General features: G+C 71.4%; 100 protein-coding genes, 2 tRNA genes and 1 pseudogene (2 of these 103 running past the window's edge). 40 read left to right on the top strand and 63 right to left on the bottom strand.

What is annotated here, in order from left to right; all coding sequences use genetic code 11:
* The 6 genes from M8I34_RS12055 to M8I34_RS12030 form a co-directional block, all read left to right on the top strand.
* Positions 1–339 carry the 3' portion of a TetR/AcrR family transcriptional regulator gene (locus tag M8I34_RS12055; protein ID WP_030992305.1) on the top strand. The gene continues 531 nt to the left of window position 1, outside the view, so only the last 339 of its 870 coding nucleotides appear in the window; its start codon lies beyond the left edge, outside the window; it ends in the stop codon at positions 337–339.
* 86 nt (positions 340–425) lie between these two features.
* Positions 426–1,313 carry a 3-keto-5-aminohexanoate cleavage protein gene (locus M8I34_RS12050; RefSeq protein WP_250049403.1) on the top strand — a complete coding sequence of 296 codons (888 nt, stop codon included), beginning with the start codon at positions 426–428 and terminating at the stop codon, positions 1,311–1,313.
* Positions 1,314–1,373: 60 nt separating this feature from the next.
* Complete coding sequence (locus M8I34_RS12045) at positions 1,374–2,345, top strand: 3-hydroxyacyl-CoA dehydrogenase NAD-binding domain-containing protein (RefSeq protein ID WP_250049402.1); 972 nt, start codon at positions 1,374–1,376, stop codon at positions 2,343–2,345.
* Positions 2,342–2,812, top strand: coding sequence for a thioesterase family protein (locus M8I34_RS12040; RefSeq protein ID WP_250049401.1), 471 nt, complete (start codon positions 2,342–2,344; stop codon positions 2,810–2,812). The genes M8I34_RS12045 and M8I34_RS12040 overlap by 4 nt, the downstream gene beginning before the upstream one ends.
* A 159-nt stretch (positions 2,813–2,971) precedes the next feature.
* The gene (locus tag M8I34_RS12035; protein ID WP_250049400.1) at positions 2,972–3,304 is read left to right on the top strand and encodes a DUF427 domain-containing protein; all 333 of its coding nucleotides are present in this window, start codon (positions 2,972–2,974) and stop codon (positions 3,302–3,304) included.
* Between the two features lie 207 nt (positions 3,305–3,511).
* Complete coding sequence (locus M8I34_RS12030) at positions 3,512–4,309, top strand: DUF309 domain-containing protein (protein ID WP_250049399.1); 798 nt, start codon at positions 3,512–3,514, stop codon at positions 4,307–4,309.
* 87 nt (positions 4,310–4,396) lie between these two features.
* Here the strand turns inward: M8I34_RS12030 and M8I34_RS12025 are convergent, their stop codons facing one another.
* The 6 genes from M8I34_RS12025 to M8I34_RS12000 form a co-directional block, all read right to left on the bottom strand.
* Positions 4,397–5,569, bottom strand: coding sequence for a D-alanyl-D-alanine carboxypeptidase family protein (locus tag M8I34_RS12025; protein ID WP_250049398.1), 1,173 nt, complete (start codon positions 5,567–5,569; stop codon positions 4,397–4,399).
* Positions 5,570–5,778: 209 nt separating this feature from the next.
* Positions 5,779–7,032: a cytochrome P450 gene (locus M8I34_RS12020; protein WP_250049397.1), complete on the bottom strand. Its 1,254-nt coding sequence runs from the start codon at positions 7,030–7,032 to the stop codon at positions 5,779–5,781.
* A 160-nt stretch (positions 7,033–7,192) separates the two neighbouring features.
* Complete coding sequence (locus M8I34_RS12015) at positions 7,193–8,413, bottom strand: MAB_1171c family putative transporter (RefSeq protein WP_250049396.1); 1,221 nt, start codon at positions 8,411–8,413, stop codon at positions 7,193–7,195.
* On the bottom strand, positions 8,406–9,092 hold the full coding sequence (locus M8I34_RS12010; RefSeq protein ID WP_250049395.1) for a hypothetical protein: 687 nt from the start codon (positions 9,090–9,092) through the stop codon (positions 8,406–8,408). The genes M8I34_RS12015 and M8I34_RS12010 overlap by 8 nt, the downstream gene beginning before the upstream one ends.
* A gap of 4 nt (positions 9,093–9,096) precedes the next feature.
* Positions 9,097–9,585, bottom strand: coding sequence for a helix-turn-helix domain-containing protein (locus tag M8I34_RS12005; RefSeq protein WP_244417759.1), 489 nt, complete (start codon positions 9,583–9,585; stop codon positions 9,097–9,099).
* 260 nt (positions 9,586–9,845) lie between these two features.
* Positions 9,846–10,592: a helix-turn-helix transcriptional regulator gene (locus M8I34_RS12000; protein WP_250049394.1), complete on the bottom strand. Its 747-nt coding sequence runs from the start codon at positions 10,590–10,592 to the stop codon at positions 9,846–9,848.
* Between the two features lie 53 nt (positions 10,593–10,645).
* Between M8I34_RS12000 and M8I34_RS11995 the strand changes: the two genes are divergently transcribed.
* Both M8I34_RS11995 and M8I34_RS11990 read left to right on the top strand, forming a co-directional pair.
* Positions 10,646–11,890 carry an MFS transporter gene (locus M8I34_RS11995; RefSeq protein ID WP_250049393.1) on the top strand — a complete coding sequence of 415 codons (1,245 nt, stop codon included), beginning with the start codon at positions 10,646–10,648 and terminating at the stop codon, positions 11,888–11,890.
* Between the two features lie 354 nt (positions 11,891–12,244).
* Positions 12,245–12,421, top strand: coding sequence for a hypothetical protein (locus M8I34_RS11990; protein WP_250049392.1), 177 nt, complete (start codon positions 12,245–12,247; stop codon positions 12,419–12,421).
* A gap of 114 nt (positions 12,422–12,535) precedes the next feature.
* Here M8I34_RS11990 and M8I34_RS11985 read toward each other — a convergent pair.
* A tRNA-Pro gene (locus M8I34_RS11985) sits at positions 12,536–12,609 on the bottom strand.
* A 164-nt stretch (positions 12,610–12,773) separates the two neighbouring features.
* On the opposite strand from M8I34_RS11985, the gene M8I34_RS11980 reads away from it, so the two are divergent.
* The 3 genes from M8I34_RS11980 (at position 12,774) to M8I34_RS11970 (ending at position 14,925) form a co-directional block, all read left to right on the top strand.
* Positions 12,774–13,067: a YiaA/YiaB family inner membrane protein gene (locus M8I34_RS11980; RefSeq protein WP_030078864.1), complete on the top strand. Its 294-nt coding sequence runs from the start codon at positions 12,774–12,776 to the stop codon at positions 13,065–13,067.
* 131 nt (positions 13,068–13,198) lie between these two features.
* Positions 13,199–13,966 carry a transketolase gene (locus tag M8I34_RS11975; protein ID WP_374210892.1) on the top strand — a complete coding sequence of 256 codons (768 nt, stop codon included), beginning with the start codon at positions 13,199–13,201 and terminating at the stop codon, positions 13,964–13,966.
* A gap of 50 nt (positions 13,967–14,016) precedes the next feature.
* Positions 14,017–14,925, top strand: a complete 909-nt coding sequence (locus M8I34_RS11970; protein WP_250049391.1) for a transketolase family protein — start codon at positions 14,017–14,019, stop codon at positions 14,923–14,925.
* 54 nt (positions 14,926–14,979) lie between these two features.
* Here M8I34_RS11970 and M8I34_RS11965 read toward each other — a convergent pair whose 3' ends face one another.
* Positions 14,980–15,903 (bottom strand): alpha/beta fold hydrolase, encoded by a 924-nt coding sequence (locus M8I34_RS11965; protein WP_250049390.1) that lies wholly within the window; start codon positions 15,901–15,903, stop codon positions 14,980–14,982.
* A gap of 212 nt (positions 15,904–16,115) precedes the next feature.
* On the opposite strand from M8I34_RS11965, the gene M8I34_RS11960 reads away from it, so the two are divergent.
* Complete coding sequence (locus M8I34_RS11960) at positions 16,116–19,310, top strand: amidohydrolase family protein (RefSeq protein WP_250049432.1); 3,195 nt, start codon at positions 16,116–16,118, stop codon at positions 19,308–19,310.
* A 300-nt stretch (positions 19,311–19,610) separates the two neighbouring features.
* The gene (locus M8I34_RS11955; RefSeq protein ID WP_250049389.1) at positions 19,611–20,969 is read left to right on the top strand and encodes an acyl-CoA dehydrogenase family protein; all 1,359 of its coding nucleotides are present in this window, start codon (positions 19,611–19,613) and stop codon (positions 20,967–20,969) included.
* A 400-nt stretch (positions 20,970–21,369) separates the two neighbouring features.
* On the opposite strand, the pseudogene M8I34_RS11950 reads toward M8I34_RS11955, so the two are convergent.
* The 9 genes and pseudogenes from M8I34_RS11950 to M8I34_RS11910 form a co-directional block, all read right to left on the bottom strand.
* Positions 21,370–21,594, bottom strand: a pseudogene (locus M8I34_RS11950) (HTH domain-containing protein); the annotation flags it as partial.
* A 110-nt stretch (positions 21,595–21,704) separates the two neighbouring features.
* Positions 21,705–22,277 (bottom strand): GAF domain-containing protein, encoded by a 573-nt coding sequence (locus M8I34_RS11945; RefSeq protein ID WP_030993294.1) that lies wholly within the window; start codon positions 22,275–22,277, stop codon positions 21,705–21,707.
* Between the two features lie 26 nt (positions 22,278–22,303).
* On the bottom strand, positions 22,304–22,924 hold the full coding sequence (locus tag M8I34_RS11940; RefSeq protein WP_250049388.1) for an ATP/GTP-binding protein: 621 nt from the start codon (positions 22,922–22,924) through the stop codon (positions 22,304–22,306).
* The gene (locus M8I34_RS11935; protein WP_030078883.1) at positions 22,902–23,300 is read right to left on the bottom strand and encodes a DUF742 domain-containing protein; all 399 of its coding nucleotides are present in this window, start codon (positions 23,298–23,300) and stop codon (positions 22,902–22,904) included. Before M8I34_RS11935 ends, M8I34_RS11940 begins: the two co-directional genes overlap by 23 nt.
* Positions 23,301–23,302: 2 nt before the next feature.
* Positions 23,303–23,752, bottom strand: coding sequence for a roadblock/LC7 domain-containing protein (locus tag M8I34_RS11930; protein WP_244417767.1), 450 nt, complete (start codon positions 23,750–23,752; stop codon positions 23,303–23,305).
* Complete coding sequence (locus M8I34_RS11925; protein WP_250049387.1) at positions 23,742–25,649, bottom strand: ATP-binding protein; 1,908 nt, start codon at positions 25,647–25,649, stop codon at positions 23,742–23,744. Before M8I34_RS11925 ends, M8I34_RS11930 begins: the two co-directional genes overlap by 11 nt.
* A gap of 544 nt (positions 25,650–26,193) precedes the next feature.
* On the bottom strand, positions 26,194–26,469 hold the full coding sequence (locus M8I34_RS11920; protein ID WP_250049386.1) for a DUF3817 domain-containing protein: 276 nt from the start codon (positions 26,467–26,469) through the stop codon (positions 26,194–26,196).
* Complete coding sequence (locus M8I34_RS11915) at positions 26,466–26,933, bottom strand: DUF2269 family protein (protein WP_250049385.1); 468 nt, start codon at positions 26,931–26,933, stop codon at positions 26,466–26,468. Before M8I34_RS11915 ends, M8I34_RS11920 begins: the two co-directional genes overlap by 4 nt.
* 148 nt (positions 26,934–27,081) lie before the next feature.
* Positions 27,082–27,771, bottom strand: a complete 690-nt coding sequence (locus tag M8I34_RS11910) for a DJ-1/PfpI family protein (protein ID WP_250049384.1) — start codon at positions 27,769–27,771, stop codon at positions 27,082–27,084.
* A gap of 210 nt (positions 27,772–27,981) precedes the next feature.
* Between M8I34_RS11910 and M8I34_RS11905 the strand changes: the two genes are divergently transcribed.
* On the top strand, positions 27,982–28,920 hold the full coding sequence (locus M8I34_RS11905; RefSeq protein WP_250049383.1) for a GlxA family transcriptional regulator: 939 nt from the start codon (positions 27,982–27,984) through the stop codon (positions 28,918–28,920).
* Positions 28,921–29,009: 89 nt separating this feature from the next.
* Here the strand turns inward: M8I34_RS11905 and M8I34_RS11900 are convergent, their stop codons facing one another.
* Positions 29,010–30,185, bottom strand: coding sequence for an MBL fold metallo-hydrolase (locus M8I34_RS11900; protein ID WP_250049382.1), 1,176 nt, complete (start codon positions 30,183–30,185; stop codon positions 29,010–29,012).
* Positions 30,186–30,560: 375 nt separating this feature from the next.
* On the bottom strand, positions 30,561–31,967 hold the full coding sequence (locus M8I34_RS11895; RefSeq protein ID WP_250049381.1) for an NAD(P)/FAD-dependent oxidoreductase: 1,407 nt from the start codon (positions 31,965–31,967) through the stop codon (positions 30,561–30,563).
* A 425-nt stretch (positions 31,968–32,392) separates the two neighbouring features.
* Between M8I34_RS11895 and M8I34_RS11890 the strand changes: the two genes are divergently transcribed.
* Entirely contained in the window at positions 32,393–33,406 is a 1,014-nt protein-coding gene (locus M8I34_RS11890) for a carbohydrate kinase family protein (RefSeq protein ID WP_250049380.1), read from the top strand.
* Between the two features lie 30 nt (positions 33,407–33,436).
* On the opposite strand, the gene M8I34_RS11885 is transcribed toward M8I34_RS11890, so the two are convergent.
* The 3 genes from M8I34_RS11885 to M8I34_RS11875 are packed head-to-tail and all read right to left on the bottom strand — an operon-like array spanning position 33,437 to position 35,487.
* Entirely contained in the window at positions 33,437–34,342 is a 906-nt protein-coding gene (locus M8I34_RS11885; RefSeq protein ID WP_250049379.1) for an SAM-dependent methyltransferase, read from the bottom strand.
* Positions 34,339–34,617, bottom strand: coding sequence for a DUF397 domain-containing protein (locus tag M8I34_RS11880; RefSeq protein ID WP_030078909.1), 279 nt, complete (start codon positions 34,615–34,617; stop codon positions 34,339–34,341). The genes M8I34_RS11885 and M8I34_RS11880 overlap by 4 nt, the downstream gene beginning before the upstream one ends.
* Positions 34,618–34,620: 3 nt before the next feature.
* Positions 34,621–35,487 carry a helix-turn-helix transcriptional regulator gene (locus M8I34_RS11875; RefSeq protein WP_250049378.1) on the bottom strand — a complete coding sequence of 289 codons (867 nt, stop codon included), beginning with the start codon at positions 35,485–35,487 and terminating at the stop codon, positions 34,621–34,623.
* Between the two features lie 136 nt (positions 35,488–35,623).
* Between M8I34_RS11875 and M8I34_RS11870 the strand changes: the two genes are divergently transcribed.
* Positions 35,624–36,085 carry an ATP-binding protein gene (locus M8I34_RS11870; protein ID WP_245171537.1) on the top strand — a complete coding sequence of 154 codons (462 nt, stop codon included), beginning with the start codon at positions 35,624–35,626 and terminating at the stop codon, positions 36,083–36,085.
* A 70-nt stretch (positions 36,086–36,155) separates the two neighbouring features.
* On the opposite strand, the gene M8I34_RS11865 is transcribed toward M8I34_RS11870, so the two are convergent.
* The gene (locus tag M8I34_RS11865) at positions 36,156–36,956 is read right to left on the bottom strand and encodes an SGNH/GDSL hydrolase family protein (protein WP_250049377.1); all 801 of its coding nucleotides are present in this window, start codon (positions 36,954–36,956) and stop codon (positions 36,156–36,158) included.
* Between the two features lie 252 nt (positions 36,957–37,208).
* On the opposite strand from M8I34_RS11865, the gene M8I34_RS11860 reads away from it, so the two are divergent.
* Both M8I34_RS11860 and M8I34_RS11855 read left to right on the top strand, forming a co-directional pair.
* Entirely contained in the window at positions 37,209–38,018 is an 810-nt protein-coding gene (locus M8I34_RS11860; protein WP_250049376.1) for a tyrosine-protein phosphatase, read from the top strand.
* A 373-nt stretch (positions 38,019–38,391) separates the two neighbouring features.
* Positions 38,392–38,847, top strand: coding sequence for a hypothetical protein (locus M8I34_RS11855; protein ID WP_250049375.1), 456 nt, complete (start codon positions 38,392–38,394; stop codon positions 38,845–38,847).
* A 115-nt stretch (positions 38,848–38,962) separates the two neighbouring features.
* Here the strand turns inward: M8I34_RS11855 and M8I34_RS11850 are convergent, their stop codons facing one another.
* The 16 genes from M8I34_RS11850 to M8I34_RS11775 form a co-directional block, all read right to left on the bottom strand.
* Positions 38,963–40,345 carry an aspartate aminotransferase family protein gene (locus tag M8I34_RS11850; RefSeq protein ID WP_250049374.1) on the bottom strand — a complete coding sequence of 461 codons (1,383 nt, stop codon included), beginning with the start codon at positions 40,343–40,345 and terminating at the stop codon, positions 38,963–38,965.
* Complete coding sequence (dxs, locus tag M8I34_RS11845) at positions 40,342–42,222, bottom strand: 1-deoxy-D-xylulose-5-phosphate synthase (RefSeq protein WP_250049373.1); 1,881 nt, start codon at positions 42,220–42,222, stop codon at positions 40,342–40,344. Before dxs ends, M8I34_RS11850 begins: the two co-directional genes overlap by 4 nt.
* Before the next feature lie 135 nt (positions 42,223–42,357).
* Positions 42,358–43,383, bottom strand: a complete 1,026-nt coding sequence (gene hpnH / locus M8I34_RS11840) for an adenosyl-hopene transferase HpnH (RefSeq protein WP_250049372.1) — start codon at positions 43,381–43,383, stop codon at positions 42,358–42,360.
* A 5-nt stretch (positions 43,384–43,388) separates the two neighbouring features.
* Positions 43,389–44,057 carry a 1-hydroxy-2-methyl-2-butenyl 4-diphosphate reductase gene (locus M8I34_RS11835; protein WP_250049371.1) on the bottom strand — a complete coding sequence of 223 codons (669 nt, stop codon included), beginning with the start codon at positions 44,055–44,057 and terminating at the stop codon, positions 43,389–43,391.
* Positions 44,057–46,075, bottom strand: a complete 2,019-nt coding sequence (gene shc / locus M8I34_RS11830) for a squalene--hopene cyclase (RefSeq protein WP_250049370.1) — start codon at positions 46,073–46,075, stop codon at positions 44,057–44,059. The genes M8I34_RS11835 and shc overlap by 1 nt, the downstream gene beginning before the upstream one ends.
* A gap of 107 nt (positions 46,076–46,182) precedes the next feature.
* The gene (locus M8I34_RS11825) at positions 46,183–47,247 is read right to left on the bottom strand and encodes a polyprenyl synthetase family protein (protein WP_250049369.1); all 1,065 of its coding nucleotides are present in this window, start codon (positions 47,245–47,247) and stop codon (positions 46,183–46,185) included.
* A 53-nt stretch (positions 47,248–47,300) separates the two neighbouring features.
* Positions 47,301–48,758 (bottom strand): hydroxysqualene dehydroxylase HpnE, encoded by a 1,458-nt coding sequence (hpnE, locus tag M8I34_RS11820; protein WP_250049368.1) that lies wholly within the window; start codon positions 48,756–48,758, stop codon positions 47,301–47,303.
* 100 nt (positions 48,759–48,858) lie between these two features.
* Positions 48,859–49,812 (bottom strand): presqualene diphosphate synthase HpnD, encoded by a 954-nt coding sequence (gene hpnD / locus M8I34_RS11815; RefSeq protein ID WP_374210891.1) that lies wholly within the window; start codon positions 49,810–49,812, stop codon positions 48,859–48,861.
* Positions 49,809–50,675 carry a squalene synthase HpnC gene (hpnC, locus tag M8I34_RS11810; protein ID WP_244420138.1) on the bottom strand — a complete coding sequence of 289 codons (867 nt, stop codon included), beginning with the start codon at positions 50,673–50,675 and terminating at the stop codon, positions 49,809–49,811. Before hpnC ends, hpnD begins: the two co-directional genes overlap by 4 nt.
* A gap of 449 nt (positions 50,676–51,124) precedes the next feature.
* Complete coding sequence (locus M8I34_RS11805; protein WP_222892691.1) at positions 51,125–51,928, bottom strand: ABC transporter ATP-binding protein; 804 nt, start codon at positions 51,926–51,928, stop codon at positions 51,125–51,127.
* Positions 51,921–52,850, bottom strand: a complete 930-nt coding sequence (locus M8I34_RS11800) for an ABC transporter permease (protein WP_250049366.1) — start codon at positions 52,848–52,850, stop codon at positions 51,921–51,923. Before M8I34_RS11800 ends, M8I34_RS11805 begins: the two co-directional genes overlap by 8 nt.
* A 78-nt stretch (positions 52,851–52,928) precedes the next feature.
* The gene (locus M8I34_RS11795; RefSeq protein ID WP_250049365.1) at positions 52,929–53,801 is read right to left on the bottom strand and encodes a glycosyltransferase family 2 protein; all 873 of its coding nucleotides are present in this window, start codon (positions 53,799–53,801) and stop codon (positions 52,929–52,931) included.
* A gap of 23 nt (positions 53,802–53,824) precedes the next feature.
* Entirely contained in the window at positions 53,825–54,604 is a 780-nt protein-coding gene (locus tag M8I34_RS11790; protein WP_250049364.1) for a CDP-alcohol phosphatidyltransferase family protein, read from the bottom strand.
* The gene (locus M8I34_RS11785; RefSeq protein WP_030078947.1) at positions 54,582–55,643 is read right to left on the bottom strand and encodes an iron-containing alcohol dehydrogenase family protein; all 1,062 of its coding nucleotides are present in this window, start codon (positions 55,641–55,643) and stop codon (positions 54,582–54,584) included. Before M8I34_RS11785 ends, M8I34_RS11790 begins: the two co-directional genes overlap by 23 nt.
* Positions 55,631–56,368 carry a sugar phosphate nucleotidyltransferase gene (locus tag M8I34_RS11780; RefSeq protein ID WP_030078949.1) on the bottom strand — a complete coding sequence of 246 codons (738 nt, stop codon included), beginning with the start codon at positions 56,366–56,368 and terminating at the stop codon, positions 55,631–55,633. The genes M8I34_RS11785 and M8I34_RS11780 overlap by 13 nt, the downstream gene beginning before the upstream one ends.
* On the bottom strand, positions 56,365–58,170 hold the full coding sequence (locus tag M8I34_RS11775; RefSeq protein WP_250049431.1) for a DUF5941 domain-containing protein: 1,806 nt from the start codon (positions 58,168–58,170) through the stop codon (positions 56,365–56,367). The genes M8I34_RS11780 and M8I34_RS11775 overlap by 4 nt, the downstream gene beginning before the upstream one ends.
* Positions 58,171–58,757: 587 nt before the next feature.
* Between M8I34_RS11775 and idi the strand changes: the two genes are divergently transcribed.
* Positions 58,758–59,369: an isopentenyl-diphosphate Delta-isomerase gene (gene idi, locus M8I34_RS11770; RefSeq protein WP_250049363.1), complete on the top strand. Its 612-nt coding sequence runs from the start codon at positions 58,758–58,760 to the stop codon at positions 59,367–59,369.
* Here idi and M8I34_RS11765 read toward each other — a convergent pair.
* The 3 genes from M8I34_RS11765 to M8I34_RS11755 form a co-directional block, all read right to left on the bottom strand.
* Positions 59,344–59,835: an ATP-binding protein gene (locus tag M8I34_RS11765; protein WP_250049362.1), complete on the bottom strand. Its 492-nt coding sequence runs from the start codon at positions 59,833–59,835 to the stop codon at positions 59,344–59,346. The two genes, idi and M8I34_RS11765, sit on opposite strands and share 26 nt — an antisense overlap.
* 251 nt (positions 59,836–60,086) lie before the next feature.
* Positions 60,087–60,160, bottom strand: a tRNA-Met gene (locus M8I34_RS11760).
* Between the two features lie 152 nt (positions 60,161–60,312).
* A complete protein-coding gene (locus tag M8I34_RS11755; RefSeq protein WP_250049361.1) occupies positions 60,313–61,971 on the bottom strand; it encodes an ABC-F family ATP-binding cassette domain-containing protein in 1,659 nt (552 codons plus the stop codon).
* Positions 61,972–62,026: 55 nt separating this feature from the next.
* Between M8I34_RS11755 and M8I34_RS11750 the strand changes: the two genes are divergently transcribed.
* A complete protein-coding gene (locus M8I34_RS11750) occupies positions 62,027–62,797 on the top strand; it encodes an enoyl-CoA hydratase/isomerase family protein (RefSeq protein WP_244417795.1) in 771 nt (256 codons plus the stop codon).
* A 35-nt stretch (positions 62,798–62,832) separates the two neighbouring features.
* On the opposite strand, the gene M8I34_RS11745 is transcribed toward M8I34_RS11750, so the two are convergent.
* Both M8I34_RS11745 and M8I34_RS11740 read right to left on the bottom strand, forming a co-directional pair.
* Positions 62,833–63,477 carry a DJ-1/PfpI family protein gene (locus tag M8I34_RS11745; RefSeq protein ID WP_250049360.1) on the bottom strand — a complete coding sequence of 215 codons (645 nt, stop codon included), beginning with the start codon at positions 63,475–63,477 and terminating at the stop codon, positions 62,833–62,835.
* 100 nt (positions 63,478–63,577) lie between these two features.
* On the bottom strand, positions 63,578–64,549 hold the full coding sequence (locus tag M8I34_RS11740) for a GlxA family transcriptional regulator (RefSeq protein ID WP_250049359.1): 972 nt from the start codon (positions 64,547–64,549) through the stop codon (positions 63,578–63,580).
* 143 nt (positions 64,550–64,692) lie between these two features.
* Here M8I34_RS11740 and M8I34_RS11735 point away from each other — a divergent pair, with 143 nt between their 5' ends.
* From M8I34_RS11735 to M8I34_RS11725, 3 genes are all read left to right on the top strand, one after another.
* Positions 64,693–65,562 carry a hypothetical protein gene (locus M8I34_RS11735; RefSeq protein ID WP_250049358.1) on the top strand — a complete coding sequence of 290 codons (870 nt, stop codon included), beginning with the start codon at positions 64,693–64,695 and terminating at the stop codon, positions 65,560–65,562.
* A 203-nt stretch (positions 65,563–65,765) separates the two neighbouring features.
* Positions 65,766–68,255 carry a Tex family protein gene (locus tag M8I34_RS11730; protein WP_250049357.1) on the top strand — a complete coding sequence of 830 codons (2,490 nt, stop codon included), beginning with the start codon at positions 65,766–65,768 and terminating at the stop codon, positions 68,253–68,255.
* A gap of 562 nt (positions 68,256–68,817) precedes the next feature.
* Complete coding sequence (locus tag M8I34_RS11725; RefSeq protein WP_250049356.1) at positions 68,818–70,020, top strand: Cmx/CmrA family chloramphenicol efflux MFS transporter; 1,203 nt, start codon at positions 68,818–68,820, stop codon at positions 70,018–70,020.
* On the opposite strand, the gene M8I34_RS11720 is transcribed toward M8I34_RS11725, so the two are convergent.
* Complete coding sequence (locus M8I34_RS11720; protein WP_250049355.1) at positions 70,002–72,011, bottom strand: FUSC family protein; 2,010 nt, start codon at positions 72,009–72,011, stop codon at positions 70,002–70,004. The genes M8I34_RS11725 and M8I34_RS11720 overlap by 19 nt on opposite strands.
* A 257-nt stretch (positions 72,012–72,268) precedes the next feature.
* On the bottom strand, positions 72,269–72,832 hold the full coding sequence (locus M8I34_RS11715) for a TrmH family RNA methyltransferase (protein WP_250049354.1): 564 nt from the start codon (positions 72,830–72,832) through the stop codon (positions 72,269–72,271).
* Between the two features lie 284 nt (positions 72,833–73,116).
* Between M8I34_RS11715 and M8I34_RS11710 the strand changes: the two genes are divergently transcribed.
* Positions 73,117–74,157, top strand: a complete 1,041-nt coding sequence (locus M8I34_RS11710; RefSeq protein WP_250049353.1) for an FAD-dependent oxidoreductase — start codon at positions 73,117–73,119, stop codon at positions 74,155–74,157.
* A 203-nt stretch (positions 74,158–74,360) separates the two neighbouring features.
* A complete protein-coding gene (locus M8I34_RS11705) occupies positions 74,361–75,263 on the top strand; it encodes a D-alanyl-D-alanine carboxypeptidase family protein (protein WP_250049352.1) in 903 nt (300 codons plus the stop codon).
* Between the two features lie 113 nt (positions 75,264–75,376).
* Here the strand turns inward: M8I34_RS11705 and M8I34_RS11700 are convergent, their stop codons facing one another.
* From M8I34_RS11700 to M8I34_RS11685, 4 genes are all read right to left on the bottom strand, one after another.
* Entirely contained in the window at positions 75,377–76,138 is a 762-nt protein-coding gene (locus M8I34_RS11700; RefSeq protein ID WP_250049351.1) for a GNAT family N-acetyltransferase, read from the bottom strand.
* A 338-nt stretch (positions 76,139–76,476) separates the two neighbouring features.
* Positions 76,477–78,192: a BCCT family transporter gene (locus M8I34_RS11695; RefSeq protein WP_250049350.1), complete on the bottom strand. Its 1,716-nt coding sequence runs from the start codon at positions 78,190–78,192 to the stop codon at positions 76,477–76,479.
* A 91-nt stretch (positions 78,193–78,283) separates the two neighbouring features.
* The gene (locus M8I34_RS11690) at positions 78,284–79,651 is read right to left on the bottom strand and encodes a M14 family metallocarboxypeptidase (protein WP_374210890.1); all 1,368 of its coding nucleotides are present in this window, start codon (positions 79,649–79,651) and stop codon (positions 78,284–78,286) included.
* A gap of 84 nt (positions 79,652–79,735) precedes the next feature.
* Positions 79,736–81,652 (bottom strand): Xaa-Pro dipeptidyl-peptidase, encoded by a 1,917-nt coding sequence (locus tag M8I34_RS11685; protein ID WP_250049429.1) that lies wholly within the window; start codon positions 81,650–81,652, stop codon positions 79,736–79,738.
* A gap of 323 nt (positions 81,653–81,975) precedes the next feature.
* Here M8I34_RS11685 and M8I34_RS11680 point away from each other — a divergent pair, with 323 nt between their 5' ends.
* Positions 81,976–83,463 carry a M1 family metallopeptidase gene (locus M8I34_RS11680; protein ID WP_250049349.1) on the top strand — a complete coding sequence of 496 codons (1,488 nt, stop codon included), beginning with the start codon at positions 81,976–81,978 and terminating at the stop codon, positions 83,461–83,463.
* A 58-nt stretch (positions 83,464–83,521) separates the two neighbouring features.
* Here the strand turns inward: M8I34_RS11680 and M8I34_RS11675 are convergent, their stop codons facing one another.
* Positions 83,522–84,403, bottom strand: coding sequence for an oxygenase MpaB family protein (locus M8I34_RS11675; RefSeq protein ID WP_250049348.1), 882 nt, complete (start codon positions 84,401–84,403; stop codon positions 83,522–83,524).
* A 345-nt stretch (positions 84,404–84,748) separates the two neighbouring features.
* On the opposite strand from M8I34_RS11675, the gene M8I34_RS11670 reads away from it, so the two are divergent.
* The 3 genes from M8I34_RS11670 (at position 84,749) to sph (ending at position 87,806) form a co-directional block, all read left to right on the top strand.
* Positions 84,749–84,961 carry a hypothetical protein gene (locus tag M8I34_RS11670; protein WP_250049347.1) on the top strand — a complete coding sequence of 71 codons (213 nt, stop codon included), beginning with the start codon at positions 84,749–84,751 and terminating at the stop codon, positions 84,959–84,961.
* A gap of 80 nt (positions 84,962–85,041) precedes the next feature.
* Positions 85,042–86,679: a hypothetical protein gene (locus M8I34_RS11665; protein ID WP_250049346.1), complete on the top strand. Its 1,638-nt coding sequence runs from the start codon at positions 85,042–85,044 to the stop codon at positions 86,677–86,679.
* 155 nt (positions 86,680–86,834) lie between these two features.
* Positions 86,835–87,806, top strand: coding sequence for a sphingomyelin phosphodiesterase (sph, locus tag M8I34_RS11660; RefSeq protein WP_250049345.1), 972 nt, complete (start codon positions 86,835–86,837; stop codon positions 87,804–87,806).
* 230 nt (positions 87,807–88,036) lie between these two features.
* On the opposite strand, the gene M8I34_RS11655 is transcribed toward sph, so the two are convergent.
* Positions 88,037–89,497, bottom strand: coding sequence for an amino acid permease (locus tag M8I34_RS11655; RefSeq protein WP_250049344.1), 1,461 nt, complete (start codon positions 89,495–89,497; stop codon positions 88,037–88,039).
* Between the two features lie 114 nt (positions 89,498–89,611).
* On the bottom strand, positions 89,612–89,788 hold the full coding sequence (locus tag M8I34_RS11650; RefSeq protein ID WP_250049343.1) for a hypothetical protein: 177 nt from the start codon (positions 89,786–89,788) through the stop codon (positions 89,612–89,614).
* Positions 89,789–90,047: 259 nt separating this feature from the next.
* Here M8I34_RS11650 and M8I34_RS11645 point away from each other — a divergent pair, with 259 nt between their 5' ends.
* On the top strand, positions 90,048–90,815 hold the full coding sequence (locus tag M8I34_RS11645) for a MerR family transcriptional regulator (RefSeq protein WP_250049342.1): 768 nt from the start codon (positions 90,048–90,050) through the stop codon (positions 90,813–90,815).
* A 35-nt stretch (positions 90,816–90,850) separates the two neighbouring features.
* On the opposite strand, the gene M8I34_RS11640 is transcribed toward M8I34_RS11645, so the two are convergent.
* The 5 genes from M8I34_RS11640 to M8I34_RS11620 all read right to left on the bottom strand — a co-directional run bounded on the left by M8I34_RS11640 (position 90,851) and on the right by M8I34_RS11620 (position 97,477).
* On the bottom strand, positions 90,851–93,055 hold the full coding sequence (locus tag M8I34_RS11640) for a 3-hydroxyacyl-CoA dehydrogenase NAD-binding domain-containing protein (RefSeq protein ID WP_250049341.1): 2,205 nt from the start codon (positions 93,053–93,055) through the stop codon (positions 90,851–90,853).
* Between the two features lie 31 nt (positions 93,056–93,086).
* Entirely contained in the window at positions 93,087–94,301 is a 1,215-nt protein-coding gene (locus M8I34_RS11635) for an acetyl-CoA C-acetyltransferase (protein ID WP_030983832.1), read from the bottom strand.
* A 66-nt stretch (positions 94,302–94,367) separates the two neighbouring features.
* Entirely contained in the window at positions 94,368–95,510 is a 1,143-nt protein-coding gene (locus M8I34_RS11630; protein ID WP_250049428.1) for an acyl-CoA dehydrogenase family protein, read from the bottom strand.
* A gap of 226 nt (positions 95,511–95,736) precedes the next feature.
* Positions 95,737–96,918: a CaiB/BaiF CoA-transferase family protein gene (locus M8I34_RS11625; RefSeq protein WP_250049340.1), complete on the bottom strand. Its 1,182-nt coding sequence runs from the start codon at positions 96,916–96,918 to the stop codon at positions 95,737–95,739.
* 178 nt (positions 96,919–97,096) lie between these two features.
* On the bottom strand, positions 97,097–97,477 hold the full coding sequence (locus tag M8I34_RS11620) for an MmcQ/YjbR family DNA-binding protein (protein ID WP_250049339.1): 381 nt from the start codon (positions 97,475–97,477) through the stop codon (positions 97,097–97,099).
* A gap of 151 nt (positions 97,478–97,628) precedes the next feature.
* Between M8I34_RS11620 and M8I34_RS11615 the strand changes: the two genes are divergently transcribed.
* Entirely contained in the window at positions 97,629–98,378 is a 750-nt protein-coding gene (locus M8I34_RS11615) for an MgtC/SapB family protein (protein WP_374210889.1), read from the top strand.
* A gap of 188 nt (positions 98,379–98,566) precedes the next feature.
* On the opposite strand, the gene M8I34_RS11610 is transcribed toward M8I34_RS11615, so the two are convergent.
* Positions 98,567–100,012 (bottom strand): sialate:H+ symport family MFS transporter, encoded by a 1,446-nt coding sequence (locus M8I34_RS11610; RefSeq protein ID WP_250049427.1) that lies wholly within the window; start codon positions 100,010–100,012, stop codon positions 98,567–98,569.
* A gap of 361 nt (positions 100,013–100,373) precedes the next feature.
* Here M8I34_RS11610 and M8I34_RS11605 point away from each other — a divergent pair, with 361 nt between their 5' ends.
* Positions 100,374–101,561 carry a trans-acting enoyl reductase family protein gene (locus M8I34_RS11605; RefSeq protein WP_250049337.1) on the top strand — a complete coding sequence of 396 codons (1,188 nt, stop codon included), beginning with the start codon at positions 100,374–100,376 and terminating at the stop codon, positions 101,559–101,561.
* A gap of 43 nt (positions 101,562–101,604) precedes the next feature.
* On the opposite strand, the gene M8I34_RS11600 is transcribed toward M8I34_RS11605, so the two are convergent.
* The gene (locus M8I34_RS11600) at positions 101,605–102,309 is read right to left on the bottom strand and encodes an endonuclease V (protein ID WP_250049336.1); all 705 of its coding nucleotides are present in this window, start codon (positions 102,307–102,309) and stop codon (positions 101,605–101,607) included.
* 240 nt (positions 102,310–102,549) lie between these two features.
* On the opposite strand from M8I34_RS11600, the gene M8I34_RS11595 reads away from it, so the two are divergent.
* Together M8I34_RS11595 and M8I34_RS11590 are read left to right on the top strand one after the other, a co-directional pair.
* On the top strand, positions 102,550–103,971 hold the full coding sequence (locus M8I34_RS11595; protein ID WP_250049426.1) for an amidase: 1,422 nt from the start codon (positions 102,550–102,552) through the stop codon (positions 103,969–103,971).
* 168 nt (positions 103,972–104,139) lie between these two features.
* Positions 104,140–104,439 (top strand): YciI family protein, encoded by a 300-nt coding sequence (locus tag M8I34_RS11590; protein WP_030983847.1) that lies wholly within the window; start codon positions 104,140–104,142, stop codon positions 104,437–104,439.
* Positions 104,440–104,587: 148 nt separating this feature from the next.
* On the opposite strand, the gene M8I34_RS11585 is transcribed toward M8I34_RS11590, so the two are convergent.
* Entirely contained in the window at positions 104,588–106,048 is a 1,461-nt protein-coding gene (locus M8I34_RS11585) for a sugar porter family MFS transporter (RefSeq protein WP_250049335.1), read from the bottom strand.
* Between the two features lie 338 nt (positions 106,049–106,386).
* Here M8I34_RS11585 and M8I34_RS11580 point away from each other — a divergent pair, with 338 nt between their 5' ends.
* From M8I34_RS11580 to M8I34_RS11565, 4 genes are all read left to right on the top strand, one after another.
* Positions 106,387–107,292 carry an SIS domain-containing protein gene (locus tag M8I34_RS11580; RefSeq protein ID WP_030086033.1) on the top strand — a complete coding sequence of 302 codons (906 nt, stop codon included), beginning with the start codon at positions 106,387–106,389 and terminating at the stop codon, positions 107,290–107,292.
* 53 nt (positions 107,293–107,345) lie between these two features.
* Positions 107,346–108,227, top strand: a complete 882-nt coding sequence (locus M8I34_RS11575; protein ID WP_250049334.1) for a class II fructose-bisphosphate aldolase — start codon at positions 107,346–107,348, stop codon at positions 108,225–108,227.
* Positions 108,228–108,354: 127 nt separating this feature from the next.
* Positions 108,355–109,158 (top strand): DeoR/GlpR family DNA-binding transcription regulator, encoded by an 804-nt coding sequence (locus tag M8I34_RS11570; RefSeq protein WP_030983855.1) that lies wholly within the window; start codon positions 108,355–108,357, stop codon positions 109,156–109,158.
* A gap of 356 nt (positions 109,159–109,514) precedes the next feature.
* Positions 109,515–109,826, top strand: a complete 312-nt coding sequence (locus tag M8I34_RS11565; protein WP_250049333.1) for a hypothetical protein — start codon at positions 109,515–109,517, stop codon at positions 109,824–109,826.
* An 88-nt stretch (positions 109,827–109,914) separates the two neighbouring features.
* Here M8I34_RS11565 and M8I34_RS11560 read toward each other — a convergent pair whose 3' ends face one another.
* Entirely contained in the window at positions 109,915–110,532 is a 618-nt protein-coding gene (locus tag M8I34_RS11560; protein WP_244417826.1) for a TetR/AcrR family transcriptional regulator, read from the bottom strand.
* 524 nt (positions 110,533–111,056) lie between these two features.
* Between M8I34_RS11560 and M8I34_RS11555 the strand changes: the two genes are divergently transcribed.
* Positions 111,057–112,808, top strand: a complete 1,752-nt coding sequence (locus M8I34_RS11555) for an FUSC family protein (RefSeq protein WP_250049332.1) — start codon at positions 111,057–111,059, stop codon at positions 112,806–112,808.
* 96 nt (positions 112,809–112,904) lie between these two features.
* Positions 112,905–113,411: a MarR family winged helix-turn-helix transcriptional regulator gene (locus M8I34_RS11550; RefSeq protein WP_030983864.1), complete on the top strand. Its 507-nt coding sequence runs from the start codon at positions 112,905–112,907 to the stop codon at positions 113,409–113,411.
* Positions 113,412–113,876: 465 nt separating this feature from the next.
* Here the strand turns inward: M8I34_RS11550 and M8I34_RS11545 are convergent, their stop codons facing one another.
* Positions 113,877–114,027, bottom strand: the end of a protein-coding gene (locus tag M8I34_RS11545; RefSeq protein WP_284050217.1) for an oxidoreductase. 1,073 nt of this gene lie beyond the right edge of the window; the window shows 151 of its 1,224 coding nt (coding positions 1,074–1,224); its start codon lies off the right edge, out of view — the gene reads right to left on this strand; it ends in the stop codon at positions 113,877–113,879.

Raw genomic sequence — 114,027 nt, 5'->3', positions numbered from 1 at the left:
GCGCTCCAGACCCCGCGCACCGAGCAGCAGCGCCGCCAGTGGCTGGTCTGGCTCGACCTGTGGGCCCAGGCCGCCCGCTCCACCGCCGTGGGGCGGCTGCACGAACACTACTACCGGCAGTGGCGCACCACCGTCGCCGATGTCGTACGCCGCGGCGTCGGCCAGGGCGTCTTTCGCACCGTCGATCCGGAGTTCGCCGCGCTGCGGCTGACCGCCCTGATCGACGGCCTGGCCACACAGGTGCTCGCCACCGCCCCGGACAGCACCGGCCCGGACACGATGCACTCCGCGCTGCTGGCCTTCGTGGAGAGCGAACTCACCGCCGCCCCCGCCGGCTGAGGCCGCCGCTCCCCGCCGCCTCCCTCGTACCGAGCCCGAGCCCCGAGCCCCGCCCCGAGGCACCACACCCCACCGAAGGGACCCCCGTGAACAACGAGGTCATCGTCACCTGTGCGCTCACCGGCGCCGGCGACACCGTCCGCCGCTCCCCGCACGTCCCCGTGACGCCCGAGCAGATCGCCGCGTCCGCCGTCGAGGCGGCGTCCGCGGGTGCCGCGGTCGTGCACATCCACGTACGCGATCCCGGGACCGGCGACCCCTCGCGCGATCCGCGGCTCTACGCCGAGGTCGTGGACCGCATCAGGCAGACCGGCACGGACGTCGTCATCAACCTCACCGCCGGCATGGGCGGCGACCTGGTGATCGACCCCGACGAGCCGCTCCGGCACCTGCCGGGCACGGACCTGGTGAGCGGCCTGGAGCGGCTCCCGCACGTCGAGGAACTGCTGCCCGACATCTGCACCCTGGACTGCGGTTCCCTCAACTTCGGCGACGGCTCCAACCTCTATGTCTCCACCCCCGACATGCTGCGGGTGGGCGCCCGGCGCATCCAGGAGCTCGGGGTACGGCCCGAGTTGGAGATCTTCGACACCGGCCAGCTGTGGTTCGCCAAGCAGCTGCTGGCCGAGGGGCTGCTGGACGATCCGACGGTCTTCCAGCTGTGCATGGGTATCCCGTGGGGCGCGCCGGCCGACCCGGGCGTCCTCCAGTCGATGGTGAACATGCTGCCCGAGGGCGCCCAGTGGGCGAGCTTCGCGCTCGGCCGGATGCAGATGCCGTGGGTCGCCCAGTCGATCCTCCTCGGCGGCAATGTGCGGGTCGGCCTGGAGGACAACCTCTACCTCAGCAAGGGCGTCAAGGCCACCAACGGCGGCCTCGTCGAACGTGCCGTGCAGATCACCGAGTTGCTGGGCGCCACGGTCGCCACCCCCGACCAGGCACGGGCCCGGCTCGGCCTGAAGCCGCGCGGCTGAACCCCGCCTCCGCTCCCCCGCTCTCCCCCTTGCCTCCCCTCCACCAGGAGCCGCTCCCCCATGCCTGAAACCACCCCTGCCCCCTGTGCCCCCGAGGACGTACGCCGCGTCGCCTGTATCGGCGCCGGAGTGATCGGCGGCGGCTGGGCCGCCCACTTCCTCGCCCGCGGCTACGACGTCACCGCCTGGGACCCGGCCGCCGACGCCGAGGAGAAGCTCCGCCGCCTGGTGGCCGCCGCCTGGCCCGCGCTGGAGCAGATAGGCCTGGCCGACGGCGCCGCACAGGACCGGCTGACGGTCGCCCCCACCCTCGCCGAGGCCGTCGCCGACGCCGACTTCGTCCAGGAAAGCGCCCCCGAGAAGCTGGAGTTGAAGCGCTCCCTGCTCGCCGAGCTCGCCGCCGCGACCCGCCCGGGCGTGGTCATCGCCTCCTCCACCTCCGGCTACCCGATGACCGATATGCAGACGGCGGCCGAGGACGCCGGCCGGCTGGTCGTCGGCCATCCCTTCAACCCGCCGTACCTCATCCCGCTGGTCGAGGTCGTCGGCGGCGAGAAGACGGACCGCGAGGCCGTCGCCTGGGCCTCGCGCTTCTACGACGTGGCGGGCAAGTCCGTGATCACCATGGACCGTGAGCTGCCCGGCTTCATCGCCAACCGCCTCCAGGAGGCCCTCTGGCGCGAGGCGCTGCACATGGTCGCGAACGGCGAGGCCTCGGTCGAGGACATCGACGCCTCGATCACCGAGGGGCCGGGCCTGCGCTGGGCGTTCATGGGCCCCTGCCTGACCTTCGCGCTGGCCGGCGGCGAGGGCGGTATGGCCCATATGCTCGACCACTTCGGCCCGTCACTGAAGTCGCCGTGGACCCGGCTGGCGGCGCCCGAGCTGGACCGTGAGCTGCGCGACGCCATGGTCGACGGCTGCGCGGACGCCGCGGGCGACCGTACGTACGCGGATCTGGTCGCCGAACGCGACCAGGGCGTCATCGACGTCCTCCGCGCCACGGGCCGGCTGGGGAGCGTCCGCCGATGACCGCTCACCCGCCGGGCGGCCTGCCCGTCTTCCACCAGACCGTCCAGGACGACTGGATCGACTACAACGGCCACCTCAGCGAGGCCTACTACGTCCTGATCTTCGGCTTCGCCACCGACGCCCTGATGGACGCGGCCGGCCTCGACGCGGCCTACCGCGACCGCACCGGCTGCTCCCTGTACACGGTCGAGGCCCACGTCCGCTATCTGCACGAGGTCGCCCGCGGCAGCGAACTCGCCGTCCGTACCACCGTGTTGGGCGTCGACGGCAAGAAACTGCGCCTCCTCCACGAGATGTTCGTCGGCGCTCCGTCCGGCGCACCGGTGGCCACCGAGGAACTGTTCACCCTGCATGTCGACCAGTCGGCCGGGCGCGCGGCACCCCTGCCCGACGCGAGCCGCGCGTACTTCGCGGGCGTGCTCGCTCCGGCGCCCCCGTGGGCGGGCCAGGGCATCCGCGCGGTGTAGTCACAGGTGGGTGAGGGCGGCGGAAGGCACGGCCGGGTGGTCCCGCACCGGCTCCCGGCCGTGCCTCGTGCCGGTCGGGCCGGACGCGTCGCCCCGGTGCCATCCTGGAAGGAGCGAGGACCTTCACCACTCACCGGGACCCACCGAGGGGAAGCCACCATGACCGCCACCAAGGGCCATCACATCGAGGTCGAGCAGGGCACCGACCACATCCGCGTCACGATCGACGGCCGGCTGGTGGCCGACACCCACCGCCCGCTCCTCCTCCACGAGACCGGCTACCCCGTGCGCTACTACCTCCCGCCCGAGGACGTACGCACCGATCTGCTGACGCCGTCCGAGACCCACACCGTCTGCCCCTTCAAGGGCACCGCCTCCTACTGGTCGCTTCCCGGCGGCCCGGAGGACATCGCGTGGGCCTACCCCGAACCGCGTCCCGACGTGGCACGGATCAAAGATCACTTCTGCTTCTACGAGGTCGACGCGGACTGACCCGGGAGCACCGGGCGCGCGTCACCCGGCGGCGCGCGTCACCGGCAGCGCACCTCCGGGCGCGCGCGTCCCCGGGCGCAGCGGCCCTGCGGAGTCATGGTCCCGGGGAGCCGTGGGCCTGGAGCCCCACGGGCAGGGAAATGCCCCCGTACAGAGGCATGCACCCCTCCGGCGACGCGGGACGGCCCCGCAGCGCACAATCGAAGGGTGAACGAAGCGGAGCACTCCCCCGACGAGCCCGGCGCCTCCCGCGAGCCCGGTGCGCCCCCCGCACACGACGAGGGCGGCGACCCGGCCTGCTGGCTGGACCAGGTCTGCGAGGCCTGCGGCCGGATCCGCGAGCGGCCCCGCGGTGCGGTCTGCGAGCACTGCGGCGCCGGGCCCGAGAAGACCGCGGCCGAGGAAGCGCCGAACGGCTCCCGCTCCCCTGCCGCCGGCCGGCCCGCCCCGCGCCGGGACCGCGACGAGGAGGGCCGGGCCCGCAACGCCCGTCCGCGCGACGGTCTCGGCCGGCCGCTGCCGTACGGCTCCCCGGGGGTGGCCCGGCAGCCCGAGGGGGTCCCCCGGACGCCCGCCCAGTCGCTGGCCGAAGCGCAGCGGCTGCTCGACGACGGGATGCCGTTCCACGCCCATGAGGTGCTGGAGGACGCCTGGAAGACGGCGCCGGAGGCGGAGCGGGAGCTGTGGCGGGGGCTTGCCCAGCTCGCCGTGGGACTCACCCATGCGGCGCGCGGCAACGCCGTGGGCGGTACGGCACTGCTCGACCGGGGTGCGGCGGCCATCGCCCCGTATGCGGACGCCGCCCCGCACGGGATCGATATCGCGGGGCTGACGTCCTGGGCCGGGGAGCTGACCGGCCGTCTGACCGGCTCCGGGGCCGTACCGGCGGCGGAGACCGCGCCCCGGCTGCGGGCCACGGGGGACAAGGCCGGGGGCCAAGCCGGGGAGCAGGCCGGGGACAAGGTCAGGGGCCCGGCCGGGGACAGGCCGGCCGCCGACGGGTGACGCCGGGGCCGGGCTCCGCCGGGACGAGCGGAGCCGACCGCCTTTCTCGTACACACCAGGGGCCGCAGGGACCACCGGCCCGGATGCCTACGCCGCGCCTCCCCTCCGCCCGCCGCGTCCGCGTGCCTGCCGCCACCGGGCGAGCAGGGCACCCAGCCCGACTGCCGCGACGCCGGCGCCGCCCGCCCCCAGGACGAGGGTCGAGCGCCGGGGGGAGCCGCCGCTCGCTTCGGCGCCGGTGACGTGGGCGGCCACCGGGCGGAACTGGCCGCCACCGTCGTAGGCGGTGCGTACGGCGTGCAGGGTGCCCACCGGCTGGGCGGTGCCGGCGGTGCCGAAGCCCCAGTCCAGCAGCGAGGCGGCTTCCTTGTAGACGGCGTTGTACTCGGTCGACTGCGGGTTGAGGACGGTGACCAGCAGCGTGCGGCCGTTCTGGCGGGCGGCGGCGACCAGGGTGTTGCCGGCCTTGGTGGTGTAGCCGTTCTTCACGCCGATCATGCCGGGGTAGCGGGACAGCCCGTGCGAGCCCACCAGCAGGCGGTTGGTGTTCTCGATCCGGTTGGCGGTGCCGCCCGCGCCGGGGAACGTGGCGCGGGGGGTGGAGCAGTAGCGGGCGAAGTCGTCGTGGGCGAGTCCGGCGCGGGCGAAGACGGTCAGGTCGTGGGCGGAGGACTCCTGGCCGGGCGCGTCATAACCGTCCGGGGACTTGACGGTGGTGTCGCGTGCGCCGAGTTTGCGGGCGGTCTCCTGCATCTCTTCCGCGGTGGTCCGCCAGCCGCCGTTCATCGAGGCCAGCACATGCACCGCGTCGTTGCCGGAGCGGAGGAAGACCCCGCGCCACAGGTCGGCGACGGTGTAGCGGCGACCCTGCTGGATACCGACGAGGCTGCTGCCGGCCCCGATGCCCGCCAGGTCCGCGGAGCTGACCTGGCGTACGGTGCCCGCCGAGAACTTCGGCAGGACGGTGACCGCGAACAGCGTCTTGAGGGTGCTGGCCGGGGCGAGCCTGCGGTGCGGGCTCTTCGCGGCCAGCACGCTGCCGGTGTCCGCGTCGGCCACCATCCAGGACAGGGCGCTCAGACCGCTGGGCAGCCTCGGTATACCGGGGGCGCTGACGACCTGCACCCCGGCACCGGCCGCGGCGGGCTGACGGGCCGTCGCGTCGTGGGCGGCGGCAGGTATGGACGTCAGCGACACACCGGCGGCGGCGATCAGCGTCATCGCCGCTGCCTTCTTGGACACACGCGCGTCAATTGCCATGCCGTCACGCTAAGAAGCGGCGCGGCAACCCGCAGCGCGGTTGAGCCAGACGGACCACGCCGGGTGCCGTACGCGCGGCGTGTCGCAACTGCAACGGGTGCAAAGAAGGACCCGCCCGGTGCGACGGGGGATGCACACCGGGCGGGTCTCAGGAACCTTTCTACCGCATGAGCGAACGGTTATGCCTCAAAAACTTGTTCGTTCGTCGCTCACCAAGCGACGGGGAGCGAAATCAGGCCACGTGATCGCAGCGTCCTGCGGTGCCGCAAATCACCACGCGGGACGTCCAGTCGCAGCCCCGGGAAGCGGCCGAGGAGCGCGTCGAGCGCAACGACAGCCTCCATACGGGCCAGCGAGGCGCCGAGGCAGTAGTGGATGCCGTGGCCCAGCGCGAGGTGCCCCGAGAGGTCCCGGCCGCGGTCGAAAGTGTCCGGATCCGGGAAGCGCGCCGGATCGCGGTTCGCGGACGCTATCGACAGCAGCACGCTCTCCCCGGCCGCGATCCGAACGCCGCCGATCTCCAGGTCCTCCTTGGGGAAACGACGGATCGACACCGGGGACGGGCCGTCGAAGCGCAGGAACTCCTCCACGGCCGCCGGCAGTTCGGCCGGATTCTGCTGCACCTGGCGGAGCTGGTCGGGACGGTCGAGCAGGCCGAGCACGGCGTTGCCGATGAGGTGGACGGTGTTCTCGTACCCGGCGAAGAGGAGGAGGAAGGCGAGCGAGGTCAGTTCGTCCTCGGTGAGCCGCTCGCCGCCCGCCCCGTCGCCCGCACCACCGGCCTGGTCGTCCCGTGCCGCGATGAGATCCGAGAACAGATCGTCGCCCGGCTCCGCACGCTTGGCCGCGATCAGGCCGGTGAAGAACTCCAGCATCGCCCCGATCGCCTCCTTCATCAGCTCCGGCCGGCTCGGATCCGGTGTGATGAGCGCGTTCGACCAGGCCAGGAAGTCGCGGCGGTCGCTGTGCGGGATGCCGAGCAGATCGTAGATCACGGTGATCGGCAGGGGACCCGCGTAGTCGGTCATCAGATCCGCACGGCCGCGCTCCGCCATCGCGTCCAGCAGCTCGTCGGCGGTCTTCCGTACGGGCGCCCGCAGCGCCTCGACCCGGCCCGGGGTGAAGGCCTTGACCACCAGGCGGCGGATCCGTGTGTGGTCCGGTGGGTCCATGTTCAGCAGATTGGCGTCCAGCGCGGGCGGCAGCGCGAAGCCGCGGTAGCCGCAGGGCGCGGCATGCTTCTTGTCCAGCGAGAGCCGCGGGTCGGCGAGGGCGCGACGGACGTCGTCGTAGCGGGTGACGAGCCAGGCGGGGTGCCCGTCGGCGCCGGTGATCCGGTGCACCGGGCCGGCCTCGCGCAGCGCGGCGCAGGCGGCGTACGGGTCGTCGAGGAGGGGCGTCACGTCGATGGGAGGCGTCACGTCGATGGGGGCGTCGGAGCCGGTATCGGCGGTGTTCTGCATGATCCCGACTTTAGGGGGCGTCTCTCCCGGTGCCCGGCCAAGTCCCTTCCGGCACAGGCCGTCTGACGACAGCGGCACCGGTCCCCCGGGACCGGTGCCGCCTTTCAGGTCGGGCGGCCCGGACCCCCGTGCCGGGCCACCCCGTCTTTGTGGTGGTGCCTCAGCCGCGCGCCATCGAACTGCGCTGGCGCAGCTCGGTGAGCACGGTCTCGATCAACGGCGAGTGGTAGACATCCGCCACCAGCGCCAAGTGTTCGTACTCCGCGGCGAGTTCGGCCGGTGCGGTGCCGCTGGAGACCACCACGCTGTCGGCTCCGTGGGCCGGCACATGGCCCACGGCACGGTTTTCCAGGCCGCGGCGGAGCGCGGCGGCCTCCGCGACGGCCGCCAGCTGCCGGTCGTCGAGGGCGACCGCGCGGGCCCGCTCACGGGCGATGTCGACGGCGTCGGACTCGACATGGCGGCGGATACCGCGCTGGACGTCCCGGATCTCGGCCATCTGCCGGTTGGCCCGCCACTCCAGATCGGCGAACGGCCACCGTACGGCCCATGCCGAGGCCTCCATCGTGACCTCCGGGGAGCGGGCGGTGACGGTCCGCCAGAGCGGGGAGAGACGGCGCAGCCGGCGCCAGGCGGCGACCCGGGGGCCGGCCGCCGGCAGCGCGAAGCCGGCGAGGACCATGAGCGCCGCGACCGAGGCGCTCATCGGCGCCACGCCGTTGGAGAGCCACAGCGCCGGGTGGCCCGTCCAGGACAGGACGAAGCCGATGACCTTGCAGGCGCAGTAGCCCAGGCCGAGCCAGCAGCCCGCGGCCAGCAGCCGCAGACCGCGTGCCAGATATGTCCTGCCGAGCCGGGCGGCGAGCCGCGGGCACAGCGTCCCCAGGGCCGCCGAACTCATCCCGAAAATGGCCAGATACAGCACCAGGAAGAGCATGACTCCGGGCGAGTCGGTGTAGGCGGTGCTGAAGTCGCGAGGGTGCTCGACGGCATCCGGCCTGCCGACCACGAACCCGGTGATCGCCACCGCCCACAGCGCGGCCACTCCCCCGACGGCGGCACGTGCCCTGGTCCGTGCACGGGCCCGCGCGGCCGCGCCCTCGCCCGCCGTCCAGCGCAGCAGCAACACCAGCGCCCCCGCGGCGAACACCACGACGGAGGAGTAGAGGAAGACCATGGCGAGGTTGGCCACGCCGGTCAGCCGGTCGAAGGCGCGGTAGATGCTCGGCGCGGAGAAGAGGAAGACCGTGGCCACGCCACCGGTCATCACACAGGCCAGCCCCAGGTCCGCATTGCTGCGGTCGCGGAACCAGGCGACGGACTTGTACCCGACGATCGCCCAGGCGGCGACGCCGAACGACAGATAGATGACATCAAACACGCGGGCCCCCGTCCTCCGCGGCGTCCGCACCGATCCCGTCGGCACCGTGGTCGCCGGACGGCGTCTCCTGCCGGCGCCGGAGGTGCTGGAGCGCGGGCCCGAGCGCCGCCGCCAGCTCGGCCGCCTGTCCCTCCAGGGGGAGTTCACGCTCGGCCGCGGACGGCGCCACCCGCTCCATCAGCAGCGTGCCGAGCACTTCGGTCTCCCGCTCGGCGAGGTTGTCATAGCCGTGGTGCCGGGCGAAGCCCATGGTCAGACCCATGCGCCGCATGGCCGTGGCGACATCGACCGAGGGCGTCCACAGCTTCAGCGCGTCCTCGGTGACCGCCGGGTCCTGGCCGTGGCCCAGCAGGAGATGGCTCAGTTCGTGCAGCACGATGTGGGCCTGGTGCCAGGGTGAGGTCTTGAGCTCGTAGAAGACCCAGTAGCCGTCGTCGGTGACGGCCGTCATCCCCGAGACCACTCCGCCCAGGCTCATCGGCACCAGGTGGACGGGCCGCGCCACACGTGCGGCGACGATGTCGCACATCCCGCGCAGATCGGTTGCGGCGGGCAGCGCCAGCTCCTTGATGAGCCGCTTGCACCGCCTGCGTATCTGCCCCACTCGCATGCTCGTCCCGTCCTCGTGTCCGGCCCGCTGCCAGGAAGCGAAAATCTGGCCGCGCTCAGCGGTCCGCATCAGGTCACTCACCGCTCCGGTCACCGCCCGGCTCCGGCGGGTCGGCCGGCAGATTCATCTGCTGCCGGAACTGGGAGATGATCGTCGTCAGACTGTCCTGCACCTCCGGCGGCAGCCCGACGGAGCGCAGCGCGATGGCACGCACCCGCTGGTCCCGCATGGCGGCGAGGAAGCGGACCTCTTCCTCCACCCGCTCGGCCTGCGGCTGCGAGAGGTCCCCCAGCAGATAACCGCCCGGTACGGCAAAGAACTTGGCCAGCGCGCGCAGCAGTTCCGGGCTGGGGTTCGTACGCCTGCCGTTGCGCAGCATCGACAGATACTGCTCGGTGACCTTGACCCCGCCGTACTCCTCGTCCCCGGCGCTGATCTCCTCGGCCACCAAGGCGTTGGTGTACGGCGCCCCGGGCGGATGCATGTTCGCGAAGAGATGGTTGAGCCGCTCCGCGAGCGTGCTGCCCGTCCCGTCGGACCGGCCGTCGCCCCCCACGCCCATGCCCACCGTCCCCCCATCGATCGGCCCCAACGAACAGTTAAGGCACCTGAATCGGCGGCCTCATCCTGTCACGGAGGGAACACGGTGCACCAGTCCACTTACGGACAGTAGGGATCGCCCGGCTTAACCGGGAGTTGAGTGACGAGGTCCGCCGGGACGTGCGTGCTCTCCCCGGGCGGCTCCCGGGGGCGCGACGAGGACAGGGCACGCCGTTCCGCGAGGCGCGGCGTCATGGCCACCCGCACCGCTACCCGCACCACTTACCCGCGGCGGTTGTGGGCGCCCGGGGTGTATCCGTAGGCGCGGCGGAAGACGTCGATGAAGGCGCTGGTGGAGGACCAGCCGCAGCGGTGGGCGACGGCGGTGACGGGAGTGCCGTCGGCCAGCATCTTCAGGGCGTGATAGAGGCGCAGTTGGGTGCGCCACTGGGGGAAGGTCATGCCAAGTTCGGAGCGGAAGAGGCGGCTGAGGGTGCGCTCGCCGGTATGGGTGTGGGCGCCGAGCTCGGCGAGGGTGCGGGGGTCGGCGGGGTTGTCGTGCAGGAGGGCGCAGGCGGCCGCCAGGCGCGGATCGGTGGGCGCGGGCAGCTGCACGGGCTGCTGAGGCGAGGCGCGGAGCTGGTCGAGGAGGACCGCGCGCAGGCGGTGGCGTTCGGGGCTGTCGTCGGCGGGGTCGCGGGTGTAGGCGAGGATCAGCTCGCGCAGGAGGGAACCGACGGCCAGGACGGTGGGCGCGTCCAGCCGCAGCGGGTTGTCGCCGACGGGCAGCCCGAGGGTGTGCAGGTCGAGGTGGCCGTAGGCACGGTGGGCGTGGACGGTTCCGGCAGGGACCCAGATGGCGCGGGTACCGGGCGCGAACCACGTTCCGGCATCGGTGGTGACGGCCAGAACACCGGATCCCGCATAGACGATCTGGTGGTTGTCATGGCGGTGGGCCTCGATGCGTTCGCCGGCCGCCAGGGCCAGCGTGTGCGTCGGCGCGGCAGGGGTGTGGCGGATATTCGGCATACCTTGGCACTTTATCGGAAGCGAGACACCTGGGCGGCGTTGACGATCGAAGAGTGTCAACCAACCAGCCCCCAGCTCCGTCCACAGCTCCGTCCACCGGAAAATCCCTCGGACTGCTGTCCCTGGGGCACGCCTGTGTGGACATCTACCAGGGCGCCGTGGCCGCCCTCGTGCCCTTCTTCCTCGCCGAGCGGGCCTATTCCTACGCCGCGGCCTCCGGCATCGTGCTCGCCGCGTCCCTGCTCTCCTCGGTGGCACAGCCGCTGTTCGGCGCGCTGACCGACAAGTGGTCCCTGCCCTGGCTGCTGCCGGTGAGCACCCTGGCGGCAGGCGTCGGCGTCGCGCTCAGCGGCCTCAGCGGTTCCTATGCGCTGACCCTGGCCGTCGTCGCCGTCTCCGGGATCGGGGTGGCCGCCTACCACCCCGAGGCCGCCCGGATCGCCCGCATCGCGAGCCGCGGCAGCCACAACGCGATGGGGCTGTTCTCCCTCGGCGGCAACATCGGCTTCGCGGCCGCGCCGCTGATGGTCTCCGCCGTCATCGCCACCGGCGGGCTGCGCGCCTCCCCGCTGCTGGTCGTCCCGGCCCTGGCGGGCGCCGCCCTGTGTGCGGCCGCGCTGCGGACCGTCAACGGCACCACCACGGCCGCAACCACCGCGTCGGCCGCGGCCCGCCGGGCGGGCAAGGACGACTGGCGGGCCTTCCTCACGATGTCCGGAGCCATCGTGTGCCGCTCGATCGTCTTCGTCGGGCTGAGCGCCTTCATCTCCCTGTACGCCCGCCAGCGCACCGGAGGCGGCGACGTCGCGGGCACCGCGGCCCTGTTCGTGCTCTACCTGGGCGGCGCGGTCGGCACCGTCGCCGGAGGACGGCTCGCCACCCGCTACGGCCGGATCGCGGTGGTGCGCTGGTCCTACGCCCTGACCCTTCCCGCCGTCGCCGGCACGGTCCTGGTCCCCGGCCCGCTCCTGTATCTGTTCATCGCCCTGACCTCGGCCGGCCTGTACGTGCCCTTCTCCCTGCATGTCACCCTCGGCCAGGACTATCTGCCCCGCCACGTCGGCACCGCCGGCGGCGTCACCCTGGGCCTGACCGTCAGCGTCGGCGGCCTCGCCAGCCCCCTCATCGGCGCCGCCGCCGACGCCACCTCCCTCCAGACCGCACTCACCCCGCTCATCGCCTTCCCCGCCCTGGGATGGCTGCTCGTGCGCACCCTGCACGAACCCGATATGCCCGAAACCATGACAGCCACCACCCCCGCCCCCCTGCGCACCACCACCCCCACCTCCAACCCTTGACCCGAACAGACCCGCCCGCCACTTCCCACAGCTGTGAAGCACAGCCCGGGAGCGGCGCCCCCTCTCCACCTCGGGGCCGAACAACCCTTGCCACACGGGGAGTTCGGCCCCGCCGCCCTGCCCGCCCGCATGCCCCATCGATCGACGCACGACGGAGCTGGAAACCGCCGCCACCGTCCCCTCGTAACGATGAGATGCGGCAAATCCAAGGCCACGCCCAGGCGGCCCTCTGCCTACGCGGCGCACCATCTGGCCGTAGATCACGGAGAGTTGAGCCGGCGGTGCCGGAAACCATGAACGACAAGACCTCGGAGCCGCGCGCCCCGCTCCGCCCTCGTCAAGGACGGGTACCGGGTGACCGGCTACCGGAACGACCCGAAGGCCGAGCCAGCGGTTCTGCTGGACATGACGAACGACCGCACGGCCTATGCGGTCTCCGCGGAGACCGCCGGCGACTCCGCGCAGCACATGGTGCTGCGGGTGAACCTGCCCTGCCATCTCCCGCCCGGCGCCGAACAGCAGCAGTTCTGAGCGGCCGCACCGGCACGTACGGAGGCAAAAGGCCGGGGGCGGCCGATGTCGCCACACATGCAAAAAGGCCGCTCCGAAATTCGGAAACGGCCTCCGACTTGCAGAAAGAACAAGTCGGGACGACAGGATTTGAACCTGCGACCCCTTGACCCCCAGTCAAGTGCGCTACCAAGCTGCGCCACGTCCCGGTGCCCGTTTCGGCCGGGAATTCCCGGCTGACCGCGCACGAGAACAATACCGCATGTCAGAGGGTGGGTGCTGCCATATTCCCGCCTCGGCGCGCGTACGGCCGACGGGAGAGATGAGTACCTGTACTCATGCACCGCCGTCACCGTGCCGCCACGCTACGCGCATGACTACTCCATCGATTCAGCGGCCGACGACCACGGCCTTCTTCGTGCAGGCCGCGATCTCCTTCGGGCTGTCGCTGGCGGCGCTGGTGATCGGGATCATCAAGTTGCCGGTGGGGCCCTGGGAGCGTGGTTTCCTCGCCATCGGTCTGGTCTTCGTGGTGTCCTCGGCGTTCACGCTGGCCAAGTGCATCCGTGACCGCCAGGAGGTCGAGGAGGTGACGAACCGGGTGGACAAGGCCCGGATCGACAAGATCCTCATTGAGCAGGACGTCTTCAAGCCGGGGCAGGTCTGACCTCGGCGTACCGGGCCGCGGATATCTCGACATCCCGGGCCGCGGACATCTCGGCATCCCGGGCCGCGGATCTCCCGGTCCGCGGCCCGACGCTTGACCTCAAGCACGCTTGAGGTTGCACGCTCGGTCGTATGACGGACATGACGACGGAACCGACGAAGGGCAAGGCGGCAGGGCCTGCGGCGGGAGACCCGGCGGAGCGCACACCGCACACCGGCGGCATCGGGTTCGATGAACTGCCGCATCTGATGAGCCTGATGACGGGCGATGAGAAGCACGGCCCGGCGGCCACCTCCACGCTGGACGCCCTCTGGGTGCTCTACGACCGGGTGCTGCGGGTGTCCCCCGGCACCGCCCAGGACCCCGGCCGGGACCGCTTTCTGCTCTCCAAGGGGCACGGCCCGATGGCCTACTACGCGGTGCTGGCCGCCAAGGGCTTCTTCCCCACCGCATGGCTGCCGGGCTTCGGCGCGTACGACTCCCCGCTCGGGCATCACCCCGACCGGCTGCTGGTGCCCGGCGCGGAGATCGGCAGCGGTTCGCTCGGGCACGGGCTGCCGCTGGCCGTCGGCACCGCCCTCGGGCTGCGGGCGCAGGGCCGGACGGAACCGGCCGTATGGGTGCTGATCGGCGACGCCGAACTGGACGAGGGCAGCAACCACGAGGCGCTGGCCTACGCGGGCGCCGCGGGACTGGACCGGCTGCACACCCTGGTCGTCGACAACTCCTCCGCCACCCACGGCTGGCACGGCGGGATCGCCTCCCGCTTCGAGGCCGCAGGCTGGTCCGCCGCCACCGTCGACGGCCGCGACCACCGGGCTCTCCACGAGGCCTTCAGCGCGCCGCACCCGGGCCGCCCGCGCGCGGTGATCGCCCGTGTCGAGCCCAAGGGCGACTGAGCGGCCCGCCCCGGCTCCCCACCCACCAGGACTTCGAGAGGGTTTCAGTGATGGACACCATGCGTGAGCGGTTCGCCTCGGTCACCTCACGGCTGTTGGAGGAGGACCCGCGGCTGGCGGTCGTCCTCGCCGACATCGGTACGGCCGGCTTTGCCGAGGCGGCACAGCGGCATCCGGACCGGGTGGTGAATGTCGGCATCCGGGAGCAGTTGCTGATCGGCGTGGGCGGCGGGCTGGCGCTCACCGGGCTCCGCCCGATCCTGCACACCTTCGCCAGCTTCCTCGTGGAGCGCCCCTTCGAGCAGGTGAAGCTGGACTTCGGCCACCAGGGCGTGGGCGGGGTGCTGGTCAGCGCCGGGGGCTCCTACGACTGGCCGAGCGGCGGTTTCACCCATATGTCACCCGGCGACGTCGCGCTGCTGGACACCCTGGACGGCTGGACCGTACATGTCCCCGGGCACCCGGACGAGGCCGAGACGCTGCTGCGGCACGCCACGTCGGCCGGTGACGACAAGGTGTACGTCCGGCTGTCCGCACAGGCCAACCACGCGCCACGGGCCGTGGACGGGACCGGTTTCCGGACACTTCGGGAAGGGCGCGGCGGGGTGGTCGTCGCCGTCGGTCCGATGCTGGATCATGTGCTCGCCGCGACCGAGGGCCTGGAGGTGACGGTGCTCTACGCGACGACCGTGCGGCCCTTCGACGCCGCCGGGCTCCGCGCCGCGGTCGGCGCTGCCGGTAGCGCGGACGTGGTGCTCGTGGAGCCGTATCTGGCGGGGACCTCGACGCGCTTCGCGAACGAGGCGCTGGAGGACCGGCCGCACCGGCTGCTGGGGCTCGGCGTCGGCCGCCAGGAGCTGCGCCGGTACGGGCAGCTCGACGAGCACCTGGCGGCGCACGGCCTCGATCCGCACGGCCTGCGCGAGCGGATCGCCGGGTTCCTGGCGGCACGGCGCTGACGGTGGGCACGGCGCTGACGGTGGGCGTGGCGCTCCCCGCGGAGCGGCGGCGGCTCAGATGTGCTTGTCGAGCCAGGCCAGCAGGTCGTCCTGGACCTCGTCGCGGTTGGTCTCGTTGAGGATCTCGTGGCGGGCGTCCGGGTAGGCCCGCCAGGTCAGATCGCGGGTGCCCAGATAGCGGAAGTCCTCCAGCAGTTCGTGGACCAGGGTCATCCGCTGGTGGCAGGGGTCCTGGTCGCCGACGGCGAGGTGGACCGGCAGACCCCGCGGGATGCGGGCGAGGTTGGCCGGGTCGTTGATCTTGCGGATGGCGCCCACCCAGTCGGCGGCGAGACCGGCGCAGAAGGGGAAGCCGCAGTCCTCGTCGGCGGCGTAGGCGTCCACCTCCGCGGCGTCGCGGGAGAGCCATTCATAGCCGGTGCGGTGGGTGAAGGCGTCGTTGAAGGAGCTGAAATTGCGCGGGATGAACGCGGAGAGCGCGCTGCGGCCGTGCTCGGCAATCTCCTGGTCCAGTTCGGCGACGGCGCCGTCGATGTCCAGGCCGGGCAGGGTGCGGAAGACGCCGGTGAGGATCAGTCCGGCGAGGTCGGCGCCGTACTCCTGGGCGTAGTCGCGGGCCAGCATCGCGCCCATGCTGTGGCCGAGCAGCACCAGCGGGACGCCGGGGTGGGCGGCGGCCGCATGGTTGCCGATGCCCTTGAGGTCGCTGACGATCGCCCGCCAGCCGTCCTCGCCGACCACGCCGCGGCCGCCGGTGGAGGCGGCGGTGGCGCCGTGGCCACGGTGGTCGGAGGCGAGGACGGCGTAGCCGTGGCCGGCCAGGAACCGTGCGAAGCGGTCGTAGCGCCGGCCGTGTTCCGCGGCGCCATGGGCGATCTGGACGAGGGCGCGCGGGTGACCGGATTCAGGGAGCCAGGTGTAGGTGGCGATACGGGCGCCGTCCGGGGCCTGGTGGAAGTCCTGCTGCATGGCCTGCATGCGTCGTCTCCTGACTGCCGGGGCGGTGGCTGACGAGTCGTCGGCGCCCACTCTTTCGTGTGGGGCGGCCGTGCGCCATGGGACGCGCGTGGCGCAGATGCCCCTCTCCCCCGCGCGCGGCGTGACAGGATCGGCCGGTTCTTTGCCGACCTGTGCCGCAACCCCCTTTCGCAGGAGGACCGTTGGACACCACGGACCCTTTCGAGGACCGCATCACGGACCGTTTCGAGAACACCCCCCTTCACCCCACGCCGCTGTCCCGCCGCAGATTCCTCCAGGGCACCGCCTCGGCCGCCGCCGCGGCGGGCCTGGCCGGCGTCACCGCACCCACCGCCTGGGCGCAGGACGCCGGAGCGAGCGGCGCCGCCCTGTCCTTCACGGCCGCCACCAATGGCGCGGCCTCCCTCTCCCCGTCCGGTGACCGGCTGGTCGCCGAGGTCCAGAACGTCCTGTGGTCACTGCCGCGGGCCGGCGGCGACGCGGTCGCGCTGACCCCGCCCGACCTGGAGCCCACCCGTCCGGTGTACTCCCCCGACGGCCGCCGCATCGCCGTCTGCGCCTACCGCGGCGGCTCCTTCCATCTGTGGACGCTTGCCGCCGACGGCTCCGGGCTCCGGCAGCTGACCGACGGCCCGTGGGACGACCGCGGCCCCGCCTGGTCCCCCGACGGCACCCGGATCGCCTTCGCCTCGGAACGGGGCGGGGACGCGGTGACCGGCAGCCCGTACCGGATCTGGGTGCTGGAGGTGAAGACCGGGCGGCTGACCCGGATGACCGGGCTGCCCGGTCAGGACGGCCCGCAGCAGGACGCCGCCTGGGAGGACTTCGACCCCTGCTGGTCGCCGGACGGCTCGCGGATCGTGTTCGTCCGGGGACAGGTGACAGGAGCGGCGCTGGTCTCCCGTACCGTCGCCTCCGTGCCGGCCGACGGGCGGGGCGCGGTGCGCACCGAGCACACCGAGACGGCAGCCGCCCAGGTGATGGTGCCGGCGCTGTCCCCTACGGGGCGGCTCGCCTATCTGCGGACCACGGACTATCCGGGCCCCACCTGCACGCTGGTGGTGGACGGCGCACGGGTCGCGGTGGACGGCGATGTGGAGCCGGTGCCGCCGCGCTGGGTCTCGCGGGACGAGCTGCTGCTGACGGTCGGCGGGCAGTTCCGGATCGTCCGGGCCGACGCTCCGCAGCGCGCCGAGACCATCCCGTTCACCGCGCGGCTGCCGCTGGACCGGCCCCGCTACCGCGTCAAGGACTACGGTTTCGAGCGGACGGCGGCGGGCCCGGTGCGCGGCGTGCATCTGCCCGCGCTCTCGCCCGACGGCCGCAGGGTCGCCTTCGCCGCGCTCAACTCACTGTGGCTGGCGCCCACTTCGGGCGGCGAAGCCCCGCGCAGGATCGTCCGGGCCGATGCCACCCGCTATGTGCTCGGGCCCAGCTGGACCCGCGACGGGCGGGCGCTGCTCTACGCGGACGACCGGGACGGGCTGTTCGCGGTGCGCCGCCGGGACATCGTCTCCGGGGAGGAGACGGTGCTGGCCACCGGCGGCCGGGTGCAGCCCGCGCTGTCGCCGGACGGCGGACGGCTGGCCGCCCTGGACATGTCCGGCAATCTGGTCGTACGGACGCTGGCCGACGGCGCGGAGAAGGTGCTGGCCGCGCCGCTGGGCGCCGGCGGGCTGCCCGGCCGTCCCAGCTGGTCACCGGACGGCCGCTACCTGGCGTACTGCGACCGCAATCGCCTCAACCGCCGCTTCCGCGAGGGCTACAACGTCATCCGGATCGTCGACACCGAGACCGGCAAGGACCGGCTGCACCCGGTCGCCGAGCATGTCTCGATCGCCGACCGCTACGACTCTGGGCCCGTGTGGTCGCCGGACGGGCGCCGGCTGGCGCTGATCGTCGAGTCCGCGCTGTGGGTGCTGCCGGTGCGGCCCGACGGCACACCGGACGGTGCGCCGCAGCGGCTGACCGACGAGAGCGCGGACCATCCGTCGTGGTCCGGGGACTCCGGCACGCTCCTCTACCTCTCGGCCGGGAAACTCCGGCTGATCGGGGCGTCCGGCGGCGCGGCACGGACCGTCCCGCTCGCCCTCGAACGGCGCCCCTCGCGCGCCCGGGACACCGTCGTCCATGCGGGCCGGTTCTGGGACGGCACCGGCGACGAGGTGCGGGAGGACGTCGATGTGGTGGTGCGGGACGGGCGGATCACCGCCGTGGAACCGCACCGCGCGGCCCGCGTGGGCGCGGCCCGGCGGGTGGACGCCTCCGGGCGGACCGTACTGCCCGGACTATGGGACGCACACACGCACCCGTGGCAGACGACATATGGCGGACGGCAGACCGCGCTCCAGCTCGCGTACGGCATCACCACCGCGGTCTCCTGCGGCGGCTTCTCCTACGAACAGGCCCGTATCCGGGAGGCCGTGGCGTCCGGTGCGCTCGCCGGACCGCGCCTGCTGACCTGCGGAGAGCTGCTGGACGGCGGACGGGTCGCGTACAGCATGGGGCGGGCCCACCGCACCCGCGCGGGGCTGCGCCGCTCGCTGGAGCGCGGCGCCGCCCTGGACTGGGACTTCGTCAAGACCTATGTACGGGCACCGGGCTGGGTGATGGAGGAGGCCGCCCGCTTCGCCCACCAGCGGCTCGGGGTCCGGTCCGGGAGCCATCTGCTCACCCCGGGAGTCCATCTCGGCCAGGACCTGACGACCCATCTACAGGCCACACAGCGAGTGGAGTTCGGCCACGCCGTCTCCAGCTCCGGCCACGCCTACCAGGACGTCCAAGAGGTCTACACGGCCACCGGCTTCCACCTCCTCGCCACTCCGTTCTCGTCGACCGCACTGCTCGGCGACGATCCGGCACTGGCCGACGATGTACGGGTGGCCCGGCTGATGCCGCCCTGGGACACCGCGGTCGTACGGGAGAACGCCGGCCATCGCCCCACCCCGGCACAACTGGCCGACATCCGGACCGAAGTCGGCGTCTACCGGCGGGTGCTGGACGGCGGCGGGCTGGTCGCGCTGGGCACGGACCAGCCACTGGTGCCGGTGGGGCTGGGCCTGCACCTGGCCCTGCGGGCGCTGCACCGCGGCGGCCTCAGTGTGAGCCGGACGCTGCGCACCGCGACCGCGCTGCCCGCCCGGGTGTTCGGTGCGGAACGGGACCTGGGGACGCTGGAGGTCGGCAAGCTCGGCGATATGACGCTGGTGGACGGAGATCCGTTCGAGGACTTCGACTCACTGGTGCGGACCTCGGCGGTGCTGCGCGGCGGACGCCTCTTCGAGCAGCGGGAGCTGACCGGCTCCTTCCCGGCGCCCGCCGCCCGCTCGCTGCGGGCGGCCGGTACCGACTGGCTGGAGGTGGGCCGGCAGCAGCGCCGTGAGTCCTGCTGCGGCCTCTCGCACTGACGCGCGGCACCCCGCCGGGGCGGGGTGGGAGGCGTGGGGTGGCGCGGTTCCGGGACCTTCGGAGCCGCGCCACAGGCATCGCCGAACCGGGGGTGGTGCGCAGATGCTCCGCGCTTCAACTCTTCGCTTAAATGCACCCAGTTGATGTTTTATGCGCCCCGCAGTAGGTATGCCAACGGAGTATTGCACGGGGTAAGCGAAAGATCACTTTCCGGAACGTTCGCTGCGGACGGCACCGCCGGTGCCGTCCCGAGGCGAGGTGCGACCAACGCGGGGAAGATCGCGAAGGAGGGGCTCGTCTTGCATCGCTACTTCACGGACCAACGGCATGAGGCACTCCGGCACCGGGTGCGGGACTTCGCCGAAAGCGAGGTCCGCCCCCGGGTGGCGGAGATGGAGGCGAACCGTTCCGTTTGCCATGACCTGTCGCGCCTGATCGCCCGGCAGGGGTGGATAGGCGCGACCGTGCACCGCGCGTACGGCGGGATGGGCGCCGGCCATGTCGCCAAGACCCTGATCATCGAGGAGCTCTCACGGGTCAGCGCCGCGATGGGCGCCATGGTGCAGGCCTCGCAGCTGGGCGTGGCGAAGATCGTGCACTTCGGCAGCGAGGAGCAGAAGAAGACCTGGCTGCCCGCCATAGCCTCCGGCGACTGCCTGCCGACCATCGCGGTCACCGAACCGCAGTCCGGCGGCCATGTGCTGGGCATGGCCTCCACCGCGGTCCGCGACGGCGACGACTACCTCCTCAACGGCCGGAAGACCTATGTCGGCAACAGCCATGTCGGCGATCTGCACGGCGTGGTGGTCCGCACCGGCGAGGGCTCCAAGGGCCTGTCCGCGTTTCTCGTCGAGTCCGACACCCCCGGCTTCCGGGTCGGCCCGCAGCAGCCCACGATGGGGCTGCACGGCTTCAGCTTCGGTGAGCTGTTCTTCGACAACTGCCGGGTCCCGGCGGCGAATCTGCTGGGCCGGGAGGGCGACGGGCTGTCGGTCGCGTACTCCTCCAGCGTGCTGTACGGGCGGCCGAATCTGACCGCCGTATCGCTGGGCATCCATCAGGCGGTGCTGGACGAGACGACGGCGTTCTGCGCCGAGCGGCAGCGCTACGGCAAGCCACTGGCGGACCTGAGCAACATCAAGCTCAAGCTCGGCCGCATCCAGTCACGGCTGCTGCTGGCCCGGCTGTCCGCGTATCACGCGGTGCATCTGCTGGACCAGGGGCTGCCGTGCGACGCGGAGCTGATGAACGCCAAACTGGTCAATGTGGAGTCGGCGCTGGAGTCGGCGCGCGACGCGATGGACATCCATGCCGCGTGCGGGCTGTTCACCGACCGGCCGGTGGAGCGCTTCCTGCGCGACGCCCACCACATCTTCGCGCCGGCCGGCACCTCCGACATCCAGCTGCTGCGCCTGGGTGAGCTGGCGCTCGGGCAGACCCGCGGCGAGTGGTCCAGCCGGCTCGCGGATCTGCTGCGGCTGGAGCCCTCGGAGTGGCCCGAGGAGAGCGACGCCCCCGCGGACACCCCGGCCATCACCGGGCGGGGCCCTGACGCCCCGGCCACCACCACCGGGCGGGGCCCGGACGCCACTGCCACGGTGCCGGGCCAGCGCACCGGCCCGGTGCGCCGGCCCTCATGGTTCGCCCGGCCGCGATGAGCGGCAGACTCCGGGCCGGTGGCCACGGCCACCGGCCCGGAGCGGATGCTGCGGCCCGGCCATCAGGGTGGGCCGCAGCCATAGCTGTACGACAACGGGGGCCGGAAGTCCGCCAGAACGGCCCGGACGGCCGGCCGACCGCTTCGACCGGCGGACCCTGTGGACCGGCTGCGATGTCACCAGAGCGGCGCTGGCCCTCGGGCTGCCGCTGTGGCTGGCCTGCGGTGGTGCCCCGGGGCCCGGGATCTACAGCGCCGATCTGGGGCCGACCGTCGTCAGTGCCCTGTTCTTCCCGGCCGGTTCCGCGCTGATCAAGGAACGGGTCCCGGCGGACCGGCCGCGGCGCTTCAACGCCCGTTACGAGATGGGGACCCAGGCGGGGATGCTGCTGTCGGCGACGGTCGGCGTGCAGTCCGGTGAGCCGGGTCCGGTAGCCGCCGAGCAGCTGGTACCCGCCGCCATGCCCGGCCTCCCCGTAGACCGGGATGCCCGCGCCGCTCAGCGAGTCGATGTCCCGGTAGACGGTCCGGACCGAGACGCCCAGCTCCGCGGCGAGCTCACCGGCCGTCAGCCTGCCCCGGTTCTGGAGCAGAAGGACGAGGGAGAGGAGCCGGGCGGCACGCATGAACCGATCATTTCAGGTCCGGGCCGGGCCCGGTCCCGAGAGTCAGGGCCCGAGTCAGGGTCAGGTCCGAGCGTCGCCCCCTGTCGGCGGCGTTCCCGACCGCGGCCGCGTCAGACGTCGCTCTGCTGCTTCTCCATGCGGTGGATCTGCTCGACGAGTTCGGCGGCCATCGACTTGATGGTCTCCAGCCCCTCCCGCCCCCACGGGCGCGGTTCGAGATCCACGACGCAGACGGTGCCCAGCGCCATCCCCGTACGGTCGATCAACGGCGCCCCGAGGTAGGAGCGGATACCGATCTCGTCGACGACCGGGTTGCCGGCGAACCGCGGATAGTCGCAGACGTCCTCCAGCACCAGGGCCTTGCGGCGGACGATGACATGCGGGCAGTAGCCGTGGTCGCGGTCCATCACCCGGCCCGGCTGGGCGCTGGCGGGCGCCGGTCCCAGCTCGACGGCCTGGTCCTGGGCGGGTGTGTAGAGACCGGCGAAGTACTGCCGTCGCTCGTCGATGAAGTTGACCATCGAGTACGGCGCCCGGGTGGTCCGGGCGAGCTTGCGCGCGAACTCGTCGAACGCGGGCAGCGGGGACTCGCCGATGCCCAGGGCGCGCAGCCGGGCGACGCGCGCCGGGGCCTCGTCGTCCTGCGGGGTGAGCAGCAGATGGCGCGTCGGGTCGTAGGAGATGTACGGGGCACGGGAGGCGGGGTGGTTCACGGCAGCTCCGGGGTCGCGGCGAGGGCGGGGGTGAGCAGATGCTGGACGAGCGCTACCAGGACATGGGTGGCCGAGCTGCACCGGCGGGCGTCGCAGAGGACGACGGGAACGTCCGGGGAGATGTCCATGGCGGTGCGGACCTCGTCCGGGTCGTAGTGGTAGGAGCCGTCGAACTCGTTGACGGCGACGATGAATTGGATGCCGCGCCGCTCGAAGAAGTCGACGGCGGCGAAGCACTGGTCCAGACGCCGGGTGTCGGCCAGGATCACCGCGCCGAGCGCGCCGTTGGACAGCTCGTCCCACATGAACCAGAAGCGCTGCTGCCCCGGCGTCCCGAAGAGATAGAGGATGTGCGCCGGGCTGAGCGTGATCCGGCCGAAGTCCATGGCGACGGTGGTGGTGTCCTTGTCCTCGATACCCGCCAGATCGTCCGTGCCGACGCTGATCTGGGTGAGGAGCTCTTCCGTACTCAGCGGCTCGATCTCGCTCACCGCTCCGACAAAGGTCGTCTTGCCGACCCCGAATCCCCCCGCGACCAGGATCTTGAGCGCGGTGGGGAACAGGTCGGTCGAGGAATCCCCCTGGGTGTGGGGGTCACAGTCGTTTGCGAAGTCCATTCAGCACCGCCTCCAGCAGGGCTCGGTCGGTACGGGACGCGGGCCCTGCCGAAACGGCTGCGGGGGCCCGCGCGGTGAGCGCCCCGCAGTCCACGAGGTCGGCGAGGAGCACTTTGGTGACCACGGCGGGCAGCCGTATGTGGGCGGCGATCTCGGCGACGGAGACCGGCCCGCAGCACAGTCCCAGCACCTGGGCGTAGTCGGGACCCTGGCAGGAAACGGGCCGCCGGCCGGTGGCCATCACCATCGTCAGCAGATCGAAGTGCGCCGTCGGACGGGTCCGGCCGTTGCTGACGGTGTACGGGCGGACCAGCCGGCCCGCCGCGTCGTCGTACCACGGTTCCCCGCCTTGCCGCCGCCGGCGACGCACGGTCATGGTCAACGACCGCCCGCGGGCGCCTGCTGGCGTGCGGGGGTGGACAGATACGGCCGGACGCTCTTGACCAGCATCGACATCTCGTAGCCCAGCACCGCCACATCGGCTTCGCGGCCGGCGAGCACGGCCAGACACGCGCCCGATCCGGCGGTCGAGACGAACAGGAAGGTGGACTCCAGCTCGACGACGACCTGGAGGACGTCGTCGCCCTCCCCGAAGCGCACACCGGCGCTGCGGGCGAGGGAGTAGAGGCCGGAGGACAGCGCGGCCATGTGGTCGGCGCTGTCCGGGTCGAAGCCGTGGGCGGCCTTGACCAGGCCGTCCGAGGACAGCAGCAGCGCGCTGCGGGCGTGCGGCACCCGCTGTACGAGCCCGGTCAGCAGCCAGGACAGATCGGTGTGCTGGCCTCCCTGAAGCTGCGCATGTGCCTGCGCACGCACATCACTCACCATGGTTGCGGTCGTCTCCTCGGGGGCTGGCCATCGTGGCATCGTGGTCACGGTCGTAGAGCAGGTCGCTGCCGGCCGGGCTGCTGGTGTCGAAGCCCTGGGCCGGAGTGGTGCCGTTGCCTCCGGCGGTGTCGCCGGCGTAGGTGTCGTCGGCGAGGCTGAAGCCACGCCGGAAGGCGGCCATCAGGCCGGGGTCGTGCTCGGGTTCCGGGCCCGTACGGCGTGTCGCGGACGGCAGGATCGGCTCGCCGCGCAGCTCGGGGACGAGATGCGTCTGCTTGCGCCGCCGGGGCAGCCGCGGGCGGGCGCCGTTGTCCACGGCCGGCGGCGGGGGCGGCAGTACGACCGGGCCGGGGTCGGCCGGGCGTTCGGCGGGGACGGCGTCAGCGGGGACGGCCCCGGCAGGGACGGCGTCGGGGGTGTGCGACTCGGGCAACTGCGCGTCGGCCATGTGGACTTCAGGGGTGTAGGCGCCCGAGGCGCGGACCAGCCGGCGACGAGCGGCGCCGGCGTCAGGATCGGGGTCCGCGGAAACGGGGGGCTGGGCCTGAGCCGGGACCGGGGCCGTACGCTCGCCGTAGCCGTGCGACGCCATGTCGAGCAGGTGGTCAGGGGCGGGACCGGGGCTGGGAATGGCCACGGTCCGACGGCCGGGGGTGGGGGTGGGGGTGGGGCCGAGGTCGTGGCGGTCATGGCGCTCACGGTGGCCGTGCCGCTCAGGGCCGTCAGTGGGGCGGTCGACGAAGCCGCCGTCGTATCCCCCGTCGTGCTCGCGTACCGGGTCGGTGTCCGGCGATCCGGCGCGCGACGCATCCGCCCCGCCCGACTCCCCGCCGGCCGATTCCTCGCCGAGCAGCTCCTGCGGCACGATCAGCACGGCCTGCACGCCGCCGTAGATATTGCTCTGAAGCCGGACAACGATGCCATGCCGCCGGGCGAGCGAGGAGACCACGAACAGTCCGATCCGGCCGTCGCTCAACAGCTCGGCCACATCTACATGTTCGGGGTCGGCCAGCAGGGCGTTCATCCGCGACTGCTCGTCCGCCGACATGCCCAGGCCGCGGTCCTCGACCTCGACCGCGAGACCGGCGGTGACGAGCTGGGCGCGCAGCAGGACCGGGGTCTGCGGGGCCGAGTAGATCGAGGCGTTCTCGACGAGTTCGGCGAGCAGATGGATCACGTCGGCGACGGCGTGGCCGCGCAGGGTGCCCTCGATCGGCGGCACCAGCTTGATCCTCGGGTACTGCTCGACCTCGGCGATCGAGGAGCGCAGCACCTCGGTCATGGACACCGGACGGCTCCACTGACGGCGCGAGATGGCGCCGCCGAGGACGGCGAGGTTCTCGGCGTGCCGGCGGATCCGGGTGGCCAGGTGGTCGACGTGGAAGAGGCCCTTGAGCAGGTCGGGGTCCTCGACCTGGTTCTCCAGCTCATCCAGCAGCTCGATCTCACGGTGCACCAGGGACTGGAGACGACGGGCGAGGTTCACGAAGACCTCGACCTTCTGCTCGCTGCCGCTGGCGTTGCTGCGGGCGATGGCGACCGCGTCGATGACGGCGGACTCGGCGGCCCGGCCGGCGGCGGCCACCTCGTGGGCGAGCAGGTCGAGGGTGTCGCCGCTGGGCACGAGGCCCTGTTCGGGCTCGCGGCGCTGGATCCATTCGCCCTGCCGTACGCGGTCGAGCAGGTCGTACAGGTCGGACTGGCTGCGGGCACAGACCTGGCGCAGCCGGGCGTACCGGGCGACGGCGGCGCGGGCCTCGGAGTTGGCGGCGGCGCCCGCGGTGAGCACGATGACGCAGACCAGGGCGAGCCCGCCGCACAGCACCACCCACTCGCGGCCGGTGAGCCGGGCGCCGCCCGCCTGGACGACGAAGGCGGCGACGGCCGTACAGATCACGGCGACGAGGAGGCAGGGGATGGCGGCGAGCCTGACCAGACGGGACCGTATCGCCGAGTCGGCGGCCGACTCGGGGAACGAGGCCCGGCCATGTCGTCCGCCCTCACGCTCCCGCCGCCGGGCGGCGGCGGGTACGGGGGCTACCCCCGGGGAACCCTGGGGCCCTGGGGATCTCTGAGCCTCCTGGGACGTCTGAGTCCCCTGGGGGAATGCGGTAGGCATCGGCGCCCTCCGGATCGGCCGTTGGCAGTTCGCGGAGCACGCACGCTAGTTGTTGCACGGGTGGGGTTCGGGCCCACTTCGGGGTTTCGCTACCCCTCGCCACCTCCTTGAGTGGGCGCTGCACGCACATCAGTGCGACAGAATCCGAACTCGCGTTCAGCGAAAGCGAGTTGAGGCCGATTGCGGCAGCCCGAAGAGCCTCTTCCGGAGCTCGCGGGCGGCGCTCGCGGGCAGACGCGCGCCGGGGCCCGCTCGGCCGCCCCCTGCGCGAGCGCGGCGTCACAACGGCGCACCACCACGGCTCGCGTTCCCGTGAAGGTGCTCAGCCGTGGGTCGAGCGCGCCGTGGCGCGGCTGAGCCTGCGCAGCGCCAGGAGACCGCCGATGCCGGGAACGACCGCGGTGGCCTTGGTGGCGGTCGTGGCGTGCGCGAGGCGCCAGGTGGCGAGGACGACGCACAGGTAGGCGCAGCCGTGGGCGGGGCCCAACAGGGAGGAGAGGGGTTTGAGGTGGGCGGTGGCGAGGTTGGCCAGCATGAGGAGGAGCGAGACGAGTTCGGTGTGTGCGGCGATACGCAAGGGGCGGAGGGGCACGGTCATGCTCCTGTGGTGGAGCCGGGGCGGACGATCATCAGGACCGTGACCGTGGCCCACAGCAGGTTGAAGAGGCCGGTGAGCATGGCCAGGCGGGCGGAAGTCCGGGGTCCGGAGCCGGAGTTGCCGGATGGTGCGGCGGTCAGGGCCGTGTCCTGGGCGGGGAGGATCCGGAGGGCAAGGAGCCCGGCGGCCGCGGCGGTCAGGACGATCGAGGCGATCAGCCATGGGCTGCCGAGGACGCCGAGGCTGCTCGCCGTGGCGAATCCGAAGACGGGTACGGCGATACCGATGGCTGCGTAGACCCGGCAGATGCGGTGCAGCATCCGCAGTGCCGTGAGGGCGTCGTGGTCGCCGGGGTCGCTGTGGGCGCGGCGCAGGGCCCGGGGAAACATGCTCGCGGCGACGGTGACCGGGCCGATGGCCAGGACGGCGGCCAGGACGTGCAGGGAGAGCAGGAATTTCGTCACGGTCGACGCTCCGTTGCCGACGGGGCGGCGCGGCGCCGGCCGGTGACCTCGGAGGCGGGCAGGCCCCAAGTGCCTTCGATGGGCATGCAGTTGTCCTTCGGTGGAGTGGGGTGGGGTCAGGTGTGCGGGGAGAGGGTGCGGACGGTGATCAGAGGGCGGCGGGGGCCGGCCCCTGGTGGCGCCAGACGGTGCCGCGGCGCTCGTGGGCGAACAGTTCCTCGACGGCGTGGGCGATCTGCGGGCCCACCTCGCGCTCCAGGAGATGGAGGGCCAGGTCGAGCCCGGAGGTGACGCCGGCACCGGTGACGAGGTCACCGTCGTCGACCACGCGCGCCCGCACCGCGTGGACGCCGGTGGCGTCGAGCATGTCCAGGCCCAGGTGGTGGGTGGTGGCGTAGCGGCCCTTCAGCAGGCCGGCCATGGCGAGGACGAGCGAACCGCCGCACACCGCGCCGACGATCACCTCGGGGTCGTCCATCGCCGCCTTCAGCAGTACGGGCAGCTCGGTGGTCAGCGTGCGGCCGAGCAGCACCGGGATGGATGCGTCCTGCTGCCGCTGCCCGGCGCCCGCGTCGTGGTCGGGGGCCTCGCCCGGTGCGCCGGTGCGGCCTGCGGCACCGGGGACCAGGATCAGGCCCGCTCGTGCGGGGTCGAGGGCGGCCGTGGCGCGCAGCACCAGGGCCCCGATGCCACTGGCCACCTCGCGCGGCCCTTCGGCGGACACGAGCTCCACGCTCACCAGGCCGCCGGAGGCCGTGCCGCCGGCGTGGAGCACTTCGTAGGGCGCGATGACGTCGAGGGGGTCGAAGCCGTCGAACAGGACGATCTGGGCATGCATGGGAAGGGTCCTCGGGGTCCGGGCGGCCCGGTCCGCGCCGGGTTCGCTCCCGACGCTAATCGGCTGCCGCCGTGCCCCCCAGAGGCATTAGTGACACCTTCCAACGGGAAACTGCCAAGCCCGGCATGAGGCCATCTGACCTGGTGGGATAGTGGCTTCTCCGGTGCAGGACGCCGTGACTGTCATCCGGCGGAGAGGTATCTTCCGGTCATGCACACCATCGCCGTCCTCGCCCTGGACCAGGTGATCCCGTTCGACCTCTCCACCCCGATCGAGGTCTTCACCCGCACCCGCCTCCCGGACGGCCGCCCCGGCTATCAGATCCGCGTGTGCGCCGAGCGGCCGGAGACCGACGCGGGCGCCTTCTCGCTGCGCGCGCCCTGGGGGCTGGAGGGGCTCCAGGGCGCGGACACGATCATCGTGCCCGGTACCGCCGTCCCCACCGCCCCGCTCGCCCCCGCGGTCCGTGACGCGCTACGGGCCGCCGCCCAGGACGGCACGCGCCTCGCGTCCATCTGCTCGGGCACTTTCCCGCTGGCCGCCACCGGACTCCTGGACGGCATGCGCGCCACCACCCACTGGATCGTGGCCGGCCTGCTCGCGACCACCTACCCGGACATCGAGGTCGACCCGGATGTCCTGTACGTCGACAACGGCCAGATCCTCACCTCGGCCGGCGCCGCCGCCGGCCTGGACCTGTGCCTGCACATGATCCGCAAGGATTACGGCTCGGCCGTCGCCGCCGACGCGGCCCGGCTGTCCGTCATGCCCCTGGAACGCGAGGGCGGACAGGCGCAGTTCATCGTCCACGACTACGCGCCCACCCCTCAGGGCAGCACCCTCGAACCCCTCCTCGGCTGGCTCCAGGACAACCTCGGCACCGACCTCACCCTTGCCGACATCGCCGCCCACGCCGGAACCAGCACCCGGACGCTGATCCGCCGCTTCCGCGAACAGACCGGCACCACGCCCCTCCAGTGGCTGCACCGCGCCCGTATCCGTCAGGCCCAACACCTTCTGGAGTCCACCCACCACACCGTCGAACGCATCGGTGCCCAGGTCGGCTTCGGCTCACCGACCGCCTTCCGTGACCGTTTCAAGAAGACCACCGGAGTCAGCCCGCACAGCTACCGCCGCGCCTTCAGCTGACGCCCGCGCGAGGCTGCCCGTTCGCCCTGAGCCACGCGCCGGCGCGTGTCGCCTGCCGGTCCCCTGTCGCCTCTCCGTCCCCTGCCGCCTCAGCGGTCCGCGACGAGGTCCACGTCGCTGGGGGAAACCGCCGGCGGCCAGGCGGGCCAGCCATGGACGGGGGGCACGGCGATCGCCCTCCACCACGGATAGACGGCCGGGGGGTCGGCGGGCTCGAACGGCTCCCCGGGACGGGGGTGGGCGCTGGTGACCCCGGCCTTCTGGGCGGCGGTCAGGGTCCACTCGGCAGGCTCCGCCCACGGGTGCGGTGCGAGGTTGAACGTGCCCCAGTGGATCGGGATCATCACGCCGCCGGGCTCCCGGCCCTGGAGGTCGAGGTGGGACTGGACCCCCTGTTCAGGGTCCATGTGGATGTCCGGCCAGAAGTCGCTGTACGCGCCGATCTGGATCATCGTCGCGTCGAACGGGCCGTGTTCCGCGCCGATCTCCGCGAAGCCGGAGAAGTAGCCGGTGTCGCCGCTGTGGAAGATCCGGTGCTCGGGTCCCGCCACCACCCAGGAGGCCCACAGGGTGTGCTGCGGGCCGCGCAGGCCGCGGCCGCAGAAGTGCTGGGCGGGGGTGGCCGTGAGGGTCAGCCCGCCGACGCGGGTGGACTCGTGCCAGTCGAGCTCGGTGATCCGCTCCGCGGGCACGCCCCAGAACTCCAGGTTGGCGCCGACACCGAGCGGTACCACGAAGGCCGCGCCGGTGCCGGTCAGGCCCTGGATCGTCGGCATGTCGAGGTGGTCGTAGTGGTCGTGCGAGATGACCACGACATCGACCGGCTCCAGCTCGTCCAGCGCGATGGGCACGGGGTGCAGCCGCTTGGGTCCGGCCCAGGCCAACGGCGAACAGCGCTCGCCCCAGACCGGGTCGAAGAGCACCCGCTGCCCGTCCAGCTCGGCCAGCACGCTCGAATGCCCCATCCAGGTGAGCCGCAGCCCGGAGGCGGGCGGCTCCGTCCCCTCCGCGGCGGTCGGGCGGTACACCGGAATCGGCCCGACCGGCGCCCGGCGCCGCCGCCCCTCCCGACTCAGCTGGGTACGCACCATCGGCAGCGTGGAGCCGTGGAGCAGCTGCCTGGTCTCCACGGGATTGCGGAACTGGCCGTCCACGAACTGTGGCGACCTGCGCATCCTGGCCAGCCGCTCTCCGGTGGGCTCGGCGCCGAAAGCTGCGGGGCGCAACGCGGAAAGTCGAGTGCGACGGGGTCTGGAACCGGTCACGGCACCTCCATGGTCGGGGCAGTCGCGAAGTGAACGGGCCGCATGAGCGGCGGGTTCCGGTACGCCGCGTCACACGGCGCCGCCGTACGGTTTCCGCACCACGACACCCGGACACTCCACACCATCACCCGCAGAGACAAACGGCGCGACCGGCCATGACATTCCGGAGCGGGGGTGTGACCTTGCCCGGAGCTGTCGCAGACGCCTTCCGGCCCGGCGACTCGGACGCGTCCGTTGGAGCGTCGTCGCGGGGGTGTCCCCCGCGGGCGGCGAGCACCGGCGGGACGGCCTGCGGACGGGCGGCAGGTCCCGCGGCCTGCGGACGGGTGGCGGCCGCCACCGGGCTCGGCGCAGCCGGTTTCCGGGCGGGCCCGCTCACACCCCTTCGATGACCGCGGGCGGGCTGGGCAGGCCGGGGCGGCGGGGCAGGAAGACCGTGCGCAGGAAGATCTGCGGAGCGACGAGACGGGCGGGCGGCGCAGTGAGGCAGAAGACGTCCCGGAAGGCCGCGCCGACGACGGGGTCGATGGCGGCACGGGCGAAGAGCCGGTCGATGTACCACGTACTCAGCCGCTCCCCCAGGCCCGCCTTGGCGTCGTCGGGGCTCGCGTACGGGCGGTCCGAGCCGACCGCGGCGAGCCAGGCGGGCTCCACGGCGCGGGCCACCGCCCGCTGTGCCTCCGCGGTGATCCCGGGGCGCAGACCGCCGCCGTCGGTGAGCGTGGTGCGGACTGCCAGTGCGCCGAGTGCGGCGACCGACATGCCCTGCCCGTACACGGGGTTGAAGGTGCAGCCGGCGTCCCCCAGGACGAGGAATCCCTCGGGGAGGGCACCGGGGCGTTCGTAGTGCCGGCGGCGGTTGCAGGTGTCGCGGAAGCCGTGCACCGGCGAGAGCGGCTCGGCCCGGGCGAGCAGTTCATGGACGTACGGGTCGCCGATGGTGGCGGTGAAGGCGGTGAACTCCGCCGCGTCCGTCGGTGGGTGATGCCCCCGCACACCGGACACCGTCAGCTGCCACTTGCCGTCCTCGACCGGTACGTACGCGGCGCCGCGCGGGCACTCCGGCCAGCCGGGGACATTGACACCCGCGTCGGGCGCGGTGGCCGGGTCCTTCGGGCGGTACATCCGGGTCGCGTAGGCCAGCCCCGCGTCCACGGTCTCCTCCTGCGGCGCGGTCCGGCCCAGCGCGGCGTACCACTGCGGGGTGCGGGAGCCGCGGCCCGAGGCGTCCACGACGAGCGTGGCCGGCAGCTCCCGCTCGGACCGCCCGCCCGGCTCACCGTCCCGTGACCGCACCCGTACTCCGGTCACCCGGCCGGCGTCCCCGGTCAGCCCGATGGCCTCGGTCGCCTCCAGGACCTCCACCCGGGTGGCCGAGGAGGCGGCGGCCCGCAGCACCTGCTCCCGTACGACCGTGTCCAGCACCGGACGGGTGACGCTCAGGGTGCGGTGCCGGCGCTCGTCGAAGCGGCGCTGCCAGCCGGTGGCGGAGCGGGTGAGCAGATCGCGCGGCAGATACAGGCTGCGGGCACCCGCCTCGCCGAGGGCCGCGACCGTGCCGGGCAGCAGCTCCTCCAGGGCGCGTTGTCCGCCGCTGAGGAGGATGTGCAGATGGCGGGCCTGCGGGACGCCCTTGCGGAAGGCGTGCCCGTCCGGATAGCGGTCGCGCTCGACGACCGTGATCGCGTCGACATGTCCTGTCAGGGCGGTGACGGCCAGCATCCCGGCCAGCCCGCCGCCGATCACGACCGCGGTGCGCCCGCCTTGGGAGTCCTCTGCCATGTCCGCCTCGCTCCCCCGTCGGCCCGTCCGGCCTCCGGCGGTCCGCTCGTCCTGTCCCCGGCCCCGGTCACCCGGCCGGAATCCGTACGCCGTGCCCCTGCCTGACCGCTGTTCACGGAACCTGATCACTGACGGCCCTCAGGTTTCAGTGCCCTCACCGTCCGTGTCAACGGCCCTTTCCGCCAACCGGTTCGAGGGAATTCCCAGCAGTCCCGGCCGGCCGCGTTTCCCCGCCCGTTCACCACCGGCCACTGATCACCGGAGCGGCTTCTTCCGCGTCCTTTCCTCCCTCGTGTCACCGGAGTCCCTGATGTCCCATGAAGAGCCGGGCCTGCGTCTAGACTCCCGGCAGCGGACGCACCTCGTCCGCAAACGGTCTCACCAGCAAGGGATTCGTCTCACCAGCAAGGGATTCAGGGACGCTCGTGACATTCCAGCAGGTTTCTGAGCCGTATGACGCCTATGACGTCCTCGTCGTCGGCGGGTCGGGCGTGGACACCATCGTGCCGGTCGGCGCGCTGCCCGTACCTCTCGCCGACTCCTATGCGGTCCCGCCCATCCACGAGGGGGCGGGACACACCGGCACGGGCGTGGCGCTCGGCTGCGCGGCACTCGGACTCACCACCGCCTTCGTGGACTTCCTCGGCGACGACCACCCGGGCAGCCTGGTCCGTGAGCGGCTGGCCGGTACCGGCGTCGACTTCCGGCCGCTGATCTCGCCGCACGGCACCCGTCGTGCGGTCAACCTCGTGGCCTCCGACGGGCGTCGGATGTCGTTCTACGACGCCCGCGACCCGCTCGATCTACGGATGCCGCCCGAGCACTACCTCCCCCCGCTGCGCCGTGCCCGGCACGTCCATCTGTCGATCATGCACTTCGCCCGTTTCCTGTACGACGACATCGAAGCGCTCGGCATCCCCGTCTCCACGGATCTGCACGACTGGGACGGGCTGACGGACCATCACCGGGAGTTCGCGCTCCGCTCGGACCTGGTGTTCCTCAGTACGGCCGGGGCGGGGGAACGGATCGGGTCCGTCATGCGGGAGATCCTGCACGAGGGGCGCGCCGAGGCGGTGATCGCGACGGCCGGCGCGGGCGGGGCGTACCTCCTGTCCGCCGACGACCGCACCCCACGCCTGGTGCCGGCCGCGGTCCCGCCCGGCCCCGTCGTGGACAGCAACGGCGCGGGCGACGCCTTCACCAGCGGCTTCCTCTACGGCCGGCTGGCGGGCCGGAGCCTGGAGGACTGCGTGCGGCTGGGCGCCGTCGCGGGGGCCCATGCGTGCACCTCGCCGGGCACCCACACCCGCGTCGCCGGACCTGCGGACCTGGCCCCGGCCCTCACCACGGCGGCGCCGGTCACCGCCACCGTGCCGGCCGGTGACGGGCAGCGGCTGCCGGCTCCGCCGGACGCCCGGGTCTCCCCCGCGGGGGCGTAGATCTCCGGCCGGGCCCGCGGGCCCGGCCGGTCAGTCCTTGCGCCCCACTCCGCCGTAGAAAATGGTGTTGTTGAGCTCCTCCGCGCCGGGCACGGCCCCGTCGGGCCGCCACAGCGGCACCCGTACGACACCCGGCTCCAGCAGGGTGAACGGTCCGAAGAGCGGCTCGATCCCGGCCTTCGACCGCAGATTGAGGGTGGCGGTGGAGCTCTTGTAGACATTCACGACGCCGTCGCGCGCCCGCTCGTCCGTGCGGCCCGCCGCATAGGCCTCGTAGGGCTCACCGGTCGCATGCGACAGGACGAGATGGCTGCCCGCGGGGAGCGCGTCGGCGAGGGCGCGGACGATTCCGGCGGGGTCCTCGTCGTCCCGGATGAAGTGCAGTACGGCAACCAGCAGCAGCGCCACCGGCCGGTCGAAGTCGATCAGTTCGCGGACGGTGGGGTGGTCCAGCACCGCCTTGGGGTCACGGACATCGCCGAGCACGAAACCGGTGCGTTCGGTGTTGGTCAGCCGGGCCCCGGCGTGGGTGGCGACGATCGGGTCGTTGTCGACGTACACGACGCGGGTGTCGGGAGCGGTCTCCCGGGCCGTCTCATGGGTGTTGGGCGAGGTGGGGATGCCGGTGCCGATGTCGATGATCTGGCGGATGCCGCCGTCGACCAGTTCGCGCACCGCCCGCCGCATGAAGGCCCGGTTGGCGCGGGCGCTGAGCCGTACCTGGGGGTGCACCTCGATGACACGCTCCGCGGCCACCCGGTCGACCTCGTAGTTGTCCCAGCCGCCGAGGTAGTAGTCGTACATCCGGGCCGGGTGCGGCCGGCTGGTGTCGATCTCCTCGGCCGAGAATCCCGAGTGCTCAGGCCCCTGGACGTACGGTCCGATCTCCGGGACCCCGCCGTCCGGCGCCTCCTGGGATATGTCCTGCTCGCTCATGCCGTCCTCCGTTCGGTCAGCCGGCACGGGGCCGCCGAGAGCAGGAAGTCGGCGTGGCCGGCCTTGGCGCCCTCGATGAAGCTCACCATTTCGCGATGGGTGTAGATCAGCGCCGGGCCGTCCGGGTCGGTCGACTGGCGCAGCGCGATACGGCCGTCGCCCAGCCGCATGGCCTCGACGCACTCGCCGCCGTTTCCGCCGCTCCACGGCTTGTGCCAGCCCTCGTTGCCCAGTTCCTTGGCGGGCATGCCGTTGTAGATGCGTATGCGATCCATGGTTCAGATCTCCTTGCGAAAGCCACCCAGAATGGCCTCGGTGGTGTGTGCCGGCGCGGCCTGCGCACACATCCGGTCCAGGGCCTCCAGGAACTGCGAGACGTCGTTGCGCTGGTCGAAGTACACGGCTCCGACGAGGCTCTCCGCGTAGGCGATGTCCGGGAGCTCCGGGATCGGGAAGCGGAAGATGTGGAAGGGGCCGTACATGGCGGGGTGCGGGCCCGCGGCGAAGGGCATGACCTGGAGCCGGACGTTCGGCAGCGCGGTGGCCTCCATCAGCCGGGTGACCTGGTTGCGCATCACCTGGGCCCCGCCGATCGGCCGCCGCAGGACCGTCTCGTCCATGACCACCCACAGCATCGGTGCGTGGTCGCGGGTCAGGAGGGACTGGCGCTCCATGCGCAGCGCCACGATGCGGTCGATGTCCGCCGCGGAGGCGTGCGGCATACCGGCCCGCAGGACGGCGGCGGCGTAGTCCTCGGTCTGGAGCAGTCCGGGGATGTAGTGGGGTTGGTAGGCCCGGATGAGGTTGGCTTCGCTCTCCAGGCTGACGAAGGCGCTGAACCACTCGGGGAGCACGTCCCGGAACCGGTGCCACCAGCCGGGCTTGTTGGCCTCGCGGGCCAGGGAGAGAAAGCCCTCGATCTCGTCCTCTGCGGTGACGCCATAGGTCGCCAGCAGCTTCTCGACGTAGGGGAGCTTGAGGCCGACCTCGGCCTTTTCCATGCGCCGTATCGTGGCGTGCGTCACATCGAGGGCCGCGGCGGCCTGCTCGAAGGAGAGCCCCGCCTTCTCGCGCAGGTCCTGCAATCGCTTGCCGAGCACCACCCGCAGGACGGTCGGTGCACCTGCCGACCGTGGGTCCGCCACGTCCGATCCCCTCCAACTGACTCCAGTGGTCAGCAGTGTGTCATGCCGTCAGCAGCACGAACAGACTGCACTTACGATTCTGCAAATTGCAGAGTGATCCTTGCCATCGGTGACCGGCATCGCACATAGTTACGACGTGGCTTCCTCCAACAACGCTCCTTCGTTAGGGCGCTGTGGCGGCTTTGTCGCCCAGTACCCGCAGGACGCGTTCCACTTGCCGGCGCGACGCACGTCCGTTCCCGAGGCGCGCAGACGCGTCAGTGCGCTGCTGCTCGAGTGGGGCGCGGATCAACAAGTCCGCGACGACGTGGAGTTGGTGGTTTCCGAGCTGTTCACCAACGCGGTGCGGCACACCGACAGCGAGAAGGTCGGCTGCGAACTCGCCCTCTTCGGGGCGCACATCCGCATAGAGATCACGGACCAGGGCGGCCCGGAGGACTCGGCGCCGCACGTCCAGCCCGGCAGCGTGGACAAGGAGTGCGGACGAGGGCTGTTCCTCGTCGGCGCGCTGTCCGAGAGCTGGGGTTCACGGCCCGCCGACAGCGGCCGGGGCCGGGTCGTCTGGGCGGATCTGCCGTACTCCTCGCTCGCGCACTGAGGCCCCGCTCCGCATCGGCGGAATCGGGGCCTCCGTCATGCCATGGGCCCGGCGACGGACCCGGGCCGCCCTAGAGCGGCAGCAGATCGGGCCGCTTGGGCTCGACATGATCACCGGACGACTCACCGCGCAGCCGACGGCCGATCCACGGCACGAGGTGCTCCCGCGCCCAGTGGATGTTGTCCCGCCGCGCCTCGGCGGCCGAGCGCTCCGCCTCCGGGGGCCACGGCTGGTCCGGATCGGCCGGCACCCGCATCCCGAGCACCTGCGCCGCGCGCAGCGCCACCCGGGTGTGACCGTCGGCGGACAGATGCAGCCGGTCCGCGCTCCATGCCCGCCGGTCCTGCACCGACTTCAGCGACCACAGGTCGAGGACCGGGCAGTCGTGCCGGTCGGCGATGGCCCGGACATGCGCCGTATACGTGGCGATCTTGCCGCGCAGATGCTTGAGAACGGGGATGCCGCGGGTGTCGAAGCCGGTGCAGAGCAGGACCGCGCCGACCTCCTTCCGCAGATCGACGACCGCCGCCTCATAGCGCTCGGCGACCGCGTCCGGGTCCGAGCCCGGCCGCAGGATGTCATTGCCGCCGGCACAGAACGTCACAAGGGCGGGGGCGAGCTCTTTCGCCCGGGGCACCTGCTCCTCGACGATCTGGTCCAGGAGCCGCCCCCTGACCGCGAGGTTCGCGTAGCGGAAGTCCCCCTCGGCCTGCTGGTCCGACAGCAGGACCGCCAGGCGGTCCGCCCAACCGATGTACGCCCCGTCAGGGCCGGGATCCCCGACCCCCTCTGTGAAGCTGTCCCCGACGGCTGCGTACGACCCGATGGCGCCGTGGGCGCCGTTGCTGATGTACTTCGAATCGTCTGCCACGTCAGGACATAATTCACCTCATGAAGTGACCTACGCCACCGTAACCAGGGGTTGACGAGGGGTGATTAATGCCACCAGGTCAAATTCTTGTCAAGTTGGAATAAGGATCGAGCGCCCCCTGCCCCCGACACTTCGCTGCGCATTTGTGGCGCGAGGGTTGCGACCTGATTGCCTATTGCATCAATGTCGTATCGTCGAAGGTGCCCCGCCTCGCCGACGAGCGGCGCCGGCGAACGAACCCGAGGAGCGCCCGTGACGCAGCAGACGCCGCAGGTCCCACAGGCCCAGCCCGAGCTCACGGAGGTCCGCAACTTCCGCGATGTGGGCGGTCTGCCGACCGTGGACGGGCGTCGCGTACGGGAGGGCAGGCTGTTCCGCAGCGGGCACCTCGCCCACGCGACCGAGGCGGACGCCGCATTTCTGGCCGGTCTCGGGCTGCACACCATCTTCGATTTCCGCAATGCCTCGGACATCAAAGTGGAAGGCCCCGATGTCGCGCTGCCCGGCGTGGCCCACGTGAATATCCCGCTCACCGATCCGGCCGACGGCGCGGAATTCTGGGCGATGGTGCGCGACGGCGAGCTGGACCAGCTGCGTTCCGCGCTCGGCGACGGCAAGGCCGCGGCCCGGATGGCCAAGACCTACCGCCACATCATCACCACCCGCACCGAAGACCACAGCAGGGTGCTGCATGCGCTCGCCGAGGACAGCGTCCCGGCGCTGATGCACTGTGCGGCCGGCAAGGACCGCGCCGGCCTGTCCGTCGCCGTGACCCTGCTCGCGGTCGGGGTGGAACGGGAGGCCATCGAGGAGGACTACCTCAAGTCCAACGATCCCCACCGCCGCTACAAGATCCGTCGCTCCGACAACTCCGCGGTCGGGATGTCGCAGGAGGTCATGGAGCTGCTCTCGCCGCTGTTCGGCGCGCACACCGACTACCTCGCGGCCGCCTACGACGCGATCGAGCAGACCTGGGGCTCGACGGAGAAGTACCTCACCGACGGCCTGAAGCTGGCGCCCGCCACCCGGGAACGGCTGCGCGCCCAGCTGCTGACGGACTGAGCATGCGGCACCGCCCCGTTCACGGCTCCGTGACCCACCCTGCGACCCGCACCTGACCCGCGGGAAGACAAAGGGCCCCTCCCCCAGAGCGCATCGGGAGAGGGGCCCACAGTTTTTCCCGGCCGGCGCCTCCACGGCCCGTGCCTCCCGGGCAGGTCCCGCCGGTCCGTACCTCCCCTGACGTGCGGTTTCGCTTACCATGTCCCGGTCAATTCCATACGGCGGGGGAACGGGGGAGAGCAGATGGTTTTCTTCACCCCCGTAGCCGAGGCGCCGCCGCATCCGGTCGGCGCGCTCGGCTCAAAGCCACATCTGCACAGAGGACGTCATGCGTTTCCACCGAATACTTGCCATCGCCGGAACGTTCTTCGCCTTGGCATCGGTTTCCGCTTGCGGCAGCCTGCCCTCCGCCGGTTCGCCCCAGGAAGCCGGGGACTTCCTCAAGTCGACGCTCAGCTGCGCGAGCATCGACATCGCCTCGCCCCGCGAGGTGCAGCGGGTGGAGGCCATGGGGATGACCGGCATCAACGGCGGCGGTGAGTGCCAGGACCCGGCGGGCGGCGACGGTGACGCCGACTTCCTCACCATCGAGGACATGGAGGCGTTCCAGACCGCCGTCAAGGGGGACGAGGACGAACAGGACGACCTCATGATCGGCGACGATTTCGCCGTCGACCCGGGCAGCGACGATCAGCGGCGCCAGCTCCTCAAGGCCGGGCTGCTGTTCCTCAACTGCACCTCGGACTTCAAGGCACCGTCGGGCCGCACGGCCGAGGAGGGTGCGGTGGAGGGCTGCGCCACGACCGACTACTCGGAGGATCTCGACTGACCTCCCCTTCGCGGAGCCGCGCGCCTCACGTCCGCGTGGTTCCGTTCCGCGGTCGCGGACGGGACGGCCCGTCCGCGACCGGCGGCAGGTGACCGAGCGGCGCTCCTGCCCCCGGTCAGCGGGTCTGGAGCGCTTGCTTGACCAGCGTCCGCCCGAAGTCCCACATCAGTCCGCCGCTCCCGTGGGCGTCGTCCATGACGGCCGTGAACGCCTCGACGAAACGGTCCACTTCCCGTTCCCCGATGATCAGCGGCGGAATCAGCTTGATGACTTCGAGATGGTCGCCGGAGACCTGGGTCAGGATGCGGTGCCGCTGGAGCAGCGGCACCACGACCATCTGCGCGAACAGCCCCTTGCGGGCCGCCTGGAGCATCGTCCAGCGGCCGCGCAGGCCAAGAGACGTGGGGCGGCCGAACTCGATGCCGATCATCAGGCCCCGGCCCCGTACGTCATGCAGCAGCTCGTACTTGTCCACCAGCGCGGCGAGCCGGGAGCGCAGCAGTTCGCCGGTGTGCCGGGCGCCCGCGACGATCTGCTCGTCCTCCATCACCGAGAGCACCGCCAGACCGGCCGCCATCGCCTGGGCGTTGGCACCAAAACTGGCGGAGTGCACCAGCACCCGGTCCATGGACGAGTAGACCTTCTTGAAGATCCAGTCCTTGCCGAGGGTCGCCCCGACCGGGACATAGCCGCCGGACAGTGCCTTCGCCACACACACCAGATCCGGCTCGACGCCGTCCTCGTGCTGGTAGGCGAAGAAGTCGCCGGTACGGCCGAGGCCGGTCTGCACCTCGTCGGCGATCAGCAGGGCCTTGTGCCGGTGCAGCAGCTCCTGCGCGGCACGCAGGAAACCGGGTGGTGTCGGGTGGACGCCCTTGCCCTGGATCGGTTCGACCACGAACGCCGCCACATCGCCGCGCTTCAGCTCCCGCTCCAGCGCGTCCAGATCACCCATCTCCAGGGCGGTGTCCGGCAGCAGCGGGGCGAAGCCGTCCCGGAAGCCGTCCTCGCCGTTGACGGAGAGCGAGCCGGTGGTCAGGCCGTGGAAGGCGTGGGTGCAGTAGAGGATGCGCCCTCTGCCGGTGGCGTAGCGGGCGAACTTCAGGGCGGTCTCGACGGCCTCGGTGCCGCTGTTGCCGAAGAAGACCCGGTCGAGGTGGGGCGCGTAGGTCAGCAGCTTCTCGGCGAGCAGGCCGGGCAGCGGCTGGCAGTCGAAGCGGGTGAGATCGGGGAGTTCGGCGTCCAGGACGTCGTGCAGTGCCTTGCGGACGACGGGGTGGTGCCGGCCCAGGCCCATCACCCCGAATCCCGCGAGCATGTCGAGGTAGTCCTGGCCGTCGGTGTCCCAGAAGTAGGCGCCCTGGGCCCGCTCGTAGACCTTGTCGAAGCCGATGGTGTGCAGCATGCGCGGGAGTTGATGGTTGAGATGGCGGGCGTGGAGTTCGTAGCGCTCGCCGCCGCGCTCGGCGAGCAGTGCGGTCAGGTCGAATCCGGTCACGAGTGGCTCTCCTTACGGGCCAGGGCGGCGCTGATCCGGCCGGCGATCTCGGCCGGGGTGAGGCCGATATCGGCCAGCAGCTCACCGCGCTTGGCGTGCGCCAGAAACTGCTCGGGGATACCGAAGGTGCGCAGCGGCACGTCCACGCCCGCGTCCCGCAGCGCCTGCCCGACCGCCCACCCCACCCCTCCCGTACGGCAGTTGTCCTCGACGACGGCCACCATGGCGTGCTCCGCGGCGAGTCCGGGGAGCGCGGCGTCGACCGGCTTGACCCACCGGGGGTCGATGACGGTCGCGTCGACGCCGCGCGCCGTGAGGAGTTCGGCGACCCGCAGACAGACCGGCGCCATCACGCCGACCGCGACCAGCAGGACGTCGGGGTGCGGTGCCCGGTGAAGGACGTCGACGCCGCCGATCCGGTCCACGGCCGGAACCGGGTCGTCCACCGGCTCCTTGGGGAAGCGGACGACGGTCGGTGCGTCGTGCACGTCCAGTGCTTCGCGCAGCTGGGCGCGGAGCTGGTCGGCATCGCGCGGTGCGGCGATCCGCAGGCCCGGTACGACGCCGAGCACCGACAGGTCCCACATGCCGTTGTGCGAGGCCCCGTCGGTGCCGGTGACACCGGCCCGGTCCAGCACGAAGGTCACTCCGCACTTGTGCAGCGCGACGTCCATCAGCAGCTGGTCGAAGGCACGGTTGAGGAAGGTGGCATAGACCGCGACGACAGGGTGCAGACCGCCGGTGGCCATCCCCGCCGCCGACACCGTCGCATGCTGTTCGGCGATGCCCACGTCCCACACCCGGTCGGGGTACGCCGCGGCGAACTTCCCGAGCCCGACCGGTTGCAGCATCGCCGCCGTGAGGGCGACGACGTCCTCGCGCTCGGCGCCGATGCGGACCATCTCGTCGCCGAAGACGGACGTCCAGGAGGGTGCGCCGGGCGGGGTGACGGGTGCGCAGGTCAGCGGGTCCATCACGCCGACGGTGTGGAAGTGGTCCGCCTCGTCCTCCAGGGCGGGCGGATAGCCGCGGCCCTTCTCGGTGAGGCAGTGCACCAGCACGGGTCCGTGGAAGCCCGCCGCGCGGCGCAGCGTGGATTCCACGGCCGCGATGTCATGACCGTCGATCGGTCCGAGGTACTTCAGGCCCAGGTCCTCGAACATGCCCTGCGGCGCGAAAGCGTCCTTGAAGCCCTTCTTCGCACCGTGCAGCGACCCGTAGAGCGGCTGTCCGACGACCGGGGTGCGCTGGAGCATGTCCTTGCCCCAGGCCAGGAACTTCTCGTAGCCGTCGGTGGTGCGCAGGGTGGCGAGGTGGTCGGCGAGGCCACCGATGGTGGGGGCGTAGGAGCGCTCGTTGTCGTTGACGACGATGATCAGGGGGCGGTCCTTGGCGGCGGCGATGTTGTTGAGCGCCTCCCAGGCCATCCCGCCGGTCAGTGCGCCGTCCCCGATGACGGCCACCACATGGTCGTCCCTGCCCAGCACCTGCTGCGCCTTGGCCAGGCCGTCGGCCCAGCCCAGCACCGTCGAGGCATGGCTGTTTTCGATGACGTCGTGCGCGGACTCGGCGCGCGACGGATAGCCGGACAGGCCGCCCTTGGCCCGCAGCTTGGAGAAGTCCTGCCGGCCGGTCACGATCTTGTGCACGTACGCCTGATGTCCGGTGTCCCACAGAATGCGGTCGGCGGGTGAGTCGAAGACGCGGTGCAGGGCGAGGGTCAGCTCGACCACGCCCAGGTTGGGCCCCAGATGGCCGCCGGTGCGGGCGACGGACTGCACGAGGAAGTGCCGGATCTCCTCGGCGAGGTCGGCCAGACGGTCCTCGGGGAGCGCCTTGAGGTCGCGTGGATCCCGGATGCTCTCCAGCATCGTCATGTTCGGTCCCCCTCTGCTGCTTCAGCTGACGGACACCGGCCCGGCCCGGCCCACGCGCGGCGTACGGCGCATGAGCACAGGCCGGACCGGGACGCCGGTGAGCCTCGGTGCCGCGGGCTCACCACTGATCAACGGTCACCCGCGGTTTCCTGCGACGGCCTCCTTGGCCGCCCTGATCGACTCCTTCAGCGACCCCATGGTGGCGAGGACGGCGGTCGGCTCGTAGCCGCAGTGCGCCATGCAGTTGGCGCAGCGCGGGTCCTTGCCGCGGCCGTACTTGTCCCAGTCGGTCTCCTCGATGAGCTCCCGGTACGTCGGGACGTACCCGTCGCTCATGAGGTAGCAGGGGCGCTGCCAGCCGAAGAGCGAGTAGTTGGGGATCGCCCAGGCCGTGCACGGGAAATCCGCCTTGCCCTCCAGGAAGTCCAGGAACAGCGGGCTGTGGTTGAGCCGCCAGCGGCGCCGGTTGCCGCCGGCGAAGGCCTTCTTGAACAGCTCCCGGGTCTGCTCGACGCCGAGGAAGTGCTCCTGGTCGGGGGCCTTCTCGTAGGCGTAGGCGGGCGACAGCATCATTTCGTCGACCTGAAGATCGTCATTGAGGAAGTTGAGGACCTCGATGATGGTCTGCGGGGTGTCGGTGTTGAAGAAGGTGGAGTTGGTGGTGACCCGGAAGCCGCGCCGCTTGGCCTCCTTGATCGCCGCCACCGCCTCGTCGAATACGCCTTCCTTCGCGACGGATTCGTCGTGCCGCTCGCGCATTCCGTCGATGTGCACGGCGAACGCGAAATACGGCGAGGGGGTGAAATCATCCAGCTTCTTGCGCAGCAACATCGCGTTGGTGCACAGGAAAATATACTTCCGCTTCGCCACCAACTGCCGCACGATCTCGTCGATCTGCGGGTGCATCAAGGGCTCGCCACCGGCGATGGAGACCATCGGGGCACCGGACTCCAGCACGGCGCCGACCGCCTGCGCCACCGGCATGCGCTGCTTGAGCACGCCCGCCGGATGCTGGATCTTCCCGCAGCCCTCGCATTTCAGGTTGCACGCGAAGAGCGGTTCCAGCTCGACGATGAGCGGGAACTTCTCACGCCGGCGGATCATCTTCTGTTCAAAAAGATAGGTCCCGACCCGGATGGACTGACGGAGCGGCATAGCCATCTGGCTCACCTCCAGGGGAGCAGCAAAGAACGGTGCCATTCGTAGAAAACAGGAAGTACGGAGCGCAGCACGCGGAAGGCCGATATTCCACCGCGCACCGTGGCGATGCGTACGAGTTCATGTTCTGGAGCGTCCACGACCACCCGGACGGCCGCAACCGGACGGCTTCCGGCACGCCGGGCGGCACGGAGGGTCGCGGCGGATTCCATGTCCACGGCGACCGCGCCGGCGGCATGCAGCTCGGCCCGCTCCGCGCCGCGTACGACGTGGTCGGAGCCGCGCAGCAGACCGCTGTGCACGGTCAGGCCGCGTTGCCGCAGGGCCCGCAGCAGCGGGCCGTTGTCGCGGCAGAGCGTCTCGGGGGCGTCCGCGTGATGGTCGCGGGTGGCTTCGGCGACGACCACGTCCCCGGGGCGCATCCCCGGGGCGAGGCCGGCACAGAAGCCACTGGCGACGACAGGGGAACGCTCGGTCACCGATCCCGCACTCAGCGCTTTCGTGAGGGCACGTTCGGCCGCCTGGGGTCCCATGCCGGTACGGAGCGTGACCAGCCGTGGGCCGGCTCCTCCCGCCGCTCCCCCGCGGTCACCGCCGCGCAGCGCGAACCGCTCGATGCCGAGCGCACAGGCGACCAGCAGGGGCGGTTCCGCGTCCGTGGGGGGCCGTCCCGGCATCAGGACCCCACCGGTACGCCTGTCGGTCCGCCGTTGACGTAGCGGCCCAGGGCCGTCAGGGGGAAGACCTGGCGGTAGAGGTGGTAGTTGATGGAGAAGTCCCAGGGGAAGCCCGTGCCGGTGAAGTACGGCTCGTCCCAGGACCCGTCCTCGCGCTGGGCCCCGGTCAGCCAGCGCACTCCGCGCCGTACCGCCTCGCTGTCCCGTTCACCGGCCGCGAGCAACGCCATGAGCGCCCAGGCGGTCTGCGAGGCGGTCGAGGCGCCGCGCCCCGCCCACCGCTCCTTGTCCTGGTAGGAGCGCTGGTCCTCGCCCCAGCCCCCGTCGTCGTTCTGCACCCGCTCCAGCCAGAGCACCGCCCGGCGCACCGCGGGGTGCGAGGCGGGGATACCGGCCGCGGCGAGTGCGGGGAGCACCGAACCCGTGCCGTAGATGTAGTTGGTGCCCCAGCGGCCGAACCAGGCGCCGCTGGGCTCCTGTTCGGCCAGCAGCCAGGCGATACCGCGGCGGGTGCGCGGGTCGTGGGTACGGCCGACGTCGGCGAGCATCTCGACGACATGGGCGGTGACATCGGCCGACGGCGGGTCGATGACCTCCCCGAAGTCGCAGAACGGCAGGCGGTTGGGGAACGGGCTGGTGTTGTCGACGTCGAAGGCGCCCCAGCCCCCGCCCTTGGACTGCATGCCGAAGTTCCAGCACACCGCGCGGCGCACCGCGGCCTCCACCCGCTGCGGGTCGGGGTGCTCGACCCGGCGCAGCGCGAGCACGACCTCGGCGGTGTCGTCGATGTCCGGGTAGTTGTCGTTCTCGAACTCGAACCCCCAGCCACCGGACGGGAGTTGGGGACGCTTCACGCTCCAGTCGCCGGGCCGGTCGATCTGCTCGGCGAGCATCCAGTCGACGGCCTTGACCAGCTGCGGATGGTCGGCGGGCAGTCCGGCGTCGGCGAGCGCGATGGTGGCCAGGCAGGTGTCCCAGACCGGGGACTGGCAGGCCTCGATCATCCGGGCACCGTCCTCGCGCCATACGGCGAACCGGTCCAGGGACGCAAGGCCGGTGCGCAGCACGGGGTGGTCGAGGTCGTAGCCGAGGAGGTGCAGGGCGATGACGGAGTAGACGGCGGGAGGCTGGATGCCGCCCCAGCAGCCGTCGTTCTCCTGCCGCTCGATGATCCAGCGGGCGGCGGAGCGCATCGCGGCGCCGCGCAGCTTGCGGACGGCGACCTTGTGGTAGAGGTGCAGCGCCTTGTCGAGGCGCTGGAAGAGGCCGTCCCAGCTGGTGGCGGGGGCGAGCGGCCGCGGCGGATTGGGCCGGCGCGGATCGGTGTGCAGCTCGTCGAGGCCGAACGGCGCCGGGCGCACCGGGCGCTTGGCCGAGACGATGGTCAGCGGCACGATGGTCTGCCGCGCCCAGCATCCGAAGTCATAGATGTTGAGCGGGAACCACTTGGGGAAGTAGAGGAGCTCCGGGGGCAGTTCGGGCAGGTCGTCCCACTTCCACCAGCCGAAGAGGGCCAGCCAGATGCGGGTGAAGACCCGGGCCGCGGCCACGCCGCCCTGCTCACGGACCCATGCGGCGGCCGTGGCCATGTGCGGTGCGTCCGGGGCGTCCCCGGCGAGGCGCAGGGCGACATAGGCCTCGATGGTGGCGGAGAGTTCGCCGGGCCCGCCGTGGAAGGTGGGCCAGGTGCCGTCCGCGCCCTGTTTGCCGCGGATGTAGCGGGCCGCGGCTGCGGTGAGCTTCGGGTCCTGGATGCCGAGGAATTGACGAAGCATCAAATCTTCGGCGTCCATCGTGACGTTGGTCTCGAGGTCGCCCTTCCACCATCCGGCGGGATCCTGGACGGAGAGCAGATAGTCCGTGGCGCGGGCGGTCGCACGCCGGGCGGCCTCCGCCGTGTCGTGTCGTACAGCGGTTCTGGTGGGTGGGGCTTTTTCGGTTGTCTCAGCGGTGGCATCGCTGGCCGAGGGGGCCCGGGGCGGCAGCGCCCCGGTGCTTCCGTCGGTCGTCGCTGTCATGGCTTCCCCTTCGGCAGTGAACTGTGAAAAGCGTGCTCAGGGATTCCGTCGGCCGGTGCCCGGCTGGCACCGACCGGCGACTGCGATCTATTCGGTGTCGGCGCGGCTCATCTCTCGCGTACAACGACGAAGTCCGCGAGTGCGACGAGCTGTGCACGGACCTTCTCCGGGATGTCGATCTCGTCAAGGGCCGCGACGGCGGTGGCGTGCTGGCGGCGGGCCTCCTGCGAGGTCCACTCGCGGCCGCCGGCCTCCTCGATGAGAGCCGCGCGGGAGGCGAACTCCTCCTCGGTGAAGTCGGCGATCTCGGTCTCGCTCTTTTTCGCGTCGGCCGCCAGGATCTCGGCGAGACGCTCGGAGGCCTGGCCGCCGGCGGCCAGCGCGGCGACGACCGGCAGCGACTTCTTGCGCTGGCGCAGGTCGCTCCAGGGCCGCTTGCCGGTGGCGTCCGGGTCGCCCCAGATGCCGAGCAGATCGTCGACGGCCTGGAAGGCGAGGCCCAGGTGGTAGCCGTACTTCTCCAGGGTGTCGGCGGTACGGTCGTCGGCGCCGCCGAGGACGGCACCGATGGAGACGGCGCAGGCCAGCAGCGCGCCGGTCTTGTTGCCCTCCATCTCCAGGCACTCCTCGACGGTGACCCGCTCGCGGTGCTCGTAGGAGATGTCCTGGGCCTGACCGTCGATCAGTTTGCGGGAGGCCTGGGTGAGCCTGCGGGTGGCCCGGCCGGCGTCGACCGTGCCGAGCTCCAGCAGTATTTCGTTGGCGAGGGCGAAGAGCGCATCGCCGACGAGGATGGCCTGTGCGGGCCCGTGCACCTTCCAGACGGTGTCGCGGTGCCTGCGCTGCTCGTCGCCGTCCATGAGGTCGTCGTGCAGCAGCGAGAAGTTGTGCACCAGCTCGACGGCGACCGCGCCGGGGATACCGACCTCGGGAGCCGCGCCGGCGGCCTCGGCCGACAGCAGGGCGAGCGCGGGCCGGACCGCCTTGCCGCTGTCGCCCGTGGTGGGACGGCCCGCGGCGTCGATCCAGCCGAAGTGGTAAGCGGCGACGGTGTCCATGGGAGGAGCGAGCCGGTCCACGGCGGCACGCAGCACGGGAGTGGCGAGTGTCCGCCCGCGCTCCAGCAGCGCGGTGACGCTCTCGGTGTCGATAGCTGGGGAAGCCGGATTCACGGTTTCTCCTCTGTTTCCGATGCTCGTGCTCGTGCGAGCGCTCGTACTCGTAGTCATGCCGCCTCCTGAGGCAACTGGCCCTGGGGGAAGCCGAGTTCGGTGAGTGCCTCGCGAGCGGCGGCAGTGCCGCTGCGAACAGCGCTTTCCATGGTCGCGGGCCACCCGGTGGCGGTCCACGCACCGGCCAGGAACAGGCCGGGAGCTTGAGTGCGGGCGGCGGGGCGGAGCCTGCCGACGCCCGGGGCGGGCGCAAAGGTCGCGGTGCGCTCGCGGGTGACGAAGAAGTCGTGGATCCTGGCGCCGCGGGCGGCGGGCAGCAGCCGCTCCAGCTCGGGGAGGTAGCGGGCACGGAGCTTGGCGACCGGCTGGTCGATCTCCTCCTGCGCGGCGGACTGCGAGACCGCCAGATACTGGCAGCGCTCACGGCCGGCGAGGTGCGTCAGCCCCGAGGCGTCGGTGCGGTCGAAGACCCACTGGACCGGGGAGCCGACCGCGGCGAAGAAGGGGCGGCGCAGCACCCTGCGGTCGTAGACGACATGGAGGTTGAGGATCGGGGCCGTGGCGATGTCCAGCAGCCCGTCCTTGCCGTCCAGCGTCCCGTCCGGCAGCAGGGTGTGGGCCTCGCGCTGCGGTACGGCGAGCACCACGGTGTCCGCGGCCAGCTGCTCGCTGCCGTGCGGGCCGTTCTCCACCGTGACCTGCCAGCCGTCGTCGCTGCGCGTGAGGGCCCCGGCGCGGGTGCGCAGGGCGATGCGTACACCGGCCTTCTCCAGGGCCGTGCGGGCGAGGGTGTCGTGGACGTCGCCGAGCGGGACGCGGGACCAGCCGATGTCGGCGGCGCCGGGGGCGGACAGCAGCCCGGTCTTGAAGACCTTGGCGGCCAGGCCCATCGAGACGTCGTCGGCACGGGCGTTGAGCGTCGCGATGCCGACCAGGTCCCACAGCGCCTCGATGGCGCGGGCGGACTGGCCGTACCGGCGCAGCCAGCTGCCGAAGTCCACGCGGTCCAGCGCGGGGTCGGCCGGGTCGAGGCCCTTGAGCGCGAGGGTGGCGCGGACGACTCCGGCGCGCTCGGCGGGCGAGAGATGCGGATAGCCGGCCAGGCTCCGGGCGAGGTGCAGCGGTACGGGGAGCGCGGTACGGCGCAGCCGGCCGAGCCGCATCCGGTCGGCGTCCAGGACGGGTACGTCCATGCGGTCCTGGAGCGGCACCAGCTGCGCGGCGCCGATCCGCTCCAGCAGCCGGGTGTAGGCGGTGCAGCAGCGGAGATAGACATGCTGGCCGTTGTCGACGGTCAGCTCGCCGGCGCCGGAGTCGCGGCGGAAGGAGAAGACCAGCCCGCCGAGGCGCGGCCGGCCCTCGACCAGGGTGACCCGCAGCCCCGCGTCGGCCAGGGCGAGCGCCGCGGTGGTACCCGCGAGACCGCCCCCGATGACCACCGCGGCCGCGCCCTCGGGACGGCCCGACGGCAGGGCGTGCCGCAGGCCGGGCCGCCTGGCTCCCGATGTCATGTGCTCTCCCCCCGTACTGCTGTGAGGGACGCAGCCACCCGGGAGAAGGTTGCCTGCCGCGCTGACGCGGGGTCACCGCTGTCGTGCGCCGCCCGGTGCATCATCCGCGCCTCCGGACGGACTCCCGGCGGCCGATCGCCCGCGCGTCGAGCCCGGACAGCCCGCGCACCGCGACGAACGCCTTCTCCCGGCCGGGCAGCGAGACCCGGCCGCGCAGCACCGCCTCGGGGTCGGCGGCGATCCGGGTCAGCAGGCGGTGGTAGATGCCGGCCATCGCGGCCACACAGGCGCCGCTGCGCCGGTCGAGCATCGGCAGCAGCCGGAAGCCCTCGGCGAACAGCGCGCGGGCACGCTTCACCTCGAAGTGCACCAGGCCGGTGAAGTCGGAGCCGGGCGGCGGTACGGAGCGCTCGAACCCGGCCGCGCAGCCGAACTTGGCGAGGTCCTCGGCCGGGAGGTACGTACGGCCGTTGCCGGCGTCCTCGCGAACGTCCCGGAGAATATTGGTCAGTTGCAGGGCGAGGCCGAGGGTGTCGGCGTACTCGGCGGCGCGCTCGGCGTCCGGTGCGCCCGGCACCGTGCCGAACACGCCCAGCGAGAGCCGGCCGATGGCGCCGGCGACACAGCGGCAGTAGCCCCTCAGCTCGTCCCAGGTCTCGTAGGTCTCGCCGCGCACATCCATCAGCACGCCGTCGATCAGCTCGTCGAGACCCTCCAGCGGCAGCGGGAAGCGACGGGCGGCGTCGGACAGCGCGACGGCCACCGGGTCGGTGTCGTCCTCGGCGATCCGGCCGTCCTTGATGCGCGCCAGCAGCGCCCGGGTGTCCTCCAGGCGCCCTTGCTTGGCGGCGGGCTCCAGGGTGCCGTCACCGATGTCGTCGACCCGGCGGGAGAAGGCGTAGAGCGCCGACATGGCCTGCCGCTTGTCGGTCGGCAGCAGCCGGATGCCGTAGGCGAAGTTGCGTGCCTGCTGCCCGGTGATGGCCTCGCAGTAGCGGTACGCAGCGAGCACCGGCGCGGACGCGTGTGCAGTTGCCTCCACGGTCCGACTCACCCCTCTCTTCGCAATGTCGCCCCCACCTCGCGCAGCAGGCTGAGCTTGGTCGGCTTGGGCGGTCCAGGGAGTACGTCGTGATCGGCGGCCGCGACCGCCTGGAGTGCAGCGCGTCCGCCGCCGACGAAACCGGCCAGCAGCAGCTTGAGTCTGCCGTGGACGCTACCCACCAGCGGGGTGCCTTCATTCAGCAGCTCACGGGCGCGTTCGGCTTCGTAGGCGATCAGTGCACGCACCGATGCGCCCCCGCTCGGCGCGGCCAGATCGGCCTCGTTGACCCCAAAGCGTTTCATGTCCTCGGCGGGAAGGTAGATACGGTCGCGCCCGAGGTCCTCGGCCACGTCCTGGACGTGTTCGACGATCTGGAGGGCGGTGCAGACCGCGTCCGAGTGGCGGATGCGTTCGGGGCTCGCGGTACCGGTGATGGCGAGCACGAGCCGGCCGACGGGGTTGGCGGACAGCTCGCAGTAGGCGGCCAGGTCGTCGTAGGTGCCGTAGCGGCTCACCCGCTGGTCCTGCCGGTTCGCCTCGATGAGGGCGAGGAACGGCTCGGGGGTCAGCGCACAGCGGCGGACGGTCGGGCCGAGCCGGCGCATCAGCGGATGCCCGGGGCCGGGCGCACGGTCGCTGAAGACGCGGTGCAGGTCCGCTTCCAGTGCGTCCAGCAGCGCGGGCCTGTTGTCGCCTTGCGCGCGGTCGAGTCCGAGGAGTACGGCATCGCCGCCGCCGGGTGCGAGATCGCCGTCACCGATGTCGTCGACGAGCCGGGCGAAGCCGTAGACGGCCATCAGGTCGGTGCGCCACGCGCGGGGCAGAAAGAACGGCGCGACCGGGAAGTTCTCGTGTGCGGCCTGATCGAGCACGGTGCGCGTCTGCTCCCGCCCGTCACCCGCCGCCCCCCGTCGGAGGAAGGCGCGACGCGCCTGCTCGTTGTCTCGGCTCACCGGGGGCTGCCCGGCGCATTTCGGTGCCGGAGCGAACCAGTAGCCATTGCCGTCACGTCTCCCGTTCTACACCGCCAAGCTAAAACATCCTATTTCGGACACGCCGCAGCAGGCGACGCGCCCGATCGAGCCCACATCGCCCGCTCGGGTGAGCATTGCCCGACATATACCACTTGTGCTGTTCGGTACCCGTACAGCTTACGCCGTACATCTCGCCCGCGTCCGAGGGGGTCCCGAAGCTTGAGACAACGATCCAGTCAACGTCCATTACGCCCGAACTGTTCCCGGATCCAATGGAGTTGACCATTCCATGACGCTCGAAGGCCCCCGCGAGGCGGACTCACGGAGGCCTTCGGCTGCGAGAGGGGCTATTTGCCCGTCTCCTTTTCGTACGCCTTGATCACTTCGTCCGTCGGGCCGTCCATCAGCAGTTCGCCGCGTTCCAGCCACAGGACGCGGTCGCAGGTGTCGCGGATGGACTTGTTGTTGTGGCTGACCAGGAAGACCGTGCCGGCTTCCTTGCGCAGTTCGCGGATGCGGGCCTCGGAGCGCTTTTGGAAGCTGCGGTCGCCGGTGGCCAGGGCCTCGTCGATCATCAGCACGTCGTGGTCCTTGGCCGCGGCGATGGAGAACCGCAGCCGGGCGGCCATGCCGGAGGAGTAGGTGCGCATCGGCAGCGAGATGAAGTCGCCCTTCTCGTTGATGCCGGAGAAGTCGACGATGCCGTCGTAGCGCTCGCGGACCTGGTCGCGGGACATGCCCATGGCCAGGCCGCCGAGCAGGACGTTCTTCTCGCCGGTCAGGTCGTTCATCAGCGCGGCGTTCACGCCCAGCAGCGAGGGCTGGCCGTGGGTGTAGACCTTGCCGCGCTCGGCGGGCAGCAGGCCGGCGACCGCCTTGAGCAGCGTCGACTTGCCCGAGCCGTTGGATCCGATCAGGCCGATGGACTCGCCGCGGTAGGCGGTGAAGGAGACGCCCTTGACGGCGTGCACCTCGCGCACGCCCGCGGAGGGCTTGCGCCGGACGATGCGGTTGAGCGCCGCGGTGGCCCCGCCCTTGCCCGTACCGGTGCCGTAGACCCGGTAGACGATGTGCAGATCGTCCGCGATCACCGTCGGGATGCGGGCCTCGGCGGCTTCTGTCGGCTCGATGCCGTTGCTCTGCTCAGCCACGTCCGTACCGCTCCTCAGCCTTCCAGAAGTACACAAAGCCGACGACGCCCATCAGCAGCGCCCAGCCCCCGGCGAACGCCCACACATGCGGCGGCAGCTTCTCGTGCGTGAAGCTGTCGATCAGCGCGAAGCGCATCAGGTCGATGTAGACGGCGGCCGGGTTGGCGTTCAGCAGCACCTCCACGAAGGCGGGGACGTGCTTGCCCTTGAGGATCAGGTCGATGCTGAACATCACGCCCGACGCATACATCCACGTCCGCATGATGAACGGCATCAGCTGCGCCAGGTCCGGGGTCTTGCTGCCCAGCCGGGCCATGACCATCGCCAGACCGGTGTTGAAGACGAACTGGAGCGTCAGCGCCGGGATGACCAGCAGCCACGACCAGGTGGGGATCTGCCCGAAGCCGAGCAGGATCACCACCAGCACACCCATCGAGAACAGCAGCTGCTGGAGCTGCATCAGACAGAACGAGACGGGCAGACAGGCGCGCGGGAAGTGCAGCGCCCGCACCAGGCCCAGGTTGCCCGAGATCGACCGCGTCCCGGCCATCACCGAGCTCTGGGTGAAGGTGAAGATGAAGACACCGGTCACCAGGAACGGCACGAAGTCGGGGACGCCCTTCCTCGTGCCGATCAGCAGACCGAAGATCAAGTAGTACACGAGCGCGTTCAGCAGCGGCGTCGCCACCTGCCAGACCTGTCCCAGCTTGGCCTGGCTGTACTGCGCCGTCAGCTTGGCACTGGCGAAGGCGGAGATGAAGTGCCGCCGGTCCCACAGCTGCCGGACGTACTCCGGAAGGCCGGGACGGGCCCCGCTCTGCGAGAGCCCGTACTTCTGGGCCCGCTGGGCAGGAGTGAGTCCTTCGTCGGAAGCAGGCGGGGCACTCATGGCGACCGCACCGTCGTGCGTGGTCTCGCTCACAGTTGACACTTTCGTCCTCAAGGTGCGCTGCCGGGGCCACGCCCCGGCTCGCGCCTGATGCTCTCAGATCCGAGCTTGTCAGATGACGGGAGGGCGGCCCAGTCGGGTCAGTCGCCAAACGGTAGCCCACTTCATGGGGCGCCTGGGACCGCTCGGGGTCACCCAGCCCTCCTTGAAGCCGCCCAGCCAAGCCCGCAGCGCCGGTCGCGACGGCCGACGGGCGAGGGTGAGCAGGAACCAGACACCGAGATAGACCGGAACCAGCGGGGCGGGCAGATTGCGCCGGGCCAGCCACACACGGTTACGGGCCACCATCCGGTGGTAGACCGCATGCCGGGCCGGTGCCGTCGTCGGGTGGAAGAGGACCATGTCCGAGCGGTAGTCGATCTGCCAGCCCGCGTCCAGCGCACGCCAGGCCAGATCGGTCTCCTCGTGCGCGTAGAAGAAGTCGTCGGGCAGCCCGCCGACCTCCTCGAAGACCTGGGTACGGACCGCGTTCGCGCCGCCGAGGAAGGTGGTGACCCGCGACGAGCGCATCGGGTCCGAGGCCCGCAGCCGCGGGACGTGGCGGCGCTGGGTCTCCCCCGTGTCCGGGTCGGCGATCCGGAAGCTGATGATGCCGAGCTTCGGGTCCGCGGCGAACGCCTCCCGGCACAGCTCGGCGGTGTCCTCCCTGGCCAGCAACCCGTCGTCGTCGAGGAAGAGCAGCACATCGACCTCGCTGCCGCCGGGACCGAACGCCTCGATACCGACATTGCGGCCGGCCGGGATGCCGACGTTCTCCGGCAGCTCGACGGTCCGTACGCCCTCGGGGAGCTCGGGCAGCGGCGAACCGTTGCCCACGACCGCGATCTCGATCGGGTCGCCCTCCTGCTTGGCGACCGAGTCCAGCAGCGCGCGCAGCTCCTCGGGGCGGTTGCCCATGGTCAGGACAACCGCACCGAGTCGCATGCTCCTGCTCACACCGGCCCCCGTCACTTGAGCCTGCTGGAGACGAGGATGGACACGAGGTGCAGCAGCGTCTGCACGATCGCGATGCCCGCGAGCACGGCGACGCCGAGGCGCGAGAAGAACAGGTCGCCCCTGATCGTGTCCAGCACCGCCAGGGCCAGGATCAGCAGGGACGCCTCGACCCCGAGGACGAGCCGGTGGAACTTCAGTGCCGCGGCGGCCTTGCGGGCCAGCGCCATCCCGGACGAGCGCGGCTCGGACGCCGCCTCCTTGACCGGCGGCAGCCCGCCCTGGTGACGGGCGACACCGACGAGGTCGGTCTCGGCCTTGATCAGGATCGCGCCGAGGGCGGCGAGCGTGCCGAGGAAGGCCCACAGCCAGTCGATCCGCCCGGAGCCCCACAGATCGGCGGCGCGCAGGCCGAAGCCGACCAGCACCGCGGCGTCGCACAGGTAGGCACCGACCCGGTCCAGGTACACCCCGCCGAGCGAGAACTGCTTCTTCCAGCGGGCGACCTCGCCGTCGACACAGTCGAGCAGCAGGTACAGCTGGACCATCAGCACGCCGAGCACGGCGCCCGCGATCCCCGGCACCAGCAGGGCCGGGGCGGCGAGGACGCCGAAGACGGTCATCAGGTAGGTCAGCTGGTTGGGCGTGACCTTCGTGTTCACCAGGTGCCGGTCGATGCGCAAGGAGAGCTCGCGCATGTAGAGCCGGCCGGCCCAGTGCTCGCCGCTCCGCCGGTCCTTCACACCCGGGGGGTGAACGACCGGGCGGAGCTCAGCTACCGATGGCTTGTGCATAGTCGGCGTAAGCGTCCCTGATCTGGTCGGTGGACAGGTCGAGGTGCTCCAGGATGGTGTAGCGCCCCGGGCGGGTCTTGGGTGCGTACTCGACGGCCTGGACGAATTCCTCGTCGGTGAAGCCGATCTCACCCGGCGTGACCGGCAGGCCGTGCCTGCGCAGCACCTCGACCATCAGGTCCCGGGTCTCCTTGTCCCCGCGCAGATGCGTGGCGAACGCCGCGGCGAGGCCGCACTGTTCGCCGTGGCTCGCCGCACGCTTGGGGTAGAGGATGTCGAGCGCGTGGTTGATCTCGTGGCAGGCGCCGGACGCCGGACGGCTGTCGCCGGCCACCGACATCGAGATGCCGGTCAGGACCAGGCCCTCGGCCAGCACCTGGAGGAAGGCGTCGTCACCGACCCCGCCGGGGTGGCGGAGCACGGCCTCACCGGCCTGGCGTGCCATGGCGGCGGCCAGTCCGTCGATCGCCTCGCCGGTCTCCCGGTGCGAGAGTTCCCAGTCCCGGACCGCGGAGATGTTGGAGATCGCGTCGCCGATACCGGAGCGGACGAACCGGACCGGGGCCTCACGGATGATGTCGAGGTCGATCACCACGGCGATCGGGTTCGGCACACCGTAGGAGCCGCGGCCCGCGTCGTTGTCGAGGGTGGCGACCGGCGAGCACAGGCCGTCGTGCGACAGGTTCGTCGCCACGGCGACCAGCGGCAGACCGATCCGCGCGGCGGCGAACTTGGCGCAGTCGATGATCTTGCCGCCGCCGAGGCCCACGACCGCGTCGTAGTGCCCCTTCTTCATGGCGTCGGCGAGCTTGATCGCTTCGTCCAGGGTGCCGCCGCCGACCTCGTACCACTCGGCGCCGGGCAGCGCGGGGGACAGCCGCTCACGCAGCCGTGCCCCCGAGCCGCCGCTGATCGCGATGGCGAGCTTGCCCGACGCGGAGATGCGCTGATCGGCCAGCAGGCCCGCCAGGTCGTCCAGGGCGCCGGCGTTGATGTCGACGACGACCGGGGACGGGATGAGGCGGGTCAGTACTGGCATGCGATGTCACGGCCCTTCGCCAGGTCGTCGTGGTTGTCGATCTCGACCCACTTGACGTCGCCGATCGGTGCCACGTCCACCTTGAAGCCACGGTTGACGAGCTCCTGGTAGCCGTCCTCGTAGTAGAGGTCGGGGTCCCGCTCGAAGGTGGTCTTCAGGGCGTCGGCCAGCTCCTCGGCGGCCTCGCCCTCGATGAGGGTGACACCGATGTACTCGCCCGTCGCCTCGGCCGGGTCCATCAGCTTCGTGATCTTCTGGACGCCCTTGGCGGGGTCCACGACGACCTTCATCTCCTCGTCGGCGAGCTGCTTGACGGTGTCCAGCGCGAGGATGATCTTCTTGCCGTCGCCGCGGGCGGCGAGCAGGGTCTTCTCGACGGAGACCGGGTGCACGGTGTCGCCGTTGGCGAGGATCACGGTGTGCTTGATCGAGTCACGGCCGCACCACAGGGAGTAGGCGTTGTTCCACTCCTCGGCCTTGTCGTTGTCGATGAGGGTGAGCTTGAGGCCGTACTTCTGCTCCAGGGCCTCCTTGCGCTCGTAGACGGCTTCCTTGCGGTAGCCGACGATGATCGCGACCTCGGTCAGGCCGATCTCGGCGAAGTTGCCGAGGGTCAGGTCGAGAATGGTCGTGTCCCCGTCGACCGGCACCAGAGCCTTCGGCAGGGTGTCGGTGTAGGGGCGCAGACGCCGTCCGGCGCCGGCAGCCAGCACGAGGCCGATCATGCGGGTTCTCCTTCATCGTGTACGGCGGGTGCTTGGGAGGACACCCAGAAGCGGATGCTCTCGATGAGCACCAGCAGCGCCAGGACCACAGCAAGGGCCGTCAGCGCGATTGTGAAACCTGAGGGGGACAGCGCGGCGGCGAGGACGGTGATCACGATGATCCGTCCCTCATGTCCGCCGGTCGCCCGGACCAGCCACCGCGGAGGGGCTCCGGTGCCACCGCGGATGCGGTAGACCGTGTCGTAGTGATGGTAGGCGACCGCCGCGACCAGCCCGTACGCCGCGGGCAGCGCTCCGGGGACGTCCGCACGGGCGGCCAGCACCAGGATGGTGACGTACTCGCCGGCCCGGAAGAAGGGCGGCACCAGCCAGTCGAGGGCGCCCTTGAGCGGCCGGGCCACGGCCGCGCCGGCCAGCAGCGCGGAGCAGACGGCGACGCCGACGGTGAGCCAGGACGCGGGGTCGTCCTGGAAAATCACCCAGACCAGCAGCACGGCGGCTGAGAGAAATGCCATGACGGGCGCCAGGAAGGAGCCGGTGCGGCCGCGGCCGCGGGCGCGGCCCGCGATCAGCTCGGCGAGCGGCCCGGAGTCGGCGAGGTCGGCCAGTGCCCGGGCGGCGCGGTCGGTGCGCCGGGCCCGGCGGGTCAGGGAGCGCAGTACCCGTCCTGCCGTGGTGTAGCAGGCGGCCAGTGCGCAGCCGATGAGCAGGGCGTAGAAGACGATGCGCGGGGTGGTCAGCGCGGTGAGCACCGCGATCATGGCCCAGCGCTCACCGATGGGCAGCACGATCATGCGGCGCACCCAGACCGTCCAGCCGACGCTGTCGAGCTTGCCGGAGAGGGCGGCGGTGGGACTGGTGTTGGCGCTGGCGTCGTGGTTCGCCTCGTTGAAGGAGAAGTCGACGACATGGCGGCAGGTCATCAGCACCATCGCGCCGAGCGCCAGCGCCCAGACGTCATCCCCGCCACGGGCCGCGCCCAGGGCGAGGCCCGCGTAGTACGCGTACTCCTTGGCCCGGTCGAAGGTGGCGTCGAGCCAGGCGCCCATCGTCGAGTACTGGAGGGAGTAGCGGGCGAGCTGCCCGTCGGTGCAGTCCAGGACGAAGGAGAACAGCAGCAGGAGGCCGGCGGCGATGTAGCCGCCGCGGGTTCCGGTGGCCGCGCAGCCGGCCGCGATCAGCGCGGTGAGCAGCGACGCGGTGGTGACCTGGTTCGGGGTGAGCCCGCGGCGCGCGCACCAGCGGGCGAGGTAGCGGGAGTACGGGCTGATGCCGTACGTCGTGAAGAACCCGTCGCGGGACTTCACGGCGGTGCGCAGCCGTACGGCCTCGTCGTCGACGGCGGCGACGGCCTCCCGGGCGTCCTCGCGCTGCGCCGGGGTGAGCGCGACGGTGGCGACCAGGCTGCCCAGCTCGACGCGGTGGAGAGGGGTCTCCTCGCGGTCGAGGGACTCGGTGAGGGTGTCGGTGAGGACATCCGTGAGGTGGGCGGTGCCGGCGCCGACCGGGATCCTGCCGAACGCGCGGGCCAGCGCGGCGCGGGCCCCGGGCTGCGCGGTGAGCGCGCCCGGCACGGCCGCGGCGGGGAAGCGGGGGTCGGTCAGCGCGAGCCGCAGGGCATGCAGATGGCCGACGAAGCGGGGGTCGACGACGGCGACCCGCTCCTGCGCGGGCACCGCGGCGAGGAGCTCGGCGGCGGTTGCGGCATCGTTCGCCGTGCGGACGTCAAAGCCCAGCGTGCGCAGGTCGGCTTCGAGCGGCGACCCGGCGACCGGCGGACCGGTGAGGATGGCGGTCGACAGACGAACTCACTCCTTGGATGCTGACAAGGCAGCACGGACGGTTCGCGATCGATCCACATTCGATACGAACTACCCGGGCAGCGGGCGTGGCACACCTGGCGCCCGGAGGGCTGGGTGGCACGTCGGCAGAGGCTATCGGATCGCCGGATGCGGCCGTTCACCGCGCATTCACCGCACGATCGAGTGACCGCCGGCTGCGCCTGCCGCGATCATCATGGTGGATCAGGTGGCGCATGAACAACTGGCCCGCGGACCTGGTGTTACCTCCGGTGCCGGTTATGAGAGGGCTGATCACGGGGCGGGCGGGTTGTGCCGGGGCAGGTGTGGTGTGTGCCATTCCGGGTCCGCGGGCGAGCGCGGTCCGGCCGGTGCCGTCACCGGGCCGCACGGTCTCCGCCGCGTCGGGGGCCAGGGCCTGTCGTTCGGATCAGGCCGGATCCGGGGCGCGGCAGCGGATGTGGACCATCTCACGGCCGGGCGCACGCCCTGACCGGCGCGCGGGCATGTGGCGCCGCGCACCCACTCTGCCGGTGATGCGGACCCGGCTAGGGCAGACTTGGCGTCGAAGACCGACGACAAGGATGGGCATGCCGATCACACCTGCCAACGGACAGACCGCCGGGTACCCGGCGGTGAGCACACCGGGCGGCACCGCCGAACCGATCATGCTGGAGCTGGTCGACGAGGACGGTACGACGATCGGCACCGCGGAGAAGCTCGCGGCCCACCAGCCTCCCGGGCAGCTGCACCGGGCGTTCTCCGTCTTCCTCTTCGACGAGAAGGGGCGGCTGCTGCTCCAGCGCCGGGCACTGGGGAAGTACCACTCCCCCGGTGTGTGGTCCAACACCTGCTGCGGCCACCCGTATCCCGGCGAGGCGCCGTTCGTGGCCGCGGCCCGGCGCACCTCCGAGGAGCTGGGCCTGGCGCCCGCCCTGCTGGCCGAGGCGGGCACCGTGCGTTACAACCATCCCGACCCGGCCTCCGGCCTGGTGGAGCAGGAGTACAACCACCTGTTCGTCGGGCTGGTGCGGGCCGAGCCGGCGCCCGATCCCGAGGAGATCGGCGAGATCGCGTTCGTGACGCCGCAGGAGCTGGCCGAGCGGCATGCCGAGGCGCCGTTCTCCGCGTGGTTCATGACCGTCCTGGACGCGGCACGTCCGGCGGTGCGCGAGCTCACAGGACAGTCGGCGGGCTGGTAGCGAGCGGGGTGAGCGGCAGCTCGGCCCAGATGGCCTTGCCGCCGCTCCTCGTGTTCTCGACGTCGCATTTGCCGCCCGCCTCCGCGGTGAGCGTCTTGACGAGCCACAGGCCGCGGCCGCCGACATCACCCTGCTCCGCCTCCAGTGCCTTGGGGCGGTAGGGGTGATTGTCCTCGACCGCGACCCGTAGCCAGTTCGCCCCGATGGTGACCTGGACGGCGATCTGGGGCGAGAGCAGGGCGGCGTGCCGGACGGCGTTGGTGACGAGTTCGGAGACGATGAGCAACAGGCCGTCCATGATCTCGGCGGCCACGGGCACACGCTGTTCGTCGAGCAGATCCCGGACCGCGTGCCGTGCCTGCGGCACCGAGGCCTCCAGTGCCGGGGCGGTGAACCGCCAGACACCTTCGTACGCGAGCGGGGAGGTCAGCTCTTCGGGGGGTTCAGCAGGGGGTCCTGAAGGCATCCTCACAGGAAGAGTGTTGAGAATGCGTTGGTCCGGACCGGCCAGCTGAACACAAGTCAGCGCCTATCGACGCTTGATGACCGATTCCGAATGGTTCGACCGAACCGGCGACCGGGTCTGTTCGTTTCACCAGTGGTTTGCGGACTTACCCGCCGGGGCCGCCGCGCGATCCTCGCCATCGCGGCGGCCCACGTGGGACCACAGCACAAAGGCCCGGTGCCTGGGCACCGGGCCTGCTGCGCTGTCTTCAGTAGCGGGGACAGGATTTGAACCTGCGACCTCTGGGTTATGAGCCCAGCGAGCTACCGAGCTGCTCCACCCCGCGTCGGTGAACACCACACTACGGGTCGGCCGCGTCAGGACCAAATCGATAATCACCACGGGTGCCGCGGGCCCGCCGGCCCCGGTGTGCGCGGGCGGCCGGGCGGCGGTCCGTCCACCCTCCCACCGCGTCCGCGCAGCGCTCCCGCGGCGTTCTCACACCGTCCGGTCGGTGATCCGTCCGCCGTCGACCTCGATACGGCGGGTGGTGTGCACCGCGTCGAGCATCCGGCGGTCGTGCGTCACCAGCAGCAGGGTGCCCGGGTACGAGGCGAGTGCGGACTCCAGCTGTTCGATGGCCGGCAGATCGAGGTGGTTGGTGGGCTCGTCCAGGACGAGGAGGTTGACCCCGCGGCCCTGGAGGAGGGCCAGCGCGGCACGGGTCCGCTCCCCCGGCGACAGCGTGCGCGCCGGGCGCAGCACATGCGCCGCCTTCAGCCCGAACTTCGCCAGCAGGGTGCGCACCTCGGCGGGCGGCAGATCGGGGACACAGGCCCGGAACGCGTCCATCAGCGGTTCGTCGCCCAGGCCGTGGGCGCCGAAGAGCCGGCCGCGTGCCTGGTCGACCTCGCCGACGACCACGCCGGGGCCCAGGGCCGCATGCCCCGTGTCCAGTGGGAGCCGGCCGAGGAGGGCGGCGAGCAGGGTCGACTTGCCGGAGCCGTTGGGGCCCGTGATGGCGACCCGGTCCGCCCAGTCGATCTGGAGGTCCACCGGGCCGAAGCGGAAGTCGCCGCGCCGGACCTCCGCGCCGCGCAGGGTGGCCACGACCGCGCCGGCCCGTGGCGCGGCGGCGATCTCCATCCGCAGCTCCCACTCCTTGCGCGGTTCCTCGACGACATCGAGCCGCTCGATCAGGCGCTGGGTCTGCTTGGCCTTGGCGGCCTGCTTCTCGGTGGCCTCCACGCGGGCCTTGCGGCCGATCTTGTCGTTGTCGGGGGCCTTGCGGCGGGCGTTCTTGACGCCCTTCTCCATCCAGTTGCGCTGGGTGTGTGCCCGGGTCTCCAGACCGGCCTTGGTGTCGGCGTACTCCTCGTACTGCTCACGCGCATGACGCCGGGCCCGCTCGCGCTCCTCCAGGTAGGAGGTGTAGCCGCCGCCGTAGGTGTTGACCTGCTGCTGGGCGAGGTCGAGTTCGACGACGCGGGTGACCGTACGGGTCAGGAACTCGCGGTCGTGGCTGACCAGGACAGTGCCGGCGCGCAGCCCCGTGACGAAGGACTCCAGGCGGTGCAGGCCGTCCAGATCGAGGTCGTTGGTGGGCTCGTCCAGCAGGAAGATGTCGTAACGGGAGAGCAGCAGCGAGGCGAGCGAGGCACGGGCCGCCTGACCGCCGGAGAGCGTCGTCATCGGCTGGTCGAGGCCGATGGACAGGCCGAGCTGCTCGGCGGTCTCCTCGGCGCGCTCGTCCAGGTCGGCCGCGCCCAGCGCGAGCCAGCGCTCCAGCGCCGTGGCGTAGGCGTCGTCCGCGCCGGGCCGCTCGTCGACCAGCGCCTGGGTGGCGGTGTCCAGGGCGAGCTGGGCGTCGGTCACGCCCGTACGGCGGGCGAAGAAGGCCCGTACGGTCTCCCCCGGGCGGCGGTCGGGCTCCTGCGGGAGGTGGCCGACGGTGGCGGTGGGCGGGCTGAGCGAGAGCTTGCCGTCCTCCGGGGTGTCCAGGCCGGCCAGCAGGCGCAGCAGCGTGGACTTGCCCGCACCGTTGGCACCGACGAGGCCGACCACGTCGCCGGGGGCGACGACCAGATCGAGACCGGAGAACAGGACGCGCTCGCCGTGGCCGGCGGCGAGGTCTTTGGCGACGAGAGTTGCTGACATCAGGCCGCCGATCGTATCCGGCCCGGTCCGTGGCGGTCGCTCTAATATCCGGAGCATGGAACCCGGTCTGAAGACGCATGTCAGCGACGGCACAGCCACCGTCACCATCAGCAATACCGGCAAGCGGAACGCGATGACCGTGCAGATGTGGCGGGATCTGCCGCCGCTGCTGGAGCGGCTGGCGGCCGACCGCTCCGTCCGGTCGCTGGTGCTGACCGGCGAGGGCGGGACCTTCTGCGCGGGCGCGGACATCGGATCGCTGCGGGAGGCGGCGGGTGAGTCGCAGGGCCTGGCGGTGGCGGCCGAGGAGGCGCTGGCGGCGTTCCCCGGGCCGACGCTGGCGGCGATACGCGGCTACTGCGTGGGCGGCGGCGCCCAGTTGGCGGCCGCCTGCGATCTGCGGTTCGCGGAGGAGGGCGCGCTGTTCGGGGTGACGCCCGCCAAGCTGGCGGTCGCCTATCCGGCGTCCGCCACCCGGCGGCTGGTCCGGCTGGTGGGGCTGTCGGCCGCCAAGTACCTGTTGTTCTCCGGTGAGTTGATCGACTGTGCGCGGGCGCTGCGTACGGGCCTGGTGGACGAGGTGCTGGCCGCGGGCGAGCTGGACAAGCGGGTGACGGAGTTCTCGGCCGTACTGGCCAGCCGGTCGCTGCTGACGCAGACCGCGGCGAAGGAGCTGGCCAACGGGACCTGGGACGTACCGCCGGCCGAGGCCGACGAGCGCGGCGCCTTCTGGGCCGCGCAGGCGCGCGCGAGCGGCGACACCGCGGAGGGTGCCGCCGCCTTCCTGGAGCGCAGGGCGCCGCGCTTCACCTGGCCCACGGGCTGACAGCGGGGCCTGTCAGGAGCCCATGGGCCGGCTCCTCACTCCTCCCCTTCCAGCACGAACCGGCCGCGCTCCCGCAGCGACGCGGTGACCTCGGCCGGCGCCTTGTCCGGGGAGCCCGCGTCGTAAGGCGGCTGCGGGTCGTATTCGATGCCGAGCTGGATCGTCTGGGCCACGGTGTCCCCGGCGATCCGGCCGGCCAGCGTCAGCCCCATGTCGATACCGGACGAGACACCCGCCGCCGTGACGTACTTGCCGTCGATGACCACCCGCTCCCCGGTCGGCTCGGCCCCCAGCGCGGGGAGCTGGTCCAGCGCGAGCCAGTGGGAGGTCGCCCGGCGCCCCTTGAGGAGGCCCGCGGCGCCCAGGATCAGCGAGCCGGTGCACACCGAGGTGGTCCAGGTGGTGCCGGCGTCCACGGCGCGGATCCACTCGTGCACCGGGCCGTCCGCCATCTGTGCGGTCTGTCCCGGGCCGCCGGGCACGACGAGGATGTCCGGTGCGGTGACCTCGCCCAGGGTGGCGTCGGCGACCAGCGCGAGCGAACCGAGGTCATTGCGGTACGGGCCGGTGCGCTCGCCGACGAACACCGCCTCCGCCCCCGGCAGCCGGCTGAGGGTGTCGTAGGGGCCGACGGCGTCCAGCGTGGTGAAGCGGTCGTAGAGGAGGATCGCGAGCTGCATATCGGTTCCTGTCGGTCGGAAGTGGTGCCGGCACGGCGGGTGAGCGGTGCCGGCGGAGTGGGTCGTGGCGGCCTGGTGGGGTCGTGGCGGCCGGCGCGGTTCAGGCGGTGGGCACGGGCGGCCGGGCCGGCTGGAAGCGGCGGCGGTATTCGGCCGGGGAGGCGCCCAGCGCGCGGAGGAAGGCGCGGCGCATCGCCTCGGGAGTGCCGTAGCCGCAGCGGCGCGCCACCTGCTCGATGCCGTCGACGGTGTCCTCCAGATGCCGGCGGGCGGCCTCCAGGCGTACCCGGTCGACATAGCGCCCCGGTGTCATGCCCACCTCGTCGCGGAACGCGCGGGCGAAGTGCCGCGGGGAGAGGCTCGCGCGCTCCGCGAGGGCGTCGACGGAGAGGTCCGCCGCCGGGTTCTCGGTGATCCACTGCTGTACGTCACGCAGCGGCCTGCGCTGTGCGGTCTGCGCGGCGAGCTGGGCGCTGAACTGGGTCTGATTGCCCGGACGCCGCAGAAAGACGACCAGATGCCGGGCGATGGTCAGCGCGAGGTCCCGGCCGAGGTCCTCCTCCACGAGGGCCAGCGCGAGGTCGATACCGGCCGTCACGCCCGCGGAGGTGGCCAGATCGCCGTCCCGTACATAGATCGGCTCGGGTTCCACGTGCACCGCGGGGAACCGCTCGGCGAGGGTGCCGCAGAGCATCCAGTGGGTCGTCGCGCGGCGGCCGTCCAGCAGCCCGGCCTCGGCCAGCAGCAGCGCTCCGCTGCACACCGAGACCTTCCGCCGGGCGCGGTGCGCGTTGCCGCGCAGCCAGTCGATCAGCCGGGGGTCGGGGGTACGGGTGCCCTGGCCGCCGGGCACCAGCAGGGTGTGCGGAGCCTCGGCGGCGGCGAGCGTGAGGTCGGGGACGAGCGTCAGCCCGCTGGTGGTGCGGACCGGGGCACCGTCGAGACTGGCGGTGCGGATCCGGTAGGCGCCCGGTACCCCTTGGGACGCCCCGTTGAAGACGTCGACCGGTCCGCAGACGTCGAGGGCCTGCACACCGTCGAAGAGAACGACGAGCACATCACGCTGTTCCATACCGTCCATCCTGGTCAGCGGCGCCGATGGCGGCAATGACGGAAAACCCACCTTTCCTGCCATCGGAAGGCGGCAGCCTCCGTACGACTGTCGTCCGGGCCCCTGGAACCACCTCCATACCGACGGGTCGGTACCCTGCCTGTATGACCTCTTCCAGCGCACTGCCCGAGCAGGCCGGGCGTACCTGCCACAACGTCATCAACCCCTTCCACTCCACGCACTACTTCGCGCCGGAGCTGCCCGCGGAGATGGCCGGGCTCGGCATCGAGAACCGCAGCGCCGGCTACTTCGCCTGCCGGGGCGCGGCCATGGGTGCCGTGGGCCCCGGCACCATCACGGCCACCTTCTACAACTTCAAGCACGAGCTCGTCGCCCAGCACGTCCCGCAGGTCTGGACCGTCACCACGCCGCAGGACGTGCTGGACGCCCGGCTGCGCGCCGCGGACGCCACGCTGCGCCGGCTGCTCGGCGCGGAGGCCGTCGAGTCCCCGGAGATGGCGGAGGCGGCGAAGCTGGCGCTGCGCGCCGCCGAGGCCTGCACCCGCCGGGCCCGGCCGCTGTACGCCGCGCACGCCGACCTGCCGGTGCCGGACGCCCCGCACCTGGCCTACTGGCACGCCGCGACGCTGCTGCGCGAACACCGTGGCGACGGCCACCTGATAGCGCTGCTGGACGCCGAACTGGACGGCCTGGAGGCGCTGGTCACCCACACCGCCAGCGGCCGGGGGATGAGCCACAAGGGCGTCATGGCGACCCGCGGCTGGTCGGAGGAGGACTGGCAGGCCGCACAGGAGCGGCTGCGGTCCCGTGGGCTCCTGGACGCCGAGGGCGAGCTGACCGAGGCCGGAGTCCTGCTGCGCAAGGAGCTGGAGCGCACGACCGACCGGCTGGACCGGGCCCCGTACGAGCACGTGGGCGCCGAGGGCGTGGCCCGCCTCACCGAGCTGGCCACCGGCTTCACCACCACCGCCATGGACGCCGGGGCGTTTCCCGCGGTGCTGTTCGGCAAGTAGAGCGCCCACAGGCCTCAGGGCCCCGGGGTGCGGACGCGCCGTCCCGCGCCCCGGAGCCGGGCGGCCGCGATGTCCCTTTTCGGCCTCCGGGCGGACGCGGGGACTTCGCGGACACCCCGGGCGGCTGGGCGGCGCGACAGTCCGGCCCGCCACCCGGCACAATGCAGGCTCAAGCAAGCGCTGGAAGGCGGGGCAGGATCAACGTGACGGCATCCACTGAGTCCATCGGGGCCCTCGGGACCATCGAAGCGAGGATCGCCGGGGAACTCGGCGTCAAGGAGCGGCAGGTGAAGGCCGCGGTCGAACTGCTCGACGGCGGTTCGACCGTCCCGTTCATCGCGCGCTACCGCAAGGAAGCCACCGAGACGCTCGACGACGCGCAGCTGCGCTCGCTCGAGGAACGGCTGCGCTATCTGCGGGAACTGGAAGAGCGGCGGACCGCGATCCTGGAGTCCGTACGGTCCCAGGGCAAGCTGGACGCCGCCTTGGAGGCGCAGATCCGCGGCGCCGAGTCCAAGGCGCGGCTGGAGGACATCTACCTCCCGTTCAAGCCCAAGCGGCGCACCAAGGCGCAGATCGCGCGGGAGGCGGGGCTGGAGCCGCTCGCCGACGGCCTGCTGAGCGATCCGTCGGTGGATCCGGCCACGGCCGCCGCGGCGTTCGTGGACGACGGCAAGGGCGTCGCCGATCCGGCCGCCGCCCTGGAGGGCGCGCGGGCCATCCTGACCGAGCGGTTCAGCGAGGACGCCGACCTGATCGGCGAGCTGCGCGAACGCATGTGGTCGCGCGGCCGGGTCGCGGCGAAGGTGCGCGAGGGCAAGGAGGAGGCCGGCGCGAAGTTCGCCGACTACTTCGACTTCGCCGAGCCGTTCACCGAACTGCCCTCGCACCGGGTGCTGGCGATGTTCCGCGGCGAGAAGGAGGAGGTCCTCGATCTCGCCCTGGAGCCGGAGGACCCGTCGGCGGCCACCGAGGGCCCCAGCGCGTACGAGCGGTCCATCGCGCACCGCTTCGACATCACCGACCGGGGCCGGCCCGGCGACAAGTGGCTCCAGGACACCGTCCGCTGGGCCTGGCGCACCCGGGTGCAGGTGCACCTCGGTATCGATCTGCGGCTGCGGCTGCGGCAGGCCGCCGAGGACGAGGCGGTGCGGGTCTTCGCGTCGAACCTGCGCGACCTGCTGCTCGCGGCGCCCGCCGGTACGCGCGCCACGATGGGCCTGGACCCCGGTTTCCGTACAGGAGTGAAGGTCGCCGTGGTCGACGCGACCGGCAAGGTGGCCGCCACGGAGACCATCTACCCCCATGTACCGCAGCAGAAGTGGGACGCCTCACTGGCCACGCTGGCGAAGCTGGCCCGCGAGCACGATGTCGAGCTGATCGCGATCGGCAACGGCACCGCCTCCCGCGAGACCGACAAGCTGGCGGCCGATCTGATCGCCGCCCAGCCGGAGCTGAAGCTCACGAAGGTGATGGTGTCCGAGGCCGGCGCCTCGGTGTACTCCGCCTCCGCGTTCGCCTCGCAGGAACTGCCCGAGCTGGATGTCTCGCTGCGCGGCGCGGTGTCCATCGCCCGCCGGCTCCAGGACCCGCTGGCCGAACTGGTCAAGATCGACCCGAAGTCGATCGGCGTCGGGCAGTACCAGCACGACCTGTCCGAGGTGAAGCTGTCGCGCTCGCTGGACGCGGTGGTCGAGGACTGTGTGAACGGTGTCGGTGTGGACGTCAACACCGCGTCCGCGCCGCTGCTTTCGCGGGTGTCGGGCATCGGCTCCGGCCTCGCCGAGAACATCGTGGCGCACCGGGACGGCAACGGCCCGTTCCGCTCCCGCAAGGCCCTCAAGGACGTGGCGCGGCTCGGCCCGAAGGCGTACGAGCAGTGCGCGGGCTTCCTGCGGATCCGGGGCGGGGACGACCCGCTGGACGCCTCCAGCGTGCATCCGGAGGCCTACCCGGTGGTGCGCCGGATGGTGAAGTCCGCGGACACCGAGGTCGGTTCGCTGATCGGCAACCCGACGGTGCTGCGCACCCTGAAGGCCGCGGACTTCGTCGACGCCTCCTTCGGTCTGCCGACGGTCGGCGACATCCTCCAGGAGCTGGAGAAGCCGGGCCGCGACCCGCGCCCGGTCTTCAAGACCGCGACCTTCAAGGAGGGCGTGGAGAAGATCGGCGATCTGGCACCGGGGATGCTCCTGGAGGGCGTGGTGACCAATGTCGCCGCCTTCGGGGCGTTCGTGGACGTGGGGGTCCATCAGGACGGTCTGGTACACGTCTCGGCGATGTCGAAGACCTTCGTCAAGGACCCGCGGGACGTGGTGAAGCCGGGCGACATCGTGCGGGTCAAGGTACTCGATGTCGACATTCCGCGTAAGCGGATCTCGCTGACGCTGCGACTTGACGACGAGCACGGCAAGGGCGCTGCGACGGGCGGCGGTGAGCGCCGTGGCGGTGCGAGCGGCAGCGGTGCCGGTGGCGGCGGTGAGCGCCGTGGCGGTGCGAGCGGCAGCGGTGCCGGTGGCGGCCGTGGGCCGCGTGAGGGCGGCCGGGGCGGTGCGCCGCGGCAGCGGCAGGGCGGCGGCGGGCAGCGCGGCGGTGACCGCCAGGGCCGCCGCGACGCCGGGCCGGCCAACGACGCGATGGCGGACGCCCTGCGGCGGGCCGGGCTCCTGGGCAAGGAGCGCGGCGGCCGCTGACGGACCACGGCAGCGGCGGGCGGCAGCGAGCCGGACCCCGCCGCCGCTGAAGTGAGCGATACGGCGCAGGCCGACCGGGGACACACCCGGCTCGGCCTGCGCCGCACGTCGTCCGCGACTGCCGTCGTGCACCTCGTGCCCCTCATGCCTCCGGGGACGCAGCTGCCATCGGGTGCCATCGGGTGCCATCGGGCGGCCGGTCCCGCTCCGCCGTCGCCGAATTCCTTGGACGGGGTCCGCACGGCTCGCCTACCCTGCCCCTATGTCCAGCCCCGAGGCCTCAAGACGCTAGCCACCGGTCTTCCGGTGGCTCCGCACCCCGCCCCGCGCTCGCGCCACCCCGGTGCCGCGTCCTCGCTCGGCCGTGCCCTCCCTGCCACCGGATCGCCGTAGTACGGGCCAGTTCCGACCTGTTGTGCGCGTCGCCCCGGCGATGCCCCAGGTCGTCTCGCGCGGTGGCCGCGCGTGCCCGGCCGGACGGTCCTTCTCTCCGCCTCGTCACGGGTACCGCTGCGCCTGCCGCCGCACCTTTACGGTTCCCCTGTGGTTGCGGAGTTGTGCTGTGCCATTCGTTCTCCATCTGCTCGGACTCGCGGTGTTCGCCCAAGGCACCTCCGAGTTCATGCTGTCCGGTCTCCTCCCGGACATCGCCCGTGATCTGCATATTTCGCTCTCGGCGGCGGGCTCGCTGACCTCGGTCTTCGCCGTGGGCATGGTCATCGGCGCGCCGCTGCTGGCGATGCTGAGCATGCGCTGGTCACGGCGTCGCGCGCTGCTGGCCTTCCTGGTCGCGTTCCTGCTCGTCCATGTCCTCGGAGCGGTCACCACCCACTACGGGGTCCTGCTGGCCACCCGGTTCGTCGCGGCGCTGGCCAACGCCGGGTTTCTGGCGGTGGCCCTGGCGACCGCGACCGCCATGGTCGCGCCCGACGCCAAGGGACGTGCCACGTCCGTCCTGCTCGGCGGCACCACCCTGGCGTGTGTCGCGGGTGTGCCCGCCGGTGCGCTGCTCGGTCAACTGTGGGGCTGGCGCTCGGCCTTCTGGGCGGTGGCGCTGATGTCGCTGCCTGCCGTTCTCGGGATCCTGCGGTCCGTACCGGCCGACGGTGCCGGGCAGTCCGACGACGCCGGCCCCGGCCCCGGCACACGCGGCGAGCTGCGCGCCCTGCGCAGCCCCCGGCTCGTGGTGACGCTGCTGCTGGGCGCCCTGGTGAACGGGGCGACGTTCTGCGCCTTCACCTATCTCGCGCCGCTGGTCACCGACGTCACCGGCGTCGGGGCCGGTTGGGTGCCCGCGGTGCTGGCCGTCTTCGGCCTGGGTTCGTTCGTCGGGGTCGGCCTCGGCGGCCGCCTCGCCGACACCCGTCCGGTCCCCCTCCTGGTGGGCGGCGGAGCGGCCCTGCTCCTCGGCTGGACCGTCCTCGCGCTCACCGCCGGGAACCCGGTGGCCGCCGTGGTGCTGGTCTTCGTCCAGGGAGCCCTGTCGTTCGCCGTCGGCTCCGCCCTCGTCTCACAGGTGCTCTATGCGGCGGCCGGGGCGCCGACCCTGGGCGGCGGGTTCGCCACGGCGGCGCTCAACGTGGGCGCGGCGATCGGCCCCTGGTGCGGTGGCGCCGCGCTCACGGCCGGGCTCGGTTTCCGCTCGCCGCTGTGGGTGAGCGCCCTGCTGACGGCCCTCGCGCTCGTCCTCGCGGGTGTGGCCCACGGGGCGCGGCGCCGGACGGTGCGGCACGGCGCGCCCTCGGCTCAGGACGCCCCCGCATAGCCACGGATGCGCTCCAGTTCCGTCGCGACGTCCGTGAGCGTGGCGCAGTCCGGAACCGGCAGCAGATCGGGGCCCGGCAGACCGGCGTCGGGCCGGCGGACCGGGTCCTCCAGGGCGTCGGCCATCGCGGACAGTGCCTGGCACAGCCGCTCGGCCTCGGCCACGCTCGGGCGGTGGGCGCCGTGGTCGAGGCGTACCGCGCAGGCGGTCGCGGCATCGACGATGCGTTCGGCCGCGGTGACGACGGTCAGCCAGTCGGGGTTGCGGTCGCGGGCGGCGAGGAATTCGGCGGCGGCGGTCTCCGCTGCCGCCCTGGCCTCCCCCAGCGCCCGGTAGGCGGCGCGGCGCAGCGCCAGCCGCCGGGTGGGGTCGGTGCCCGGTTCCGGCTCCAGGACGTGCCGGAGGAAGTCCTCGGTGCTGCGCAGCGCCGAGGTGACCCGATGGCCGACCCTGCGGCGCGGGTCGGCGAGCCGGGGCAGATGTCCGACGACGAGCACGATGCCGCAGGCGATGGAGGTGTCGACGATCCGCTCGGCGGCGGCCCCCGGGTCGCCGCTGACGTGCACGAACGAGAGCACCATGAGGGTGATCGCGACGGTCTGGAGCGCGAAGTGGCGGGTGGCGAACGGCAGCAGCGCGCCGCCCGCGCCCGCCACCAGCGCGGGCCACCACGAACCCGTCAGCAGCAGGCCCGCCCCGGCGAAGACCAGCACACCGGCGACGGTCCCCGCGAAGCGGTTGACCGTACGGGAGAAGAGCGGGCCCAGGTCCGGCTTGACGAGGAAGGTGGTGGTCGCCGGGAGCCAGTACCAGTGTTCCGGGCGCAGCAGCAGGGCCACGGCGGCGCTGGCCGCGATGCAGACGGCGACCCGCAGGCCGTAGTCCCGCCCGGCGGGCCCGAACAGGCTGCGCCCGCGCCGCGTCCGCCCGCCGAGGGCAGCGAGCGCCGCACGCACCACGGACCGGGGCACGGCCGACCAGGCCGGGCGGCCGGAAGCTGCCGGTACCGGCAGCTCCTGCGCCGCGGGCAGCGGCTCCTGGCGGGCGAACGCGACCACGGCGTCCAGCAACGCCTGGTCGAAGGCGCCGCGCGCGGCCGTACTCGTCTCCGGGGCGGACAGCCGGCCCGGGGACCGCCCGGTGCGCAGGGCTTCGGCGAACCGCCGCGGGCTCTCCGCCACGTGGGACGGCAGCGGGCGGGCCTCCCACAGCAGCGCCACGCTGGCCTCGCACAGTGCGGTGGCCGCGGCGAACCGCTCGGTGAGCAGGAGTTCTTCCGTACGGGCGGGACGGTGCAGCAGCCGGCTGGTGAGCCGCCGCAGCCGCAGGGCCTCGTCGGCGCGGTCGAGCGCGGCGGTCAGCCGGCGCCTGGCGGGCTCGGCACCGGGCCCGCCCGCCGCGCCCAGGGCGTCGGCAAGCGCGTCGAAGACCGTGGCGACCGCCGCTCGCTCGCCGCTGAGCGCACCGCCCGCGGGCCGCGGCGAGCGCAGTACGAGCCGCAGCAGGAGCAGCCACAGGCAGCCGGCGAGGACATAGAGGGCCTTCTCCCACGGCGCCCCGGGCAGCGGCATCCCGGCGCCCAGGATGGTGGCGGCCAGCATCTGCATCCCGGCGTTGGAGCGCACCGGCCCGGCCACGCTGCCCGCGCCCGAGACGAAGCCGACGGCGAACAGGGCCGGAACGATCCACCACTCCGCGTCGGCCGCCTGGAGCGTGGCGCCGATCAGCATGCCGAGTGCCGTCGCGAGGGCGGGGAGACCGATATGGACGATGCCGGTGCGCCGGGTGCCGGGGCGGTCGTTGACCCCCGCCAGCATCGAGCCGAGACCGGTCAGGACACCGGCCGCCGGGTGACCGGTCGCGATGCCCGCACCCAGCAGCGGCCCGGCGCACAGCGCACCGCGGGCCACGGCCGCCCAGGGCACGGGCAGTCGCTGCCAGCGGAAGGGGTGGGCCAGCCAGGCGGGGACGGCGCGCGGCAGGCGGAGCATGGGCCTCCTCAGACAACGGCATACGGACGGCGGAAAGCGGATCCGAGGGGCGGCATCGGCCAACGGTGCTGCTACCAGCCTAAGGTCCGGGCTGGTCCGCACCGCTGCCACGGGGTTACCGCAAGATCACGAACGCATGGCGGGGAGGCGGCGCCGGCCCGTACGCCCGTGGGCCCGTGGGTACGCACCCGCCTCCAGGCACCCGGCCTCCCGGCACCGGCACCCGACCTGCTGGCACCCGGCACCCGGCACCCGGCTCACAGCAGCCCCGCAAGCCGGTACAACACCAGCGACCCCGCCACCGCCACATTGAGGCTGGCGCCGGTCCCGACCATCGGGATCTCCACCACCTCGTCCAGCAGGTCGAGCGCCTCGGGCGGAATCCCGTGCTGCTCATGCCCCAGGACCAGCACCGTCGGCTCCCTGGCCGCCGGCAGATCCGCCAGCCGTACCGCCTCGTCGGCGAGTTCCGCCCCCACCACCCGCAGCCCCCGCTCGCGCTGCCGCTCCAGCCAGCCCAGCGGATCACCGGTCCAGTGCACACAGGCGGGTCTGCGGAGCGTATTGCCACGCTCCAGCGCCTCGGGCACCCAGGGGAACCGTGGCACGGTCAGACAGGCGCCGACCGCGTCACAGGTACGCAGCAGGGTGCCGAGGTTGGCGCCGTGCAGCGGCCACAGCGGGGCGGCGTAGAGGTGGTCCCAGCACGAGTGGGCGCGTGGCCGCCGGGAGCGGCGGAGTTCGCCACGGGTGCGCGTACGGATGGCGGGCGCGGCCGGCGGAACGGGAGCGGACCCCGTGCGTCGCGCTCGGCCGGTCATCGCCCGGCGGAGGCGGCCCTCCGGAACCTCGTGGTGGCAGTGAAGATCTGCGGCACTCTCAGCATCGTTTACGGCGCTTGGCGGCGCGCCCGGGCCCTCGTCGTCCGGACCGTCCACCGGTCCGGGTCCTTCTGCGAAACCGTCCCCGGTCCGGGCACGGCCGCCTCATGCTAGGCCGCCGCGCCCACCGCGTCCTCCCCTTTTCCGGCCGCCGCTTCCCCGCCCCACTTCCCGCCACCCCTCCCGCCTTCGTCAACTCCCGTCCCACCCGTTAGCGTCCCGTCATGACGATCGACACAGGTGACGTGGACATGTGCGTGGTCGGCGGCGGCGTGATCGGGCTGACGTCGGCGGTCGCGCTGGCGGAGGACGGGCACCGGGTGCGGGTGTTCAGCCGGGACGCGGCGGGCGACACGACGTCGGCGGTGGCCGGCGGGCTGTGCTGGCCGTACCGCATTCAGCCTTACGACCGGGCGGTGCAGTGGTCCGTACGGTCCTTCCATGTGCTCGCCGCACTCGCGCAGCGGCCGGAGGAGACGGGCGCCCGGATGGTGACGGGCACGATGGCGGAGGCGACGGCCGGCGGCCGGGGCGCCGGGCACGATCCGGGCGACGGCGCCGAGGACGATCTGGCCGCCTGGCACGACGCGGTGCCGGGGTTGCGGCGGGCGAGCGCGGAGGAACTCCCCGCGGGGTCCGCGTCGGGGTGGCGGGCCCGCACTCCCCTGGTGGACATGCCGGCCCATCTCCGTTACCTGGAGCAGCGGTTGACGGCCGCAGGCGGGACCGTGGAGCGGCGCGAGATCACATCGCTGCCGGAGGCCGGCCGGGCCGCGGACGTGGTCGTGAACTGCTCGGGACTGGGCGCGCGCGAGCTCGTACCCGATCCGGACGTCCATCCGGTCCAGGGGCAGGTGGTGATCGTGGAGAACCCCGGTATCGAGGAGTGGTACGTGTCCGCCGGGGCGGGTGCGGCACAGACGACCTATGTGCTGCCGCAGCCGTACGGCGTGGTGCTGGGCGGGACGGCGCGGGAGAACGCCTGGTCGCGGGAGCCCGATCCGGCGGTGGCGGAGGCGATCGTGGCGCGCGCCGCGCGGCGCTTCCCGGAGCTGGCGCGGGCCCGGGTGCTGGCGCACAAGGTGGGGCTGCGACCGGCCCGCCCGGCGGTGCGGCTGGCGGTGGAGCGGCTGCCCGGCGGCGTGCCGTGCGTCCACAACTACGGGCACGGAGGTGCGGGGGTGACCGTGGCATGGGGCTGCGCGGACGAGGTGCTGCGGAAGGTGCGGACGCTCCGGGAGGGAGACGGACCGCGCGGCGGATGACCGGAGCCCCCGCACGGGCGGGCGGCGGGCGCGGGCCTGACCGGACCGATGTCTTCCGCCCGTCCGTCCGGCACTTGTGAATCGACGGCGAACGAGATGAAGTTGCCGCCTGAAGGCGCACATCCTTTCACCGGTCTCGTGCGTCTCATGGGCAAGCGGCATTCCCATATGGCCGCACAGCAGGGGCATTTGGAGTATACATTTTGAAAAACGGCAAAATCAGCAAAAGGGGCATTCGCCGCGTATCCGCGGTCGCCGTCACCGCGGGAGCCGTCCTGACGGCCGGAGTGTTCGCTGCTCCGGCACAGGCCGCCGCGCCCAAGACCCCCACGATCGTCGCCCAGGGCGGCTTCGTGATGAACAACGGCACGGGCAAGACCCTCTTCACCAAGGCCGCGGACACCCGTAGGTCCACCGGCTCCACCACCAAGATCATGACGGCACGGGTGGTGCTGGCGCAGGCGAACCTCAACCTGGATGCCAAGGTCACGGTCCAGAAGGCGTACAGCGACTACATCGTCGACAACAACTGGGCCTCCTCGGCCAAGCTGATCGTCGGCGACAAGGTCACCGTCCGCCAGCTGCTGTACGGGCTGATGCTCCCGTCCGGCTGCGACGCGGCGTACGCGCTGGCCGACAAGTTCGGCAGCGGCTCCACCCGGGCCGCGCGCGTGAAGTCGTTCATCGGCAAGATGAACTCCACCGCCAAGTCCCTCGGCCTGAAGAACACGCACTTCGACTCGTTCGACGGCATCGGGAAGGGCGCGAACTACTCGACACCGCGCGACCTGACCAAGCTCGCCGGCAGCGCGATGAAGTACTCCACCTTCCGTACGGTCGTGAAGACGAAGTCGACCAAGCAGAAGGTCACGACGAAGAGCGGCGGATACCGCAACATGTCGTGGGAGAACACCAACGCCCTGCTCGGCAGCTACTCGGGCACCATCGGCGTCAAGACCGGCTCGGGTCCGGAGGCCAAGTACTGCCTGGTCTTCGCCGCCACCCGGGGCAGCAAGACGGTCATCGGCACGGTCCTGGCCTCCTCCTCGGTGGCCAACCGCACCGCGGACGCGAAGAAGCTGATGGACTACGGCTTCAAGAAGTAGTCCGACCGGGACACACGAGGGGCCTGCACGCAGCCGTCCGGCCGCGGGCAGGCCCCTTCGTCATGGCGTCGCCTTCGCCGTCACCGCCGTCACCGCCGTCGTCGCACCGCCGGTCAGCGCATGGCGAGGCGCGCCGACACGCAGGGGTCCTCGTTGCGGTAGCCGAGGCGGTCGTAGAGCCGTTCGGCGGGAGTGTTGTCCGCGAGCTGCCACAGCGTGCAGAAGCCGTACCGGCGTACGGCGTACCGCGTCAGCCACGAGGTCAGGGCCGCGCCGAGCCCCTGACCGCGCTGGCGGGCGTCCGTCGCGACCGACGCCATCAGCGGAGCGCCGCTGTCCCGCAGACTGCTCAGCGCGCCACAGGCCACCAGCTGCCCGTCCGTGCCGCGGATCCCGGCCCACAGGATGACGTCGCTGGAGCCGGGTCCGGTGGAGTGGGCCGGGCTGTGCTCGTTGAGGAAGTCGAGCAATTCCCCGTGGTGGGAAGCGCCGAGGACGATCACCCGCTCCTCCACCGGGTGCCGGGGCGGTGCCTCCAGCGTCCAGCGGAAGACCCACTCCACGACATCGGTCACCGGCAGATGCCGCCTGACCTGGCCGACGGTGCCGCGCGGCCCGGTGAACTCCCGCACCTGCTCGGGCCGGCCCTGCGCGGCGCGCAGCACGAGCCCGGCTGCGGGATCCGGTTCGCCGACGCACCACAGATGCCCGCGGGCATCGTCGAGCCAGGCGGCGGCACCCTGGCCCGACCAGCTGATCCGGTCGGCCGGGCGCTGCCGCGCGGCGCCGAAGCGCAGCAGCGCGGCGCCGGCCTGCCGCTCCAGGCCCTGGTCGAACAGGTCTGCGGTCCGGGGGAGAAGAGTCGTTGCCTGCATCGCTCTCTGAGAAGTCAAGGGGAGGCGAACAGCCCGGGCACGCGCACGCGCGCGACCGGAATCCGTCCATCTGGGTACAGGGGGAGCCCGGCGGCGGCTGCGCATACGCGCGCCCGGCCGACCGGGACGGCCCACTGTGACATACCGCCCCCGGCCCGGGGCAAATCCGCCTCCGCACCCCGGAACGATCACCGGCCGGGTGCGGGAACCACGCCGTGGCGAGGCTCTCGGACCCCATGTCCCAGCGCAGGAGGGCCCTCCCCGGAGTCTCCGGGGAGGGCCCTCTTTGCGCGCCCCTCAGGGCGTCATCTCCGCGGCGGCATTCCGAACCGCAGAGTTCACTTTCCGGCCTTCACTCCGGCCCCGGCGCCGTCGTCCTCCCCGTCGCCGTCACCGTCACTGCTGCCGCTGCCGTTGCCGCCCGGCCCGATCTGGAACTCGAAGTCACCGTCGTACTGTTCATGGCCCGCGATCACGGCCATCTCGACGGCTTCCTCGCCCTTCTGGCCGCGCACGATCAGCGGATCGCTGCGCAGATCGCGCATCAGCGCCCAGCACATGACGATCATCACGACCATGAACGGCACCGCGACCAGGATCGTCAGATTCTGCAATCCGGTCAGCGCGTCGCCCGAGCCGCCGCCGATCAGCAGCATGATCGCGGCGACCGCGCCGGTCACCACCCCCCAGAAAATCACCACGAGCCGGGTCGGCTCGAAGGTGCCCTTCTGCGAGAGGGTGCCCATCACGATGGACGCGGCATCGGCACCGGAGACGAAGAAGATGCCGACCAGGACCATGACCAGGAGGCTCGTGATCGTGGCGAGCGGGTACTGGTGCAGCACATCGAAGAGCTGGCCCTCGGGCGTGCCCGCCCCGCTGAGCTTCTTGGAGGCCTGAAGCTCCATGGCCGTCCCGCCGAACACCGCGAACCACACCAGGCTGACCACGCTCGGCACGAGGATGACGCCGCCGATGAACTGGCGGATCGTCCGGCCACGGCTGATCCGGGCGATGAACATGCCCACGAAGGGCGTCCAGGAGATCCACCAGGCCCAGTAGAAGACCGTCCAGCTGCGCAGCCAGCCGGCCACGTCGTCGCCGCTGCTGGCCTCCGTACGGCCGGCCAGCTGCGGCAGCTCGCCGATGAACGAACCGAGGGAGGTCGGCACCAGGTTGAGGATGAGGATCGTCGGCCCGACCACGAACACGAAGACCGCCAGGATCAGCGCCAGCACCATATTGATGTTGGACAGCATCTGGACGCCCTTGGCGATGCCGGAGACCGCGGACAGGATGAACGCAATGGTCAGCACGGTGATGATGCCGACCAGCAGGGTGGTGCTGACACTGTCCATCCAGCCGAGCACCTTGATGCCGCTGCCGATCTGGAGCGCACCGAGGCCGAGCGAGGCCGCGGAGCCGAAGAGGGTGGCGAAGATGGCCAGGATGTCGATGACCCGGCCGCCCCAGCCGTTCGCCCGCCGCCGGCCGATCAGGGGTGTGAACACCGCGCTCATCGTCTGCCGCCTCCCCCGCCGGAAGCAGCTGTACGCGATGGCCAGACCCACGACCGCATAGATGGCCCATGGATGCAGCGTCCAGTGGAACAGCGTGGTGGCCATCGCGGTGTCCATCGCCTGGGCCGCGTCCTGCGGATCGGTGCCCGGCGGCGGCGTGGAGAAGTGCCCCAGCGGTTCACTGACGCCGTAGAACATCAGGCCGATGCCCATGCCCGCGCTGAACATCATCGCGATCCACGACACGGTGCGGAATTCGGGCTCCTCGCCCTCCGTGCCGAGCGTGATCCGGCCGTACTTGCTGACCGCCAGCCAGATCGCGAAGATCACAAAGCCGGAGGCGGAGAGCACGAACGCCCAGCCGAGGTTGTCGATCACCCAGTTCAGCATGGATGTCGACGCGTTCTTCAGTGATTCGGTGGAGGACGCTCCCCAGGCGATGAAGGCGAGGGTGAGCAATGCCGTCACACCGAAGACCACACGGTCGGTCTGTGGTGGCCCGGTCCGCTGCGGGTCTTCGGGAAGATCCGTCACCGGGGACGTGCCACCCCCGTCTCCCGTTTCATTCACTCTGTCCGACACGTGTCACCTTCCAATGGATCATATTTTTCTTATCCGTTACCCCTTACCACACGCCGCAGACGTTTACAGGTGTCGCAACCGTAAGGTGATATCCGGCCCGCTGGTCCAACAACAGCGGCACGAGCTTCCGCAGGGGCTGCCGCAGCGGTACGACGGCGCCGTCCCCGTCCCGCTTCCAGAGCACTCCATGCAGCGCCAGTTCGTCCTTGACCTGCGCAAACTGTGCCGCGTCGAGGCGGTAGGCGCAGGGCGGGTCGGACAGGATCTGCCCGTCGGTGGCGGGTTCGTTGTCCGCGCCGCCGAGGTAGACAGGGCCGTGGTCGGCGTATCCGGCGAGCCGGGCGGCGGTGGTGGCCGCCTCGATGCCTGGGCGATGGCGGTCGAAGAAGGTGAAGGCGCCGTCCAGCGCGGCCAGCTGGGAGTCCACCCGGCGCCGGTTGTTGCGCGCCGGGTCGGGCTTCTCGGCGTCCGCGAGCGCGGCGGGACGGGCGTTCTTCCGGCCGGCGGCGGGCAGAGGGTCGACCCGGGTCTCGACGAGCAGCCCGACCGAGCCCTTCACCCCCGCGGTGTTGCGCAGGATCCGTTCCTGGCCGTCGCCCGCGACCTGCTTGACGGGGTCGCCGGTCTCCGGGTCGGTCCAGATGCCGTAGACACCGGTGGAGAATCCGGCCCGGTGGGCGGCGGGTTCGACGAAGTCCCGGGAGAGCGCGACGGCTTCACGGTGCACCCCGCCCGCGGTGTTGAGGTTGCGGGGCCACAGCGACAGCAGGTCCTTCATGTAGTACGGGACCGTGGGGCCGTACTCGTGCAGGTCGTAGAGGGTGTCGGGGCGGTAGTCGCGGATGACGGCGGCGATCGCGCGGGCCTCGGCGGTCTTGAGGGCGAGGTGGTCGCGGTTGATGTCCACACCGTCGGCGTTGCCACGGGTGTCCGCGGCCCGGCCGTCGGGATTGGCGGTCGGTACGACCAGCACGCCGGTGTGTTCCAGGAAGCGCCGGGTCGCCCGGTCCTTGGCGTAGGCGAGGTCGCGGACGGTGGTCAGACATGCCTCGCGCCCGGAAGGTTCGTCGCCGTGCTGGGAGCAGACCAGCAGCACGGAGTTGCCGCGGCGGACGTCCGCCGGGCGCTCGGGAGCCGGGGCACCGATCCGTACGAGCTGCACCGGGCGGTCCTGTGCCGTGGTGCCGATCCGGTCGATCCGCACGCGGGCCGAGGCGCGGTCGACGGCGGTGAGGAACGTCTGCTCCTCGGCCCCGCTCGTCCAGCGGGCACCATGGCTGATCTCGAATCCCGTACGGGGTGCGCGGGTTCCGGCCGCACCGGCGGGAGAGGCCGGCGGGGCCGCGCCGAGGGTGGCCGTCAGTCCGATGGCCAGCGCCCCTAGGGCGAGGCGGCAGAAGCGGGACTTCACGAGGGGGTGCCTCCCTTGGGTGAGCGGTGCGGGTGGAGTGGGGGCCGGGGCGGGGCCGCCCGTGGGTGGGGCGGCCCCGGCCGGTCATCCCGCGGCCGGCATCCTGCTGAGCGAACGCGGCGGAGCGATGCCGTCCAGTGGCGTGGCGGGGGCGGTATACCGGGGTGCGCCCGTGGTGGCCCGTGCGAGGGCCGGGGCACCGCCGGTCAGCGGCAGTTGGGCGGAGGTGCGGGACAGGTCGAGGGTGAGCTTCGGGGTGGACGCGGGCGGGTCGATCAGACCGGCGTCCGTCCCGGCCACGAGGAGGGCGAGCCGGTGTCCGGCGGGCACGACATGATCGCTCGCGGCCAGGTCCAAGGTGATCGTGTAGGGCTTGCCCGGGGTGAGCGGGCGGCCCTTGCGGGGGTCGGCGTAGTTGCCCAGGTCGGCCCAGCCGCGGCTGAAGACGGTGTATCCGACCTTCTGGGTGTCGGCGGCGGTCTCCTGGAAACAGCCGGTGTCGCCCGGGGTTCCGGCACCCCAGCAGGTGCGCTTGTCGAGGGTGCTGATGCCCTCGCCGTCGGCCGCGTAGTTGCGGATGGTGTCGGGCCCGAGGTCCACCAGGACGGCGGAGAGATGGGCGGTCGAGGTGCTCGGGGTGACGGTCACCGTCACCTTGCCGGAACCGGACAGCCGCAGCGGGGCGCGGAGCGGGGCGGTGCGGAACCCGGCCTTGGCGGGCGTCCGTTCATCGATCCGGGCCGCCCAGTCGGCCTCGCTCAGCTCGGGGTCGTCGGTGAAGGTCGCGGTGGCGCCGTGCGGAGCCTTGGCGGTACCCAGCACGCCGACGCCGGGTACGGTGCCGGCGCGCGGCCGCAGGGTGGTGGCCCGGGTGCCGGGAGCGGGCCACTGCCGGTCGGTGGACCAGGTGCCGGGAGCACGCTCGACATCGGCCATCGGGGCGCGGTCGATGCCGTTGTCGTAGCCCATCAGATAGTGGTCGAACCAGTGGTGCAGGGTCGTGACCCAGTCCCCGCGGCGGAAGTCGAAGGGGTCGACATGCCCGGTCTGGGAGAGCCAGATCTTGCGCTCGACGCCGTGCCGGGCGAGCGCGTCCCACCACTGCCCGGCGTGCCGGGTGCGGACATTGAGGTCCTGCATTCCGTGGACCATGAAGACGCTGGCCCGGACCTTGTCCGCGTGCCGGACATAGTCGCGCTCGGTCCACAGACCGGTCCAGTCGCCGGTGCGCGGCGCACCGTCGGCGAGCTTCTTCTGGACCGCGGCGCAGTGCTTCTGCGCGTCGGGGCTCTCGACCCGGTCCGCAAGGGAGTCGGGGCCCGAGTCGTAGAGCGGGGCGCCCTTGGCGAAGTAGTAGTCGTACCAGGAGGAGATGCCGGCGATCGGGACGATGGTCTTCAGCCCCTTGACGCCGGTGGCCGCCACGCCGTTGGCGATGGTGGCGTCCCAGCTCTTGCCGATCATGCCGGTGCTGCCGTTGGACCAGTCGGCGGCGACGGGTGTGCCTCCCGTACGGGCGGTGTAGGCGCGGCCTCTGCCGCCGAGCCAGTCGACGACGGCCTTGGCCGACCCGATGTCGGAGCGGCCGCCGATGTCGATGCAGCCGTCCGAGCGGTTGGTGCCCGCGAGGTCGACGAGGACCGTCGCATAGCCGCGCGGCACGAAGTAGTTGTCGTAGTAGAGCGGGAACTGGACGGGCCGGCCCCGGTCGTCGTAGGTCTTCTTCTGGCTCTCGTTGCCGCGTCCGCAGCAGGAGTAGTACGGGCTGGCGTCCATGATCACGGGGATCCGGCGGCCCTGCTGTGCGGGTTCGGCGGGCCGCACGATGTCGACGGCGACGCGGTCGGTCCTCCCGTCCGCGTCGCCGTCGACCCGTGTGTCCACCCAGACCGATTCGCGTATCGCGTGGTCGTAGGAGTAGACGGGTCTGCTCTCGCCGGGCGCCGCCTGCGCGGCGGCCGGCCCGATCAGGACGGACAGCAGAGCGGCGACGGCCGCCATCACGAGCACGGTGAAGGGGGTGCGGGGGATCCGCGCAGGATTCGTCACGGGCGGACCGTAGCGCGGCTCAACTCCCGTGCGTAAGAGCCCGTACCGGGACCCGGCGACCGTGGGCCGGCCCGGCGGTGGCGGCGCCCCGCAAGCGCGGCACGAGGGACCGCATACGGGAAGCCGGGACGCCGCACCGGACCCATACGAACCGTCAATGAAGCCGGCTGGTGCTTCATGTCGGTCATGTGTCAGATGAGGCCATGTACATGACGCCGCCCCGCCGCAGTACATAGGGTCGGAAGAGAGCCATCCCCCTACGAGTTGGAGGACTCGTGCGTCACAGACTCCTGGTCCCGGGTGCGGCCGCACTCAGCCTGCTGCTGGCGATCCCGGCCTCCGCGGCCGACTTCACACCGGGCGCTCCGGGTGTGGGCGACACCTACTACCCCGAGAGCGGAAACGGCGGATACGACGTTTCCCACTACGACCTGCGGCTCAAGTACCAGCCGAAGACGGACCTGTTGGAGGGCACGGCGACGCTGCTCGCCAAGACCACCCAGGATCTCTCCCGCTTCAACCTGGACTTCGGCCTCAAGGTCAGTGAGATCCGGATCAACGGCAAGAAGGCCTCCTTCGCCAGGTCCGGCAAGCACGAACTGGAGGTCACCCCCGCCGCGCCGCTGGAGAAGGGCAAGCAGATCAGCGTCGTCGTGCGCTATGCGGGCAAGCCCTCCGAGCTGAAGATAGACGGCTACAGCGCCTGGGCCCGTACGCCCGACGGCGGTGTGGTGGCCCAGGAGCCGGACGCCGCCGTGTGGTGGTTCCCGAGCAACGACCACCCCACCGACAAGGCGACGTACGACATTTCGGTGGCGGTCCCGGACGGCACCCAGGCGCTGAGCAACGGCGTACTGGCCTCGCAGTCCTCCAAGCTGGGCTGGACACGCTACAACTGGCGCTCGGACAAGCCGCAGGCGACGTATCTGACGACGCTGGCCGTGGGCAAGTTCGACCTCACCACCGACAAGACCGCGAACGGCCTGCCGGTGATCAACGCCATCAGCAAGGACCTCGGCGCGAACGAGGGCTCGGCGAAGGCGAGCATCGAGCGCACCACCGAGATCACCGAGTGGCTGGAAAGCGTCTTCGGCGCCTACCCGTTCAATGCGGTGGGCGGCTATGTGCCGAACGTGCCGGCCGGGTACGCCCTGGAGACCCAGACCCGCCCGTTCTACGGCAAGAAGGCCTTCGACCGCGGCACGAACGTGTCCGTCGTGGTGCACGAGCTGGCGCACCAGTGGTACGGCGACAGCGTCTCGCTCAAGGACTGGAAGGACATCTGGATCAACGAGGGCTTCGCTGCCTACAGCCAGTGGCTGTGGTCGGAGAAGGAGGGCGAGGGCACCGCTCAGGAGCTGGCGGACTATGTCTACGCCCAGCACCCCTCCGATGACCCGTTCTGGAAGGTCAAGCCGGGCAACCCGGGCGCGGAGAACCAGTTCGACGACGCCGTCTACGACCGTGGTGCGCTGGCCCTCCAGGCGCTCCGCAACAAGGTCGGCGACAAGGTCTTCTTCGGCCTCCTCAAGTCCTGGCCGACGGAGAACAGGTACGGCAACGCGTCGGTCACCGACTTCGTGAAGTTCGCGGAGAAGAAGTCCGGCAAGCAGCTGGCCGGGTTCTTCGACACCTGGCTGTTCCAGCCGTCCAAGCCGGCGGTCGGTGAGACGAAGCAGGCGCTCGGCGCGCACCAGGCGCCGGTCGCCGAACCCAAGTCGTGGAAGCAGATCGCGGCCACGCACGAGGTGCACGGGCACTGATCCGGCAGACGGGCACCGCTCAAGGTGCCCGGCAACCGTCCGGCCGGAGCCGGGGTGATCACCCCGGCTCCGGCCGGCGCCGTTCCGTTCCTCCCCGCGCCGCGCGGCGGGCCCGGCGCGCGATCGGCATGAAGCGCAGCCGCTCCGGAAGCACCGGGACCACGGCGCGGACGACCCACCCGAAGCGGCGCAGCCGGCGCTCCTGCGCACCCGTCCATTCCAGGCCGATGGCCTGCCGGGCGTCCGGGGGCATCAGCCCGATCGTGAGGAAGCGCCGGAAGCGGGCGAACCGCGGGCGCAGCCACGGCCAGCTCAGCCGGAGGAGCAGCCGCAGCCACCGCGGACCGCGGTCGGGGACCGGCAGCGGCGGGTTCGTCGCCACCAACTCCCGTACCACGAGGGTCTTTTCGAGATCGTTGTCGAGAACCTTCTGGTAGTAGGGCCAGAACTCCTCGATGGTCTGCGGCATATCGCGGTCGTGGATGCCCAGGATCCGGCCGACCTGGAGCCACTCCGCGTACAACTGCCGCTCCTGCGCCTCGGTGAAGGGGCGGCCGAGATAGTGCTGGGCATACCGGAAGACGGGGTAGCCGGTGGCATGCACCCAGGCGTAGTACTCGGGAGTGAGCGCGTGGTACCTGCGGCCGTGCGCGTCGGTCCCCCGGATGGTCTTGTGCAGCTGCCGCAGCCGACGCCCCTCCTCGGCCGCATCCTTCCCTCCGTACACCCACAGCTGGAGCGAGGTCAGCGACCGCTCCCCGCGCCCCCACGGGTCCGTACGGAAGAGGGAGTGATCGTCCACGCCTGCGCCCACCGCCGGGTGCGCGACCTGCATGGTCAGCGCGGCCGGCAGGGTCAGCAGCATGCGGATGTCCCCGGCCATCGACCAGAGCACACCTCCGGCCGCCGGGGGGTTTGGGTCATTTTTTACCGTATTCATGTCATTAATCATGATACGGCGGACTCTCGCGGCCGGTGAGAGCGGGGGGCGCTCCCGGCCAGGCACCCAAAGGGCCCTGCGGGCAGGAAAGTTGCCCCTCGGCCCACCGAGGAGCCGGCGGAATATACACCTCCGCGCGACACCCGCCGCGCGCCGCCCGAAGCCTCCCCGCCACTTCACCACCATGATGATATTAGCCCGTAAGGGTGATTTTGCGCGGAGATAAACCCCCTGAGCTGGGCGGATGGCATGGCCTTTTTTCCATGGCGGTCGCAGATGGTGACACGGGCGTCACGGAACGCGACACTCGCGCTATCTGTCCGAACCACCCAAAAGGAGCAACTCATGTCCTGTCCTCCCCCGCCGGTTGACGCCCGCAAAGCTCTCGACTTCCTGAGGACGAGCGGACTCGTCGACCTCAGCGTTCCGCTGGAGCGCGTCGTCGACCAGGTCAGCCAGATCGACGACGTGGCCGGCTACGTACTCGCCTGGGAACGCTACGTCCTCGTGGTCGCCAACCAGGTAGCGGAGTCCGACGACTGCACTGCGGGCAACTGACGTCACTGACCGAGCCGATCGCCGGGAGGCATCCGATGGACACGACGCAACCCGGTGGCGGATCGTCACAAAGGCGCGCGGTGGAGACCCGGGCAGTCGCCTGGCTCGCTGCGCGCCGACATCTGATCGATCCGGCCGAAGCGGCCACGGACCGCGTGCTGTTCGCCCGTAAGGCCCTCATCGAAACCGCATTCCTCGTGGGGCTGCGGGCGCGCCTCGACCCGCAACCGCTGGACGGCGACTACACGACACTCCTCGACCAGGTCGAGGACATCACGGCCCGCCCCTCCTACCGTGAGCTGATCGCCCGGGACGAAGCCGCCCTCCTGCTGTACGCGGGGACCTATGCGGCACTCCGGCTCTGCGGCCGCGAGGACCCCGAGTTCCGGCACGTCATCACGCAGGCAGCGGCCGGAGGTTATGCGGCGGTCTTCGAGCGGATTCCGTACCGGCAGCTCGATCTGCTGCACACCCTGGAGCTGTGCGGCGTCCCGCACACGCTGCCGGCCATGGACGACGTCCTGCCCTTCACCCTGCTCTGCAACAGCCCGAATGTCGTCAAGCTCGCCGACCGCGACATCTACGCCCTCACCCACACGATCTTCTATGCCACGGACTTCGGCCTCCGCGAGCCCCGCTGGCCACGGGACTTCGATCCGGGCGCGGCGGTGGAGCTGCTCGAAGCGCTCCTCGTTCTCACCCTCGGCCAGGAGAACGCCGACCTGGTGGGGGAGCTTCTGTGCTGCCTGCTGTGCCTCGGGGTGCGGGACTCCGAGGAAGCCCGCCGGGCTTGGCAGTTCCTCACGGCCGTACAAGAGGCCGACGGGCGGGTCAACGGGCCGCCCGGTGTGGTGCACCCCGGACTCGCCGACGGCGACGACGCGTACCGGCACTGGGCCACCGGGTACCACACCACCATCGTCGCGGCCCTGGCCGCGCTCCTGGACCGCAGCCCCAGGGTGGTGCGCAGGCCTCGGCCGTCCGCACCCAAGGCCCGCCCGGACGTGGAGCAGCCGCTGCGGCGGGCAGTGCAGTGGCTGGCCGGCACGAGCCTGCGCCACGACCCCGCCACCTGCCTGCCGGCCGCGGCGGCCGTCGCGTACGCCGCCGCGGCGCTGGAAGAACCCGAGCTCGCCCGTCCCCTGCTCCTCGACTTCTCCGCACGTCTCGCGGACGCGGACGTCGGGGTGTGGCAGGGACACGGGATGGAGGTCGTGGGTGAGTTCGCGAGCGGACTGCGGGCTCACGGGATCACCTGCTCGTCCCTCGACATGTTCCTCAAGTCCACCGCTGCCGCCGTCGAACTGATGGAGACGGTTCCGCCGCAAGCGGCCCACAACGTCCAACGCCTCGTCGGTCTGGGGCTGCTCTCCCCCCGGCGCGCGGCCGCGCTGAGGGATGCGGGAGCCGGCGCGCCGCATGCGGCGCCGGGGACGGCCGCAGCCGACTTGCCCGAGGCCTGGAAGAACTATCGCCTGGGGCACATCGCCGCCCTCGTCCGGGACTCGGCTCGCGCCGGGCGGGCGCAGCACCGCATCACCCGCGACGCGGTCGCGTTTCTCCTCGCGCAGCAGAGCTCCTGCGGTGCCTTCGGCCGCTCGGCCTGCGACGATCCGGCCGTGCGGGAGCGCACGATGCTGTCGTGGACCCAGAGCGCCGTGACCTCCCTGGCCGCCGTGCACACCGCCTGCGGCACGGTCCTCACGGTCCCTCAGTGACCGTCCGCCGGAGCCGGGGAGGATTTCCGGCACGACATCATCGGCCAGAGCTTCGGTCTGTACATCCCGTACCCTCCGGGAGGTTACCTGGAAGTAACCCCAGCTGGTTGGATAAGCGGCACCGGATCAAGTCCCGACCCCCATAGGGAGATTCAGTGCCGCACTCAGCGCTGCGCACGTCCCGGATCGCCGTCCTCGCCACGGCCCTCGCCGCTGTCACCGTGACCGTCACCCCGTCCGCGTCGGCCGCAGACAGCCCCCGTCTCAAGGTGCTCAGCTACAACGTCTTCCTCATGAGCAAGAACCTCTACCCCAACTGGGGCCAGGACCACCGCGCCCAGGCCATCGCGGACGCGGACTTCTTCCGGGGCAACGATGTCGTCGTCCTCCAGGAAGCATTCGACAACTCCTCCTCCGAGGCGCTGAAGTCCCGGGCCGCGGCGCAGTATCCGTACCAGACTCCGGTGATGGGCCGCAGCAGGAGCGGCTGGGACGCCACCGGCGGCGCCTACTCCGCCACCACCCCGGAGGACGGCGGGGTGACACTGCTGAGCAAGTGGCCGGTCCTGCGCAAGGAGCAGTACGTCTACAAGGACGCCTGCGGTGCGGACTACTTCTCCAACAAGGGCTTCGTCTATGCGGTGTTGGACGTCAACGGCACCCGGGTGCATGTGGTCGGCACCCACATGCAGTCCACCGATTCGGGCTGCAAGGCGGGTGAGGCGGCCGCGGACCGCGCCGAGCAGCTCAAGGAGATGGACGCCTTCCTGGACGCCAAGAACATCCCGGCGGACGAGGAGGTGATGGTCGCCGGCGATCTGAACGTCGACTCCCACAGCGCGGAGTACGACGCGCTGCTCAGCAACGGCGACCTGGCGCCCGCCGACAGCCGCACGGGCCACCCCTACTCCTTCGACACCCAGGAGAACTCCATCGCGAAGTACCGCTACCCGGACGACCCCCGCGAGGACCTGGACTACGTCCTGCACCGCAACGGGCACGCCCGGCCCGCCGGATGGCAGAACACCGTGATCAAGGAGGAGTCGGCCCCCTGGACGGTCTCCAGCTGGGGCAAGGAGTACACCTACACCAATCTCTCCGATCACTATCCGCTGGTCGGCGGCTGAGCCACGGGGGCAGTGCGGGGGGGCCTCCCCGCGGGTCGGGGGGCGGCGGTCGGCGGTCGGCGGCTCCGGGGTCGGCGGCTCCGTGGTCGTAGACCGCACGGGTCTGCCCGCGCCGGGTGAGCCGCTCGGCTATCGGCGGCTCTGCCGGGCACCGATGCGAAAGGGCGGTCGCGGACGCCTTCCGGCCTCCGCGACCGCCCTTGCTTCCGCAGGCGTTCGCTACTGCGCGACTACTTCGACAGCTTGCGTTCCTCGGCGATCCGGCTCACCCGGCCGCGGACCGCGAACCAGCCGACGACCAGCGCGACGGCGAGGACCGGGATCAGCATGACGGTCTGCCGGCCGACGCCGTCGTCGAACCACATCAGCACGATGACGCCGAGCAGGAAGGCGATGGTGGCGATGTCGGTGACCGGCGTACCGGGAAGCCGGAAGCGCGGCCGCTGGACCACGCCTTCCTTCGACCGGCGCACGAACACCATGTGGCAGACCATGATCGTGCACCAGGTGCTGATGATGCCCAGCGCCGCGATGTTCAGCACGATCTCGAATGCCTCGCCCGGCATGACGTAGTTGAGCCCGACACCCAGCACACACACCGCGGAGGTGAGCATGATGCCGCCGTACGGAACCTGGTGCCGGTTCATCAAGCCGGCGAACTTGGGCGCGGAGCCCGCCATCGACATGGAGCGCAGAATGCGGCCGGTCGAGTAGAGCCCCGAGTTCAGGCTGGACATCGCCGCGGTCAGCACCACGAGGTTCATGACGTCGCCCGCCGCCGGCACACCGACGTTGGACAGCACCGTGACGAAGGGGCTCTCGCCGTCGACGTACTTGTTCCACGGCAGCAGCATCGCGAGCAGGATCACCGAGCCGACGTAGAAGACGCCCACCCGCCACATGATGGAGTTGACGGCCTTCGGCACGACCTTCTCCGGATTACCGGTCTCACCTGCGGTCACACCGACCAGCTCGACCGCGGAGTAGGCGAAGACCACGCCCTGGAGCACGATCACCACGGGCAGCAGACCGGTCGGGAAGAGCCCGCCGTGGTCGGTGAGCAGATCCAGGCCCGGTGAGTGCCCGCCGACCGGGTGCTGGGTGGCCAGCAGGAAGATGCCGATGAACATGAAGACGACCAGCGCCGCGACCTTGATGATCGCGAACCAGAACTCCAGCTCACCGAAGATCTTCACCGAGATCAGGTTCACCGTCAGCACGACCGCCAGCGCGATCAGCGCCATGACCCACTGCGGGATGTCGGTGAACAGACTCCAGTAGTGGGTGTAGAGGGCGATCGCGGTGATGTCGGCGATACCGGTCGTCGACCAGTTGACGACGTACATCCAGCCGGCGACGTAGGCGCCCTTCTCCCCCAGGAACTCGCGGGCGTAGGACACGAACGAACCGGACGAGGGGCGGTGCAGCACCAGCTCACCGAGGGCCCGCACGACGAAGAAGGCGAAGAGACCGCAGACCGCGTAGGCAATGGCCAGCGCGGGTCCGGCGGAGTGCAGCCGGCCACCGGCGCCCAGGAACAGGCCGGTGCCGATCGCGCCGCCGATGGCGATCATGTTGACGTGCCGGCCCTTGAGGCCCTTGCTGTAGCCCGCGTCGCCCGCATCCTGCTGCGCGCCGCTTCCCCCGTCAGGTGACCTGTGGGCTGTCTCGGAGACGGTTTCTGTGCTCACTGGTGGTGCATCTCGCTTTCGGGGAGGCGCTTGAGCGACTGCCGATTCCGCGGATCGCGCGGACGGCCGACGGCACACCTTCCCTGAAGAGTGCTCCCCCGTCTGTGGGCAAGATCACAGCGTGTACAGGCCATCCAAGATTTGTCCGTATTTGAGATGAATTTCCCGGCGACATAGTTTCCAGGAGAGCGTCAGTTCATCCGATTCCGGACCCCATTTCTCACCCGGCAGGCAAAATTTCTTGACCTGTTCGATTCGTTTGAGGTGTGCGTTGGCCCATGTGTTGGCCACCGCGACAACCTGCTCGCCCCCGCCCGTCCCTCCAGGTGCCCCGCAAGCTCCCGCAATGTCCCCTCGGAGCCGTGCCGCGCGGCCCAGAGCCGTGTCGCGTTGTCCAGACGGGGGAAAGTTCCGCGGCCGGGACCGGGGGTGCGACCAGAGTCGGCCGGGCGTCGAGCTGCGGCTCCCCGGGCCCCTGTCCGGCGGTCGAGAAGGGGCAGAACGGTTCAGAAGGTTTCACAGGAGTGGTGAGACAGCAATACTGTTGAACATGATGGAGTCCGCCACCGACCTGACGGTCGACGAACTGGCCGCCCGCGCCGGCGTCACCGTCCGCACCATCCGCTTCTACAGCACACGCGGCCTGCTGCCGCCGCCGGAGATCGGTCCGCGCCGGGTCGGCCGCTACGGACCGGACCACCTCTCGCGGCTCGCCCTTATCGAGGAGCTCCAGCACCAGGGGCTGACGCTCTCCGCGATCGAACGCTATCTGGAGCAGCTGCCGCCGGATCTGAGCGCCCAGGATCTGGCCATCCACCGGGCGCTGGTGGCGAGTTGGATTCCGGACAAGGCGGAGGACGCCACCCGCGACCAGCTGGAGCGGCGGGTCGGCCGGGCGCTGACCGAGGAGGATCTGGACCGGCTGGCGGCCATGAGCGTGCTCGTACGCACCGATGACCCGCAGGTCTTCCGGGTCGACCCGGGGCTGCTGCACCTGGGCACCCGGCTGCTGGACGTCCCGATCGCGCTGGAGACCATCCTCGCGGCGCGCACCGTCGTCATCGAGCACACCCGCTCGGCGGCCCGGGAGCTCAGCCGGCTCTTCAAGGACGAGGTATGGGATCCCTACCGGGACGGCGGGCCGGACGAGGAGGAGATGGCGCGGATGAAGTCGCTCTCGGCCCATATGCAGCCGATGGTGGTGCAGGCACTGGTCACCGCCTTCCAACGTTCGATGAAGCAGGAGCTGCGGGAGTCGTTCGGCAAGGAGGGCGACAGGAACCAGGGTGACCAGGGTGACCAGGGGGACCAGGGGTGACGGGGGCGGGCCGCCGGGGCCCGCCCCCTGACCGGTCAGTCGCTGAACTTCTCGCCCTTCTCGGCCTTCTCGACCAGCAGCGCGGACGGCGCGAACCGGTCTCCGTAGGCCGCCTGGAGCTCGCGGGCGCGGGCCACGAATCCGGGCAGCCCGACGAGTTCCTCCCGGCCCGGCCCGCCCTGGTAGCCGTTGATGTACTGGATCACGCCGCCGGTCCAGCCGGGGAAGCCGATGCCGAAGATGGAGCCGATGTTGGCGTCGGCGACGGAGGTGAGCACGCCCTCCTCGAAGCAGCGGACGGTGTCCAGTGCCTCGGAGAAGAGCATCCGCTCCTGCATGTCGAGGAACGGGATGGCGGCGTTCTTCTTGGTGAAGTGCTCGCGCAGGCCCGGCCACAGACCGGCACGCCGGCCGTCCTCGCCGTACTCGTAGAAGCCGGCGCCGCCGCTGCGGCCGGGGCGGCCGAACTCGTCGACCATCTGGTCGATCACGGCGTCGGCCGGGTGCGGCTGCCAGCTGCCGCCGGACTCCACGACCGCCCGCTTGGTCTCCTCCCGGATCTTGCGCGGCAGGGTGAGGGTCAGCTCGTCCATCAGGGACAGCACCTTGGCCGGGTAGCCGGCCTGGGCCGCGGCCTGCTCGACGGAGACCGGGTCGAGGCCCTCGCCGATCATCGCCACGCCTTCGTTGATGAAGTGGCCGATGACGCGGGAGGTGAAGAAGCCGCGCGAGTCGTTGACGACGATCGGGGTCTTCTTGATCTGGCGTACCAGGTCGAAGGCGCGGGCCAGCGCCTCGTCGCCGGTCCGCTCCCCCTTGATGATCTCCACCAGCGGCATCTTGTCGACCGGCGAGAAGAAGTGCAGTCCGATGAAGTCCTGGTCGCGCTCGACGCCTTCGGCCAGCAGCGTGATGGGCAGGGTGGAGGTGTTGGAGCACAGCAGCGCGTCGGGCCCGACGATGTGCTGGATCTCCTTGAACACCTTGTGCTTGAGGGCGACGTCCTCGAAGACCGCCTCGATGACGGCGTCACAGCCCGCGAGGTCCGCGGGCTCGGCGGTGGGCGTGATGCGCGCCAGCAGCTCATCGCGCTGCTGCTCGGTCGTGCGGCCCCCGGAGAGCGCCTTGGCGAGCAGCCCCTCCGCGTACGCCTTGCCCTTCTGCGCCGCGTCCACGGTGATGTCCTTGAGGACGACCTGCATGCCGGCCCTGGCACAGGAGTAGGCGATGCCGGCGCCCATCATGCCGGCGCCCAGGACCGCGACCTTCTCGACCTTGCGGGGCTCGATGCCCTTGGGCCGGTTGGCGCCGGAGTTGACGGCCTGGAGGTCGAAGAAGAACGCCTGGATCATGTTCTTGGAGATCTGGCCGGTCACCAGCTCGACGAAGTAGCGCGCCTCGATGGTCTGCGCGTTCTCGAAGTCGACCTGGGAGCCCTCCACCGCCGCGGCGAGGATGTTGCGCGGGGCGGGGTACGGGGCGCCGTTGAGCTGCTTCTTGAGGTTGGCGGGGAACGCCGGGAGGTTGGCCGCGAACTTCGGCTGGGCGGGGGTGCCGCCGGGGATGCGGTAGCCCTTGACGTCCCAGGGCTGCTGGGACTCGGGGTGCTCCTCGACGAAGGCGCGGGCCTTGGCGAGCAGTTCCTCGGGAGTGGCGGCGACCTCGTGGATCAGCCCGGCGTCCTTGGCGCGGGTGGCGTTGTACTGGGTGCCCTGGAGCAGCACCTTCAGCAGTGCGTCGGCGATGCCGAGCAGCCGGACCGTACGGGTGACGCCGCCGGCGGCGGGCAGCAGGCCGAGGGTGACCTCGGGCAGGCCGATCTTGGTGCCGGGGGTGTCGAGGGCGATGCGGTGGTGGCAGGCCAGCGCGATCTCGTAACCGCCGCCCAGCGCCGCGCCGTTGATCGCGGCGACGACGGGCTTGCCGAGGGTCTCGATGCGGCGCAGGTCGCGCTTGATGCCGTTGCCCGACTCGAAGGCCTGCTGGGCGTTCTCGGGGGTGACGGCGATCAGGTCGCGCAGGTCGCCGCCGGCGAAGAAGGTCTTCTTCGCGGAGGTGAAGATGATGCCGCGGATGCTGTCCTTCTCGGCCTCCAGGCGGTCGGCGACCGCGCTGAGGGAGGTCTTGAAGGCGTTGTTCATGGTGTTGGCGGACTGGTCGGGGTCGTCGAGGACCAGGGTGACGATGCCGGTCTCGTCCTGTTCCCAGCGGATGGTCGACAAAGCAGCGGATTCACTCATGGTGCGTACTCCGTGGTGGGTGGGACGAGGGTCAGAGGCGCTCGATGACGGTGGCGATGCCCATACCGCCGCCGACACAGAGGGTGGCCAGGCCGTAGCGCTTGTCCTGCCGCTCCAGCTCGTCGATCAGGGTGCCGAGGATCATCGCGCCGGTGGCGCCGAGGGGGTGGCCCAGCGCGATGGCGCCGCCGTTGACATTGACCTTGTCCAGGCTCAGGCCCATGTCCTTGACGAAGCGCAGCACGACGGCGGCGAAGGCCTCGTTGATCTCGACCAGGTCGATGTCGTCGATGGTCAGCCCGGCCTTGGCGAGGGCCTTACGGCTGGCGGGCGCGGGCCCGGTGAGCATGATCGTCGGCTCGGATCCGGAGACCGCGGCGGAGAGGATCCGGGCGCGCGGGGTCAGGCCGTAGCGCTCGCCGACCTCCTTCGAGCCGATGGCGACCAGTGCCGCGCCGTCCACGATGCCGGAGGAGTTGCCGGCGTGGTGGACGTGGTCGATCTTCTCGACCCAGTGGTACTTCTGGAGGGCGACCGCGTCAAAGCCGCCCGCGTCGCCGATGGTGGCGAAGGACGGCTTGAGGCCGGCGAGGGAGTCGGCGGTGGTGCCGGGGCGCATGTGCTCGTCGTGGTCGAGGACGACCAGGCCGTTGCGGTCCCGCACCGGGACGACGGAACGGTCGAAGCGGCCGTCCTTCCATGCCTCGGCGGCGCGCTCCTGGGAGAGCGCGGCGAATTCGTCGACATCCTGGCGGGTGTAGCCCTCGATCGTGGCGATCAGGTCGGCCCCGATGCCCTGCGGGACGAAGCCGGTGTCGAAGTTGGTCATCGGGTCGGCGAACCAGGCGCCGCCGTCGGAGGCCATCGGGACCCGCGACATGGATTCGACGCCGCCCGCCAGGACGAGGTCCTCCCAGCCCGAACGCACCTTGGCGGCGGCCATGTTGACGGCCTCCAGGCCCGAGGCACAGAAGCGGTTCTCCTGTACGCCGGCCACGGTGTCGGGGAGCCCCGCGGCGATCGCCGCGATCCGGGCGATGTCCGAGCCCTGGTCGCCGACGGGTCCGACGACACCGAGCACGATGTCGTCGACGGCGGCCGGGTCGAGGCCGGGGAAGCGGCGGCGCACTTCGTGGATCAGGCCGACGACCAGGTCGATCGGCTTGGTGCCGTGCAGTGCGCCGGTGGCCTTGCCGCGGCCGCGCGGAGTGCGGATCGCGTCGTATACGTACGCTTCGGTACTCAAGTCAACAAGCCTTTCGCATGAGGGTGGAGGCAGGGGCAGCGAGGGGGGACCGGGGCCGGTCCGGGGTCAGCCGAGCAGGGAGCGTCCGATGATCTCCTTCATGATCTCGGTGGTCCCTCCGTAGATCGTCTGAATCCGGCCGTCGGTGAAGGCCTTGGCCACGCGGTATTCCGCCATATAGCCGTAGCCGCCATGGAGTTGCAGACAGCGGTCGGCGACGCGCTTTTGCAGTTCGGTGGCCCACCACTTGGCCATCGAGGCATGCACCGCGTCCAGTTCGCCGGCGGAGTGGTCGGCGATACAGCGGTCGAGGAACGCCCGGGTGACGGCGCACTCGGTGGCCATCTCGGCTATCTCGAAGCGGATGTGCTGGAGCTTGGCCAGCGGCCGTCCGAACGCCTCGCGCTCCTTGACGTACTCGCTGGTGATCTCCAGCAGGTGTTCGGCGCCGGCGATGGCGGCGACGGCGATGCCCATCCGCTCCTGTGCGAGATGGGTCATCAGATGGATGAAGGCGCCGTTCCGCTCGCCGAGCAGATTCTCCTTGGGGACCCGTACGTCCTGGAAGAACAGCTCGGCGGTGTCCTGCGACTTCTGGCCGATCTTGTCGAGATTGCGGCCTCGTTCGAAGCCCGGCATACCGCGCTCGACGACCAGCAGGCTCAGGCCGTGCGACCCGCCTTCCGGCGTCGTCCTGGCCACCACGATGACCAGGTCGGCGAGGATGCCGTTGGAGATGAAGGTCTTGGAGCCGTTGAGGATCCAGTGGTCGCCCGCATCCTCGGCGTGGGTGCGGATGCCCTGGAGGTCGGAGCCGGCCCCGGGCTCGGTCATCGCGATGGCGGTGATGATCTCGCCGCTACAGAAGCCGGGCAGCCAGCGGCGCTTCTGCTCCTCGGTGCCGAGGGTCGTCAGATAGGGGCCGATGATGTCGTTGTGCAGACCCACGGCCAGTCCGGCCGCGCCCGCCCGGGTGAATTCCTCGGCCAGCACCGCGCTGTAGCGGAAGTCGTGCTGCCCTCCCCCGCCGTACTCCTCGGGGACCGCGAGCCCCAGCAGCCCCTGCTTGCCGGCCGCCCGCCAGGCGTCCCGGCTGACGATGCCGTCCTGCTCCCACTGCTCGTAATGCGGTGTCACTTCCTTGGCGAGGAAGGTCTTCACGACCTTGCGGAAGGCCTCGTGGTCCTCGGTGAAGATCTGGCGCTTCATCTGCGCGGTCATCTCTGGGGGCCCTCCTCGGAGCCGGTTCTTGACGTTCTCGGTGAGCTCGGCGGGCTCCGGCGCCACCGGGTGGGCGAGCGCCGGACCGTGCCGGGCGGAGCCCCGGGGAGCGGGCCGCCCCGCACCGTGCCGCCCCGCTCCGGGCGGAAGGCGGCGGCCTGTTTCCCGGCCTGGCGCGGGCCGGCTGCGTACGGGAGCGTGGTGGCGACTTCCATCAGCCGGCTGCGTCCTTCCGCGCCGTGCGGCCCGGGGCCTCGTCGGAGTCGGCCGGCGGTGGGGCGAGGAGGCCGGGGACCTGCCAGTCGCGGGCGATCTCCGCGGTGTCCGCGCCGGGCTGCGCGGGGGGTCTGCGCACCGCGCCCGGAGTGCGCGAAAAGCGCGGTGCGGGCGCGGGCTGGGTGAGCCCGCCGTGCTCGACGAAGGTGCCGCGGGCGGCGAGATGCGGGTGCTGCGGGGCCTCGCGCAGGGAGAGCACGGGCGCCACACAGGCGTCGGACTCCTCGAAGACCGCCGTCCACTCCTCGCGGGTACGGGTTTTGAAGCGGGCGGCGATGGTGGTGCGCAGCTCGCCCCAGGAGGCGAGGTCGTCACGGCTCGGGGCCTCCTGCCCGAGGCCCAGCAGACGGCTGAATTCGCCGTAGAACCGCTGCTCCAGCGCGCCGACCGCCATATAGCCGCCATCGGCGGTCTCGTAGGCGCCGTAGAACGGTGCCCCGCCGTCGAACAGATTGGCACTGCGCCGGTCCTGCCAGCCGCCGGCCGCCAGCATGCCGTGGATCATCGCCGTCAGATGAGCCGTGCCGTCGACGATGGCGGCGTCCACGACCTGGCCCGCTCCGCCCTCGGTGCGGGCGTGCTGGAGGGCGGCGAGGACGCCGATGACGAGGTAGAGGGAGCCGCCGGCGTAGTCACCGAGGAGATTGGCGGGGATGGCGGGCGGGCCGTCGGGCGAGCCGATCATGCCGAGGGCGCCCGTGACGGCGATATAGCCGATGTCGTGTCCGGCGGTGTCGGCGAGCGGGCCCTGCTGCCCCCAGCCCGTCATCCGGCCGTAGACCAGCCGGGGGTTGCGCGCCAGGCACTCCTCGGGCCCCACCCCCAGCCGCTCGGCCACACCGGGGCGGTACCCCTCCACCAGCACATCGGCGCGCTCGACCAGGTCGAGCACCTGCGCCACCCCGTCGGGGATCTTCAGGTCCACCAGCACGGAGCGTTTGTTGCGGTTGGTGATGTCGCAGGCCGGATCGATGCCCAGCCCCGGGCCTCCGGGCCGGTCGACCCGGACGACATCGGCGCCGAGGTCGGCCAGGAGCATGGCGGCGAACGGGCCGGGGCCGATGCCCGCGAGTTCGACCACCCGCACCCCGCTCAGCGGGCCGTTCCCTGACTCCGTCATCGCGCCCCATGCCTCTCCGCACTGTGACACTTCTGATGTAACACTCGCGATGTTAAGAACGTGTTCCATTTTCCACAAGCCCCCCGTGCCAAGTGGCAGCAGCGGAAAAAGCCCGCGTCGGCGATGCTCAACTGTCATCGCCGTCACGGGCCTTTGCGCGCCTGCTGCCGCTGCGCCGCTATCCCCCGTCGAGCTCGGCGATGAGCTTCTTGGGGGCTATGACGCGATAGGACTCCTCCGCCCAGTCGCAGAGCAGCTCGGCCGGCGGAGCGCCTTGCTCCGCCAGGGGGACCCGCACCCATCCGGACTTCCCCAGGCCGTAGCCCGCGGGCTCGGCGCCGGGCGAGGTCAGCGCATGGGCATGCGCCTCGGGGTCCTTCAGTTTCAGCGTGACCCCGGGCGGATGGCTGCCGTTGTCGACGCCGAGGAAGACGAAGACCTTCTTGTTGACCTTGATGACGCTCTCGCCCCAGGGGAACTCCTCCACGGCCCCGGGAAGCCCCAGCGCGAACGCACGCACCTGCTCCCGCACCGCCGTCGGATCCGCCACCTTCGCCATGCGCTCCTCCACGTCCGTCCCCCTGCGGCACCGCCCGCGATGCCGCCCGGCGCCACGCTCGTCCCGCGCAGGCCGCCCGACGCATTCCACGCTAACGGCGACCACTGACAACGGCCCGCGGAGCGCCGGACGGCAGGCCGACCGAGGGACAATGGCCGGCATGTCCGCCCCGCAACTCGCCGCCGCACTGTTCGACTTCCACAGCGGGCAGGGGCTGCGCCAGTTCGCCGAGCTGGCGATGGCGCTGCTGCTGTCCTCACTGATCGGCCTGGAACGCGAGGCGCGGCAGAAGAGTGCCGGCCTGCGCACGCACACACTCGTCGGCGTGGGCAGCGCGCTGTTCATGGAGGTGTCGGTCCACGGCTTCAACTCGTTGCTGGGCACGGACGGCGTGGCGCTCGACCCGTCCCGGGTCGCCGCACAGGTCGTCTCGGGCATCGGCTTCATCGGCGGCGGCCTGATATTCGTCAGGAAGGACGCGGTCCGGGGGCTGACGACGGCCGCCACCATCTGGCTGACCTGCGCCATCGGCATGGCCTGCGGCGGTGGACTGCCCCTGCTGGCCCTCGGCGCGACGGCGGTGCACTTCCTCGTCGTCCGCGGCTTCTCGAAGGTGTCGGACCTGATTGCCTCGCGGCCGTCCTACGCCCGTATAGAACTGCGCATCAGCTACCACGCACAACAGGGCTTGCTCGGGCGGATATTGGAGATATGCACCGGCAGCGGCTTCCGGGTGACCGAGGTCCAGGTGGAGACCGGCACGGACAGGGCAGGGGATCCGGCCGAGGTATTGCTCCGTCTGGAGGGGGCCGCGGCCGCACACCCTCTGGTCGAGACGCTGTCCGAGCTGACAGGGGTGCGCGGGGTGGCCCTCGGGCGGCACGACGACAGTACGGAGTGAGAGCGGCTGCCCCGCCGTGTGCGAACGGCTGCCGCACCGTGTACGAACCGCTTTCGCGCCGTGTGCGAACGGCTTTCGCGCCGTCCGGACGGCCCACGGCCACCCGTGCCGTCCCGAGGGGCCGGATATGTCACGGCCCAGCCCGGAGCCCCTAACCGCCCGATACCCGGCCGCCCGGTGAAGCCCCGCTACGCCGAGCCCGGCGGCACCTCCCCGGTAAGGGAGCCAGGCGGCGTCTCCGCGGGCAGGCCCCCCGCTCCCCCGGCCTCCGGCACGAGGTGGTCGTCCGGCGCCTGACGGTCCACAAGCCGGCCGAGCCGCTGGGGGACATTGCCGCCCACCAGGATGACGACCACGAGCGTCAGCCCGAAGGTGAGCACGGCCAGCGCCCGCCCCAGGGACATGCCTTCGGCCAGATGCGCTCCGAGGACGGGCGCGACCGCCCCGCCCAGGGCCCCGACGTTGTAGACAAAGCCCAGTGAGGCGGCACGGGTGGCGGTCGGGAAGTGGCCGGCAAGGTACTTCGGCAGGATGCCGGAGATGCCCTGGCTGAGCGCGAGCAGCCCGAAGACCAGCACGCCGAGGGCCGGCAGGCTGTCCCGCACCGCGAAGACCGGGAAGACGAAGGCGAGCGAGGCCAGCAGGGTGCAGGCATAGGCCCGGCGGGTACCGAGCCGGTCGCCGACGAAGCCCGCCAGCCAACAGCCCGCCATGGTGCCGAAGCCCGCATAGAACATCACGTCGGTGACCTGCCCCGGGGCATACCCGAGGTCGGTCTTGAGGTAGGTGGGCAGCAGGGCCTGGATCGGCCAGCTGTAGAGGAAGGCACAGAACACCGTCGCCATCAGGGACACGTACAACAGCCATCCGCGACGGCCGCCGAGCTGCGCGGCGAACGCGATCAGACACAGCGCCGCGACGACGGACAGCCATGGCACGGATCCCGCCCCCACGGGCGTGAAGACGCAGAACAGGGCGGTCGAGGCGACCGCCGCCAGGGCCACGTTGGCCCAGGCCCGTATGCGGCCGGTGAACAACGGCCGGAAAGGGTTGGGCCGGTCCCCTTCCTCACGGGTGACGGCGCCGATCTGCTGCTGCCAGTCGCCGGCCTCGGGCAGCGATCTGCGCACCCAGAGGGCGACCAGAACGGGCAGGACACCGATCCAGAACATCCAGCGCCAGCCCCAGTGGGGCACCACCCACTGGTAGAGCTCGGCCGCGAGGACGGTGCCGCCCGCGTAACCGGAGATCAGGAACCCGGAGGCACGGTTGCGCCATCGGGTGGGCCAGCTCTCCAGCACATACGTCACACTGGCGCTGTACTCCCCCGCCATCCCCAGACCGATCACCAGCCGGGCGACGAACAGACTGGTGTAGCCCCAGGCGAAACCACAGGCGAAGGTACCGAGCGAGTAGAGCAGGATGCTGGTGATCATGGCGGTCCTGCGGCCGTAGCGGTCACCCATGGCCCCCAGGACGGCACCGCCCAGCCAGCGGGTGATGAAGGCGCCGGAGATCAGCGAAGCGGCGGTGGCGGTGCTCAGCTGGAAGTCTTCGGCGATTTCGGTCAGCACGAGCGTGATCAGGACAAAGTCGAAGCCGTCGAGGAGATAGCCGATCCAGGCGGCGAACATCGCCTTCCACTGGCCCGGGGTGACTTCCTGCCACCAGTTCCGTGTCCGGTCAGGGGTGCCCGCGGGACGCGTGGTCACGGCTACCCGGCCTCCTCCAGCAGTCGGCGGACGGTTCGGTTCGCGGCGTCGTCGAGGGGCGGCCGCGGGAGGCGGCCGGGGCGTTCCAGACATGGGACGTCCTATGTCATCGGTGCCAACGGTGAATCTGGACCGGCTGCGGCGCCCTGTCAAGACTGCCTGCACGCTCCCCGTCCCCCACGGGGGACGGCCAGGGGAACCGCCAGGACCGGACGTTGACGGCACGACAGTGACTGCCTAAGGTCCTGACTCCATGCCCGGTGGGCGGTCGAGAGGACGCGCAATGCGACGGCAGGACACCTCCAAACGGTCCTATGACCTCGTCCTTTACGGTGCGACCGGTTTCGCGGGCGCACTCACCGCCGCCTATCTGGCCGCGCACGTCCCCCAGGGCTGCCGCTGGGCGCTGGCCGGGCGCAACATCGCCAAACTGGAGGAGTTGCGCGACCGGCTGACGAAGGACCACCCGGCCTGCGCCGACCTGCCGCTGCTGCGGGCGGACAGCGGCGACCCCGACTCGCTGCGCGCCCTCGCCGCCGATACCCGGGTGCTGGTGACGACCGTCGGCCCGTACCTGATCCATGGGGAGCCGCTGGTCGCCGCCTGCGCCGCGGCCGGCACTGACTATGTCGACCTGACCGGTGAGTCGGAGTTCATCGACCGGATGTATGTGCGCCACGACGCGACGGCCCGCGCGACCGGTGCGCGCCTCGTACACGCCGCCGGATTCGACTCCGTCCCGCACGACCTGGGAGTGCTCTTCACGGTGGGGCTCCTCCCCGAAAGCGCCCCCGTACGCATCGACGGTTTCGTACGGACCAATGCGGCGTTCTCCGGCGGCACCCTGGCCTCCGCACTGACCGTCGCCTCGCGCCCGGTCGCCATGGTGCGGGCGGCCCGCGAGCGGCAGCGGACCGAACCGCGACCGGCCGGCCGTACGGTGCGGGCGCCGTTCGGCCCGCCTCTCCGGAGCGGCGAAACACGTACCTGGGGTGTGCCGTTGCCGACCCTCGACCCGCAGATCATCGCCCGCTCGGCCGCCGCGCTGGACCGCTACGGGCCCGACTTCCGCTATCGCCACTACGCGGGCGTCCGGCGGCTGCCGATCGCCATCGGCGGGGCGCTGGGGGCCGGGGCCCTGTCCGTAATCGCCCAGGTGCCGTCCGCGCGGCGCTGGTTGTCGCGACGGCTGGAGCCGGGCGACGGGCCGAGCCCCGAGCGGCGTGCGCGCAGCTGGTTCAAGGTGCGCTTCGTCGCCTCCGGCGGCGGCGAACGTGTGATCACCGAGGTCTCGGGCGGTGACCCCGGCTACGACGAGACGGCGAAGATGCTCGCCGAGTCGGCGCTCAGCCTGGCCTTCGACGACCTGCCGGAGACCGCCGGCCAGGTGACGACCGCGGTCGCCATGGGGGACGCGCTGACGGCCCGCCTCCAGGATGCGGGCATCACGTTCCGCGTCGTCCAGGGGTAGCCCCGGCTCCTCGCGCCGGCCGCCGTGTACCCCCGTCTTGCCGTCAGGCGCTCGCGAGCGCCCTCCGGCACAGCGAGTCCGCGGCCCGGGTCGTCTCCGGAAGCCGGTAGTTCGCCGCCAGGTGGAGCGTATGCGCACAGGCCCGGTCGAGGTCGATACGGTGTCCGACAGAAACGAAGACCGGCTTGACGCCCTTCTGGGTCCGCAGCGCACGTCCCACCTCCTCGGCGCCGTCCAGTAGAGGCGAGGTGGCGCCGCGGTCCGGCCCGGGAGGTTCGTACCGGAAGGTGAAGGGGTTCTTGGCGACGCCGATGGTGGGCAGCCCGGTCAGCACCCCCAGATGGCTGGCGAGGCCGAAGCGGCGCGGGTGCGCCAACCCGTATCCGTCGCAGACCACGAGGTCAGGGGTGCGGGTGAGACGGGCGAGTGCGTCGAGCACGGTGGGAATCTCGCGGAAGGCGAGCAGTCCGGGGACGTACGGGAAGGAGATCTGCCCGACGGCGGTGGCCTCGTCGACGACGGCGCGCGTACGGGCGTCCAGTGCGACGGCGGCAGCGGCGACGACATCGCGTGCGTCGTCGTAGGCGACGTCCACCCCGACCACGGTGCCCTCGAACCCCGGTTCCGGCCCGGATTCATCGAGCCGCACACAGGGCCGCAACCGGTCCTGGACCGCGCGTGCCTGGTCTTCGTCGGCCGGCCAGTGCCGCAGTTCGTCGTCGCAGGAGATCGTTCCGGGAGTGTCCATGGTGACCGCCACGCTACCGAACCGGTGAACGAGCCCCGGCCGGGCGGATCGGCTCATGGCTCGCTGTCGGTTCGGCTCACGGCTCGCGGCTCGCTGTCAGTGGCGCTGGGTACCGTGGTGGGGACTGGATCCGGACCCCGATGCCCGTCCAGGCGGTGCCGCCGAGGCGGGCGCGGGCAGGTGACAAGAGGGCTCTCGTTCACCGCCGACGCCCCCTCCCTGAACCCTTCCGAGGTCTTCATGCCCGACGCGCTCCACCAGCTCGACGCCACCGACCTCGCCGCCCGGTTGCGGCGCCGCGACCTCTCCGCCCGGGAGGTCGTCCAGGCGCATCTGGACCGCATCGAACAGGTCAATCCGGCCGTCAACGCCCTCGTCACCCTCGATCCCGAGGGCGCACTCGCCGCCGCCGCGCGCGCCGACGAACGCCTCGTCCGGGGCGCCGCCGTCCCGCCCTTGCACGGCCTCCCGATCGCGTTCAAGGACACTCACCTCACCCGCGGGATGCGCACCACACACGGCTCACCGCTCTTCGCCGACCACATCCCCGACGAGGACGATCTGCTGGTCGAACGGCTCCAACGGGCCGGCGCCATCCGGCTCGGCAAGACCAACGTCCCCGAATTCGCCGCCGGTTCGCACACCTTCAACCCGGTTTTCGGCACCACGCGCAACCCATACGACACCACGCGTTCGGCCGGCGGCAGCAGTGGAGGTGCCGCCGCGGCGCTCGCTGCCGGGATGCAACCCCTTGCCGACGGCAGCGACATGGGCGGCTCGCTGCGCAACCCGGCGTCGTTCTGCAACGTGGTCGGGCTGCGTCCCACCCCCGGACGCGTCCCCCGGCACCCCGGCGGCAACCTCTGGGACACCCTGTCGGTCCCCGGCCCCATGGGGCGGACCGTTGCCGACACCGCGCTGTTGCTGTCGTCGATGGCAGGTCCGGATCCACGCTGCCCCATCAGCCTGGAGACGCCCGGCGAGGCGTTCCGTGTGCCGCTCGACCGCGATCTGCGCGGGCTCCGTATCGCCTGGACACCCGACTTCGGGGGACGCGCGCCGGCCGATCGGGACGTACTGGCCGTATTGGAGCCCCAGTTGGGGGTTCTGGAAGAGCTCGGCTGCCATGTCGATGCCGCCTGCCCGGATCTCGCAGGGGCCGACGAATCCTTCCGTACGCTGCGGGCGCACAGCTTCGACCTCGCGCTCGGCGGTCTGCTCGACTCCGACCGGCAGGCCCTCAAACCCAGCATCGTCCAGAACATCGAGGAGGGCCGCCGGCTGACCGTGGCCGATCTCCACACGGCCACCGCGACCCGCAGCCGGCTGTACCTCGGCATGCTGGACTTCTTCTCCCGGTACGACCTGCTCCTCGCCCCGGTCAGCCAAGTCACGCCGTTCGACGCGGAGCTGGAGTATCCGCGGGAGGTCGCGGGCCGGCCCACCCACTCGTATCTGGACTGGATGCGGTCCGCCTACCTCGTCTCCGTCCTCGGCGTGCCCGCCCTTTCGGTTCCCGCGGGATTCACGCCGGGCGGCCTGCCCGTGGGACTTCAGTTCATCGGGGCCCCGCGCGCGGATCTCGCCGTCCTCCAGGCCGGCCATGCCTACGAGAGCGCGACACGGCACGGGCGGCGTCGCCCGGACCTGCCCACGGCGTGACCCATGCGTCCTGGCACCCGTGCCCGCGACGCTTCCGGGACTTCGGGGCGCTCCCGGAGGAGACCGCGCCGGCAACCGGCGAGGCACCTCGCGCCTCCACCCTGGCCTGCGCATTCGTTTCCAGGAGGAGGCCACACTCCTGTCGGACGCCTCGTCTATATTGCAGCTATGTTCGTACTGGAACTGACTTATACCGCGCCCCTCGAACGCGTCGACGCCGCCCTTCCGGAGCATGTGGAGTGGCTTCAGAAGGAGTACGCCGCAGGGCACTTCATCGCCGCCGGCCGCAAGGTGCCGCGTGACGGGGGCGTGATCCTCGCCGCCGGGACGGACCGTGCGACCGTCGAGCGGATCGTGGCCGAGGACCCGTTCTCCGTCGCCGGGGTGTGTGAGTACCGGATCACGGAGTTCGTGGCGACGACGACCGCGCCGGCTCTGGAGCAGTACAGGGAACAGCTGCCCTCCTGAGGCACCGCCCCTTCCGGCCCGGACCGCCGGAGATCCAGCAGTCCGGGCCGCAGTTTCGGTGCACGTGTCACAACGCAGGCCCCGCCCTGGACGCCCGGCGCGCGGGGCACTCGACATCCCGTCCGCCAGTTCGTCACCTGCCCCGCGGCTACGAAGTCGTGGTCGGCGGCACCGCTGAACCAGTGAGCGCGCCGGGACTTACCGGAGCCGGCGCCGCGGGCCAGCGCCCCTCGTTGCGCCAGTAGCCCTGGATCTCCTCCAACTGCCGCCCCTTGGTCTCGGGCGCGGTGACGGCGGCGAAGACCAGTGCGGCGAGCGCGAGGACGCCGAGGCCCGCGAAGGTCCGGGCGGCACCCGCCCAGGCCATCAGGGAGGGGAAGAACTGGGCGATCAGGAGATTGGCGACCAGGTCGGCGGTGAGCATCACCGAAGCGCCCGTCGAGCGCAGCTGGGCGGGGAACGCCTCGCTCGCATAGACCCAGATCAGTGATCCGAAGCCGAAGTTGAAGGCCGCGGTGAACAGCAGGATGGCGGCGAAGCCCACCCAGGTCGTGGCGCCGTGCAGCTCGCCCGTACCGAAGACCGCCGTCAGGACGGCGAGCATCACGACCATCGTGCCGATGCCGCTGAGCAGCACCACCCGCCGGCCCAGCCGGTCGATGACGAGGATGGCGAGCACCGTCGCGGCCAGCGAGGCGAGCTGGACGAAGGAGGGCAGCAGGAAGTTCTGACCGCTGCCGGTGAAGCCCATCTCCTCGAAGATCTGCGGGCTGTAGTACGTCACGGCGTTGATGCCGGTGATCTGGCAGAAGAATCCGAGGCCGACGACAAAGAGTGCGGCCCGGGCGTACGGCTTGCGCAGCAAGGAGCGCGCCGATCCACCGCTCTCCTCGGCGAGCGCGGCCCCCACCGCCGCGACCTCGGTGCGCGGATCGACGTCCGGGTCGGTCATGGCCATGACCTCGACGGCTCGTTCCGTCTGCCCCTTGAGGACGTACCAGCGCGGGGTGTCCGGCAACCTGAGCAGCGGGATCATGACGAGTGCGGCGGGGAGCGCGGAGAGGCCGAGCATCCAGCGCCAGTGGCCGCCGCCGGACAGGCCCCAGTTGACGAAGTACGTGATGACGATGCCCGCGACCGTGGCCACCTGGTAGGCGGCGACGGAGGCTCCGCGGATACGTGCCGGGGTCGACTCCGCGACGTAGAGCGGGGCCGCGACGATCGAGATGCCGATGGCGATGCCGAGCAGGAAGCGCACGACGTCCAGCACGACGACGTTGGGGGCGAGGGCGGAGAGTGCGACGAAGACGGCGTACGAGCCGGCGACGATCAGCATCGCGGCCTTGCGGCCCAGGGCGTCGGCGAGCTTTCCGCCGATCATCGCGCCCACGATGGAGCCGCCTACCAGAATGCTGTTGACCAGGCCTTTTTCGGCCTCGGTGAGATGGAAGTCCTTGCTCAGGAACACCAGGGCACCGGAGATGCTGCCGGTGTCATAGCCGTAGATGACGCCGACGACGGCGCCGGTGAGCGCGAACAGCCTGCCGGTGCGGTGTGCGGTCTTGGATGACGGCGGCGGGGGCGTCGCGGAGAGCGTGGCAATGGACATGGGGAGTCCTTTGTGCGGCGGAGCGGGCCTTGCTGCATGACTGAACCTGCGTGACTGATCTTGCGAGTATTCGGCGACTTTCACGCAGCTGTCAACACTTTCTTTCCGCGTCTCCGCCCTCCCGCATCCACCCCACTTCGACCTCACATCCACCCTGGACAGACGGCAGAACGAGCCCCTACCAGGCCACCGCACCACCTCTCCCCTCTGGCGCATCCACTCGTACGAGCGATGGAAAGCTCCCAACTTTCTGCGTACAGTCGATTGCAACGAACTCACATATTGCAGTTTCACGCAGCACGATCGATCAGATGATGCACAGCATGGGAGGGCGGGCCATGAGCGAGATCTCGTACATGGAGCAGGAGCTGCACAGCCAGCCGGAGACCTGGCGGGAAGCCGCGCGGATCGGGGCGGCGACAAGCCTGCTGCCCAAGGCCGGACAGCGCGTCGCCGTCGTCGGCTGCGGCACCTCATGGTTCATGGCGCAGTCGTATGCGGCGCTGCGCGAGGCGGCCGGACAGGGGGTGACGGATCCCTTCGCCGCCTCCGAGGCGTTCCTCGGCAGCGCCCGCGGCTACGACGCGGTGGTCGCGATCACCCGGTCCGGCACCACGACCGAGGTGCTGCGCGTACTCGATGCCGTCAAGGGGCGCATCCCGACAGTGACCCTCATCGGGGACCCCGGGACGCCGGCGGTGGCGGTCTCCGACGAGACGGTCGCGCTTCCCTTCGCCGATGAGAAGTCGGTGGTGCAGACCCGCTTCGCCACCACGGCGCTGACGCTGCTGCGCGCGCATCTGGGCGAGGACATCTCCCGGGCGGTGACCGATGCGGAGGAGGCGCTGGCCGCGCCGGTGGAGAAGGAGTGGGTGGACGCCGAACAGTTCTCCTTCCTCGGCACGGGCTGGACATTCGGCCTGGCCAATGAGGCGGCGCTCAAGATGCGTGAGGCGTCGCAGAGTTGGACGGAGTCCTACCCCGCGATGGAGTACCGCCACGGTCCGATCGCGATAGCCGCACCCGGCCGGGTGACCTGGCTGTTCGGTCAGGCGCCGGAGGGGCTGGAGGCCGATGTACTGCGGACCGGTGCGCGCTTCGTGCGCCATGCTCGCGATCCGCTGGCCGATCTGGTGCTGGTCCAGCGGGTGGCGCTGGAGCGGGCCCGTGCCCGCGGCCTGGACCCGGACAACCCCCGCAGCCTGACCCGTTCGGTGATGCTCGAGGCGCCGGCCGCCTCGTAGAGTCCCGCCTCCTCCACGTCAACCAGCCCTGCACGCAAGGGAGTCAGCGTCCCATGCCCCTCGTTCCGACCTCATCGATCGTCGACGCCGCGCGTGAGGCGCGGGTCGGTGCCGCGGCCTTCAACGTCATCCATCTGGAGACCGCCGAGGCGCTCGTCACCGCCGCCGAGCGCACGGACATCCCGCTGATCCTCCAGATCAGCGAGAACTGCATCCGCTACCACGGCAGCCTGCTGCCCCTCACCCGCGCCACCCTTGCCCTCGCCGAGGGCTCGACGGCCCCGATCGCGGTGCACCTCGACCACATCACCGATGCGGAGCTGGTCCGCCAGGGCATCACCGCCGGGGTGGGTTCCGTCATGGTGGATGCCTCCGCTCTTTCCTACGAGGAGAACGTGGCCACCACCGCCGAACTCACCACCTGGTGCCATGACCGTGGCGCCTACGTCGAGGCGGAACTCGGCGAGGTCGGCGGCAAGGACGGGGTCCATGCGCCAGGGGCCCGCACGGATCCGGACGAGGCCCTGGCCTTTGTCCGTGCGACTGGTGTGGACGCCCTCGCCGTGGCCGTCGGCTCCTCACATGCGATGCATGAGCGCACGGCCGTACTGGACAAGGACCTCATCGCGGCGCTGCACACCGCTTTGCCGGTGCCGCTGGTGCTCCACGGCTCCTCGGGAGTGCCGGACGACGAGCTGCGGCGGGCCATCGCCGCCGGAATGACGAAGATCAATATCTCTACTCATCTGGTCTCCGTCTTCACCCGCTCGATACGGCACACACTGGGCGCCGACCCGTCGCTCGTCGACTCCCGGAAGTACATCAAGCCCGCCCGGGAGGCGGTGGCCGAGGAAGCGGCGAGACTGCTGGACGTGCTGGGCACTCCGGCGACGGTTCCGGGCCAGTACGCGGCCCAGGCGCCCGCCCGGGGGTGAGACAGCAGCGGGCGTCGACCCTCCCGGCGACGCTTCACCGCAGCGGTCGGAATGGTCCGCCACGGTGGAGTACGAGGGCGCCCACCGCGCGTCACCATGGCCGGCTGGGACGAATTAGGCTCGCGTCATGAAGCGCCATGAACGGATGAACGCACTGCTCGAGCTGCTCGGGGACCGGGGCCGGGTGGACGTCGAGGAGGCGGCAACCGAGCTGGAGGTCTCGGCCGCCACGATGCGGCGCGACATGGACGCCCTGGCCGAGCAGCAGTTGCTGACCCGCACCCGGGGCGGGGCGGTGCTCAGCTCCGTGGCGTACGACCTGCCGATCCGCTACAAGCATGCCCACCGCTCCGAGGAGAAGGAGGCAGTGGCAAGGGCCGCGGCGAAGCTGGTCGAGCGGGGTGATGTGGTCGGGCTGAGTGGCGGGACGACGACCACGGCGATCGCCCGGGTGCTCGCCACCCGTCCGGACTTCGCGGAGGCCGGCCCGCAACCGCATCTGACGATTGTCACCAACTCCCTCAACATCGCCAATGAGCTGGCCGTGCGGCCGCAGATCAAGATCGTGCTCACCGGCGGGGTGGCACACTCGCGGTCGTTCGAACTGGTGGGACCGTTCAGCGAGTTGGTGCTACAGCAGATCTCCATCGACATCGCCTTCATCGGCGCCAACGGTATGGACCCGCTGATGGGGGCCACGGTGCACGACGAAGCGGAGGCCCGGGTCAACCGCCTCATGGCCGAGCGTGCCCGGCGTGCCGTGGTTGTCGCGGACTCATCGAAGATCGGCGAGCGCTGCTTCGCCCGGGTCGGCGACGCGGATGTCTTTGACACGTTCATCACGGACAACGGAGCGAAGGAGGCGACCCGCCGTGAATTCGCGGACCGAGGACTGAGAGTGGTGACGGCACGCCCGTCTGCCGACGAGTGACACCCCACGCAAGCCGAAACATCGGCCACCACACGACACCGGACCACCGGCAGTCACCGCTGGGCGCGGCAGGACGTAGCGGAGGACCTGGCGGAGCTGGCACGTCGCGCGTTGCGCTATGTGCGGGTCGATGAGCTGTAGGTAGCCGGGTCGATTCGATCCGCCCGGGCCCGGCACCCCGCCCCGCGCCTTGCCCGCCCGGTCCCATTCCGAAAGGGCCGCGCTTGTGTCGCGCTTGTGTCCCTGTGTGGCCCCCGGGGCTGATTTTCCCTGAGCCGGTATGGACAATGGGGAATGAACGTGCGAACCCGATGTGGGCTTCGCCGGGGATCCGAGTTTCCAACGGGGGAGATCACGTGCGGAAGATCATGGCCATAGCACTGGCAACGGTGGCGTGCGGGGCCTCTCTGACACTGACGAGCGCCTCGACCGCGGCGGCCGCCGAGCGGGCGCCGCACTGCGTCGTGGTGCGGAAGCACTTCAACAAGGGCCACCAGCGCTACTTCCGGCTGACGAATCTGTGCTCCCGGCGGACCGCATGCTTCACCATCGTCGTCCCGCATCAGCGCGACCCCCACGGCAGACTGCCCAAGGGTGTGACAAAGGACGTCCGCTACGGCACGACCTGGGCGCCGCGAGCCCTGTACGTGAAGAACACTCCCTGCTGAGCGACCGCCGCCGGTAGGGCACCGCACCTCGATGGTGCGGAGACCGCTGCTCGAGGGTGCGGAGACCGCGGCCTCCCGCCGGCGCGGGTCAGACGCGTGCGGCGATGCCGTCCAGCACCATGGAGAGGTACTGGCGGGCGATCTCCTCGGGACTGTGCTGTCCCCCCGGCCGGTACCAGCTCGCCGCGACCCAGACGGTGTCGCGGACGAAGCGGTAGGTGAGCCGGATATCGAGGTCGGCGCGGAAGACTCCGTCGGCCACGCCCCGTTCCAGGGTGCCCAGCCAGGCCTTTTCGAACTTCTGCTGGGAGTCGGAGAGGTAGCCGAAACGGGGCTGGGCGGCGAGGTGCCTGGACTCCTTCTGGTAGATGGCGACGGCCGCGCGATGCCGGTCGATCTCCCGGAAGGACTCGGTGACCAGGGCTTCGATGGTCTCTCGGGGCCCGAGTCCGGCGGCGAGTACGGCGTCATAGCCCTCCCACAGCTCGGTCAGAAAGCTGGACAGGATCTCGTCCAGCATCGATTCCTTGGAATCGAAGTGGTAGTAGAGGCTGCCCGCGAGCATCCCGGCCTCGTCCGCGATACGGCGGACGGTGGTGGCGTTGTAGCCGTGTGCGGCGAAAACCTCCGCCGCGGTGTTGAGCAGTTCGCGGCGGCGCTCCGGTGACGCGTTCGCGGTCGTCGTCTTCTTCTTGGCGGCTGGCACCTGGCCATTGTCGCCCCGCCTGCCCCCTCTCTGTTGTCCCGCTCCGGCGTCCCGCTCTGTCGTCCCACTCCGTCGCCCCACTCCGCCGTCCCGCTCTGTCGTTGCTCCCCGCCGTCTTGCTCTGTCGTTCCTCCCCGCCGTCCCTTGCTTCCGTCCCTGCCTGCCGCACCTCGCTTCCGTCCCTCGCCGCCGTCCCCCTCTGTCGCCCCCCTCTGTCATCTGCGCTGCCGTGGCCGCGGCCTCGCGCTGCCACTCATCTCCCCCGCTCCCCGCACTGTCCCCGATCCCCCTGCTGTCCCCACTGCCATCCCTGCCGCCACTGCCCCCACTGCCCCGCGCCGACTCTCCCCTCCCCTCCCCTCACCGCCTCCCTCTTGCCGCTCCCGTTCGTCGTCTCCTTACATAGCGCCTGGGTGCCGTTCCTTACAGGGCACCTGGTTCCGGTTGCGTGCGTGGCGCCTATCGGTACGGCCGGACGCGAGAGGTGGGTATTTCACTAGTAAAACACCTGCTAACCTTCTCGTATGGGGAAGCACGCCAGACCGGCCGGGAAGAGCGCGCGCACGGCGCCGGGGAGCGCGGTGCGCGTCCGGCCGTTGCCGATCAGGAGCGCCGTGCGGCTGCGCCGCCCCGTCGACATCTGGCACAAACCGGCACTCAGCGCGGTGGCGGCGCTGGCGATCCCCGACTTCGCGTTGTTCGCCCTGGGCCGGCTGGATCTGATCCTGTACACCTCGGCCGGGGCGATGTGCGCCCTCTACGCGCACGGTCTGCCGTACGCAGCACGCGCCCGCACGCTGCTGTGGGTGGTGCTCGGCATGGTCGCCGGCCTCGGCGTCGCGCTGACCGCCGCCTCGCTGACCACCTCGACCGCGCTGCTCGTCGTCTTGGCCTCGCTGGTGGCCGCGGTCCACAAAATGGTCTGTGACGCCACGCGCATCGGCCCGCCGGGAAACCTCATCCTGACGTTCATCGCCGCGTCGGCATTCTTCGTGCCGCAGCACCTCGGCCAGGTGCCCCTGCACCTTGTGCTCGCGCTCGGCGCCGGGGGGCTCGCCTGGCTGGTCTGCATGGCGCCGGCGCTGATGCGGCCGCGGGGGCCGGAACGGATCGCCACCGCCCGCGCACTGGAGGCCGCTGCGGGGTTGCTGCGTACGGAACCTGACCCCGGCGGCGTGGAACCGGCCGGTGTGGCACAGGCCCGGCATGCCGCGGCGGCCGCCGTGAACGCCGCCTGGCACACGCTGTTCCTGGTCCCGGCGCACACACCGGCGCAGGCCGCGGCGCGAGCCGGGCTCGAACGACTGCTGGTGCGTGCCGAGTCGGCGCTCGGGCACGAACCCCGGTCCGCGGCGGCGGAAGCCGAGCGGCTCACCGGCTGGGCGCGTGAGCTGCGCAGCGGGCGGCCGTTGCCTGAGATCGCGCTCTCGGCCGCGGAGACCGAGGAGCTGGTGGGCGTCGCCGACGAGGCGCGGGAACCACGGCGGCCCGCGCCCGGTCGCCCCGGGGTGCTCGCCCGGCTCGCGCCCGGGTCACCACTGCTGCCCATAGGCGCACGGGTTGCCGCCGGGGGTGTGCTGGCGGGCTGGGCATCGATGGCCGTCGGCGTCGGCCATCCGTACTGGGCCGTGGTCACCGCGGCCTCGATCTACCAGGCCAACACCACGCTCTCCTGGCAGCGGGCGCTGCAACGCACGCTCGGCAACCTGCTCGGTCTGCTGCTCTACACCGCACTGCTGCCCCTGCTGCACGCCGGGCAGCTCGCGATGATCGTGCTGGCGCTGGCCTGCCAGCTCGGCGCGGAGGCCTGCATCACCCGTAACTACTGGCTCGGCTCGGTGTGGGTCACGCCGATGGCACTGCTGCTGACCGAATTCGGCAGTCGGCTGCCGGCGAGGACGCTGATCGCGGACCGCTGGATCGACACCGTGGTGGGCGCGGCGGTGGGCCTGGCCTGCTGCGTGCTCGTCACCAACCGGCGGGCCGCCGACCGTATCGAGGTGGCCCTGGAGCGGGTCACGGCTGCGGAGTCCGCCGCGTCGCGGCTCCTCACGACGGGGCCCACGCCCGGGGCGGACGACGCCCGGGAGGCCGGCTGGGCCCGTGACCGGCTGGCCGGTGGCCTGGTCGAGCTTCGCGAGGCGGTGGACGTGGCAGCCGGCGAGTGGTGGCAGCGCGCCCTTCCGGAGGAGCGGATCGCCGATGCCGAGCAGCAGGGCCACCGGGCATTGGCCGGTCTCGTACGGCGGCGCTCGGCACCGGTACCGGCCGCCTGACCCGTACGCCCGCCCGGCGCGGGTCAGGCGGCCTGCGGCAGGCACAATTAGGGGCGTACGGCTAGGGCATACGGCATGGCCGAGAGGAGTGTGCGGGTGACCGAGGACATCGTCGCGGGGGTGCTGCGCCAGTGGCAGCAGGTGCACCCCGGGCTGGACACCGGCCCGATGGCGGTGATCGGGCGGCTCAACCGCTGTTCCGCGCTGCTTCAGCAGGCGGCCGATGCGCCGCTGCGGAAGGCCGGGCTCACCCGTCCCGAGTTCGACATCCTCGGCACCTTGCGCCGGATGGACCGCGAGCTGACCCCCGGGCGGGTGGCGCGCGAGACCTTTGCGTCCGGTGCCGCGGTGACCAAACGCGTACGGCAGCTGGAAGAGCGTGGGCTGATCTCCCGCCGCCCCGACGACCGGGACCGCCGCGTCGCGCATCTCTCGCTCACCGACGAAGGACGCGAGACCATCGACCAGCTGCTGCCCGAACAGCTGCGGTACGAGGCGGCGCTGCTCGACGGCATCGGCGATCAGCGGCAGGAGGAACTCTCCGAGGCGCTAGGCGAGTTGCTGGTGGTGCTGGAGGGACGGCTCGGCAGCCTGATGGAGTGAGGAAGGCGCCCGTGGGTGGGCGGTGCCCCCCGGGCGCCCCAGGTGCCCCAGGTGCCCCCAGTAGGCGTAGTGGGGCCAAGGCCCCAACGGGGCGGCGGCGAACCCGGCGGGGCTCGACCTGGCCAAGAGGCCCACCTGGCCAAGAGGCAACCTCGCCAGAGGGCGAAACCGACTAGGGGCGGCGAACCGGGGTGGCGAGGGTTGCCCTGGTGAGGATGGACCCGGGGTGGGGTCGGGGCCGCGGCGGCCGACGGGCAGCCAGCAGACCGTCAGACGCCCGGGGCCCGCGCCCCGTCCGCCACCCGGTCGGCCACCCCGGTACGACCGGCCGGACCCTCGCCCCGTCCGCCACCCGGGCCGGCCACCCCGACCCGGCCGACCGGACCCTCGCCCCCCCTTCCTCAGCCCCTCCTCAGCCCGTCCGCCGCGCCGAGTCGGCGCGCCCGTTCCGCGTCAGGCTCGCCGTCACGGCTCCAGTCGTGCGATCCGGCCCCGCTCGCCGGCGGCCCAACATCCCAGGTCAGGGGCGCAGTCGACGGTGTCGTACGAACCGTTGTCGAAGGTGTGCCAGGTGCGGCCCGCGTCGAGTGTCAGATCGCTGCCGGACGGGCCGACC

It is taken from the genome of Streptomyces sp. MCA2, assembly GCF_023544705.1.
In the GTDB taxonomy this organism is placed as follows: Bacteria; Actinomycetota; Actinomycetes; order Streptomycetales; family Streptomycetaceae; genus Streptomyces; species Streptomyces decoyicus.
This window is presented reverse-complemented; position numbering and strand designations above follow the sequence as displayed.

Excerpts from the sequence above, each read along its gene's own strand:
- M8I34_RS12045 (WP_250049402.1), top strand. The coding sequence starts at position 1,374 with ATGCCTGAAACCACCCCTGCCCCCTGTGCCCCCGAGGACGTACGCCGC.
- M8I34_RS12040 (WP_250049401.1), top strand. The coding sequence starts at position 2,342 with ATGACCGCTCACCCGCCGGGCGGCCTGCCCGTCTTCCACCAGACCGTC.
- M8I34_RS12035 (WP_250049400.1), top strand. The coding sequence starts at position 2,972 with ATGACCGCCACCAAGGGCCATCACATCGAGGTCGAGCAGGGCACCGAC.
- M8I34_RS12025 (WP_250049398.1), bottom strand. The coding sequence starts at position 5,569 with ATGGCAATTGACGCGCGTGTGTCCAAGAAGGCAGCGGCGATGACGCTG.
- M8I34_RS12020 (WP_250049397.1), bottom strand. The coding sequence starts at position 7,032 with ATGCAGAACACCGCCGATACCGGCTCCGACGCCCCCATCGACGTGACG.
- M8I34_RS12010 (WP_250049395.1), bottom strand. The coding sequence starts at position 9,092 with ATGCGGACCGCTGAGCGCGGCCAGATTTTCGCTTCCTGGCAGCGGGCC.
- M8I34_RS12005 (WP_244417759.1), bottom strand. The coding sequence starts at position 9,585 with ATGGGCGTGGGGGGCGACGGCCGGTCCGACGGGACGGGCAGCACGCTC.
- M8I34_RS12000 (WP_250049394.1), bottom strand. The coding sequence starts at position 10,592 with ATGCCGAATATCCGCCACACCCCTGCCGCGCCGACGCACACGCTGGCC.
- M8I34_RS11980 (WP_030078864.1), top strand. The coding sequence starts at position 12,774 with ATGACTACTCCATCGATTCAGCGGCCGACGACCACGGCCTTCTTCGTG.
- M8I34_RS11975 (WP_374210892.1), top strand. The coding sequence starts at position 13,199 with ATGACGGACATGACGACGGAACCGACGAAGGGCAAGGCGGCAGGGCCT.
- M8I34_RS11970 (WP_250049391.1), top strand. The coding sequence starts at position 14,017 with ATGGACACCATGCGTGAGCGGTTCGCCTCGGTCACCTCACGGCTGTTG.
- M8I34_RS11965 (WP_250049390.1), bottom strand. The coding sequence starts at position 15,903 with ATGCAGGCCATGCAGCAGGACTTCCACCAGGCCCCGGACGGCGCCCGT.
- M8I34_RS11940 (WP_250049388.1), bottom strand. The coding sequence starts at position 22,924 with ATGGACTTCGCAAACGACTGTGACCCCCACACCCAGGGGGATTCCTCG.
- M8I34_RS11935 (WP_030078883.1), bottom strand. The coding sequence starts at position 23,300 with ATGACCGTGCGTCGCCGGCGGCGGCAAGGCGGGGAACCGTGGTACGAC.
- M8I34_RS11930 (WP_244417767.1), bottom strand. The coding sequence starts at position 23,752 with ATGGTGAGTGATGTGCGTGCGCAGGCACATGCGCAGCTTCAGGGAGGC.
- M8I34_RS11920 (WP_250049386.1), bottom strand. The coding sequence starts at position 26,469 with ATGACCGTGCCCCTCCGCCCCTTGCGTATCGCCGCACACACCGAACTC.
- M8I34_RS11910 (WP_250049384.1), bottom strand. The coding sequence starts at position 27,771 with ATGCATGCCCAGATCGTCCTGTTCGACGGCTTCGACCCCCTCGACGTC.
- M8I34_RS11905 (WP_250049383.1), top strand. The coding sequence starts at position 27,982 with ATGCACACCATCGCCGTCCTCGCCCTGGACCAGGTGATCCCGTTCGAC.
- M8I34_RS11895 (WP_250049381.1), bottom strand. The coding sequence starts at position 31,967 with ATGGCAGAGGACTCCCAAGGCGGGCGCACCGCGGTCGTGATCGGCGGC.
- M8I34_RS11885 (WP_250049379.1), bottom strand. The coding sequence starts at position 34,342 with ATGAGCGAGCAGGACATATCCCAGGAGGCGCCGGACGGCGGGGTCCCG.
- M8I34_RS11880 (WP_030078909.1), bottom strand. The coding sequence starts at position 34,617 with ATGGATCGCATACGCATCTACAACGGCATGCCCGCCAAGGAACTGGGC.
- dxs (WP_250049373.1), bottom strand. The coding sequence starts at position 42,222 with ATGACGATGCTGGAGAGCATCCGGGATCCACGCGACCTCAAGGCGCTC.
- hpnH (WP_250049372.1), bottom strand. The coding sequence starts at position 43,383 with ATGGCTATGCCGCTCCGTCAGTCCATCCGGGTCGGGACCTATCTTTTT.
- M8I34_RS11835 (WP_250049371.1), bottom strand. The coding sequence starts at position 44,057 with ATGCCGGGACGGCCCCCCACGGACGCGGAACCGCCCCTGCTGGTCGCC.
- shc (WP_250049370.1), bottom strand. The coding sequence starts at position 46,075 with ATGACAGCGACGACCGACGGAAGCACCGGGGCGCTGCCGCCCCGGGCC.
- hpnE (WP_250049368.1), bottom strand. The coding sequence starts at position 48,758 with ATGACATCGGGAGCCAGGCGGCCCGGCCTGCGGCACGCCCTGCCGTCG.
- M8I34_RS11795 (WP_250049365.1), bottom strand. The coding sequence starts at position 53,801 with ATGCGACTCGGTGCGGTTGTCCTGACCATGGGCAACCGCCCCGAGGAG.
- M8I34_RS11790 (WP_250049364.1), bottom strand. The coding sequence starts at position 54,604 with ATGCACAAGCCATCGGTAGCTGAGCTCCGCCCGGTCGTTCACCCCCCG.
- M8I34_RS11785 (WP_030078947.1), bottom strand. The coding sequence starts at position 55,643 with ATGCCAGTACTGACCCGCCTCATCCCGTCCCCGGTCGTCGTCGACATC.
- M8I34_RS11780 (WP_030078949.1), bottom strand. The coding sequence starts at position 56,368 with ATGATCGGCCTCGTGCTGGCTGCCGGCGCCGGACGGCGTCTGCGCCCC.
- idi (WP_250049363.1), top strand. The coding sequence starts at position 58,758 with ATGCCGATCACACCTGCCAACGGACAGACCGCCGGGTACCCGGCGGTG.
- M8I34_RS11765 (WP_250049362.1), bottom strand. The coding sequence starts at position 59,835 with ATGCCTTCAGGACCCCCTGCTGAACCCCCCGAAGAGCTGACCTCCCCG.
- M8I34_RS11755 (WP_250049361.1), bottom strand. The coding sequence starts at position 61,971 with ATGTCAGCAACTCTCGTCGCCAAAGACCTCGCCGCCGGCCACGGCGAG.
- M8I34_RS11750 (WP_244417795.1), top strand. The coding sequence starts at position 62,027 with ATGGAACCCGGTCTGAAGACGCATGTCAGCGACGGCACAGCCACCGTC.
- M8I34_RS11745 (WP_250049360.1), bottom strand. The coding sequence starts at position 63,477 with ATGCAGCTCGCGATCCTCCTCTACGACCGCTTCACCACGCTGGACGCC.
- M8I34_RS11740 (WP_250049359.1), bottom strand. The coding sequence starts at position 64,549 with ATGGAACAGCGTGATGTGCTCGTCGTTCTCTTCGACGGTGTGCAGGCC.
- M8I34_RS11735 (WP_250049358.1), top strand. The coding sequence starts at position 64,693 with ATGACCTCTTCCAGCGCACTGCCCGAGCAGGCCGGGCGTACCTGCCAC.
- M8I34_RS11720 (WP_250049355.1), bottom strand. The coding sequence starts at position 72,011 with ATGCTCCGCCTGCCGCGCGCCGTCCCCGCCTGGCTGGCCCACCCCTTC.
- M8I34_RS11715 (WP_250049354.1), bottom strand. The coding sequence starts at position 72,832 with ATGACCGGCCGAGCGCGACGCACGGGGTCCGCTCCCGTTCCGCCGGCC.
- M8I34_RS11710 (WP_250049353.1), top strand. The coding sequence starts at position 73,117 with ATGACGATCGACACAGGTGACGTGGACATGTGCGTGGTCGGCGGCGGC.
- M8I34_RS11700 (WP_250049351.1), bottom strand. The coding sequence starts at position 76,138 with ATGCAGGCAACGACTCTTCTCCCCCGGACCGCAGACCTGTTCGACCAG.
- M8I34_RS11685 (WP_250049429.1), bottom strand. The coding sequence starts at position 81,652 with ATGGCGGCCGTCGCCGCTCTGCTGTCCGTCCTGATCGGGCCGGCCGCC.
- M8I34_RS11675 (WP_250049348.1), bottom strand. The coding sequence starts at position 84,403 with ATGAATACGGTAAAAAATGACCCAAACCCCCCGGCGGCCGGAGGTGTG.
- M8I34_RS11670 (WP_250049347.1), top strand. The coding sequence starts at position 84,749 with ATGTCCTGTCCTCCCCCGCCGGTTGACGCCCGCAAAGCTCTCGACTTC.
- M8I34_RS11645 (WP_250049342.1), top strand. The coding sequence starts at position 90,048 with ATGATGGAGTCCGCCACCGACCTGACGGTCGACGAACTGGCCGCCCGC.
- M8I34_RS11640 (WP_250049341.1), bottom strand. The coding sequence starts at position 93,055 with ATGAGTGAATCCGCTGCTTTGTCGACCATCCGCTGGGAACAGGACGAG.
- M8I34_RS11630 (WP_250049428.1), bottom strand. The coding sequence starts at position 95,510 with ATGAAGCGCCAGATCTTCACCGAGGACCACGAGGCCTTCCGCAAGGTC.
- M8I34_RS11625 (WP_250049340.1), bottom strand. The coding sequence starts at position 96,918 with ATGACGGAGTCAGGGAACGGCCCGCTGAGCGGGGTGCGGGTGGTCGAA.
- M8I34_RS11620 (WP_250049339.1), bottom strand. The coding sequence starts at position 97,477 with ATGGCGAAGGTGGCGGATCCGACGGCGGTGCGGGAGCAGGTGCGTGCG.
- M8I34_RS11615 (WP_374210889.1), top strand. The coding sequence starts at position 97,629 with ATGGCCGGCATGTCCGCCCCGCAACTCGCCGCCGCACTGTTCGACTTC.
- M8I34_RS11610 (WP_250049427.1), bottom strand. The coding sequence starts at position 100,012 with ATGTTCGCCGCCTGGATCGGCTATCTCCTCGACGGCTTCGACTTTGTC.
- M8I34_RS11605 (WP_250049337.1), top strand. The coding sequence starts at position 100,374 with ATGCGACGGCAGGACACCTCCAAACGGTCCTATGACCTCGTCCTTTAC.
- M8I34_RS11600 (WP_250049336.1), bottom strand. The coding sequence starts at position 102,309 with ATGGACACTCCCGGAACGATCTCCTGCGACGACGAACTGCGGCACTGG.
- M8I34_RS11595 (WP_250049426.1), top strand. The coding sequence starts at position 102,550 with ATGCCCGACGCGCTCCACCAGCTCGACGCCACCGACCTCGCCGCCCGG.
- M8I34_RS11590 (WP_030983847.1), top strand. The coding sequence starts at position 104,140 with ATGTTCGTACTGGAACTGACTTATACCGCGCCCCTCGAACGCGTCGAC.
- M8I34_RS11585 (WP_250049335.1), bottom strand. The coding sequence starts at position 106,048 with ATGTCCATTGCCACGCTCTCCGCGACGCCCCCGCCGCCGTCATCCAAG.
- M8I34_RS11580 (WP_030086033.1), top strand. The coding sequence starts at position 106,387 with ATGAGCGAGATCTCGTACATGGAGCAGGAGCTGCACAGCCAGCCGGAG.
- M8I34_RS11575 (WP_250049334.1), top strand. The coding sequence starts at position 107,346 with ATGCCCCTCGTTCCGACCTCATCGATCGTCGACGCCGCGCGTGAGGCG.
- M8I34_RS11570 (WP_030983855.1), top strand. The coding sequence starts at position 108,355 with ATGAAGCGCCATGAACGGATGAACGCACTGCTCGAGCTGCTCGGGGAC.
- M8I34_RS11555 (WP_250049332.1), top strand. The coding sequence starts at position 111,057 with ATGGGGAAGCACGCCAGACCGGCCGGGAAGAGCGCGCGCACGGCGCCG.